The following is a 111,432-nucleotide window of genomic DNA, read 5'->3' as shown; positions in this document are numbered from 1 at the left end:
AACCAGGTGATCACCAGCAGCAGCGGGATCGAGCGAAAGTAGTTGACGTAGGCACCGGCCACGTTGGCCAGCAGCTTGCTCGACGACAGGCGCATGAGGGCGAGGAGGGTGCCCAGGGCGATACCGCCGACCACGCCCATGACCATCAGTTTCAGGGTCATCAGCATGCCGTCCCACAGGGCGGGCAGGGCCGGGATGATTTCGCTGAAGTCCAGTTCCATCATTTACCTCCCACGGAAATCAGGCCAGGCACGGCGACTTTCTTCTCGACCATGCGCATGAGCAGCATCAGGCCCATGTTCAGGGTGAAGTAGATCAGCGTCGCCAGGGTGAAGGCTTCGAACAGGTTGGCGGAGAACTCGGCGGTCTGCTTGGTCTGCGCGAGCAGTTCCATCAGGCCGATCAGCGAGGCTACCGACGAGTTCTTGAAGACGTTGAGGAACTCCGAGGTGAGCGGCGGAATGATGATCCGGTAGGCCTGGGGCAGCAGGACGTTGCGGTAGATCTGCGACAGGCTGAAGCCCATGGCCCGGGCGGCGGCTTCCTGGCCGCGGGGCAGGGCCTGGATGCCGGTGCGCACCTGTTCGCAGACCCGTGCGGCGGTGAACAGGCCGAGGCAGATGACCACGCTGATCAGTGCCGAGGTGGTCGGGTTGAGGTCCTGCTTGAACCACTCCTGCAGGCCTTCGGGCAGCAGGTCGGGGACCAGGAAGTACCAGATGAACAGCTGCACCAGCAGCGGCACGTTGCGGAAGAGTTCCACGTAGCAGGTGGCGATGCCCGATACCAGGCGGTTCGGCACGGTGCGCATCACGCCGAGCACCGAGCCCAGCAGCAAGGCGATGATCCAGGCGGCGATGGCAATGGCGATGGTCCAGCCCAGGCCGGTGATGTACCAGTCCAGATAGGTTTCGTCGCCCACGCCGGTGGACTTGAAGAATACGCCCCAGTCCCAGTTGTAATTCATCGGGGTCTCCCCTCGGATAGGTTGTTTCACGGGCACCTTCCCGCACCGGGGGCGCGCGCGCCCTCGGGGGAAAGGTTAGACACTAGTGAGTGGCCGTGTGGCTGATTCGTGCATTCGGATCAGCCACGTCCGGCATCAGGCGTGGATCAGGACTGCTTTTCGTCCGCAGCCTTGTCGGTCGGATTCTCGATCAGCTTCTTCAGTTCTTCGCTCATCGGGAACTGCAGGTTCAGGCCTTTTGGCGGTACTGGCTGCTGGAACCACTTGTCGTAGATCTTGTTGATCTCGCCGGACTTGTACAGGGCGACGATGGCGTCATCCACGGCTTTCTTGAAGGCCGGGTCGTCCTTGCGCACCATGCAGCCGTAGATCTCGTAGGACTGCGGAGTACCGGTGATGACCCAGTCGGCCGGCTTCTTGGCCTTGGCCATTTCGCCGGCGAGCAGGGCGTCGTCCATCATGAAGGCCACGGCGCGGCCGCTTTCCAGCATGTTGAAGGCTTCGCCGTGGTCCTTGGCGGAGATCACGTTCATCTTCATCTGCTTGTCGGCGTTCATCGCCTTGAGCAGGCGCTCGGAGGTGGTACCGGCGGTGGTCACCACGTTCTTGCCGGCCAGGTCCGGGAAGTCCTTGTAGGTGGGTTGTCCGTCCTTGACCTTGGTCAGCAGGCGGGTACCGACTTCGAAGATGCCGACGGAGAAGGCAACCTGCTGCTGGCGCTCGACGTTGTTGGTGGTGGAGCCGCATTCCAGGTCGACGGTGCCGTTCTGCACCAGCGGGATACGGGTCTGGGAGGTGACCAGGTTGTAGCGGGCCTTGAGGTCCGGAGCGTTCAGCTCTTTCTTCAGGTGTTCGACCACGGCGACCTGGATGTCATGGGAGTAGCCCACGGGCTCCGGCTTGCCGGCCAGGTAGGAAAACGGAATGGAAGAGTCGCGGTGGCCCAGGGTGATGGTGCCCGAGTCCTTGATCTTTTTCAGGGTGCCGGTGAGCTCTTCGGCCATGACAGGGGACGAGATCACGGCGGCCGCGATAGCAGCGCCCAACAGATGACGAACGATACGCATCGAATTTTCCTCGAGGTGTGTTTGTTTTTCTTATGAGGCCGTTGGCCGGCCGTTCGTTCAGCGACCGCTGCGTTTCCACATCGGCGCATTCGGGTTGTGAGTGTAGAGCATGAGTCGTGCCAGGCCGTGATTTCGATCAGCGAAGCCCGTCCTACAGGGGTAGCAGAGGTTTTTGACGGGGGTTTTACAGCGCGGGATATCCGGTAGGCCGAATGGGGCGGGGTATAGCGTTCGGGAAACCGAACGCTGGGTAAACATCTTGTTTCATGTGTTGTTCTTTCGGGCCCTATCGCTGGCAAGCCAGCTCCCACAGGTTCACCACTGTTCTTGAGAACACCGCTGTACCTGTGGGAGCTGGCTTGCCAGCGATAGGGCCCTCAGCAGCACTGAAGAATCAGGCTGCCCGACTCAATTCCCGGCGCTGCAGATAACCAACCAGGTTCTGCTGCTCACCCTCGCTCATGAACAGCCCCAGCTTGCTCCGGCGCCACAGGATGTCCTCGGCCGACACCGCCCACTCTTCTCGGCACAGGTAATCCACTTCCCGGCTGAACAACCCTCCACCGAGGGCCTCACCCAGATCTTCCGGCCCCTTCGCCCCGTCCAGCAACTGCCAGGTGCGGCTGCCGTAGGTCAGCGCCCAGCGCTTGGCCAGCGCCGCCGGCAGCCAGCCGAAACGCGCGAGGATTTCGTCGCACAGGGCCTGTGGCGTGCTCATGCCTTCACCGCCCGGCAGCGGCGCAGTCGCGGTCCAGCTGCCGGTCATCTGGGTGAACCACGGCGCCAGTTCGCCCATGGCCGATTCGGCCAGCTTGCGGTAGGTGGTCAGCTTGCCGCCGAATACCGACAGCAGCGGCGCCTGGCCGTCCTCGGAGGACAGCGCCAGGGTGTAGTCGCGGGTCACCGCCGAAGGGTTGTCCGACTCGTCGTTGCACAGCGGGCGCACGCCGGAATAGGTGTGCAGGATGTCGTCGCGGCTCAGGCGCTGCTTGAAGTGCTGGTTGACCACCTTGAGCAGGTAGCCGGTTTCTTCCTCGGTGATCTGCACCCGGGCCGGGTCGCCGCTGTATTCGCGGTCGGTGGTGCCGATCAGGGTGAAGCGTTCCAGGTAGGGGATGCAGAAGACGATGCGCTGGTCCTCGTTCTGCAGGATGTAGGCGTGCTCGCCCTCGTAGAACTTCGGCACGATCAGGTGGCTGCCCTGGATCAGGCGGATGCCGTAGGGCGCGTCGAGATGCAGGTCATCCTTGATGAACTTCGCCACCCACGGGCCGGCGGCATTCACCAGCGAACGGGCCTGGATGCTTTGCAGGCTGCCGTCGGCGCGCTCGATCTGCACGTTCCACAGCTTGCCGTGGCGGCTGGCGCTGACGCAGCGGGTGCGGGTGAGGATGTGCGCGCCGCGTTCACGGGCGGCCATGGCGTTGAGCACCACCAGGCGGGCGTCGTCCACGGCGCAGTCGGCATATTCGAAACCGCGGGTGATCTCCGCCTTCAGCGGGTTGCCGTCGCCGAAGCGCAGGCTGCGTGAGGCACCGAGTTTCTTGCGCTTGCCGAGATTGTCGTAGAGGAACAGGCCGGCACGGATCATCCAGGCCGGGCGCAGGTGCGGGCGGTGCGGCAGGACGAAACGCATCGGCTTGACGATATGCGGCGCCTTGGCCAGCAGCACCTCGCGTTCGGCCAGGGCCTCGCGCACCAGGCGGAATTCGTAATGTTCGAGATAGCGCAGGCCGCCGTGGATCAGCTTGCTGCTGGCCGAGGAGGTGTGGCTGGCCAGGTCGTCCTTTTCGCAAAGGAACACCGACAGGCCGCGTCCGGCAGCATCGGCGGCAATGCCGACACCATTGATGCCGCCACCAATGACGGCGACGTCATAGATTTCGGCAAGGATGGGAGCGCTGGAATGGGACACGGCACGGCCTCTCGAAAGTCGTTTTGATATCTTTTATGAACATGAATGTTCGTATTCGAAAATGTTAGCCGAACGAAAAGCCGCCGGCCAGTGACTTTTCATAGAAAATACTGATCGGGTTACAAACAAATGAAAAATTTCGAACATTGACGCCGCCACCCGAGCGGTGGCGGCGGGAGGCGGGGTCAGACGACTTCGAGGCGGATCTTGTGCTGGTTGAGCAACTGGGTCAGGGCGCTGACCGGTGCCTGGTCGGTCACCAGGCAGTCGATCAGGCTGATCGAACCCAGGCGCACCATGGCGTTGCGCCCGAACTTGCTGGAGTCGGCGGCCAGGATCACCTGGCGCGCGTTGGCGATGATCGCCTGGGACACCCGCACTTCCTGGTAGTCGAAGTCCAGCAGGCTGCCGTCCTCGTCGATGCCGCTGATGCCGACCAGGGCGAAGTCGACCTTGAACTGGCTGATGAAATCGACGCTGGCCTGGCCCACCACACCGCCGTCGCGGCGCACGGTGCCGCCAGCCAGTTGCACTTCGAAATCGTCCTTGGCACTGAGGATCGACGCCACATGCAGGTTGTTGGTGATGATCTTCAGGTGGTTGTGGTTGAGCAGGGCGCGGGCGATGGATTCGGTGGTGGTGCCGATATTGATGAACAGCGAAGCGTGATCGGGAATCTGCCGGGCCACGGCTTCGGCGATGCGCTGCTTCTCGTCGCGCATCTGGTCGGCGCGCATGGCGTAGGCGGTGTTCTCGATACTGGAGTCGTAGGCCGCGCCACCGTGATAGCGGCGCAGCAGGTTGACCTCCGCCAGCTGGTTGATATCGCGGCGGATGGTTTGCGGGGTGACGACGAACAACTGCGCCATTTCCTCGATACTGACGTAGCCGCGTTCACGGACCAGTTCGAGAATTTGTTGTTGGCGGGGAGGCAGATTCATGGGCGTCCTTCAGGGCGGCCGAAAAATGCTGCAATGATGCCGGAGGAAGGGGCCGGGGACCAGTCTGAACGCGGCCTCGGCATGGCATGCAGCGCAGTCTGTTGCTGATCGAACAGACTGCGCCATGGTGCTGAAACGTTATTCCTCGTGCGGTTCCCAATCGCGGGTGCGATCGACCGCCTTGAGCCAGCCGCTGTACAGCTTCTCCTTCGCCGCCTCGTCCAGTTGCGGGGTGAACTCGCGCTCGATCAGCGCCTTGCCGCGCAGCTCGTCCAGGCCGCTCCAGAAACCGCAGGCCAGGCCCGCCAGGTAGGCAGCGCCGAGGGCCGTGGTTTCGCGCATCTGCGGGCGCTCGACACAGGTGCCGAGGATGTCCGCCTGGAACTGCATGAGGAAGTTGTTGGCTACCGCGCCGCCGTCCACGCGCAGGGCGCTGAGGCGCTGGCCGCAGTCCTGCTGCATGGCGTCGAGGACGTCGCGGGTCTGGTAGGCAATGGACTCCAGGGCGGCGCGGATGATGTGATCGACCTTGACCCCGCGGGTCAGGCCGAACAGGGCACCGCGGGCATATGGGTCCCAATACGGCGCGCCGAGGCCGGTGAAGGCGGGCACCAGGTACACGCCATTGCTGTCCTTGACCTTGCTGGCGAAGTACTCGGTGTCGTGGGCGTCGTTGACGATCTTCAACTCGTCACGCAGCCACTGCACGGTGGAGCCGCCGTTGAACACCGCGCCTTCCAGGGCATAGGCCACTTCGCCGCGGGGGCCGCAGGCGATGGTGGTGAGCAGGCCGTGGGACGACTGCACCGCCTTGTCGCCGGTGTTCATCAGCAGGAAGCAGCCGGTGCCGTAGGTGTTCTTGGCCTGGCCCGGTTCGACGCACATCTGGCCGAACAGCGCGGCCTGCTGGTCGCCGGCGATACCGGCGATGGCGATACCGCTCTTGGTGTGGCCGTAGATCTCGGAGGACGGGCGTACCGGCGGCAGCATCTGCTTCGGGATGCCCAGCACTTCGAGCATCCTTTCATCCCATTGCAGGGTATGAATGTTGAACAGCATGGTCCGCGAGGCGTTGGTGTAGTCGGTGACATGCACCTTGCCACCGGAGAATTTCCAGATCAGCCAGGTATCCACGGTGCCGAACAGCAGTTCGCCGCGTTCGGCGCGCTCGCGCACGCCGTCGACGTTGTCGAGGATCCACTTCAGCTTGGTCCCGGAGAAGTACGGGTCGGTGACCAGGCCGGTGGTTTCGCGAATGTAGTCCTGCAGGCCGTCGCGCTTGAGCTGCTCGCAGATCTCGGTGCTGCGCCGGCACTGCCAGACGATGGCGTTGTACACCGGGCGCCCGGTTTCCTTGTCCCAGACCACGGTGGTTTCGCGCTGGTTGGTGATGCCGATGGCGGCCACCTGGTCATGGCTGATCCCGGCCTGGGCCAGGGCCTCGACCATGGTCGCGCTCTGGGTGGCGAAGATTTCCATCGGATCGTGCTCGACCCAGCCGGCCTGCGGGTAGTGCTGGGCGAACTCGCGCTGGGAGGTGCCGACCACGTTGGCGTCACGGTCGAAGATGATGGCCCGCGAACTGGTCGTGCCCTGGTCGAGGGCGATGATGTAGTTCTTGTTCTGAAGGTCTGTCATGTCGTTGGCCTTGCAGTGAATAGGGGTGGAGTCAGGGTTCGCCGATCGCGGTACGGATCAGGACGCCTGGGTCTTGCCTTGAGCGTTGTCGTCGCTCGGGGTGGTTGCCGCAGCGGCAGTGGGCAGGCTGCGGGCGAACACGCCGCGGTACAGGGCGGCACCGAGACTGGCTCCCATGATCGGCGCGAACACCGGAACGAGGAAGTAGGGAATATCACGACCGCCGGTAAAGGCCACTTCGCCCCAGCCGGCAAGGAAGGTCATCAGCTTGGGCCCGAAATCCCGTGCCGGGTTCATCGCGAAGCCGGTCAGCGGGCCCATGGCGCTGCCGATCACGGCGATCAGCAGGCCGATCAGCAGCGGTGCCAGCGGGCCGCGGGGCAGGCCGTTGTTGTCGTCGGTCAGGGCCATGATCACGGCCATGAGGATCGCGGTGATCACCACTTCGACGAGGAAGGCCTGGCCGGTGGACAGGGCCGGGTGCGGGTAGGTGGAGAACACCGAGGCCAGCTCGAGGCTGGCCTGGCTGCCACGGACCATGGCATGGGTCTGTTCGTAATCGAAGAACAGGTTGCTGTACAGCGCGTATACGAGCGCTGCGCCGCAGAAGGCGCCGACGACCTGGGCGAGGATATAGAAGGGCAGTTTGCCTTTTTCGAAACCGGCGAACAGACACAGGGCGATGCTCACGGCCGGGTTCAGGTGCGCGCCGGAGATCCCGGCGGTCAGGTAGATCGCCATGCTCACGCCGATCCCCCAGATGATGCTGATTTCCCACAGGCCGAAGCTGGCACCCGCGACCTTGAGCGCGGCGACGCACCCGGTGCCGAAGAAGATCAGCAGCGCGGTGCCGAAGAATTCCGCCATGCATTGGCTGGACAACGTCGGTTGTTGTAGAGCAGTCGTCATTCGATACCTCGGTTCTTGTTGTTGTGAGGCGCAGTGAGCGCTCGACGGAAAGCCCGGCGGAAATCCCCATTTCTGGTCAGGCGGGGTGTGCGGGTGCACTTTATAAGGGCACCTATATTCAGAAACGAAAAAATATAGACAAGAAACGCTGATGTCAAAGGTCGAAAGCGAACCGTGATTCATAAACTGACTGGTGGCCCACAAGTCGTCCAGGCCTTGTCCTACAAGCGGATGGTTGTGTGTCGGGATTTGTCCTACAGTAGCCAGCGAATCGAAACCGAACATCGCTGTTGGAGCCCTGCATGACCCCTGCCCTGGATCTGTTGAAGAAGGTTCGCGCCGAACATCGCATTCACAGTTATGAACACGACCCGAAAGCCGCGTCCTACGGCCTTGAGGCGGCCGAGAAGCTGAATCTGAACCCGCAGCAGGTGTTCAAGACGTTGCTGGCGGCGACCGAGAAAGGCGAGTTGCTGGTGGCGGTGGTGCCGGTGGTGGGGACCCTGGACTTGAAGGCTCTGGCACAGGCGGCAGGGGCGAAGAAGTGCGAGATGGCGGATCCGGCGGCGGCGCAGCGTTCAACCGGCTACCTGGTTGGAGGAATCAGCCCACTGGGTCAGAAGAAACGTCTGAGGACGTTTATCGATAAATCTGCGGAGGCATTTCCGACCATCCACGTCAGTGCCGGGCGGCGGGGGCTGGAAGTGGAGTTGGCGGCGGGGGTGCTGGCGGAGCATACCCAGGGCAAGTTTGCGGCGATCGGCAAAGAGTAGAAAAAGTAGCCTTCACACAAACCCCTGTGGGAGCTGGCTTGCCAGCGATGAGGCCGGCCTGAGCAATGATGTTGTCAGATCTGGCCAAATCGCTGGCAAGCCAGCTCCCACAGGGAACGAGTCAACTAGCGGAACTGTAGCGGCGAACGCCGTTCTCGCCGGCAGGCAGCCTGGCCTCGACACTGCCCGATGCCGCAAACAGCACCAGGTGATCCGCCGCCACCGAGATCCCCACATCCTGGCCAATCTGGTAATCCAGATGGCTCGGGAAAATCGCTTCCAGCTGAGTACCCGTGGCCAGTTGCAAGCGATACAGGGTCGAAGCCCCCTGGAAACTTTTGCCGATGACCTGCGCGTTCAGGGCGCTTTGCGGGGCATGCACGATATCGTCAGGCCGCAGCAGCACGTCCACCGCACCACCCACCGGCAGGGTATAGGCACGATTACCACGCAACTCACCCAGTTCGGTCTGCACGGTTTCCGGGCTGAGCAACTGGCCGCGAATGAAGTAACCCTGGCCGATGAAGCTCGCCACGAACGGCGTGGCCGGCTCGTGGTACAGGTTGTATGGCGTATCCCACTGCTCCAGGCGGCCTTCCTTGAACACCCCGACATGGTCGCTGACGGCGAAGGCTTCTTCCTGGTCATGGGTGACCAGGATGGCACTGGTGCCGCGGCTCTTGAGGATGTCGCGGACCTCATGGCTGAGGCGCCGGCGCAGTTCCACGTCGAGGTTGGAGAACGGCTCGTCGAGCAGCAGCAACTGCGGCTCGGGCGCCAGGGCACGGGCCAGGGCCACCCGTTGCTGCTGGCCACCGGACAGTTCATGGGGATAGCGCCCGCCAAGACCGTCGAGCTTGACCAGTTCCAGCATGTCCTTGACCACGTCCTGCTGGCGCGGGTGCTTGCCGATGCCGAAGGCGACGTTCTGCGCCACGGTCAGGTGCGGGAACAGGGCGTAGTCCTGGAACACCATGCCGATCCGGCGCTTTTCCGGAGCCAGGGTGAACCCGGCCCTGGAAATGACTTCGCCTGCGAGGCTGATCTCGCCACCATGCACCGGCTCGAAGCCGGCGATGGCGCGCAGGGTGGTGGTCTTGCCGCAACCCGAGGAGCCCAGCAAACAGCCGATATCGCCGGCGTTCAGGTGCAGGTTGAGGTTCTGGACGATGCGCGCCTCGCCATAGCCGCAGGCGAGGTTGCGCAGGTTGAGCAACAGAGGCTGACTCATGCGTGGTGATAGGCCGGTTCAACAAGGAATTCGAGAAGTGCCTTCTGGGCGTGCAGGCGGTTTTCAGCCTGGTCCCAGGCAACGGCACGCGGGTCGTCAAGTACGTCCATGCTGATTTCCTCGCCACGGTGGGCGGGCAGGCAGTGCATGAACAACACGTCGGCGGCGGCCAGGTCGAGCAGCTCGCGGGTCACCTGATACGGTGCGAAATGCTCCAGGCGGCGGGCGGTTTCGTCTTCCTGGCCCATGGAGGTCCAGACGTCGGTGCTCACCAGGTGGGCGCCGCGCACGGCTTCCTTCGGATCGCGGACGATCTGCACGCGGTCACCGGCCTGGGCGACGAAGCGCGGATCCGGCTCGTAGCCTTCCGGGCAGGCGACACGCAGCTGGAAGTCGAACTGGATCGCCGCTTCTATATAGCTGTTGCACATGTTGTTGCCGTCGCCGATCCAGGCCACGGTCTTGCCCTGGATCGAGCCGCGGTGTTCGAGGAAGGTCTGCATGTCGGCCAGCAACTGGCATGGGTGCAGGTCGTCGGACAGGCCGTTGATCACCGGCACGCGGGAGTTGGCGGCGAATTCGGTCAGGGTGCTGTGGGCAAAGGTGCGGATCATCACTGCATCGAGCATGCGCGACATGACGATGGCGCAGTCGCCGATCGGCTCGCCGCGGCCCAGCTGGGTATCACGCGGGGAGAGGAAGATCGCCTGGCCGCCGAGCTGGATCATGCCGGCTTCGAAGGACAGCCGGGTACGGGTCGAGGATTTCTCGAAGATCATGCCCAGCACGCGGTTTTTCAGGGGTTCGAAGAGTACGCCGCGGTTACGCAGGTCTTTCAGCTCGATCCCTCGGCGGATCACACTGACCAGTTCATCGGCGGTGAAATCCATCAGGGAGAGAAAGTGCCTAGCGCTCATCATTGACTACCTTTTTGCAACAGACCGCAGATCAGCCATTACCGGTTTTTCGGAAACACGGAGGGGACCTGCGGCGTAAGCCGCACGGGGCGACGAAATAGGGGAAGGCGCAATACTATAATTAAATGTCGCGTCTTACCAAGTGGGGGCTGCTTCGACGGTCTTGGTCGAATACAACGCGTGCCGTCTGTCTGCTCCTTTTTCCAGAGCAAGAGAGCTTTTTACACTGCCCCGGAAGGACTTTGCAACGCAGGGACGGGGCTTTGTCGGTCTCCTGGGACCATCGTCCCGGCTGATGGCGGGCAATTCAGCGGGCGAACATCGCTGGCGGCCCTTCGGAGCCGGGGCCATAGTCGGGGACGGCACTCCCCCCGATCCAGAACAAGAGGCGGCCATGACCAAGACCGTGCACCACCGAGCCTGTCACCTGTGCGAGGCCATCTGCGGCCTGACTTTCGAGCTCGACACCGACGACAGCGGCGCGCCGCGCATCGCCTCGATCAAGGGCGACCCCCAGGACAGCTTCAGCCGCGGGCACATCTGCCCCAAGGCGGTGGCCCTGCAGGATATCCAGAACGACCCCAACCGCCTGCGCGGCCCGGTCGTACGGGTGGGCGAACAATGGCTGCCGATCGCCTGGGACGAGGCCTTCGAACTGGCGGCGCGCAAGCTCCACGAGATCCAGCAGCGCCACGGGCAGAACGCGGTGGCGGTGTACCAGGGCAATCCCAGCGTGCACAACTACGGGCTGATGACCCACAGCAACTACTTCCTCGGCCTGCTGAAAACCCGCAACCGTTTTTCCGCCACCTCGGTCGACCAGTTGCCCCATCATCTGACCAGCTACCTGATGTACGGTCACGGCCTGCTGCTGCCGATCCCGGACATCGACCACACCGACTTCATGCTGATCCTCGGCGGCAACCCGCTGGCCTCCAACGGCAGCATCATGACCGTGCCGGATGTGGAGAAACGTCTTAAAGCCTTGCAGGCCCGTGGCGGCAAGCTGGTGGTCGTCGATCCGCGGCGCAGCGAGACGGCGGCCATGGCCGACCAGCATCTGTTCGTCCGTCCGGGCGGCGATGCGGCGCTGCTCTGTGGTCTGCTCAATACCTTGTTCGAGGAGGGCCTGACCCGGGCCAGCCCGCTGCCGGTCAGCGGCCTGGATGAAGTACGGGCGGCCTTGCAGCCGTTCACCCCGGAAGTGATGAGCCTGCTCTGTGGTATCGACGCCGGCCTGATCCGCCAGTTGGCCCGGGACTTCGCCGCTGCCGACAAGGCGGTCTGCTATGGGCGCATGGGCGTGTCGACCCAGGCGTTCGGCACGCTTTGTCACTGGCTGGTGCAACTGATCAACCTGGTCAGCGGCAACCTCGACCGGGTTGGCGGTGCACTGTGCACCGAGCCTGCGGTGGACCTGGTGGCGACCACCAGCGGCGGGCATTTCAATGTCTGGCAGAGCCGGGTTTCCGGGTTGCCGGAGTATGGCGGCGAGCTGCCGGTCTCGGCCCTGGCCGAGGAAATGCTCACCGAAGGGGAGGGCCAGGTGCGGGCCCTGGTCACCGTGGCCGGCAACCCGGTGCTGTCGACGCCCAATGGCCGGCAGCTGGAGCAGGCGCTGGACGGGCTGGAGTTCATGCTCAGCATCGATCTCTACATCAACGAGACCACCCGCTATGCCGACCTGATCCTGCCATCCACCTCGGCGCTGGAGAACGATCACTACGACACCACCTTCAACCTCTTCGCGGTGCGCAATGTCACCCGCTTCAACCGCGCCATCCTGCCCAAGCCGCAAGGGGCGCTGCATGACTGGGAGATCTTCGTCGGCCTGGCCGAGGCCTTTGCGCGGATCGCCGACAAGCCGCTGAAGCCCACGATTCCGCCGGCGAAGATGATCGACCTGGGGCTGCGTGGCGGGCGTTATGGCGAAGGCTCGGCGTTCGACCTGTCACTCAAGACGCTCGATCAGCACCCTCACGGCATTGATCTCGGGCCCTTGCAGCCGAACCTGGCGGCGCGACTCAGGACCGAGGAAAAGGTCATCCAGGCGGCGCCTGCGGCGCTTCTCGCCGACCTCCAGCGCTTTGCCGCGCAGCAGCCACCAAGCGCCGCGCAATTGCTGCTGATCGGCCGCCGCCATGTGCGCAGCAACAATTCCTGGATGCACAACTTTCATCGGCTGGTCAAAGGCAAGCCGCGGCATCAGTTGCTGATGCACCCGCAGGACCTGGCCGGGCGCCAGTTGCAGGACGGGCAGCGGGTGCGGGTGACGTCGCGGGTCGGCACCATCGAGGTGGAAGTGCTGGCCAGTACCGACATGATGCCCGGGGTGGTCAGCCTGCCTCATGGCTTCGGTCATGCCCGTCCCGGCGTGCTGCTGGATATCGCCAGCGCGCAGGGCGGGGCCAGTGCCAATGACCTGACCGACGAGCGTCTGATCGACGCGTTGTCGGGCAATGCGGTGCTCAATGGCGTGCCGGTGGAAGTGGTTGCTGCTTGATTGTCGGCAAGACCGAGCGTGCGTCTCGGCTTTCCGATACAATGCGCCACCGTGCCGACAACCAGGTCGGAAAGTTCAGCCGAGGTGCTTCATGGATATCATCGAAACAATCAAAGAGCAGATCGCCAACAACACCGTTCTGCTGTACATGAAAGGCTCGCCGAATGCCCCGCAGTGCGGCTTCTCGGCAAAAGCGGCGCAGGCCGTGATGGGTTGCGGCGAGAAGTTCGCTTACGTCGACATCCTGCAGAACCCGGAAATCCGCGCCAACCTGCCGAAATACGCCAACTGGCCGACCTTCCCGCAACTGTGGGTCGCCGGTGAGCTGGTCGGCGGTAGCGACATCATGATCGAGATGTTCCAGAACGGCGAGCTGCAGACCCTGATCAAGGACGCAGCCGCCAAGGCCAAGGCTTCCGAAGCCTGATTGCCTGGCAACATCGAAAAGCCCCGCGAATGCGGGGCTTTTTCATTTCTGTGTTGTGCTTCAGGGCCTCATCGCTGGCAAGCCAGCTCCCACAGGGTTCGGCAGCGACGCGAACCCTGTGGGAGCTGGCATGCCAGCGATGAGGTCAGTAGCAACAACACAAAACCTGGGTAAAAAAAAGCAGCGGCCGATGCGCCACTGCTCTTTCTTGCCGCTTGCAGCTTAAAGCTTGCAGCCCCTCACTCACCCATCTGCGATTGCAGATAGTTCTCCAGCCCGACCTTGTCGATCAGCCCCAGCTGGGTTTCCAGCCAGTCGATATGCTCTTCCTCGGACTCGAGAATGTCTTCCAGCATCTCACGGCTACCGAAGTCGCCGACGGTTTCGCAGTGAGCGATCGCGGCTTTCAGGTCGATCAGGCCTTTCTGCTCGATCTTCAGGTCGCATTCCAGCATTTCGCGGGTGTGCTCGCCGATCAGCAGCTTGCCCAGGTCCTGGACGTTGGGGATGCCTTCGAGGAAGAGAATCCGCTTGATCAGCTTGTCAGCGTGCTTCATCTCGTCGATGGATTCTTTGTATTCGTGCTTGCCGAGCTTTTCCAGACCCCAGTCTTCGTACATGCGCGCATGCAGGAAGTATTGGTTGATCGCGACCAGCTCGTTTCCGAGGATCTTGTTGAGATGCTGGATGACGCTTACGTCGCCTTTCATGGTGGGGTCCCGCCCTGTCTATGTGCCAATAAGCGGGAGTTTGAGCCTGGCAACTTTCTCTGTCAAACCTAAGTTATTGAATAATAAGTGAAATTTAATCGGAATAAGAATGTTTTTATTCCTCGTTTTAACGCTAACTGCTTGAATTTCGGGCATAAAAAAACCGGACGCAGGGTCCGGTTCTTTATAAAGAGGGGAAAATTATTTTTCAGGCTGCGGTGAATTCCACCGGGTAGGGCAGGGCGGCTGCCTGGCTGATCTGGATTTCGGCCAGGGTCTCGCGTACCACCTGCTTGGCGACGCACGCACATTTGCCACACTGGCTTGCCACATTGGTGGCGGCGCGCACTTCCTTGTAGCTACAGCATCCTTCATAGATCGCATCGCGGATCTGTCCGTCGGTTACACCAACACAAAGACACACATACATAGAAGAAAACCATTTGGGCGTTAGGCTCGAATGCAGTGAAGCCTAATGGTAATGAGAATGCTTGTCAAAGCTCTTTCTCGAACATGCGAAACAGAGCGACCGCCGGTAGGAAAAAGAGTCGGATCGCCATGACTCGGCGTCCCGCCCGGGGCCGTGTATGATGCTCAACCCGTGTCAGAAGGCTGCGGCCTTCTGCGTAGTCAGTTTCCAAACACCATCAGGAGATATCGAATGAGCGTACTCGTTGGCAAAAAAGCCCCGGACTTCACCGTCGCCGCTGTACTGGGCAATGGCGAAATCGTCGACAGCTTCAACCTGGCCTCCGCTATCAAGGGCAAATACGGCCTGGTGTTCTTCTACCCACTGGACTTCACCTTCGTCTGCCCGTCCGAGCTGATCGCCCTGGACCACCGCATTCCTGAGTTCCAGGCGCGCAACGTCGAAGTCATCGGCGTTTCGATCGACTCGCACTTCACCCACAACGCCTGGCGCAACACCCCGGTCAACAACGGCGGTATCGGCCCGGTCAAGTACACCCTGGCGGCCGACATCTCCCACGAGATCTGCAAGGCCTACGACGTTGAATCCGAAGGCGGCGTCGCCTTCCGTGGCGCGTTCCTGATCGACACCAACGGTGTCGTGCGTTCGCAGATCGTCAACGACCTGCCGCTGGGCCGTAACATGGACGAGCTGCTGCGTCTGGTCGACGCCCTGCAATTCCACGAAGAGCACGGCGAAGTCTGCCCTGCCAACTGGAAAAAAGGCGACAAGGGCATGACCGCTTCGCCAGAAGGCGTAGCTGCCTACCTGAGCGAGAACGCTGGCAAGCTGTAATTTCGCCAAGCACAAAAAAACCGGCCTGATTCAGGCCGGTTTTTTTGCTTCAAGCTTTAAGCTTCAAGCTATAAGAAAAAGCGGGACCGCGTGCGATCTGCCTTTTCTTGTCGCTTGCAGCTTGCAGCTTAGTCGTGGAAATCGTGCCAGCCGCCCATTTCCTTCCAGCGGTTGACGATGCCGCAGAACAGCTCGGCCGTCTTCTCCGTGTCGTAGCGGGCGGAGTGCGCCTCGCGGCCGTCGAAGTCGATGTCGGCGCTCTGGCAGGCCCGCGCCAGCACGGTCTGGCCATAGGCGAGGCCGGCCAGGGTGGCGGTGTCGAAGCTGGAGAACGGGTGGAACGGGTTGCGCTTGAGGTCAGTGCGCGCCACGGCAGCATTCAGGAAGCCGAGGTCGAAGCTGCTGTTGTGCCCGACCAGGATCGCGCGCTTGCAGCCGTTGGCCTTCAGCGCCTTGCGCACGCCACGGAAGATGTCGGTCAGCGCCGCTTCCTCACTCACCGCCATGCGCAGCGGGTGGTCGAGCTTGATCCCGGTGAACTCCAGGGCCGCCTGTTCGATGTTGGCGCCTTCGAACGGCTCGACGCGGAAGAAGTAGGTGTGTTCCGGGAACAGGAAACCCTTTTCGTCCATGCCGATGGTGACCGCGGCGATTTCCAGCAGTGCGTCGGTGGCGCTGTTGAAGCCACCGGTCTCGACATCCACCACGACCGGCAGGTAGCCGCGGAAGCGCTCAGCCATCGGGTGGCGCGAGCCACCGCCGCCGCCGGAACCTTCCAGGTCGTCGTCGAACTGATCATCACTCACTTGCTTTCCTCCAGCAGGCGCCAGCGCAGTGTTTCACCGGCGCGCAGCGGAACCACGGTGTTGTCGCCGAACGGCAGGCTGTCCGGGGCGGTCCAGTCCTCGCGGACCAGGGTGATGCTGTCGGTGTTCGCCGGCAGGCCGTAGAACGCCGGGCCGTGCAGGCTGGCGAAACCTTCCAGCTTGTCCAGGGCGTTGCGCTGTTCGAAAGCCTCTGCGTACAGCTCGATGGCCGCATAGGCGGTGTAGCAACCGGCGCAGCCGCAGGCGGCTTCCTTGGCGTGACGGGCGTGGGGCGCCGAGTCGGTGCCGAGGAAGAACTTTGCATTGCCGCTGGTGGCCGCATCCAGCAGCGCGACCTGGTGGGTATTGCGCTTGAGGATCGGCAGGCAATAGAAGTGCGGGCGAATGCCGCCGACCAGCATATGGTTGCGGTTGTACAGCAGGTGCTGGGCGGTGATGGTCGCGCCGACGTTGGCCGGGGCTTCCTTGACGAACTGCGCGGCCTCGGCGGTGGTGATGTGCTCGAAGACGATCTTCAGGGTCGGCAGGCGTTCCACCAGACGACGCAGATGCTCGTCGATGAACATCTTCTCGCGGTCGAACACGTCGATCTCGCCGCGGGTCACTTCACCGTGGACCAGCAGGAGCATGCCGACTTCGGCCATGGCTTCCAGGGCCGGGAAGATCTTGTCGATGCTGGTGACGCCGGAATCCGAGTTGGTGGTCGCGCCGGCCGGGTACAGCTTGGCCGCGTAGACGAATCCGCTGGCCTTGGCTGCGCGGATGTCTTCCGGCTGGGTGCGGTCGGTGAGGTACAGGACCATCAGCGGCTCGAACGGGCTGCCCGTCGGGCGGGCATCGAGGATGCGCTGGCGATAACCCTCGGCTTCGGCGGCGTTGCGCACCGGCGGGACCAGGTTGGGCATGATGATGGCGCGGGCGAAGGTGCGCGCCACGTCCCGGACGGTATGAGGCAGCACGGCTCCATCACGAAGATGGATGTGCCAGTCGTCGGGACGCAGGAGGGTCAGGCGATCGGACATTGGGGTTTCCAGGCGGTTCGAACTCTGGGCGAATGCTACCGGAAAAGCCTTCCCCGAGCACTCGCTATCAAGTTTTGCCGAAGGCGTCCGATAGCCTGCTGGTAAGTGATGGAATTTAAGTGGAGCCGCCCGTGCGCCAGCGTTATCTAGCCCTGCTCAGTCTGTTTGCCAGCCTTCCGGCCAGCGCCCTGGTGTTCCAGACGCGGGTGGAAAATATCGAATGGAAGGTCGAAGGCGATCAGTTCGAGTGCCGCCTGATCCAGCCCATTGCCGATTTCGGCACGGGCGAGTTCGTGCGCCGTGCGGGCGAGCAGGCGACGTTCCGCCTGCGTTCGAGCAACAACATGCTCGGCAGCGGCTCGGCAACCTTGCTGGCGGCCGCCGCGCCGTGGCAGCCGGGGCGTGGCGATATCAACCTCGGTTCGATCCGCATGGCCCGCAGCGGCGTGCTGTTCAACAGCTCCCAGGGCCAGGCCAGCCGCCTGATCAATGGCCTGATGGACGGACGCAGCACGGTGGTGCGCAACTACGCCGGCGAAGGCGGGCAGACCATGGAAGTGCACCTGCTGCCAGTGCGCTTCAACAAGGCCTACGCCGATTACCAGGCGTGCGCGGCCAAACTGCTGCCGATGAACTTCGACCAGATCCGCCAGGCCCGCATTGGCTTCCCGGGCAACGGCATCGACCTGGACGCCGACGCCCGCGCACGCCTCGACGTAATCCTCGATTTCCTCAAGGCCGACCCGACGGTCAACCATATCGAGCTGGACGGCCACTCCGACAACAGCGGCAACCGCCTGACCAACCGCGACCTGTCGCGCCGTCGCGCCCTGGCCGTGCAGGACTACCTCAAGGCCCACGGTGTACCGGAAGAGAACATTGTCGTGCGCTTCCATGGCGAGCGTTATCCGCTGGCGGCCAACAACTCCGCGGGCAACCGGGCGCGCAACCGCCGAGTGAACATCCAGCTCGACCGGGTCACGCCAGTCGAGAAGCCAGCGGCGGAAAAACCGGCTGATCCAGTGATTCCGGCTGCTCCGGCGCCATCGGCGAACCCGGCTGCACCTGCTGCGCCAGTGACCCCGGCCGCCCAGGCCCAGCCCGCTAAGCCCGTACCGAAGTCCTGAGTGCGACCACCCGTCGCGCTCACGACAGTTCCTGTCGCTTTGTCGTCACAAGCTGTCGCCCCACTGTAAATTCAAGCGCGAGAGCGGTAGAATCCGGGGTTTTCCGTACAACCCCGTGGAGTGATGGCATGGCGGACGTAAAAAAGGTCGTACTGGCGTATTCCGGCGGCCTTGATACTTCGGTGATTCTCAAGTGGCTGCAGGATACCTACAACTGTGAAGTGGTGACGTTCACCGCCGACCTGGGTCAGGGCGAAGAGGTCGAGCCGGCCCGCGCCAAGGCACAGGCCATGGGCGTGAAAGAGATCTACATCGATGACCTGCGCGAAGAATTCGTCCGAGACTTCGTGTTCCCGATGTTCCGCGCCAACACCGTCTACGAAGGCGAGTACCTGCTGGGTACTTCCATCGCCCGTCCGCTGATCGCCAAGCGCCTGATCGAAATCGCCAACGAGACCGGCGCCGACGCCATTTCCCACGGTGCGACCGGCAAGGGCAACGACCAGGTGCGCTTCGAGCTGGGCGCCTACGCGCTGAAGCCGGGCGTCAAGGTCATTGCCCCATGGCGCGAGTGGGACCTGCTGTCCCGCGAGAAGCTGATGGACTACGCCGAGAAGCACGGCATCCCGATCGAGCGCCACGGCAAGAAGAAGTCGCCGTACTCGATGGACGCCAACCTGCTGCACATCTCCTACGAAGGCGGTGTCCTGGAAGATACCTGGACCGAGCACGAGGAAGACATGTGGCGCTGGAGCGTTGCCCCGGAAAACGCTCCGGACCAGGCAACCTACCTCGAGCTGACCTACCGCAATGGTGACATCGTCGCCATCGACGGCGTCGAGATGAGCCCGGCCACCGTCCTCGCAGAACTGAACCGCATCGGCGGCGCCAACGGCATCGGCCGTCTGGACATCGTCGAGAACCGTTACGTCGGCATGAAGTCCCGTGGCTGCTACGAGACCCCTGGCGGCACCATCATGCTCAAGGCTCACCGTGCCATCGAGTCGATCACCCTGGACCGCGAAGTCGCTCACCTGAAGGATGAGCTGATGCCGAAGTACGCCAGCCTGATCTACACCGGCTACTGGTGGAGCCCGGAGCGTCTGATGCTGCAACAGATGATCGACGCTTCGCAGGCCCACGTGAACGGCGTGGTTCGCCTGAAGCTGTACAAGGGCAACGTCATCGTCACCGGCCGCAAGTCCGATGAGTCGCTGTTCGACGCCAACATCGCCACCTTCGAAGAAGACGGCGGTGCGTACAACCAGGCTGACGCAGCCGGCTTCATCAAGCTCAACGCCCTGCGCATGCGCATCGCCGCGGGCAAGGGTCGTTCGCCGCTCTGATTCGGCGCTTCGGCATAAAAAACCCGGCATTCATTGCCGGGTTTTTTTTTGGCCAGCGGCCACGCAATCATCGGGTGGTGCCTCGGTAACGATGCTGACCCGGGTGCCCCGGTCCAGGTTATGCAGGGTCACGCCTCCGGGGATGGATTTGCGCAGGGCATGGCGCGCGACAACTTCCAGCAATGCCTGGGCGCGGGGCCCGGAAATCACCACGGTGGAATGTTCCTGGCTGTGTGAAAAGGCAAATGCAAGTGTCGGAGAAGTTTGAGGGCGGGACGTTTTCTCCGACATATCGGGTGGCAGCGTTTCGTTGTCCGGGAAATGGTTTTCGCTGCTCGACTCTTCGGGAACGTAGAGACTCTTGCTGTTGAAGTTCAGGGTGAGGAAGAACAGCAATGTCAGAAACGGCGGAAAACCGACGAGGAACCAAGTGTAGATACCCTGGCTGCTTTCATCGAGAAACGGCAGCGAGGCCAGCGCCGATGCTTCGATGATCCCGGCGAAGATGGCGATGATGGTCAGGGGGCTCTTCGGTTCTGGGCTGCTCATGGGCCTGCTCTCTGTTTCGCGGTCTTGCGGCGGTGCCTGGGCGGCGGAAAATAAGAAGGGTGCCGGCAGTGTGCAGCGTCATGGACGGGTTTATCAGGGGGCGATGGCTCTGCTTGGAGCAGCATTTCCAAGGGCAGGAAAGCGCTGCCGATGAATGCGGCAGGCGCATTCAGACTTATTTCGGGGGTATTACGGATATTTCCTGCAAATGATTAGCCGATATTCGTAGCGATATTTTCGATGCCTCCGGCTAGCATCCGGAGATGCCTTTTTTAATGCAAACAAGGCGCGAAGTTGTTCTCAAACAAACGGCCTGTAGGAAATATCCGTAGGAGCTTTCCTTTATTCGGGTAGTCCCTTTCCTAGCGTGCATATGCGTGTGGTTATGATCATGCATTGCTTCTACCGACTGGGCTATTGTGCGGGCTTCTAATAAGTCGAATAGTTTAAGAATGGATCTTGCCCATGAATAAAGTGCTGATCGTCGATGACCATCCTGTCATTCGCTTGGCCGTGCGCATGCTGATGGACCGGCATGGTTATGAAGTGATTGGGGAAACGGACAACGGCGTGGATGCGTTGCAGCTGGCCCGGGAGCATTTGCCGGACATCGTCATCCTCGATATCGGGATTCCCAAGCTCGATGGCCTGGAGGTCATCGGGCGGCTGACGGCCAACGGCATCGTGATCAAGGTGCTGGTCCTGACGTCCCAGGCGCCCGGGCATTTTTCCATGCGCTGCATGCAGGCGGGGGCCGCCGGTTATGTCAGCAAGCAACAGGACCTCACCGAGCTGCTCAGCGCCATCAAGGCGGTATTGTCCGGCTACAGCTACTTCCCCAACCAGGCCCTGCACTCGGTGCGCACCAACCTCGGGGGCTCCAGCGAGGCGGATATGGTCGGGCGTCTGTCGGGGCGGGAAATGATGGTTCTGCAACAACTGGCCAAAGGCAAGTCCAACAAGGAAATCGCCGACAGCATGTTTCTCAGCAACAAGACGGTCAGTACCTACAAGACCCGCCTGTTGCTCAAGCTCAATGCCCGCTCTCTCGTCGACCTGATCGAACTGGCGCAGCGCAACGGCCTGGTCTGATCCTGCTGCATAACGCAAAAAGCCTCCGATAAAAAGGAGGCTTTTGTTTTTTCAGTCCGGCAGGCTTCAAAGATCGAAATCGTAGTCCGCCAATTGCCTTTGCAGACGGCGTTCTTCCAGCAGGTTATCGATGGTGCGGCGCTTGCTCAGGTTGGTTTTCGCGGCCTGCGCCGTGTTGTCGCTGACAAACTCTTCGGCCGCGGGGGAGTCATCGTCGATATCCAGGTCTTCTTTATCAGTGCTCATGTGTCACTCCGTTCCAAGAGGGCCATTGGCGCCCCTTATATCGATATTCCAGAGACTGGTAAAAAAGATTTTTTCAATCGGAGCGGCTGGATTTCCCTATTTCTTCAATCGTCGGAGGTCTTGTGCTTGTACTCGCACAAATCCTCGATCCGGCAACTTCCACAACGGGGTTTGCGCGCCTGGCAAACATAGCGCCCGTGCAGGATCAGCCAATGATGGGCATCCAGCAAATAGGCCTTGGGCACGAACTTGAGCAGGGCCTTTTCCACGTCCAGCACATTCTTCCCGGGGGCGATGCCGGTGCGGTTGCTGACGCGGAAAATATGGGTGTCCACCGCCATGGTCAATTGGCGGAAGGCGGTGTTGAGCACCACGTTGGCGGTCTTGCGTCCGACTCCAGGCAGGGCTTCCAGCGCTTCGCGGGTTTCCGGCACCTCGCCGCCATGCTGTTCGACGAGGATGCGGCAGGTCTCGATAACGTTCTTCGCCTTGCTGTTGTACAGGCCGATGGTCTTGATGTATTCCGATAACCCATCCACACCCAGGGCATGAATGGTCGCCGGGGTGTTGGCCACCGGGAAGAGTTTCGCCGTGGCCTTGTTGACCCCGACGTCAGTGGCCTGGGCCGACAGAATCACGGCGATCAACAGTTCGAAGGGCGAGTCGTAGGCCAGTTCGGTCTTGGGTTCGGGATTGTCTTCATGCAGCCGGCGAAAAATCTCCAGGCGTTTGGTGGCATTCATCTTTCAGCGGTTTCCTTCACGGTCGGAGCGGCCTGTTTCGGACAGGCTCGTTTGATCAGGGCCAGCAGCACACCGAGCAGCATCAGTGCTCCCGGTGCCAGGCTAGCGAGGCGCAGGGAGCCGTTGGCGAGCAATTCGCGGCAGGCACCGAGCAGCAGAAACAGGGCGCCGTAGCCGGCGAGGAGCAGCCCCAGGCGACGCCACTGGGTGGGCGCGCCGAGACGTTGCTCGACCAGCAGGCAGGACACGGCGATCAATTCCGGATAGATGCCCAGGGCCTGGCGCAGCTCCAGCGCCCAGGCGTGCAGGGCCAGGGTCTGGCAGGTCACCACCGTGGCGGCGAGCAGTACGCTGGCGATCACCGTGCAGGTGGCATCCAGTTGCCGGCGCAGCGGCAGCATCAGGGCCCGGTGCACGACGATTGCCATGATGCTCAGCGCTGCCATGGTCGTGGCTTGCAATAGCGTCTGGCTGGCGCCCAGCAGTGGCGCCAGGCTGAGGGCGGCCAACGAGGATCTATTCATGGGCCGGGGCCTCCTGCAGCCATTGCGGCGCATGCTGGTCGAAGTAGCGCAAGGCGTCCTGGATCGCGTGGATCACGGCGCGGGAGGTGATGCTCGCGCCGGCCAACTGGTCGAACTGGCCATTATCGCGCTTCAGCGCCCAAGCGCTTTGCGCAGTGTTGCCCTGGCCGTGGCCGTTGAAGCCTTGCAGCCAGGTATTGCCCGGCTCCGCGATGCGTGCGCCCAGACCGGGGGTTTCCTGCTGTTGCAGCACGCGGCTGGCGATCACCCGGCCGTCGCGGTCGATGGCGATCAGCAGGTCGACCGGCCCGGCGTAGCCCGGGAAGCGGCTCAGCAGCAGCACAGCGCTGGGCTGGCCATGCAAGGTAGCAAGGTAGCCGGCCTGGATGCGGCTATGGGGCAGGTCAGGATCCGGCAGGGCGACCGGTCGTTGCAGTGGCTGGTTGTCATAGCTCGCTTCAGGCAACACCGCGAGCCAGGCCCGGGCCTGTTGATCCTGTTCGGCAGCGGCGATCCGCGGCGCGCAGTAGTGCTGCCAGGCGATGCTGGCGCCGCTGCCGATCACCGCCAGCAGGCCCACGACAAGCAGTCCGCGTGCGTTCATGCCGCCTCCGGACGCCTACGTTGTGCCCAGCGATCCAGCGCTGGCACGCAGAGGTTCATCAGCAGCACCGCAAAGGCTGCGCCGTCGGGGTAGTTGCCCCAGGTGCGGATCAGGTAGATCAGTACACCCACCATTGCGCCGAACACCAGCCGGCCCCACGGGGTTTTCGGCCCGCTGACCGGCTCGGTGACGATGAAGAAGGCGCTCAGCAAGGTCGAGCCGGCCAGCAGGTGCAGGAGTGGCGAGCCGTTGGAGTCCGAACCCGAACCGTTCCAGCACAGCAGGCTGATCATGAACAGGCTGCCGAGCATGGCCACCGGAGCCTGCCAACTGATCACCTTGCGTTGCAGGAGAAACAGCCCGCCGACGAGAAACCCCAGGCTGGCCCATTCGCTGCCGCGTCCGGCCAGTTGGCCGAAGCCGGGATGGCTGGCGAACAGCTCGTCGATGGTCAGGCTGCGATTCTGCCGCAGGCCGTCCAGCACCGTGGCCTGGACCCAGGCATCCGGTTGTTCGCCCAGGCCGAACACGGCGTCGAGAGCATGGCCCAGGTCCAGCGCCTGGGGCGCCGGCCAATGGGTCATGTGCAGCGGGAATGACAGCAGGACCACGGCATAGCCGAGCATCGCCGGATTGAACGGGTTGCGCCCGACCCCGCCATACAGCTGCTTGCCCAGGGCGATGGCGCTGCTCGCCGCGATCACCGGTATCCACCAGGGCGCATAGGCGGGCAGGGCGATCGCCAGCAGGGAGGCGCTGACCAGCGCGCTGCCATCGTTCAATGCAGGCAGCACAGGAAGCCCGCGCAGGCGCAGCAATGCCGCTTCGGTCAGCAAGGCGGCGGTTGCGCTGAGCAGAAGAGTGAACAGCACGCCCCAGCCGTACACCCAGAACAGCACCAGCACCCCGGGCAGGCAGGCCAGCAGCACCTGTTGCATGGCATGACGCAGACGCGGGTCGGTGTTCATGAGGCGAACAATCCGTTGCAGCCAAGAAACGCGATGGCCATGATCCCGGCGCCCATCAGTTCGATGGGGAGACCGCGAAAGGCCTGGGGAACATCTTCATGCTGGCTGCGCTGGCGCAGATCGTCGAACAGCGCGAGTACCAGCCAGAAACCCAGGCCGCTGCCGAGGCCGACCATGGCGGCGTGCAGCACGCCTTGATGCTCGTCGCTCAGTTGCAGGCACAGGCCAAGCAGGGCGGCGTTGCCGGTCAAAAGGGGCTGAAGGTTGCTGAATGGCCAGTCTTTCTGCCAGCGTTGCAGGCCAGCGAGAATGGGGGCGGGACTCAGCATGCACAGCGGAAGGAAAACGAACAGACGCAGGTAGTCGAGTTGCAGAGGTTGCAGGGCGTAGCGATAGAGCAACTGGCCAAGCACGCTGACCAGCAGCATCGCCACCAGCGTCGCCAGCCCCAATGCATGCACTCTCAGATGCGACGCGAACCCTGTGGGAGCTGGCTTGTCGGACCGCCGAACCGCAGCGATTGCGATGGTGAGCCCACCATCGTCATCGCTGGCAAGCCAGCTCCCACAGGGTCCGCGGCGCAGCAGGGGATCGATCGCCAGCAGGTGCTGCAAAGCAATGTTATTGACCAGCGCGGCGCCGATCAGGGCGAGGATCAGTTCGGTCATGGCATCCGGCACCGACCATGCAATGAAAACGCCCCGGCGGGTAAGGCCGGGGCGACGGGGTTACTTGATGCGCTGGCCCGGCTTGGCGCCGCTGTCAGGGCTGAGCAGGTAGATCTCTTCACCGCCAGGACCGGCGGCCATGACCATGCCCTCGGATACGCCGAAGCGCATTTTACGTGGCTTCAGGTTGGCGATCATCATGGTCAGGCGACCTTCCAGCCTGGCCGGGTCCGGATACGCCGACTTGATCCCGGAGAACACGTTGCGCTGTTCGTCACCGATATCCAGGGTCAGGCGCAGCAGCTTGTCGGCACCCTCCACGGCTTCGGCCTTGACGATCAGGGCGACCCGCAGGTCCACCGCGGCGAAGGCATCGAATTCGATTTCCGGCGACAGCGGGTCCTTGGCCAGCTCGCCATTGCCGGCCGGGGCCGCAGGTGCGCCCTGGCTGGCGGCCAGGTCTTCCTTGGAGGCTTCGACCATGGCTTCCACCTTGGCCATCTCGATCCGCGTCATCAGCGCCTTGAACGGGTTCAGCTTGTGGTTTTCCAGGCGGGTCTGGTGGTCGTTCCAAGTCAGTGGCGCGACATTGAGGAAGGCTTCGGCCTCCGCCGCCAGCACCGGCAGCACAGGCTTGAGGAAGATCACCAACTGGCGGAACAGGTTGATGCCCTGGGCGCAGATGGCCTGGACTTCGTCCTGCTTGCCTTCCTGCTTGTTCAGCGACCATGGCGCCTTGTCGGCGATCCAGGCGTTGGCGCGGTCGGCCAGGGCCATGATTTCGCGCATGGCGCGGGAGAAGTCGCGGGCCTCGTAGGCGTCGGCGATGCTCGGTGCGGCGGCGCGGAAGGCTTCGGTCAGCTCTGGCGCGGCATCGCCGGCGACCATTACGCCGTCATTGCCTTTATGGATGAACCCGGCGCAGCGGCTGGCGATGTTGACCACCTTGCCGACCAGGTCGGAGTTGACCTTCTGCACGAAGTCCTCGAGGTTCAGGTCGAGGTCGTCGACGCCGCGGCCCAGCTTGGAGGCGTAGTAGTAGCGCAGGTATTCCGGCGGCAGGTGGTCCAGGTAGGTGCGCGCCTTGATGAAGGTGCCGCGGGACTTGGACATCTTCTGGCCGTTGACGGTCAGGTAGCCGTGCACGTTGATCGCGGTCGGCTTGCGGTAGCCGGCGCCCTGGAGCATGGCGGGCCAGAACAGGGCGTGGAAGTTGACGATGTCCTTGCCGATGAAGTGGTACAGCTCGGCCGTGGAGTCCTTGTTCCAGAAGGCGTCGAAGTCCAGTTCCGGGCGGCGTGCGCAGAGGTTCTTGAAGCTGGCCATGTAGCCGATCGGCGCGTCCAGCCAGACGTAGAAGTACTTGCCCGGCGCGTCCGGGATCTCGAAGCCGAAGTACGGCGCATCGCGGGAGATGTCCCACTCCTGCAGGCCGGAGTCCAGCCATTCGGCCAGCTTGTTGGCCACGGCGTCCTGCAGGGTGCCGCTGCGGGTCCATTCCTGGAGCATGGCCTGGAAGTCAGGCAGCTTGAAGAAGAAGTGCTGGGAATCCTTGAGCACCGGGGTGGCGCCGGAGATCGCCGACTTCGGGTTCTTCAGCTCGGTCGGGGCATAGGTGGCGCCGCATTTCTCGCAGTTGTCGCCGTACTGGTCTTCGGCCGCGCATTTCGGGCAGGTGCCCTTGATGAAGCGGTCGGCCAGGAACATTTTCTTGTCCGGGTCGAAGTACTGGGTCACCGAACGGGTGGCGATATGGCCGGCATCGCGCAGCGCCAGGTAGATGCTGCTGGACAGCGCGCGGTTCTCTTCGGCGTGGGTCGAATGGAAATTGTCGAAATCGACGAGGAAGTCGGCGAAATCGCCGGCATGTTCCTTCTGTACGCCGTCGATCAGTTGTTCCGGGGTGATGCCTTCCTTTTCCGCGCGCAGCATGATCGCCGAGCCGTGTGCGTCGTCAGCGCAGACGTAGATGCACTGGTTGCCACGGTGCTTCTGGAAACGCACCCACATGTCGGTCTGGATGTACTCGAGCATGTGGCCAAGGTGGATGGAACCATTGGCATAGGGCAGGGCACTGGTAACGAGGATCTGGCGTGGCTCGGACATGGGGGCTCGGCTACTTAATTCGGCTATTCAGGGGAAAACGATGATCGGCCACTATAAAGCGCCGGGAAATATATTTCACCCCGTGGACGTCCCGTCGCTGACACACGGGTTAGCATAGCGGGCTATCCAGACCAGTCTTTTATCGGGAGTCTCCATGAGCGCCGTCACTCGCGCAGCGGTTGAAGCCGTCCTTCGTCAATACACCGATCCGTACCTGAACCAGGACCCGGTCAGCGCCGGCTGCGTGCGCGCCATCGTCATCGAGGACGACCGGGTTGGCGTGCTGCTGCAACTGGGCTATGCCGCCGGCCTGTTCAAGAACGGCTGGGCCCAGGTGCTGAAAACCGCCATCGAAGGGCTGGACGGCGTCAGCGCGGCGAAGGTGACCATCGACTGCGTGATCGAGCCGCACAAGGCCCAGGCGCAGATTCCCGGCCTGGCCAATGTGAAGAACATCATCGCCGTGGCCTCCGGCAAGGGCGGCGTGGGCAAGTCCACCACCGCCGCCAACCTGGCCCTGGCCCTGGCCCGCGAGGGCGCGCGGGTGGGCATTCTCGACGCGGATATCTATGGCCCGAGCCAGGGCGTGATGTTCGGCATCGCCGAGGGCACCCGGCCGCAGGTCAAGGAGCAGAAGTGGTTCGTGCCGATCAAGGCCCATGGCGTGGAAGTCATGTCCATGGCCTTCCTCACCGATGACAACACGCCGATGGTCTGGCGTGGCCCGATGGTTTCCGGGGCGCTGCTGCAACTGGTGACCCAGACCGCCTGGGACAACCTCGACTACCTGGTGATCGACATGCCGCCAGGCACCGGCGACATCCAGCTGACCCTGGCGCAGAAGGTCCCGGTGGCCGGCTCGGTGATCGTCACCACGCCGCAGGACCTGGCCTTGCTCGACGCGAAGAAGGGCGTGGAGATGTTCCGCAAGGTGAATATCCCGGTGCTGGGCGTGGTCGAGAACATGGCCGTGCATATCTGTTCGAACTGCGGGCATGCCGAGCATCTGTTCGGCGAGGGCGGTGGCGAGAAGCTGGCGTCGCAGTACGGGGTCGAGCTGCTGGCCTCGCTGCCGCTGTCGATGCTGATCCGCGAGCAGGCTGATAACGGCAAGCCGACGGCGATTGCCGAGCCGGAAAGCCAGATCGCCATGGTCTACCAGGAACTGGCGCGGTCGGTGGGGGCGCGGTTGGTGCTGCAGGAAGCTGCGGCGCCGGCGATGCCGAATATCACCATCAGCGACGATTGAGCCTGTACTGGCCTCCCACAGGTTCAGCGGTGCACGCGATCCCTGTGGGAGCTGGCTTGCCAGCGATGGGGCCAGTAGCCACACCACAAAACCCAGGCATAAAAAATGGCCGACGTCAAGTAATTTTCGAGAGTTTTCTGAAGGCCAGAAACTTATATCGGGCGCGGGGTTAGCTGAACTTCGCGCCACTTTTCGGTACTGCGGCGTTGTGAGCTAGGAGCCACACAAGAGCGTCGCGGAGGACAGCTGGGTCGCACTGCATCGAGGACTATTGCCTGCGGATGGCAGCTTGCTTCGGTATCGTAGCCTCTTAGCTTTCGATCCCTGACGCAACGACGTGGCTTGCCCATATCCGACGTTCAATCCGCGAAAGCCGATGTGATTGCCTCCACGACGACACGGACTCTGGCCGTGCGCGCCAAGTCCTGGTGCAACACCAACCACGCTTCGTAGGGCGTGGCCCGACGGCGCTCCGGCCATAGCCGAACCAGTTCAGGATCGCGCCGGGCCAGGTACTCGGGCAACTCGCCTATGGCCAGGCCGGCGCGCACAAAGGTCGCGAGCATAAGGCTTGAATCCAGTTCAGCAACCACGCGACCATGTGTCCTGGATTCACCCGCCAGCGTGTCGTCCTGCCGGCCGGTCACACCCGGCTGGTAAAGCGCAATATCGTGATCCGCAAGGCCTTGTCCGGTCTGTGGTTCGCCATGTTTTGCAAGATAGCCTCGGGTAGCGTACAGGCCGACTTCCCAGCAGCCGAGTTGGCGAACGATCAAATCCGGCTGCTCCGGCCGCAGCGTACGTACAGCAATGTCGGCCTCCCGCCGCGCAAGATCGAGCAGCCGCGTCGTAGTGCTCAGAATCACCCGCACCTCAGGATGGCTGGCGCGCAGTTGTTCAATGGCTGGCACCACGAAGTCCACCGCCAGCGCGTCGGTGGTGGTCACACGCACCTCACCGGCCACGCGCGCATCGGCACCTTCGCCGCGGCGCTCGAAGGAGACGGCCATGCGTTCCATGTCCTCGGCCATGCGCAACACTTCCAGGCCGGTGTCGGTCAGCACCAAGCCGCCTGTGGTGCGCAGGAACAGCCGACTGCCCAGCGCCCGCTCCAATCCGGTCAGACGCCGGCTCACCGTAGTCTGGTCGATGACCAGTTGCTGCGCCGCCCCGCGCAAGGTGCCGGCGCGCTGAATTGCCAGAAATATCCGCACGTCGTCCCAATTCATCACTGCCTCATTGCTCATGCTGCAAATATGCAGCCATGGGTTGCTATTTTGTGCATTTTCACATGGAAGGCATATCCTTAGCATGGGGTTCATCCCTTCTGAACCTTTAACGCGCAGCCCGCACGCCTGGCTGCCGGGAACTGTCATGCCTCGCTTATCGTTCATTCTGACCGTCGCCATGCTGAGTGCCTTCGGCCTGATTGCGTCGGACGTCTATCTGCCCGCCATACCGAACATGGCCACGGAGTTTGGCGTCGCCGACTGGCAGATGCCGCAGACCGTCTCGTTCTACCTGCTGGCACTGGCAATTGCCCAGTTAGCCTACGGGCCACTGTCGGATCGCAATGGCCGCAAGCCCGTACTGCTGGCTGGCATCGCCCTCTACATCGTCGGCTCGGTGGGCTGTGCTATCTCCGCCAGCTACAACGGGTTCCTGGCGTGGCGAATGCTGGAAGCCGTCGGCGCAGCTGCGGGCCTTGTCGTTGGCCGTGCCCTGATTGCCGACACCTGCGACAAGCGCACCTCTGCCAAGGTCTATGCGGTGATCTACCCGCTGGTGTCGCTGTCGCCAGCCTTGGCGCCGGCCATAGGCGGGCATCTGGCTGCGGCTTTCGGCTGGCGGTCTGACTTCCTGTTCGTCGCCGCGTTCGGTGTCGTGGCATTGCTAATGGTGATGATGCTGCTACCGGAAACGCTCCCCATCGCTGCCCGTACTCGGACCTCTCCCTTTGCCGGCTTCAGCCATGTCCTGCGCGACCGAACTTTTCGCCGCTATACACTGGTGGTCTGCGCGATCTATTGCGCTTGGTTCGTCTACTTGACCCAATCGCCGTTTCTTTTTTCGCGCCAAGGTTTGAGTGAGGAGCAAAGCGGCTGGCTGTACCTACCTCTGACGGCCGGCATCATCGCCGCCAACCTGCTGACCAAGCGGCTGCTTGATCGCTGGCACTACGACCGTATCCTCGCTGTCGGCATCATGTGCTTCGTACTTGGCGGGGCGGCATTCCTGGCCGTGGTGGCACTGGGGCTACATGGCGCGGCCGCTGTGGTGCTGCCGATGTGCCTGGTCAGTCTCGCCAATGGTTCGTCGCTGTCGCTGGCGGTATCTGGTGCCATTGCGAGTGAGCACGGGCATGCGGCCACCGCATCAGGACTGGTAGGGTTCTGTCAGATCGGCAGCGCCGCGCTGGTGGCAATGGGGGTCAGCGCGGCCTTCGGCACCGACCTTGGCGTGCTTTGCGGCGCGGTAATGGTGCTCGGCCTGATCGCGCTGTCCACCTGCCTGCCAAGGCCTAGAAACCGGACGAGCGTCGTCTGACTATCCTCAATGACGCTGGAACCCAAGCGCCCGGACCGTGAATGCTTCCAGCATGTGGGATTGGTTTGGTCGCAGTATTCGTTTCGTTATAGGTCTGTCGCAGCCGACTGCCAGCAGCTGAATTGGATTCGCTCGGGCGCAAAGAGGACATCGTGAAAATTTTGGCTATCTCAGGCAGCTCACGTGAAGCGTCAACGAATACGGCGTTGTTGCAAACCATGAAAAACCTAGCTCCATTGGGTGTTGATATCTCAGTTTTTTATCACCTCCATGCATTACCGGTGTTTTCGCCTGATGCCGAAGGGGAGAATACACCCTTGGTAGTTCGTGAATTCCTAGAAATAGTCTCCGCTAACGATGGCATCCTCATCTCAAGCCCCGAATACATCCGTGCAATTCCCGGCGGCCTCAAGAATGCAATCGACTGGATGGTTTCGCGCTTTGAAGTTATTGGAAAGCCCATTGTTTTGGTACATGCATCACACCGAGGTGACGATATGTTGGCTTCGCTAAGAATGGTTCTTTCGACGTTAAGCAATAATTTTCTAGAGCATCTGTTTTTACGCATACCTCTCATTGGAAAATCCCCGGAGGAAGTCGTGAGCTTTTTATGCCTGCCAGATAATGAGTCACAAATCACGTCGTTTCTACTCAAATTTGCTGCAGCAGTTCATCAAAGCAGCGGGGTGAGCCTAGCAGCCACTAATACAATTCGTTAGAAATCCGAATGAAGCATTTATGCTTCACGCGTCTTGGCAAGATGAACTTTTAATATAGAACTTTGGTTGCAGTTGCAGCCCCTCCGACGCCCGACGCCCCCAATTGAAGTGCAGCGGCTTGTGGGAGCGCGGCAAGGTTTCATACCGCAATCAGCCCGCGCCCCAATCGAGCCTCTAATCGCGCGTTACACAGACGATCCATAACGAAAGAACTCTATAAAGGCCCGCAATGCAGGACGCATCAGGCGCCGAGAAGGATAGTAGATATAAAAACCATCGAAGGGCGGACACCATTCTTCCATTACGGAGATCAGCTTGCCTTTCTGTACATCGACCGAAACGGTGTCCTCAAAAAGAAAAGCTAGTCCAACTCCGTCGAGGGCGGCCTGCCTCATCAATTCCTGCTGTGGCAGGATCACATTGCCCTTTACCCCAACGCTGATCGCATGCCCGTCCTGCTCCAATTCCCAGCGGTAGATACGTCCGCTCTGGAACCGCCGACGGATGCAGTTGTGTGCAGCCAGATCGCGGGGGTGCACGGGTTTTGGATATCTGGCGAAGTAATCGGGGGCACCGACAATCATGCCGCGCCGTGGTCCGCCCGCACGTACCGCGATCATGTCGACCTCCAGGCTCTCCCCAAGCCTGATCCCGGCGTCGCACCCGTTCTCGACGATGTTCTCAAACGTATCCGAAACGCGAATATCGAGTTCTATCGCAGGATAGAGCGTGGTGAACGCTGGCAGGCGACGCATGATGACTTCCTGAACGGCGAGGAGCGGCATCGTGATCCGTAATGGGCCGGAGGGGGCAACGGCTCCCTCCGTGACTTCCGTGAACCCCGTTTCGATCTCGGCGAGGGGACCAGCGACTCGCGCCAGAAGGCGTTCGCCTTCCTCCGTCGGGCGTGTTGAACGTGTGGTCCTTGCCAACAACCGCAGCCCCAGGGCGTCCTCCAACGTGGAGACAGCGTGACTGACGGCAGAAGGCGCGATGCCGAGTTGATCGGCCGCCGCGCGAAAGCTGCCTGTCTTGGCGACGGCAACGAAAACGACGAGTTGGGAAAGCTGCGTTCTATCCATTGTTCTAAATTTTAGATCAACACAATCTCTTTCGCACGGATTATCAGTGCTAGTCGCTCGCACTACCATGCTCGTATTCCGGTTAATTTCACTGAGGAACACGTTATGGAACATCGCAAATTAGGGAAAATCGACGTCTCTGCTATCGGCTTGGGCTGCATGGGGCTGAGCCAGGCCTATGGTGTCCAAGATGAAGCTAGTTCGATCCAGACTTTGCATCGCGCAGTCGAACTTGGGGTCAACTTCTTCGATACTGCCGAGGTTTATGGCCCTTATCGCAATGAAATGCTTCTGGGCAAGGCACTGAAGCCCTACCGGGAGCGCGTGGTCATCGCGACAAAATTTGGTTTCGTCTACAACCGGGATCGAAGCGATTTCGGTGAAATCACCGGAACAGATGGCAGCCCTCGAAATGCCCGCGCCGTCGCAGAAGCCTCTCTGAAACGGCTCGATACAGACGTCATCGACCTCTACTATCTGCACCGTGTCGATCCGGCGGTGCCCATCGAAGAGAGTGTCGGCGCAATGGCCGAACTGGTAACCGAGGGCAAGGTGCGCGCGATCGGTCTTTCCGAAGTATCTGCCGATACCCTGCGCCGGGCTCATGCCATCCACCCGATCACCGCCTTACAGAGCGAATATTCTCTGTGGACGCGTGATGTAGAAACCAATGGCGTTCTTGATAGCTGCCGCGAACTGGGCATTTCCTTCGTGCCTTTCAGCCCGCTGGGCCGTGGTTTCCTGACTGGCAAGGCGCCCGCCACCGCTACGTTGGAAGCGGGCGATTTTCGCCACAATCTGCCGCGCTTCCAGCCTGGGCACGTCGAGGCGAACCGCAGATTGGTCACGGTGATCGAAGAAATCGCCGCAGCGAAAGGCGTGAGCGCAGCACAGGTCGCCCTAGCTTGGGTGCTGGCCCAGGGCAGCGACATCATTCCGATCCCCGGTGCGAAACGCCTCGAACATCTAGAGCAGAATGTCGCCGCAGCCAGCCTAAATTTGGCCGAAAAGGAATGCGCACTACTCGAAGCGACGTTCTCACCCGAAAACATCTCGGGCGACCGATACCCTGCAGCGTTCGAGGCGATGGCTCAGAAATAGAGTTACTGCTGTCAACGCAACCGATGAAAGCAGTTGCTGGTCGAAAGACCGGCGGCGCGCGAGGTCAGATGTCTCCGGAGCGTGAGGCTGGTCTCCAGACGGCATGGCCTGATCGCCATCAGTTACGCCTCTTGAATCCTCGATCCCCAGCCATGAACGCCTCGAGCATGTGCGGGATCAGTGTCACTGCATCGACCGCCTCGCCATACGCCTGCGCATGTACTGCGGCGTAGCGGTCGAGGTCGGCTTTCAGGCTGGCCGGGCAGGCAAAGGTCAGCTTCGTGGATTCCGTTTTTGGTAGCGGCCCGAGCCGCAGCTTGCGCGTGGTCATCGTGAAGTCCCTTTGTTGAAGAACAACGGCTGGTAGGGCCGCAGCATCAAGTCACGGTTGGCGATGATGCGAACCGGCAGGCCCGGCCGCTCGGTCAGCGTCGGCTGGATGTTCATGTTGCGCCGGGTCATCTCCTGTCCGACCTGATTGATGCTGTCCTGCGCGCTGTCGCGGCCGGCGATGATGATGCGGTCGGCGTCCTGGCTGTTCTCCGGCGCGGCCAGCTCGGCGCCGACGCCCAACAGCGTGGTCAATGCCGCACCGGCGAAGATGCGGCCCCAGTGGTAGTCCACGTCGTCTTCCAGCCCGGCATAGCCGGCCGGGTCGGCTCCGACCAGGTTGTCGAGCGTGAGCGAAGACGTGTCGGGCAGGATGATCCGGTTCCACACCACCTGCACGCGGCTTTGTCCGTAGCTGACTTGGCTGTTGTAGCGGCCCAGGATGCGCGAACCCTTCGGGATCAGCAGAAAGCGCCCGGTAGCTGTGTCATAGACAGGCTCCGTCACCGTGGCGATCACATCGCCCGGCAAATCCGACTTGATGCCCGTCACCAGCGCCCCGGCGATGACCGTCCCGGCCATCACCTGATACGGCGAGGCCGGCAGAGTCAGATTGCCGGAATTACGGGTCTCTGTACTTCCGGCTTTCTGGAATGCCTCTTTCTGGTCTTGCCGGTTCTGCACCGCCGTCGGGTCGGCAGGCTGGGCCGCCGTGGAGGCCGGCCCTGCAGCCATCGGGTCGAACGCCGCATTGGCGGCGAAGCCCAGTGTGGCGGCGACCTGCGATTGCGCCGCCGGCGCGGCTTTCTGCGTACCTGAGCGGAAGAACACGGACGATGCTGCGGCCGCTTCGGCTTCCTTGCGCAGCGCATCGTTGGGGTCGTGGCCAGGGGCCGTGTAGGTTGCCGTCACGGGCTGCTGCGACTTGACGATGGCGGGGCCAAGATCGCCCGGCAGCGGCGGCCCCAGTTCGGCCACCGTGGGCGGCAAGGCCCGCGGCAGCTTGGAGTAGTCCGCCGGCAGCGCATCCAGTCCTTCGGACTTGGAGACACGATCGACGTTATAAAGCTCGGTCTGCTCGTTGGCCCCCCGCCGCTGCGGTTGCAGCGACCACATCAGCGCACCGAGCACGACGACTGACAGGCCGCCAGCGAGGATGGCCACCGTGCGTCGGTTCAGGCGCGTGACCGGGCGCGGCTGGGCGCGTAGCGCCACCGACTCCGGTGTGATCTTGCCCGCCGCCTGCGGCGCGGCGATGTCGGGAGTGTCGTCCTGGCTCATGGTCAGTTCCTCCGCGCAATGCCATCTGTGCGCTCGATCCGCACCACGTCGCCCTTGTCGCCGCCCAGGCGCAGTTCGGCCGCTCCGAACAGGCGATCCACGATGTAGTACGGCGAGCGGAAACGGTAGTTCACTAGTTGCCCGTCTCCTTGCGCGCCGATCACGAACAACGGCGGCAGTTCGCCTTGCGAGATGCCCGGCGGAAACTGGATATAGACCTTCTCGCCATCATCGAAGGCGCGCAGCGGCTTCCACGGCGGATTGCTGCCTGACACCGCGTATCGGAAGCGGATCTTCTCCAGTGACAGGCCGGAATCGACCGGCGCGGCAGCGCTGGCAGCCTGCGCCTGGCGCTGCAAGGCCAGCATCCGGTCTTTCGGGTAGTCCCAGGACACCGATGCCATCCACGCCTTCTCCGTCGAAGTCAGCTCCAGCAGATAGTTGCGGCGGCTGGTGGTGATGACCAGATTGGTCTTCATCCCGGAACGGATGGGCTTCACCAACACATTGACGCGCAGATCGGCCCCGCTGCCACTGGACGTGTCGCCCACGATCCAGCGCACGGTATCGCCGGCGGCGACCGTCACCAGTTCCTCGCCCGCTTGGAGCGATACCACCGTCACGCGCCCCGGCGAGGCATAGACCTGATAAAGCGCGCCGTCGGTGAAGGGCCACACCTGAATCGCATTGACGTAGCCCTCGCGCGTGGGCGCAATGCGCGCCTCGGCGTTGGCGCGGGAAACGCGCACCTTCTCGTCGGCGGGCTCCGGCGCAGCCGGGGCCGTATCGACCTCCGGCAGCGGCTTCAACTGCGCAGGCAGCGCCAGCGGCTCGGGGACGGCGACGACTTCCACCGGCGCGGGCGGTTCGGGCAACGGCTGCGCCTGCACCGGCTCATCGAGCGAAATGGACGGCGGCGGCTTGCCTTGGGAGGCGCAGCCCGACAGGGCTGCGAGCATCAACACGAAAGCGTAAAAGCGGAAAGGCAGGTTCATGGCTTGGCTCCTTCGGAAGAATCCAGTTCGCGGCTCCAAGACAGGCCGTTGACGTAGATCCCCAGCGGGTTCTTGCGCAGGCGCTGTTCGGTGCGCGGGGTTTGCAAGACGGTGGAAAGCACGGCGTTCCAGCGCTCGGTGCCGGCGGGCGCGCCGTTGACATACCGCTGCTCTGTCCAGCGCACGTTGAACGACGTGTCACTGGCACGGGTCACGCTGGTGATCTGCACCGTCACCGACTCGCGGCCGACACGGGCGAACGGATCGTTCTTGCCGGCGTAATCGTTCAGCACCGCCGCACCCCGGTCGGTGGTGTAGTCGTAGGCATCGAGCCAGTTCTGGCGCACGACGATAGGGTCGATGGACAGCGAGCGCACCAGCGTCACGAAGCGCGCCAAGTGGTGCGCGATCTGCGCGTCAGCCGGCTTGTACGGCGTGGCGGCTTCGCCCACGGTACGCACCTGGCCGGACTGATCCACCTCGATGACATAGGGCGTGACGATGGACTGGGCCGAACGCCACACCAGGCCACCGGCCATCAGCAGTGCGAGCGCCAGGCAGCCGAAGGCCATCAGCCGCCAGTTCTTCGCCTGCACACGGGCGGAGCCGATACGTTCGTCCCACACCTGGGCGGCGGCTTGATAGGGGGTAGCAGGCTGCGGCGTATCGGCGTAGCGCACCTGCGGTCGTTTGAATCGCATGGTTGTTCTCCTTAGAGGTCAGATATCGGAATCGCGCAGGCTCGGGCCTTGCCCGGAGCCGCCGCCGTCGCCACCGCGCAGCGTGTGGGCAGCAGTGGTCGCGGCATGGGTGGCCTGTTGGCGGCGGCGCATCTGCTTGGCCCAGGCGGGCTGCTCTTGCTTCTGCGAGCTGGCGGCAACGTCTGTAGCGGATTGGCCGGTCGTGGCTGTACCGGCGGCAGCGCCACCGGATGCGGCGGCCCCTGCGTTGGAATTGTCCGAAGACCCATTCCAGCCGGCACGGAACGAGCTGGTCATCTTCTGCTCGGCTGCGGAAGCGCCGGACGTGGCGCGGCGGCCTGCTGCCTGTGCGCCGGTCTTGGCGACATTGCCAAGGCCAGCCGCCGCGCCCCTGGCCCCGCCGCCCGCAGCGGCGGAACCAGCCTGGAACGCAGACCGTGCGCTACCCGCCGCCGACGTGGCAGCACGCGCTCCCGCGCCGGCCAGCTTCGCGGCGGCTGGCGCCATGCGTGCGCCTGCCATGACGGCACCGCCCACGCCAGTGGCGGCGGCACCGATGGCAACACCCGTGCCAACAGCGCCGACAGCGGCACCGGCCATCGCGCCTGCGCCAAGCTGAGGCGCACCGGACACTAGGCCGGTGGCGATGCCCGGGCCGAAGATGCCCAGCGCCAGCAGCGCGAGCGAGGCCAGCATCACGACAAGGGCGTGGTCGATGGAAGGCTCATCTGGATGCACCTGGAACTCCGCGAACAGACCCGAGCCGATGCCAACGATGACGGCCAGCACCAAGACCTTGATGCCCGACGACACCACGTTGCCGAGCACCTTTTCGGCGAGAAACGAAGTCTTGTTCCAGAGCGCGAATGGCACCAGCACGAAGCCCGCAAGTGTGGTCAGCTTGAACTCGATCAGCGTGATGAAAAGCTGCACCGCCAGCACGAAGAAACACAGGATCACCACCAGCCAGGCGATGAACATCACCACGATGGGGTCGAGATTCACGAACACCTCGGGGAACCCCGCCATGTCCCCGATCTGCTCCAGAATCGGTGCGCCTGCGTCGATGCCAGTCTTCGCCAGACGGCCTGGTTGAAGAAAGTTCTCCATCGTGATGGCCGAGCCGGTGGCGGTGATACCCAGTCCGGCGAACGAGCGAAACATGATGCTTGCCAGCCAGTTGAAGTTGCCGATGATGTAGGCGAAGGCACCGACGTAGAGCACCTTGCGCAGCAGCTTGGCGATCACGTCCTCGCCCTGGCCGGTGGCGTGGCTCATGGCCCAATACAAGCCGGCGATGGTCATGTCGATGACGATGAGCGTGGCGGTGAGAAACGCCACTTCACCTTGCAGCAACCCGAAACCAGAGTCGATGTAGCGCGAGAACGTATCGAGAAAACGGTCGATGATGGTCACGTCGTTCATGGCGTGTCCTCTCCAATGGGTTCATCGAAGCTCGCCGGAATCGGCGGCAGTTCGGCCAGCGTCTGGTATTCATCCGGCCCGGTCTGGCCGGCGAAGAAGCGCCGCCGGAAGGCTTCGGCAGCGACGCGGCAAGCGTCTGCTCCCACGGCCTGCATGACTTGTTGTGGATGGGCCGCGCATTGCTCGCGCAACGCCTTGAGCCGCACGGGATCGGCGGCCAGGGCGTCGGCCAGGTTCTCGGCCGGCTGCTGGCCGCAAGCGGTCAGCAGCACGGCCAGCAAGATGGGAGCGCATCGCATGGCCGCCTCCCGTCAGTTGTTGTAGAAGTTGACGGACTGCGGCGTGTACGGCGTGCCGGTGCCGAGGAAACGCCGCCGCACTTCGCGGGCGCGCTCGGTGGCCGCCGCCTGCCGCGCCAGTTCCAGCGAAGCGGCCCGGTCTTGCGTGATCTGGAGCTGCTGGGCCTGGATGGACTGCTTGGCCTGGAGCGCGAGAAGCTGGTTGGTCGCCTGCATCGCTTGCAGCGCGCCAGTGGCCGACTGGCTCTGACTCACCAGATCCGACAATGCACTTTCGTCTTGTGTCAGGTTCTGCGACACCTGCGCCTGCATACGCATCGCGGTATGCAGCCCATTCAAGGTGTTCTTCCAACGTTCCTGCGCGTCGCGCAGCATCTGGTCGCCGCTGACGGTAGCGGCGTACTGCTCGGGGTACAGGCGCGAGAACATGGCATCCATGCGCTGCACGTCGTAGGCCAGCCCCTGCGCCTGAGCGATCAGTTGGCGTGTGGTGTCCAGGTTGCTGCGCAGCCGGTTGACCACGTTGAATGGCAGGCTCGCCAGGTTGCGCGCCTGGTTCATCAGCATCTGCGCTTCGTTCTGGAGCTGGTTGATCTGGTTGTTGATCTGCTCCAGCGTGCGCACGGCGGTCAGCGTGTTCTGCACGAAGTTGGACGGGTCAAACACCGTCAGCGCAGACGCCGGCTGCGAAGCCAGCAGCGACACCGACAGTACGGCGGCGAGCGTTGCAGAAAGAGTACGGGTTTTCATGGCAGGTTCTCCTATCGTGGTTGGCAAAGAAAAAATGCCGCCGCAGGTGAGGACGGCAGCAGATCAGCCGCCCAATCCAGGCCGCGATGGCGCAGCCACGCACCGGCAAAGCCCGGCGTGCCTGCGTCCGACTGCACGCGATCCATATCGCGTTGGTCTTGCGGGGTGGATGCACCGGCAAAAGCCAGCGTGGCTGGCCCCAGGTCGAGGTCGAACAGGCGATTGCCAAGACGCGATTGGTAGTAGTAGTCACGCTTGGGCTGCGCGGTCGCCACGATCTCGATCTGGCGGCTGTTGAGGCCGAAGCCTTCGTAGATCGTGCGGATCTGCGGCTCGGAGGCCTGCGGGTTGGGCAGAAAAATCCGACTGGCGCAGCTTTCGATCACCGCCGGGGCAATGCTTGAATCCTTGATGTCGGCCAGCGACTGCGTGGCGAAGATAACGCTGACGTTCTTCTTGCGCAGCGTCTTGAGCCACTGCCGGATGCGGGCGGCGAACACTGGGTCATCAAGGAACAGCCAGGCTTCATCGAGAATCAACAGCGTGGGCGCGCCGTCAAAGCGTTCATCGAAGCGGGCGAACAGGTAGCCCAGCACGGCCAGCACCGCCGCCTTGCTGTGCATCAGTTCTTCCATCTCGAAGCCTTGCACGCTGCCGGAACCCAAGCGGTCGGCATCGGCGTCCAGCAACTTGCCGTGGGCACCGCCCAGCACATACGGCGCAAGCGCCTGGCGCAGTGCGTTCGATTGCAGCAGCACCGACAGGCCCGTCAGCGTGCGCTGCTCCACTGGCGCACCTGCGAGACTGCCGAGTGCCGACCAGATCGCGGCCTTCTCGTCCGGGCCGATGGTTACACCTTCGTGTTCCAGACGGCCTTCCACCCATTCGGCGGCCCAGGTGCGGTAGCCCTCCTGGTCGATGCGTGCCAGTGGCTGGAACGCAATCGCCCCGTCGTTGCCCAGGTCGTAATGCTCGCCGCCCAGCCCGAGGATGGTGGCGCGCATGGAGCGGCCCATATCGAAGGCGAAGATGCGCGAGCCGGGATAGCGGCGAAACTGCATCGCCAACGTGGCGAGCAACACCGACTTGCCCATGCCGGTCGGCCCGGCGACCAGCGTGTGGCCCACGTCGCCGATGTGTGTCACCAGCCGGAACGGCGTCGCGCCATCGGTACGGGTGACGATCAGCGGCGGGCCATCCAGATGCGCGTTCCTCTCCGGGCCGGCCCACACGGCGGACAGCGGCATCATGTGCGCCAGGTTCAGCGTCGAGACGATGGGTTGGCGCACATTCGCATAGGCATTGCCAGGAATGGACGACAGCCAGGCATCCACCGCGTTCAACGTCTCGGGGATAGTCACGAAGCCCCGCCCCTGGATGACTCGCTCCACCATGCGCAGCTTTTCATCGGCTACGGCGGCATCGCCGTCCATGACCGTGACAGTGGCCGTCAGGTAGCCGAAAGACACCTGATCGCTGCCCAGCTCCTGCAAGGCGGCATCGGCATCGGCGGCCTTGTTGTTGGCGTCGGTATCGACCAGCGGGCTTTCCTGCTGGAAGATCGTTTCACGCAACAGCGCGACGACATTCTTGCGCTTGGCGAACCACTGGCGGCGCAGGCGGCCGAGTTCCTTTTCCGCCTCGGCTTTGTCCAGGCACAGAAAGCGCGTGCTCCAGCGGTAGCCAAAGCCAAGGCGGTTGAGGTCGTCCAGAATCCCCGGCCAGGTCGAGGTCGGAAAGCCCCGCACCGACACCACGCGCAGGTGCTGGTCGCCCAGCATGGGGGCAAGGCCACCGACCAGCGAAGCATCGGCCAGCAGTGCGTCGATGTGGAACGGAACGTCGGGCACGCCGACGCGATACCGCCGCGTGGACACCGTGGCGTGCAGGTAGGTCAGCGTTTCAGTGTCATCGAGCCAGGCAATCTCCGGCATCACGCCATCGAGCAGGTCGAATACTCGATCCGTTTCCGCCACGAAGGCTTCCAGCCGACCCTGCCAGTCCACGCCGTCACCCGGCGCGTTCTCATAGAGCAGCTTGGCGGCGCGGGCGCGGGATTCCTCCGACGGCAGATAGGTCAGTGTCAGGTGGTATGCGCTCTCGTAGTGGTGGCCGGACTCCTCGAAGGTGGCGCGCCGTTCTTCATCGACCAGCCAGGACAGCGGTTCGGGGAAATCGGAGTGCGGATAGTCCGCCGCCGGCCTGCGCTCGGCTTCGATGAACAAGGCCCAGCCCGAACCCAGCCGGCGCAGTGCGTTGTTGAGCCGCGCCGACGTGGCGATCAGCTCGCCTTGTGTGGCGCTGTCCAGATCCGGCCCGCGAAAGCGTGCGGTGCGCTGGAACGAACCATCCTTGTTCAGCACCACGCCCGGCGCGATCAGCCCGGCCCAGGGCAGCCAGTCGGCCAGCAGCGCGGGGCGCTGGCGGTATTCGACAAGGTTCAGCATGTCGGCATCCCCCTATACGTCCAGCAGCGGCTTGTGTTTGATGTGCCGGGCGAAGACCTGCATGAACTGCGGATCGACACGCGCACCCCAGACCGCCAGCGAATGGCCGACAAGCCAGAGCACCGCGCCGGGAATCCACAGTTGCAAGCCCAGCCCAACAGCGGCGGCCAGCGTGCCGTTGGCAATCGCCACGGTGCGCGGCGCACCGCCCAGCAGGATCGGCTCGGTCAGCGAGCGATGCAGTGGCACTTCAAAGCCCGGAAGATCGGTGGCCGTGCTCATACGACGGCCCCGCCGGAGAAGCTGAAGAACGACAGGAAGAACGAGGACGCGGCGAACGCGATGGACAGGCCGAACACGATCTGGATCAGCTTGCGGAAGCCGCCGCTGGTATCACCGAACGCCAGCGCAAGCCCCGTCGAGATGATGATGATCACCGCCACGATCCGGGCGACTGGCCCCTGGATGGATTCGAGGATGGAGGTCAGCGGCCCTTCCCACGGCATCGAGGAACCGGCGGCCTGCGCCGTGCCCGCCAGCAACAGCATCAGCGCGGCCAGCAGCAGCCCTTGCCCTGCGGGACGGGTCAGGCGGCGCAGCCGCGCCATGCTGGACAGGCGAGAAATCGGGTTTACGGAAAGACGGAAAGCATCAACGTGCGTCATGGCAGTTCTCCAGGTTGTTCAGGGATCGAGGAAGGCGCAGCGGCAGCGGCTGCAAGAGGAACCGGCGGCAGCTCGGGAAACGGTGTTTCCAGCGCATCCGCCAGGCGATAGCCCGCACCGTCGAAGCCGACGACACGGGAAATGGTTTCAACGTGGCGCTTGCGGCCACGGCCTGCGATGTGGATCACGACATTGACCGCCTCGGCGATCAGGGCGCGGGGCGGATTCACTGCCACTTCGAGGATCAGCTGCTCCAAACGCAGCAGTGCGCCCAAGGCCGAGCCGGCATGGATGGTGGCGATGCCGCCGGGGTGGCCGGTGCCCCAGACCTTCACCAGATCCAGCGCTTCACCGCCGCGCACTTCGCCGACGATCACGCGATCCGGGCGCAGGCGCATCGTGGCGCGCACCAGCTCCTGCATCGACACCACGCCCGCACGGGTGCGCAGCGGTACATGGTCGCGGGCCACGCATTGCAGTTCGATGGTGTCTTCGAGCACCAGCACGCGGTCGCCGGTGGCGGCGATCTCGGCCAGCAAGGCATTGGCCAGCGTGGTCTTGCCGGTGCTGGTGCCGCCAGCAATCAGAATGTTCTGTCGCTCGCGCACGGCATGGCGCAGGAACTCGGCCTGCCCAGCGGTCAGGATGCCGTCGGCCACATAGCGATCCAGACCGATGATGCTCACGGCACGCTTACGCAGCGCAAAGGCCGGGCCGGGCGCGGCCGGCGGCAAGATGCCCTCGAAGCGCTCGCCTGTCTCCGGCAGTTCAGCGGTCAGCAGCGGCTGGCCGCGATGCACCTCCGCGCCAACGTGCGCCGCGACCAGGCGGATGATGCGTTCGCCATCGGCCTCGGAAAGTTCTACGCCCAGTGGTGCACGGCCCGACGACAACCGATCGACCCATAGCGTGCGGTCGGGGTTGAGCATGATTTCCACCACGTCCGGGTCTTCCAGGGCAGCAGCGATCACCGGCCCCATCGCCGTGCGTAGCATCTGGATGCGGCGATCCTGAGATGCCGCAGCGGATGAGCGCGGTTCTGGTGGGATTTGTGGAACGGCGCTCATGAGGCCCGCTCCGCAGCACGTTCATAGGCCTGTGCCTCTACGTCATCCATCCGCATCGGGTCGGGATGCAGATCTTCCACCACGTCGCGCACCAGGCTGCGGCCACGCAGCAGGTGGCGGCTCAACTGTTCGACGAACTGCTCAAAGCGCGCCTTGCCCTGGGCGCGGGCCGCGTCCTGATGGGCCTCCGGCACCGGCGTGCTGACAGTCAGGTAGTAGCGGACGAACAGCGCCAGCGTTTCGATCTGGATGTTCTGGTCACGCTCCAGGCGCTCGGCCTGCCGCGACAGGCGATCCAGCCGCTTGGCAATTGCTGCCTCGCGTTGGTCGCCCGCATCGGGCGACAGCCAAGACGCCAGCGCCGCCGCGACAATGGATGACTTGGATACGCCCTTCTTGGCGGCCAGTTCATCGAGGCGCTTGGCGTGCTCCTGCTGGATGAACAGGTTCAATCGGTATTGGCTCATAAGTCGATTCCGTCGTTAGGGTCGAGGGAGGCCAGCCGTGCCGTGCGCTGCATGGCCGGATCGAGCTGGCCGGGAAGCGGCAGCGGTAAGTCGTCGTCATCAAGCAGCGCCAAGTCGCTGGGCGTGTATTCCGGTTCGGGGTCGTAGGCGACGGTTTCGGACAGCTCGGGCTGACGGCGGGGGCCGCCGTCGTCGGAGCCACCCAAGTCATCGGCGGACGCCGTGGCCTGTGCCGCAGGTACGGCCGGGATCGCCAAACCGCTCCAGTCATCGGGACGTGCAGGCGGCACATCGGCATAGCGGCCTGCCGTTAGCGCAGGCGGCGGCAGCACCCGCTGCTTGAAATTGGCATCGGCGTAGTAGCGCAACTTCTTGGCCCTGATCGGCGCGACGCTGGACACCATCACCACTGATTCGTCTGGCGGAAGCTGCATCACTTCGCCGGGCGTCAGTAGCGGCCGTGCCGTCTCTTGGCGGGACACCATCAGGTGCCCGAGCCACGGGGCCAATCTGTGTCCGGCATAGTTGCGCTGGGCGCGCAGTTCGGTAGCCGTGCCAAGCGTTTCGGAGATCCGTTTCGCCGTGCGTTCGTCATTCGTGGCGAAGGTCACGCGCACATGGCAGTTGTCCAGAATCGAATGGTTCTGCCCATACGCCTTGTCGATCTGGTTGAGCGACTGCGCGATCAGGAAACTGCGGATGCCATAGCCCGCCATGAAGGCAAGCGCCGTCTCGAAGAAGTCCAGCCGCCCCAGCGCCGGGAACTCATCAAGCATCAGCAGCAGCTTGTGGCGGCGCTCGATGCCGTCGGAGCCATCGAGCGATTCGGTGAGCCGTCGCCCGATCTGATTGAGGATCAGCCGAATCAGTGGCTTGGTGCGGCTGATGTCCGAAGGCGGCACTACCAGGTACAGCGACACCGGATACTCAGAAGCGATCAGGTCGGCGATGCGCCAGTCGCAGCGTGACGTGACTGCGGCCACGGTGGGGTCACGGTATAGACCGAGGAACGACATGGCGGTGGACAGCACGCCTGACCGCTCGTTGTCCGACTTGTTGAGCACTTCGCGGGCAGCGGATGCAACGACGGGATGCTGGGCATCGCCCAGGTGCTTGGTCGTCATCATCCGGTGCAAGGTCAGCTCGAACGGGCTGGCCGGATCGGACAGGAAGTTGGCGACGCCGCGCAGCGTCTTGTCTTCGCCTGCATACAACACATGCAGGATCGCGCCGACCAGTAGCGCGTGGCTGGTCTTCTCCCAGTGGTTGCGCTTCTCTAGCGCGCCTTCGGGATCGACCAGGATGTCGGCGATGTTCTGCACGTCGCGCACTTCATGCGCGCCGCGCCGCACTTCCAACAGCGGGTTGTAGGCCGCCGAACTGGCATCGGTCGGGTTGAACAGCAGGCAATTCGAGAAACGCGAGCGCCAGCCGGCTGTGATCTGCCAGTTCTCGCCTTTGATGTCGTGGATGACTGCGGAGGCGGGCCAGGAAAGCAGCGTCGGTACCACCAGGCCCACGCCCTTGCCGGAGCGCGTCGGCGCGAAGGTCAGAACGTGTTCCGGCCCTTCGTGCCGGAGGTAGTGGCCATCATGTTGGCCGAGAAAGACCCCAGCGGGCTGCGTCAGCCCGGCCTTGCGAATGTCGGCGGTATTGGCCCAGCGTGCCGAGCCATAGGTCGTAACCTTGCGCGCCTGGCGCGAGCGCCACACCGACATGGCGATGGCAACCACTACGGCGACCAGGCCACTGCAGCCCGCAATGGCGCCGCCTATGTCGAAGACGTGCGGCGCGTAGGCATCGAAGAAGAACCACCACTCGAACAGCCGCCAAGGGTGATAGACCGGCGTGCCGAAGAAGTCGAACCAAGGCGAGCCAAGGCGTAGTTGGTAGCCCAGGGCAGCGGCTGTCCATTGCGTGGCACCCCACACACCGGCGATCACGATGCCGAAGACGGCGGCGATCTGCCCGAACAACACGCCCTGAGCTTGCATTGACTGGCCTCCGATTTCCTCTGCGCTGATTCCTCGTACACACGCGGCACAAGGACGTGCCGCATGACGCGAGGATCAGTGCCGGATCTGTGCCGGTCAAAGACCGTTATCGGGAGAAAGCTCTAGAAAAAAGAAAGAATTCGCACAGCGTCGAGCCAAAGAAAAACGCCGCAAGCGAAGGCGCATTGCGGCGTGTATGGCGAGAAAACGGAAGATGTTGGCGAATCCGCCCGCGATCAGAACTTGGACGCTTCCTTCGACGGTGTGTATGGGGTCTTGCCATCGCCATAGAACCGCTTGCGCGTGGCCTCAGCGACTCGGTTGCACAACACGTCGCCCAGCCTGGTGCGATCGGTCTTGCACTGCTGGCGCAGCTCCTTCAGCCGTGCCGGGTCGGCGGCCAGTTCTTCCACGGTCGGCACGTCGGCTTGCTTGGGCGTCTTCGATTGACCGCAGGCGGTTAGCGCCGCGACCAGCAGGAAAGGGATGGTCTTCTTCATGGCTCGGGTTCCTCCGATGTGTCGGCATCAAGGCCCGGCGTGGGCCTGCTGCCTTCGGGTGATTCAATGGCCCGCACACGGTCGATGAAGCGAGCGAGCATTTCCGAAGGCTCGCCGTCCGGGCGCAGCAGGTAGGTCGTCAGCAGCGGTGCGCGGCCTGTCAGTGGTCGCGCCACCACGCCAGCCTCTTGGCTGGCCAGGATGTGCGCGCAGCCCGTCAATCCCAATGCGATGCCTGCGGACACGAGCGCCATCATCAGGTCGCAAGACGCCACCCGTTCGGCCACCAGCGGTTCCATGTCCACACGGCGCAGAACGCGATCAACCTGCCGCGCATGCCCTTCGCACGCCTGCGGATCGCAGAGCACCAGCGGATAGCGCAGCAGTTCTTCCAGGGGGATGCGCTTGTGGGCTAGCAGGGGATGCCGTGCCGGCACGGCCACCATCAGCGGATCACTCCATACCGGCTCGGCAATGAGACCATCGCCGACTTCATCGGCGCGGGCAAAGCCCACGTCGTACAGGTCGCCGTGCAGCCCTTTAATCTGCTGCGACAGCGGCACCTCGAAGAAGCGGATTTCGACCTCGGGTTCCTCCTGCCGGCACAGCGCTAGCAAGGCCGGCAGACGCGAGGGCGTGATGCCGTCGGACAGGGCAATGCGCAATTGACTGTGGAAGCCGTTGGCGGCGCCCCTCACGCTGTCGCGCGCTTGCTGCAAGGCAGAGAAGACACGCGGCACATGCTCAAAGAACAGCTTGCCCGCACGGGTCAGCCGAGTGCTGCGTGTGGTGCGCGCGAACAGCACCACGCCCAGTTCTTCTTCCAGTTCCTTGATGGCGCGAGATAGCGGCGATTGCTCAATGTGCAGTTTCTCCGCCGCACGGGCAAAGTGCAGTTCTTCAGCGACGGCCAGGAAACAGCGGAGATGACGCAGTTCCATGCCGCATCCTTATTCCAGCAGCCAGGAAATCGGCTGAAGATTAACGAACTCGCAGCACGCCTGAACATGTGCCACGCCCTCCAGGAAGTGCGGCGTATGTTCGTGCTGGAACAGCGCCTCGGCGTCGGTCCAGCGTTCTAGCAGGAAGAAGTGGTTCGCCGATAGGTGCCCTTGGGCAATCCGGTAGTCCAAGCACCCTGGTTCCTGAAGACTGGCTTCACGCAACGCCTCTAGCGTGTCGCGCAGTTGCTCGCTGCGTCCCTCTGATGCCTGCAGTACAACGATCAAATCGACAGCCGACATGTCACCCTCCTTGATGTGCGGCGTTGAGCGCAGGCCGCGCATTGCGGCGCGCCAGCCACCACAGCGGCACTTGAGCCAGCAGCACCAGCGCCACGCCGGCCCAAGGCGTCAACGCCATCTGTCCTTGCTCAACCAGACCACTGCCCAGCGTCTCGCCCAGGGTGATGCCCAGGTTGAATGCCGAGATGTTCAGCGCCGATGCAAAGTCCACCGCGCGCGGCGTCCAGCGTTGCGCTGTCTCCAGCATGCCGGCCTGGAAGCCCGGCGACATGCCGAAGGCCAGCACACCCCAGACAAACAGGAGCGGCACCATCACCCACTGCCACGGCATCGCCACCGCCAGCGCCGCCAGCACCAACAGCAGGCCAGCTAGCATGCGCCGCAGTGCCGCCTGCCAGCCGAGGTTGGCGGCCCAGCGCCCGCCGGCCAAATTGCCAACCAGGGTCGCCGCGCCGAACACCACCAGCAGCAGACTGGCCGTGTGGGTGGAGAAGCCGGTGATGCCGGTCAAGATCGGCGCAATGAAGGTGAAGGCCGGAAAACTCGCACCGAAGCCGAGCACGGTGATGGCCATCATCGCCAGAATCGGTGGACTGGTCAGCGCCGCCAGTTGCGTGCGCGCCGGGCCGGCCACCTGCGTGGGAAGCGCAGGCACCCAGCGTGCGGTGGCGAGCCAGGCCAATGCGGCCAAGACCGCCACGGCGAAAAACGGCAGCCGCCAGCCCAGAGCATTGCCGATCAGGCTGCCCAGCGGTACGCCGATCACCATCGCCAGAGTCAGCCCGGCGAACATGGCGGCAATCGCCCGGCTGGCCTGGCCTTCGGACGCCAGCCGCGCCGCGACGGTAGCACCGATGGCAAAGAAGCTGCCGTGCGCCACCGCAGTCAAAATGCGCCCGGCCAACAGCAGTTCATAGCTGGTAGACAGCGCCGACACCATGTTGCCGACGAGGAACACCGCCACCAGCGACAGCAGCAGCGGTTTGCGTGGCAGCCGCGCCAGAGCTAGCACGACGACCGGCGTGCCCACCGCCAGCGCCAACGCGTACAGGCCGACCAGTCCGCCGGCGCGCGCCAACGGCACGCCCAAGTCCTCGGCGATGGCCGGCAGCACACCGACCACGATGAACTCGGCCACGCCGATGGCGAACGCCGTCACTGCCAGCGCCCAAACGCCGGGATGGGTGCGATGTATCTGGCTCACGGTTTCCCTCCCGCCGTTGCCGTCGGATAGTCGGTATAACCCGCCGTCGTGCCGCCGAAGTACCGGCTGGCATCGGGCTCATTGAGCGGCAAGTCCTGGCGCAGGCGCTCGGGCAGATCCGGGTTGGCGATGAAAGGCCGGCCGAAGCCGATCAGGTCGGCCCAGCCATTGCGCAACGCGGCTTCGGCGCGCTCCAGACTGTACTTGCCGGCGTAGATCAGCGTGCCGCGATAGATCAGCCGCAGGGCTTCCTTGAACGCCGCCGGCATCTCGGGTGCATCCTCCCAATCAGCCTCGGCGATGTGGATGTAGCCCACGCCGATGTCATCCAGCACCTTGGCGGCGCCCAGGTAGGTGGCCTCGGGCGTGTCATCCACCGCACCCTGCAAAGTGGTCAGTGGCGCCAGGCGCACGCCCAGGCGTTCAGGGCCGGTCACGGCAGCAACCGCTTCGGACACCTCACGCAGAAAACGCAGCCGGTTGACCAGCGCACCGCCGTATTTGTCCGTGCGGGTATTGGCCTTCGAATCGATGAACTGGTTGATCAGGTAGCCGTTGGCCGCATGCAGCTCGACGCCATCGAAGCCGGCCGCCAGCGCGTTGCGCGCAGCCTCCGCATAGTCGCGCACGATGCTGGCGATCTCGTCCACGTTCAGCGCACGGGGCGCCGAGTGCTGCACCTTCTGGCCGGCACCGGATTCCGCCCCCAGCCCTGACGGTGCGATGAACACGGTGACACCTTCGGCCACCAGAGGTGAAGACGACACCGGCGCCGCGCCGCCCGGCTGCAACGAGACGTGCGAGACCCGGCCCACGTGCCAAAGTTGGGCGAAGATGCGCCCGCCGGCGGCATGCACCGCGTCGGTCACGAGGCGCCAGCCGGCGACTTGCTCGGGCGTATGAATTCCCGGCGTCCATGCATAGCCCTGGCCCTGCTGGCTGATCTGCGTGCCTTCACTGACGATCAGCCCGGCCGAGGCGCGCTGGGAGTAATACTCTGCCATCAGGGGCGTGGCGACGTTGCCGGCAGTCGCGCGAGAACGGGTCATCGGTGGCATGACGAGGCGGTTGGGCAGTTCCAGCCTGCCGAGGCGATAGGGGGTGAGCAGCATGGTTCAAGGTTCCTTGGTCGAAGAGATGGTCACGGGCGCGGCGGCCAGCGCTGGTAACAGCGCTGAGAGATCAACGGCCTGCGCCATTGCCCAGTTGCCCGCATCGCCGGGATGCAGCCGGTCGCCGGAATCGAACGCCACGGCTATGCGAGCTGGATGAGCGGGATCGCGCAGCACGGCATCGAAGTCGATCACTGCATCGAACGCGCCGGCGTGGCGTATCCAGTCGTTGACCCTGCGGCGCAGCGCGTCCTTCTCGGGCTGGTAGTAGTCGGCCAGCGGGGTATCGGGCATCGCTCCCTCGAACGGCGCGAGGGTCGCGCCGATGACGCGGATGCCCCGGCTGCGGGCCTGTTCGACCAACTGGCGATAGCCCATCGTCAGCGCTTCCAGCGTGGGCCGCTGCGCGTCGCGTGCGAAGGCCGTGCCCGGCCAGCCGATGTCGTTGATGCCGAGCATCACGATGACGCTTTGCACACCGGGCTGAGCCAGCACGTCGCGCTCCAGTCGCGCGAGTGCATTGACGCCCATGCCGTCAGTCAGCAAGCGCGCGCCTGAGATGCCGGCATTGACCACCGCCACGCCGTGCGGGGCCAGCCGTTCGGCCAGATAGTCCGGCCAGCGACGATCCGTATCCACGCTGGCCATCGCGCCGTCGGTGATGGAATCGCCAACGGCCACGACGGTAGGCGTGCCCGCTGACGCCTCGACCTGGATGCCCGTCAGCAACGGGCGTGCCGTGGTGCTCTGCGCGTCGTGATCGGCGATCCTCAGCGAGGCGGCAGCTGTTTGGTTTCCCGCCACGATCCAGCCGGTCTGGCGGCCATCCCAATGGAAAGTGGTCAGCGGCGTGGCCTGCGCCAGGTAAACGCTAACGGCGACCTGCGCCAGCGCGGGCAGCGGCAGATCCACCGGGTCGCTGAGCAGCGAGGCACCCGGCAGAATGGTGGCGGTCTCCTGCCCGGCGAACGTCACGGTGCGCAAACTATCGCCGTCTACCGCGCCGTCGCCACCCGAAGCGGGACGTGCCAGCGTGGCCCGGCCCACACTGATCGGCTGCTGGCCGTAGGCATTGGACAGCACGATGCGCAGCCGCGGCCCGCCCAGGCTGAGGCGAGCGATCTGGCGCACGGTCTGGTCGCGCAGTTCGGCAGGCACATGGGTAGGGAACAGGAAATCCGCATCCCAGACCGGCTGCGGACTGGCCTGCCAGCTCGCGACCCAGAGGGGAGCTGGCCCATGATCTGCCGCCAGCACCGGCGCCGCCGACAGAGAACTGGCTGTGAGCGCCGATGCCAATATGGCGGCAGTACTGAATGCGGAGCGGGGTTGCATTGGTGTTTTCATATCATTGAATTCAGAAGCTATTGGGGAGCAAATGATGAATTCAAGGAACGAATTAGAGTAGACTGGCTCTAGGAATATCAGTTGTGAACTGAAGTCATTGATGAGGTGAAGATGGCCCGATTGGATGTCAACCGCTCCGGCGAACTGGATGTGTTCGTGCGAGTCATCGAACTGGGCGGTTTCTCCGCCGCCGCACGCGCCTGCGGCATGACGCCGTCGGCCGTCAGCAAACTGGTCGCACGGCTCGAACAGCGCCTGGGCACGCGGCTGGTCAATCGCTCCACCCGGCAGCTCCAGCTCACGCCCGAAGGCTGCGCGTTCTACGAGCGCGGCGTGCGCATCCTGGCCGACCTGGACGAGGCCGAGCGCTGCGCCAGTGCCGAAGCCAGACCGCGCGGCCGGCTTCGGGTCAATGCAAACGTCCCCTTCGGTCATCACTTCCTGTTGCCACTGGTGCCGACGTTCCTGGCCGAATATCCCGAGGTAACGCTGGACATCAGGTTGACCGACGAGGTCATCGACATCCTGGAACAGCGCACCGATGTGGCCGTTCGCGCTGGCCCGCTCAAGGATTCCAGTCTGGTGGCACGCAAGCTCGGCGCCACGCGCATGGTCATCGTCGGCGCGCCGGACTACCTGACACGCTATGGCACGCCGGCCACGCCGGAAGATCTGCATCGGCACAACCTGATCAGCCTGAACTACGTGCGCACGGCGAGCGGTTGGCCTCTGCGCTGGAACGGCGCCGACCAGATCGTGGTACCCGCCGGCAACGCCCAGGCCAGCGATGGCGAAGGCGTGCGCCGTCTGGCCGTGGCCGGTTTGGGGCTGGCGCGACTGGCGGCATTCCAGGCGTGCGAGGATATCGCCGCCGGGCGCCTGGTGCCGGTGCTGGAAGCCTGCAATCCTGGTGACACCGAGGAAGTGCATGCCGTGTTCACGGGCCAGGGTGGCTACCTGCCGCTGCGGGTGCGCGCGTTCCTCGACTTCCTGGTGCAGCACGTGCGCCTCTAGCACAGGCGCCTGCTCGGCCTGCCGAGTCATCCCCGCCCCGCCGCCTTCAGCGCAATATCTTGGTCGGCCTCAACGGTGGCACCGGCCACGCCTACCGCACCGATGACCTTGCCGTGACCATCTTGCAGCGTGATGCCGCCGCCAAAACTGATCAGTCCTCCGTTGGTCGCTTCCAGCGTGTAGATCGCACCGCCAGGCTGTGCGGCCGCGCCGATGTCGATGCTGTCGGAGCGGAACAGTGCCGCCATGCGCGCCTTCTTGAACGATACGTCGATGGCGCCGGGCACCGCTTCGTCCATACGCAGGAAACCGCGCAGCAGCCCGGCGTCGTCCACCACGCTGATGCAGACCGAAAAACCTTGCACGCGAGCGAGCGATTGGGCGCGCTGGATGACCTGCTGAGAAATAGTTTCAAACATGCGAAAACTCCTTGGAGTGATAACGGAGTCTTCGATGATTCCCGCAAGTGACTGGTGCGGGAAGGGGGCTAGGTCGATTGGCGACTAAAGTTTGAGAATGTCGAACATATCGCTCATGGCCGTGGTGGCCATACGTCGCAGCACCGGCTTGCGCAGACGCTGGGATGGGCCAGCGGCACCGAGCGCGGCCACCACGCGACCTTGCCTACGCAGCGGCAGCGCCAGGCAATTGAGGCCGGGTTCGGCTTCCTCCAGGTCCAGCGCGTAGCCTTGCTCGGCAATGGTCTTTAACTCGCTTTCCAATTGGGCGGGGATCAATCCGCCCCGGCGCAGGCTGCGAACCAGCTCCAGATCGTGTGCGAGGAACACCTTGCCGATCGCCGATGTCGTCAGCCCTTCGCGGCGTCCACGCGGGCTGGCCACGCGCAAGCTGCCATGGCCTTCCACGGCGTCGATGTAGAGGTACTCGCGCGTACCGCAGGGCACCGCGAGATAGCAGGTCTCGCCGCTGCGCTCGGCCAATGAGCGTAGCGCCGGTGCGAAGGTCGTGCGCAGGGCTGCGTCGGCATCGGCGAGCGGCTGGGCGATCTCGCGCAGCCGCAGCCCCAGTGCATAGCGGGTGCCATGACGCGAGATATAACCCATCGCAGCCAAGGTATTGAGCAGGCCATGCAGCGTGCTTTTGTGCAGGCCAAGTTGCGCGGCAAGGTCCACCAGCCGTGCTTCTCCACCGGCGTGTGCGATCGCTTCGAGCAAGGCCATCGCCCGTTCGACGGATTGGATGTGTCGTGTTTCGTCGATCATGGGCTGCCTGTTCGCAGACGCTAGGCTTTAATGGAAACTCGATCTCGTTTGGCATGATAGAACATATCTCTCTATTGACGCGACACTCCAACGAAGCTCCGGGGTGCGCTTTATCCTGGTTTCTGAACGTTTCCAGCATTGCTCTTACCCATCTGCCGTAGCATCCACAAGATCCCCAGACCCACGGCCACTGCACCGACCCAAGCTGTGCTTGTCAGCCCCATCGCTTCCAGGCTTGCGCCACCCAGCAGCGAACCCAGCGCAATGCCGCCATTGAAGCCGGCGATGTTCAGGCCGGCGGCCACCGCTGGCGCCTGCGGCGCGTGGATATGCGACAGCCCGATCACCCGCGCCTGCAAGGCGGGCACCGCCGCGCGCTGGTTTTTGTGCTCGGCTGATACGCTTCCAAGGCGTCGCAGCGTAGGCCGGACTCCGAATTCTTGCTGCGCCGGGACTTCAGAACTTCGGTGGCGTTTCCGATGGCGTGTAGGGCGTCTTGCCGTCGCCATAGAACCGCTTGCGCGTGGCCTCTGCCACCCGATTGCACAACACGTCGCCCAGTGTCGCGCGGTCGGTCTTGCATTGCTGGCGCAGTTCCTTCAACCGCGCCGGGTCGGCGGCCAGTTCGTCCACGGTCGGCACATTGGCTGGCTTGGGTGTTTCCGATTGGCCGCAGGCGGTGAGCGCGGCGATCAACAGCAATGGGGCAATGCGTTTCATGGCGGGGTGTCCTCCTGGGAATCAGGTTCAGGTGGCGGCGCGGGCCTCGCGCCTTCGGGCAGGTCGATCGCCTGCACCCGTTAGATGAAGCGGGCGAGCGTTTCCGAAGGGCTCGCCTTCCGGGCGCAGCAGGTAGGTCGTCAGCAGGGGCGAGCGTCCAGCCAGGGGCCGGGCCACCACACCAGATTCCTGGCTTGCCGCGATATGTGGCGCACCGGCCAGGCCCAGGGCGAAGCCGGCTGATACGACCACCATCATCAGCTCGAACGAGGCGACGCGCTCGGCGATCAGGGGTTCCCGGTCGGCATGACGCAACAACCGATCGACCTGGCGCGCATGGCCTTCGCAGGCCATCGGGTCGCACAGCATCAGTGGAAATTGCAGCACTTCATCCAGTGGAATCCGCTTGTGCTTGAGCAAATGATGGCGCGCCGGCACGGCCACCATCAGCGGATCGTTCCAGACCGCTTCGGCGGTGATACCGTCGCCCACTTCGTCCGACTGTGCAAAACCTACGTCGTACAGGTCGTCTTGCAGCCCTTTGATCTGCTGTGCCAGCGGCACTTGGAACAACCGAATATCGACCTCGGGTTCCTCCTGTCGGCAAAGCGCGAGCAAGGCAGGCAAGCGTGACGGCGTGATGCCATCGGACAGTGCAATACGCAACTGTCCGTGGAAACTGTTGGCCGCTGCCTTCACGCTGTCGCGCGCCTGCTGCAAGGCAGAGAACACGCGCGGCACATGCTCTAGAAACAGCTTGCCCACCCGTGTCAGGCGCGTGCTTCGGCTGGAGCGGATGAACAACTGTTCCCCCAGGTCTTCCTCCAGCTCCTTGATTGTGCGAGACAGGGGCGATTGCTCGATGTGCAGCCTTTCCGCTGCACGGGCGAAGTGGAGTTCTTCCGCAACGGCGACGAAGCAACGCAGATGTCGTAATTCCATACACTCCCCTTGAGAATCGCAGCGCATCGTCTGAGCGTGCCCATTGACGCGAGTTCGTTGGATTGCTAACGCATCAGCGGGCCGCCATCGCATCGGAGGACAGGGGTTGCCAGCCGCCTCCGAGCGACCTGAATGCCGCAACAGCGGCACGCGCCGATTCGGTCTGCGCCTGAGCCCTTGCGTCCGATGCCTTCAAAAGAGATTCATCCGCGTGCAGCACATCAATCAGGCTCGCGGCTCCACGCTCGTATGCCGTGAAAGAGGACTGCCGCGCCTGGGAAAGCGATGCCTCGCCTTGTGTCAGCGTCGCGGCCTGTTCCCCTCGGTTGACCAGTGCCGAAAAGGCGTTCTCAACATCCTCGGTCGCGCGTAGAACGGACTGGCGATAGGCGGCCAGTGCCTCAGCATCCCGCCCTTTCGCGAGGCTGATCTGCGCATTGATGCGGCCGAAGTCGAAAAGACGCCACCTCAGCCCGAGCACGCCTGCGGCCTGGCTCGCACCGCTGGTGAACAGATTGCCGCTCGAAATCGCGGTGGCGCTTCCCAGCAAGCCGCTCAACGAGAACTTGGGGTAATACTCGGAGACTGCCTCTCCGATCCTGGCGTTCGTCGCCACCAGCCGGCGTTCGGCCACGATGAGGTCGGGGCGACGCTGGAGCAGGTCGGCCGGAGAACCCATGCTGGCGATCTTCGGCGTCGTGGGAATCGGCGCGGCGGTTTCCAGTTCGCTTCGATGCGTGCCCGGCGGAACGCCCAGCATCACATCCAGCGCGTTCATCGCCGTGTCCAGGCCGGTCGTGAGCACCGGAATGCTCGCCTGCACCTGCGCAAGCGCACCTTCCGTCTGCCGTACTTGGTACGTGGCAGCCAGCCCCTTCGCATGCAGCAGACCGACCTTCGACAGCAGATCCTGCTGGGTCTTGACCTGCCGTTGGGCAATGTCGAGGCGGGCCTGCAAGCCCCGTATGGTGATGTAGATATCCGCCGTCTGTGCCGCCACCGCGAGCTGGGTTGCCACCGCCCCGGCCTGGGATGCCTCGTAGTCGGCCAGCGCGGCCACCCGGCCACGCCGCAACCCGCCGAACACGTCCACCTCCCAGCTCGCACCGAGATCCACTTGGTAGGCGTTGCCCCACCTGTCGTATCCGGGCGCGGCGTTCAGCACCTGTCCCAGCGGGGTCTCGACCGACTGATAGGCGCGTGCAGCCGAGCCGCTGACCACCCCTGACGGAAGCAAGGCCGCGTTGGCGGCGCCGAGTCCGGCGCGAGCCTGGGTGACCCGCGCCGCCGCCTGCGCCAAGTCCAGATTCTGCTCAAGCGCCAACGAGATGAAGCGCGTGAGCAAGGGGTCGTCGAACCCCTGCCACCATGTCGCCAGTTCCGAAGCCGGGGTACCGGCCCCTTGCGCTGCCGTCTGGCCGATGTAATGGCTCGGCAGTGGCGCATCCGGGCGATGGTAGTCCGGGCCTACCGCGCAGCCAGCGGTCACACTGGCGCACAGCAAAAGAAGAACAGAGCGAGTGAGGGGCATGGTGATCCTTGGGCTGAAAGCATGTCGTGACTATAATATGAAACGGTCACTCGTTGTCAATCTTTGATGCCCGAGGTAAGCTGGCGAAATGACGAAAGCACCCACTCCCGTGCCCCAGCTTCGGGGGCCCTCGGATCACGACGTCCGGGATCAGATCGTCGAAGCGGCGACCGAATATTTCGGCCTCTATGGCTATGGAAAAACGACCGTTTCCGATCTGGCGAAGGCCATCGGCTTCTCCAAGGCTTACATCTACAAGTTCTTCGACTCCAAGCAGGCCATTGGCGAAGTCATCTGCTCCAACCGCCTGAGCACCATCATGGCGACGGTCGATGAGGCCGTCGCCGGCGTCCCTGCCGCGCCCGAAAGATTGCGCCGGATGTTCAGGTCGCTCGTGGAGGCTGGCAGCGATCTCTTTTTCAACGAGCGCAAGCTCTACGACATAGCCGCGACCTCGGCCAGCGAGTCCTGGCCGTCGGTTGGGGCATACGAAGACCACCTCAAGGCGCTGGTGTTGCAGATCGTTCGCGATGGCCGCGAGTCGGGGGAGTTCGAGCGCAAGACCCCGCTGGACGAAACGGTCAATGCCATCTATCTGGTCATGCGGCCGTATATCAATCCACTGTTGTTGCAGCACAACTTGGACAATGCCGCCGAGGCTACGACCCAGCTCTCCAACCTGATCTTGCGCAGCCTGGCGCCGTAGCCGGCTTGCTGTGACTATTGACTAATTTAGTCACCGGCATAAAAATGGGAACACTTTTTCGTCGTCAAGAAGGGTTCCCATGCTCCGGCGCAAGCTTGCTTCCTATGTCATCTGCCTGTTGCCGCTTGCCCTCACGGCATGCGGTGACGATCACGCCTCCGATCCACGCACGGAGGCTCCACTGGTTCGGATCGGTGCCGTCCAAGGCGCATCCGCCGCATCGCGATCGTTCACGGGCGTCGTCGCGGCCCGGATTCAAAGCGATCTAGGCTTTCGCGTCACCGGCAAGGTGCTGGAGCGCTTGGTGGATACCGGGCAGACCGTCAAGCGCGGCCAGCCCCTCATGCGCATAGACCCGATCGACCTGGGCTTGCAGGCACGCGCCCAGCAAGAGGTGGTGGCCGCCGCGCAAGCCCGCGCCAAGCAAACGGCCGACGACGAAGCGCGATACCGCGATCTGGTGGCCGAGGGCGCTGTCTCGGCGTCGGCATACGATCAAATCAAGGCTGCGGCCGACTCGGCGCGGGCGCAGCTCAAGGCGGCCGAAGCGCAGGCCGACGTTGCCAGGAATGCGTCGAGCTACGCGCTGCTGCTTGCCGATGCCGATGGCGTCGTGGTCGAGACGCTGGCCGAGCCGGGCCAGGTGGTGAGTGCCGGCCAGCCAGTCGTTCGCCTGGCCCGGGCCGGCCAGCGCGAGGCCATCGTGCATCTGCCCGAGACCCTGCGGCCAGCCGTCGGCTCGGTAGCCAAGGCGACCCTGTACGGCCAGCGGCCGGCCCCCGTGTCGGCCAAGCTGCGCCAGCTCTCCGATGCGGCGGATCGCGTCACGCGCACCTACGAGGCCAGGTATGTGCTCGAAGGAGCGCTTGCGCAGGCCCCGCTGGGCGCGACCGTCACCGTCGAAATCCCGGATGGCACGGCGTCCACACCATCGCTGCAAGTCCCGATCGGCGCACTGTTCGACCCCGGCAAGGGGCCGGGCGTTTGGGTGGTCGAGGGCAAGCCCGCCAAAGTGGTCTGGCGTCCTGTCCAGTTGCTCGGCTTGACGGACGACGTGGCGCAGGTGACGGGCGACCTCAAGATCGGCGAGCAGGTGGTATCGCTGGGCGCGCATCTTCTGCGTGAGGGCGAAGCCGTCAGGCCCGCAGACCAGGGCGAGGCTGCGCCTGCGGGAGATCGTCCATGAGCGAAGGACGCTTCAATCTTTCGGCGCTCGCGGTACGCGAACGCTCCATCACGGTATTCCTGATTTTCCTGATAACCGTCGCAGGCGTGCTCGCGTTCTTCCAGCTCGGACGCGCCGAAGACCCGCCTTTCACGGTCAAGCAGATGACCGTCATCACGGCCTGGCCTGGGGCGACGGCGCAGGAAATGCAGGATCAGGTCGCCGAACCACTGGAAAAGCGCATGCAGGAACTGCGGTGGTACGACCGCACGGAAACCTACACGCGCCCCGGCCTGGCCTTCACGATGGTGTCGCTGCTCGACAGTGCGCCGCCTGCGCAAGTGCAGGAAGAGTTCTACCAGGCCCGCAAGAAGCTCTCGGACGAAGCCAAAAGGCTGCCTGCCGGCGTCATCGGCCCCATGGTCAACGACGAGTATTCGGACGTGACGTTTGCGCTCTTTGCCCTCAAGGCCAAAGGGGAACCGCAACGGCTGCTGGTGCGCGACGCGGAGACGTTGCGTCAGCAACTGCTGCACGTTCCGGGCGTGAAGAAGGTCAACATCATCGGGGAGCAGTCAGAACGCATCTTCGTGTCCTTCTCGCACGACCGTCTGGCCACGTTGGGCGTCTCGCCGCAGGACATTTTCGCAGCACTCAATAGCCAGAACGTCCTCACCCCCGCCGGCTCCATCGAGACGAAGGGGCCGCAGGTATTCGTGCGCGTCGATGGCGCGTTCGACAAGTTGGAGAAGATCCGCAACACGCCCATCAGCGCGCAGGGACGCACGTTGAAGCTGTCCGACGTGGCGACCGTCGAGCGCGGCTATGAAGACCCGTCCACCTTTCTGGTTCGCAGCAACGGAGAGGCGGCGCTGCTGTTGGGCATCGTGATGCGCGACGGCTGGAACGGGCTCGATCTTGGCAAGGCGCTTGATGCGGAAACGACCAAGATCAACGCGGAACTGCCCCTGGGGATGACCTTGAGCAAGGTGACGGATCAGTCCGTCAACATCAGCTCGTCGGTGGACGAGTTCATGGTCAAGTTCTTCGTCGCCCTGATGGTCGTGATGCTCGTCTGCTTCCTGAGCATGGGATGGCGCGTCGGCATCGTGGTCGCGGCGGCAGTGCCGCTGACGCTGGCGGCCGTGTTCGTCATCATGGCCGCCACAGGAAAGAACTTCGACCGCATCACGCTCGGCTCGCTGATTCTGGCGCTGGGCCTGCTGGTGGACGACGCCATCATCGCCATCGAAATGATGGTGGTGAAGATGGAAGAAGGCTACAGCCGCATCAAGGCCTCCGCCTATGCCTGGAGCCACACGGCGGCGCCCATGCTTTCCGGCACGCTGGTGACGGCCATCGGCTTCATGCCCAATGGCTTCGCGCGTTCGACAGCGGGCGAATACACCAGCAATATGTTCTGGATCGTCGGCATCGCGCTGATTGCTTCCTGGGTGGTGGCGGTGGCGTTCACGCCCTACCTCGGGGTGAAGCTGCTGCCGGATCTCAAGAAGGTGGAAGGTGGACATGAGGCCATCTACAACACGCGCAACTACAACCGCTTCCGGCAGGTGCTAGGCCGCGTCATCGCGCGCAAGTGGCTGGTGGCCGGGGCGGTGGTTGGACTGTTCGTGCTCGCTATCCTTGGCATGGGGGTGGTCAAGAAGCAGTTCTTCCCGACCTCCGACCGGCCCGAGGTGCTGGTCGAAGTGCAGATGCCGTATGGCACTTCGATCGAGCAGACCAGCGCGGCGACGGCGAAGGTCGAAGCCTGGTTGGCAAAGCAGGACGAAGCCAAGATCGTGACCGCCTATGTTGGTCAGGGCGCGCCACGGTTCTACCTTGCCATGTCGCCTGAACTGCCCGATCCGTCGTTCGCCAAGATCGTGGTGCTGACGGGCGATCAGGAGGAACGCGAAGCACTCAAGTTCAGACTGCGCGAGGCGATCGCCGGCGGGCTGGCCTCCGAGGCTCGGGTGCGGGTGACGCAGCTCGTGTTCGGACCTTACTCCCCGTTCCCTGTCGCCTATCGCGTCATGGGGCCAAACCCGGACAAGCTGCGCGAGATCGCCGCGCGGGTCGAGACCACGATGCAGGCCAGTCCGATGATGCGCACGGTCAATGTGGATTGGGGGCAGCGTGTACCGACCTTGCATTTCACGCTGGATCAAGACCGGCTCCAGGCCGTCGGGTTGACCTCCAGCTCCGTCGCCTTGCAGTTGCAGTTCCTGCTCAGTGGGGTTCCGCTCACGGACGTGCGCGAAGACATTCGCTCGGTGCAGGTCGTCGGCCGCGCGGCCGGTGATATCCGCCTCGATCCCGCGAAGATCGCCGGATTCACGCTGGTCGGATCGGCAGGGCAACGCATTCCGCTGTCGCAGGTCGGCACCGTCGATGTGCGCATGGAAGATCCCGTCCTGCGCCGCCGCGACCGCACGCCGACCATCACGGTTCGTGGCGACATTGCCGAGGGCCTGCAACCGCCGGACGTTTCCAGCGCCGTTTTGAAGCAGTTGCAGCCCATCGTCGAGACGCTTCCTGCGGGCTATCGCATCGAGGAAGCCGGTTCGATCGAAGAGTCCGCCAAAGCCACCAAGGCCATGGCGCCGCTGTTCCCGATCATGATCGCGCTCACGCTGCTCATCATCATTCTTCAGGTGCGCTCGATCGCGGCCATGGTGATGGTGTTTGCCACGAGTCCGCTGGGCTTGATCGGCGTGGTGCCGACCTTGCTGATATTCCAGCAGCCGTTCGGCATCAACGCACTGGTCGGCCTGATCGCGCTGTCGGGCATCCTGATGCGCAACACGCTGATCCTGATCGGGCAGATCCACCACAACGAGCAAGAGGGTCTCGACCCATTCCATGCGGTCGTCGAGGCCACTGTGCAGCGCGCCCGCCCGGTGATCCTGACGGCGCTGGCCGCGATCCTGGCCTTCATCCCGCTGACCCATTCGGTGTTTTGGGGAACGCTGGCCTACACGCTGATCGGCGGCACGCTCGCAGGGACGATTCTGACCCTGGTGTTCCTGCCGGCGATGTATTCCATCTGGTTCAAGATCAGGCCGGTTCCTTCGCGAAGCTGATCGCCTCTCTCCAACTCATCACACGAAAAGGAACTGCCATGTCCAAATCCAAAGTCGTTCTCATCACAGGCGTGTCATCGGGCATCGGACGCGCCACCGCCATCAAGTTCGCAACGCAGGGGTGCCGCGTGTTCGGCACCGTGCGTAACCCGGAAAAGGCCCAGGCCATCCCCGGCGTGACGCTCGTCGAAATGGATATCCGCGATGAAGCATCGGTGCAGCGTGGCATCGACTCCATCATTGGGCAGGCCGCGCGGATCGACGTGCTGGTCAACAGCGCGGGCGTGACCCTGCTCGGCGCCATGGAAGAAACGTCGGTTGCCGAAGCTCAGACATTGTTCGACACCAACCTCTTCGGCCTCCTGCGCACGATTCAGGCGGTGCTGCCGCACATGCGCGCGCAACGCACCGGCCGCATCGTCAATGTGAGTTCCGTGCTGGGCTTTCTGCCTGCGCCGTACATGGCGCTCTACTCGGCATCCAAGCACGCCGTGGAAGGGCTCTCGGAAACCCTGGATCACGAGGTGCGCCAGTTTGGGGTTCGCGTCGCGCTGGTCGAACCCTCGTTCACCAAGACGAACCTGGATCTCAACGCACCGCAGACCGTGCGCAAGATCCCGGATTACGGCCAACAGTTCGGCGTGGTCGCCCAGGCCATCCATAAGAACGTCCAGCAGGCGCCCGACCCCGAAGGCGTGGCCAGCACGATCGTCGATGCGGCGCTGGGAGCCTGGAAGATGCGGCGCACGCCCAAAGGGGAGGCATCGCTGCTGTCCAAGCTGCGCCGCTTCATGCCTGCCGGCCCCGTCGAGAAGGGCCTGAGAAAGACGTTCGGGCTGGCCTGAGCCAATCCGTGCCATCCCATAGCGGCGGTCACTCGATGGGCTTGGCGCCGGGGATCAATCGCATTCAACGAACGGAATAGTTTCATGACCCACCCGGACAGCAACACCACCAGCGCCTTGTCGGCCCCCAGCGAACCGGCCAAGCCGCCCGGCGCTGCCTCGCCCTGGCCGGTTTTCTGGGTGGTAAGCGTCGCAGTGTTTCTCGTGTCCATGGATGGCACCATGCTGTTCGCGGCATTCAGCGCCTTGCGGGCGGGGTTTCCGCAAGCCACGCCGGCAGACCTGTCCTGGGTACTCAATGCGTACACCGTGGTCTATGCGGCGATGCTGATTCCGGCCGGCGGATTGGCGGACAGGCACGGGCGCAAGAGAGTGTTCCTCGGAGGTGTCGCATTGTTCGTGGCGGCCTCCGTTGCCTGCGGCCTGTCGGGCAGCGTGGAATGGCTGGTGGCGGCAAGAGTGCTGCAAGCCGTCGGGGCTGCCTTGCTCACGCCCGCATCGCTCTCGCTTGTGCTGGCCGCATTCCCGACCACCAAGCGCGCGGTGGCCGTGAGCCTGTGGGGTGCGGTCGGCGGTCTCGCTGCGGCTGTCGGCCCCAGCCTGGGCTCGTTCGTGATCGCATCGCTCGGTTGGCAGTGGGCGTTCTACCTGAACGTGCCCGTGGGCATTCTGGCGGTCTGGCGCGGAGCAAGACTGCTGACGGAGACGAAGCAACAGACCCAGGGGCGCCCACTGGATCTGGTGGGCATGTGTTTGCTGATCGCCGGCATCGGCGCCCTGGCATTGTCGATCGTGCAGTCCGAGTCCCCGGCCTGGTCACGCCATGAGTTGCTGGGCGCGGCGGGCATCGGGGTAGTTTGCATCATCGGATTCGTGGCTTGGGCGCGGACAACCTCTGCCCCGCTGGTGGATTTGCGCTTGTTCCGCAACCCTACGTACCGCTACGTCAATCTCGCAACGTTGAGCTTCGGCATCGCGTTCTCGATGATGTTCTTCGCGTTCTTCTTCTACATGAGCGCGATCTGGAAGTACCCGCTGCCACTGGCCGGTCTGGCCATGATGCCCGGGCCGCTGATGGTGGTGCCGGTTGCCGCGTTGTCGGGTCGCGTGGCGAGCAGGCACGGGCACCGTCCGCTGCTGCTGGTCGGGTGCCTCATCTATGCGATCAGCGCCTTGTGGTTCCTGTTCGTGCCGGGCGTTGAGCCGGCCTACCTCACGCAGTGGCTGCCCGGCATGTTGCTCAGTGGGGTCGGCATCGGCATGGTGATGCCATCGCTGTCGGGCGCGGCCGTCAGTCGCCTGCCGGCAGACCACTACGCCGTGGGCGGTGCCGTCAACCAGGCCATACGACAGATCGGATCGGTCATGGGCGTTGCGCTGACCGTCCTGTTCCTCGGCAGTCCCAGCTTGCAGCGCGCCGACTTCGATGCCGTCTATCTGTGCCATATCGGCTTGGCACTGCTCACCGCAGCCTTGTGTCTGCCAGTGAACACGTCGCCTGCCGCCATCGCTAAATCCCATGCCTTGGATGCGAATCCAGACAGCGCATAGGAATGGATCGTTCGTAAACCGTATAGGAGACAGTCATGGGAACCGATCAGGCATCACCTCTTTGGGAGCGCCAACAGGCAGACGCCATGCAGCGTATGCGCGATGGCGGTGGAATGCCCGGCCTCGCTCGAATGGAGCAGCTCGCCGGCAAAAGCGGGCGCGAGATTCTTGAGGCCATGATGGCCGGCGAACTGCCGTACCCGCCCATGAATGAAACCATGAACATGACGCTGCTGGAGGTTGGCGAGAGGTACGCGGTGTTTCAGGGCATCCCGCTGCTACAGCATTACAACCCGCTGGGAAGCGTGCATGGCGGATGGTTTGCCGCGCTGCTGGACTCCGCGCTTGGCTGCGCGGTGCAGACCACGCTGCCTGCCGGACGCTCCTACACGACGGCTGGACTCAACATCAACATCGTGCGGCCAGCTTCACACAAGACCGGCCCGTTGCGAGCGACGGGCCGGTTGATCCACGGAGGTGGGCGTGTCGCTACGGCCGAAGCTCGCATCGAAGATGAGCAAGGCAAGCTGTACGCCCACGCAACGACAACCTGCTTTCTTTTCGACGTGTCAGCCGCTGGTTGAAGGCAGGCCGGAGCCACGGCAGCTACTCGGATAGCAAGTTGGACAGTTACCCACAGCAGTGCTCGTCGTGAGGCGTCGCACAGATGAAATGAGCGGTGATGCGATGAGCATTCAATATTCAAATCGAATCGTGGTGACAGGGATGGGCACCGTTGGGCCGCTGGGACGCGGCACCGAGACCACATGGACTCGCCTGTTGGCTGGGCAATCCGGCATTCGGGTGTTGCCTGTTGATCTTGCCGATGGCACCGGCACCGCCATTGGTGGGCAGGTGCCGAGCGTGATGGAAGATCCTCAGTCCGGCTACGACCCGGAGCAATTCATTGCGGCCAAAGAGCGCAAGAAGATGGATCGCTTCATCGAGTTCGCGCTGGTCGCTGCGCAGGAAGCTCTTGCGCAAGCGGGCTGGCACCCGACCGAAGAAAAGCAGAAGCAACGAACAGCGACCATCATTGCATCAGGTATCGGTGGATTTGGCGCCATCGCCGATGCCGTGCGCACGACCGACGCCCGGGGGCCGCGCCGGCTCTCGCCCTTCACCGCCCCGTCCTTTCTCGCCAACATGGCGGCCGGGCATGTGTCGATCCAGCATGGATTCAAGGGGCCGCTGGGAGCCCCGGTGACGGCCTGCGCCGCCGGAGTGCAAGCCATCGGGGATGCGGCGCGGATGATTCGCAGTGGCGAAGTCGATATCGCGGTGTGCGGTGGAACCGAAGCGGCAATCCACCGCGTCAGCCTGGGCAGTTTCGCGGCGGCACGCGCGTTGTCCACGGGCTTCAACGACCGTCCCCATGAAGCATCGCGCCCATTCGATCGCGACCGCGACGGCTTCGTCATGGCCGAAGGAGCCGGCCTGTTGGTGATCGAATCACTGGAGCATGCCCTGGAGCGCGGCGCCAGTCCCTTGGCGGAACTGGTCGGCTACGGCACCAGCGCCGACGCCTACCACCTTACGGCTGGGCCGGAAGACGGCAGCGGCGCTCAACGCTCAATGCAGCAGGCATTGCAGCAGGCGGGCATTTCGCCTGCCGATGTGCAGCATATCAATGCCCATGCGACCTCCACACAGGTAGGCGACAAGAGCGAGCTGGCGGCGATTCGGTCTGTCTTCGGAACCAACTCGGGCGTTGCCATCACTTCCACCAAGTCCAGCACAGGCCATTTGCTTGGGGCGGCGGGAGGGATCGAAGCTATTTTCACTGTGCTGGCCCTTCGGGATCAGATTGTTCCGCCCACGCTGAATCTCATCAATCCCGACGAGGTTGCTGACGGCCTCGATTTGGTTGGACTGGCCGCGCGAAAAATGGAGATACACCACGCGCTCTCGAACGGCTTCGGATTCGGCGGCGTCAATGCCAGTGTCCTATTCCGTCGGTGGGATCAATGACTGCGCCGGGCACGACGTTGAAAGCCACGAAATGCCATGCTTCTGACCAAAGATATCCAATCGGAAGTCTCTATTCGGAGACTGCGCAATTGCCATCTTTTTGACGGCATGGACGATCAGAGACTCGGCGAGGTGGCGAGTCTCTGCACCTGGCAACACTTGGAGCCTGGACAGACCGCCGCCGGTGGATCGCAGGAAACATTCTTCATTGTTTGCCAGGGCCAGATGCGCATTTCAGCGCTATCGCCAAATGGACGTGAGCTACTCATATCGGACTTTTCACAGGGCGGCCATTTCGGATTTGTCGGCGTGCTCGGCGCCAGTGCTGCCTCCCTGCAAGCTCAGGCGCTAGCGCCATCGGTGCTTGCGTGCTTGACGCGTTCCAACTTCGTGAAGCTGGTCAAGGAGGACACCGTATTAGGAGGGTTTCTGCTTGAGGCGCAACAGGCAACAACCGAACGGTTGATTAGCCGCGTGGTCGAGCTTGGCACATTCAGAATATCCGGGCGGCTGTATAGCTACTTGCTGGAATTGGCTGGGCAGGCCGGAATCGAGGATAACCGCTCGGTTCTTTCTCCTGCGCCGCGCCATCTTCAATTGGCGGCACGGATCGCAGCCTCAAGGGAAGAGGTCAGCCGGGAAATGGCACGCCTGCGAAAGCAAGGTCTCATCACCTCCACACGTCGCGCGTTGGTGCTCCATGATGTTGCCGCATTGGAGCAGCGGCTGCATGCGCTTTAGATTACGCGCATCGCGCTTACTGACGAAGGCGGCTCAATTGAGGCCAAACGCCTTGCTGCGGGCTGCGTCGAGCCCGCGTAAGAAGGTGCTTACCGTGATCCTGCGCTGTTGGCGCGGCGCTTAGCGAGGCTGCCGGTCGTGTACTGACTCGGAATTTCGCTGTTCACGAACGCACCGCGACCCAGGTTTCGCGTGGGGTTGTGCGCGGCGGCGACGGCCTCCGCATGCACTGATGCGCGGTCACGGCCGTTTTCCAGAGCCGCCATCGGGATGGCGGCGGCCGGTATGTTCTGGTTGGGGGCATGCGCCGCTCTCACGGCCTGCTCGTGCACTTCGGCGCGGCTAAGGGCCGAGACGGGAGCTTGCACGCCATGGTATTCCTCGGCCTGAACGCCAGTCACGGCGAGCAGAGAAAGGGCAGCGGCAGCGGCAGCGGCACAGTTAGAGGTCTTCATCTTCATACTCCTTCAAGAAACGTTGGGCTCATGCACAGACGCGGCGACATGCCGTTACCAGACTCGTGCAACATGCACTTCCCCGCGCAAGAAAATTCTCTTTCTTGAAGTCGAATGGTTCAGTGTGATTCCTCACCGGAGAACACGTTTAGGCATTCGCTGACATGCCTCTCACCACGGCGCGCTAAGGAAAGCCGACAGGCAGACGGATCACGCGAGTGGGGGCGAAAGCGGGAGTGCTGGACACGCAGCCCACCACGATTTCGTGGTGGGCTGCGTGCGGCAGTTGCAGGCCCAAGACCTGGATATGTCTGCGTTATTTGACCTTTTGCCGCAGACAGTTGGCAGGTTTGAATAGCCCCGTGATCACTTGTCCCCGACTTTTGACCTCAAGTTTTCGACGGCCGCTTGATACTCAGGCCCGTTGCGCAAGCGACGATACTCTCTGAGGCTGTTCTGATACTCGCTGGTTTGTGTGATCTCGGGATAGCCGTGTGCGCTGGGGTATTTGTTCAGACCAGCACTGTTCCACATTTCCAGATCCGCCAGAACTTCCGCGCGAGTGATCGCGCGTCCTTCATCCTTCGCGGATGGCGGATAGGCTTCTCCCGCCATTGCCGTACCTGTGAAAGCTCCCACAGCACAGCAGATTGTGAGTATGGTTCTACGCATATAAGACTCCTTCCATTCATGCAACATGCGCTTTCCGCGCCAAGAAATTCTCATTCTTGGGCGTGAACTCGTCAGTGTGATTTCTCACCGGCGAACACGTTTCGGAATTAGCTGACATGCCCTCACAGCGTTGCCATCGGGAAAGGCAGGCAGACGCCTCAAGGCGCGTGAGAAGGACTAAAGCAGGAGGCAGTATGCGCAGCAGGCCACCACAATCTGCATGATGTTGCTCTTACCGGCAGGTAGCGTGGGAGGGTGAGGCATGCGGCCAAATCCGGTTCGATCAGCCGATTGACATTCCTCGTTGCCTCCCGATCTCCCACGACACGCCGCCGCCTCGCACCGTGGCGGCGATCTGCTGTCCTAGTCGCGGCTCGATCACCGGCCGCCACGGCACCAGGCTGAATCCCTTGCCGTCATCGAGCATCGCATAGCGCCCGCTCGCCAGCATGACGGAGCGCCGGTAGATGCCGGCCACGCGCTGCCCATCCGCCGTTGGGCGGTGCTCCAGGCCAGTCTCGGCGGCAATGTCCTTCGCTGCCTGCGTCAGCTCCCGATTGCGCAGCGTTTCCAGCAGATTCCGGCCAAGAATCACCCGCTGCCCGCGCCGCTGGGCCAGCCCCTCTTCTTCGAGGAAGTCGGCTCGCTGCTGCAAGGCTTGCTTGGCATCGCCACCAAAGCCCAGGTCGCCCAATCCCCGGCCGCCGCCGATCAGTTGCTGGTCGAGCCAGGTGGCGCCGATCACGCGGGCCTGCCGCTCGATCGGCAGGTGCGATTTCAATTCCACGGTCACGCCGCCCAGCCGCTGCGCATCGTACTGGCGCCCACGCTCGGCCAGGTCGTCCGGCACTTTCCATAGCCCTTCCACCACGCGCTCCACGATGCCGGTCCGGCGCAGGACTTCCAGCCGTCGGACGTGGGCCGCGACGACTTCCTGCGGGTCGCGGCCGGGCTTGGCTCGGCCTTGCTCGATCGCCAGGTGATGGTCGGTGCGGTACAGGCCATCGCTCGCCAACGCGGCAATGTTCTTGTCGGCCGCCCGCACGTCGGCGGCACCGCGTACTTCCACCACGGCACCGGTGGGATAGTTCGCCAGCTCGTCGCGGGTGTTCAACGCGACGTAGTGGACCTTGCCATCCACGCCGTCGATGACCAGATAGCCGCGGTCGTGCAACTCGTCGGCCAGCCCCCTGGCGGCCACGCGGCCGACGATGGTACGGCCGTCGTCGCCCGGCTCGAACACAGCCAGTTCGCGCGGCTGCCCGCTCATGGCGCGCTGCATCGCTCGGATGATGTCGCCACGCTCGCCCAGGGCACGCAAGGTCTTCTCCGCGTCCGCATGGACGGCCCAGGTGCCGGGCTGCACCTCGTCGGCCAGGCCCAGGCGCTGCAAGTGTTGCAGGCGGCCGATCAGCAGCAGGCGCTGGCGCTGTAGCGCCGGTTCGTTGAAGCGTTCGATCTGCACCCCGCCATCGTCGCCGGCCTCGCGTTGCAACGTGCGGTCGAGGCTCGTCCACCGCTCTTGCTCCACCTCGCGGCCCAAGGTCTGCTGGATCTCCAGTTCGGTGCGCGGCCCCAGCCATTCCGTCGCCAGCTCGGCGGCCCGGTGGCGGAAGCCGTGGGCGATGTAGTCGCCGGCGATGATGAGGTCTTTGCCGGTGTCGTCGCGCCCGCGCACGATCAGGTGGGTGTGCGGGTTGTCGGTGCTCCAGTGATCGACCGCCACCCAATCGAGCCGCGTGCCCAGGTCGGCTTCCATGCGGTTCACGAGATGCCGGGTGTAAGTGCGCAGGTCGTCTAGCTCCGCGCCGTCTTCGGGCGAGACGATGAAGCGGAAATGGTGCCGATCGTCGGCGCAGCGTTCCTTGAAAGCGTCCAGGTCGGCTTCATCCGTCTGCGCACCATAGGCGCGGCCCGGTTCGCCATCGCGGCCCGCGCCGTCGCGTTCGATGTAGCGCAGGTGCTTGGCGAGCGATTGCGGGCTGGCCCGTTGGTGATTGACCAGCAGCGTCTTGATGGTCACGCGCCGCGACATGGGCGTTAGCTTCGCCCCGGCGAAGCGCGCCGCCGTGTGGCCGCGTCCCAGGCGCGAGCCGGGCCGCTGGCCGGTGCCAGCCGCCCCAGGACGGCGCACCGCCGACTTGCCGCTGCTGGCCTTGCCGGCCTGCTTGAGCACCTTGGAAACGAAGCTCTGCCCCTGACCCTTGCCCCGGTTCTTCGGGGCGCTGGGGCGCACGCGGAAGTCGTCGTCGCGGCGGTCGGTCATGGCCTCTCCCCCTGCAAGCTCTGGCGTGTCCTGGCGTGCGAAGCACGCGGACATGCCTGCATTGGCGCGACCCTCGCGCCGAACGCGGCACGGCGGCGAAGCCGCACCGTGCCGCGCCACCCCCATGTGCAGACAGGCTTTCGACGCGGCCAGGTGCCGCGTCCTTTTGTCTTGCCTTCCGCCTTTGCCCTTCGCTCCCGCTCTGGGCGTCGGCGGCCCAGCGGCGCTGCGCTGCCCACAGCCAGCCCGCCGGCGAACGAGTCCACGGCCACAGGCCGGGAGCGTTCGAGGCAAGACGCCTGCACGTGGGAACGCCGTGCTGGATGTAGTGCGAAGTGCTGCGCAAATGCGCACGCACTGCACGCGCGACGACACCGTGATGGCCCGCGGAACGACATACCCGATGGCACGATGAGATGCACGCGAACGTGCAGCGAATCGGCGGCCATCATGGACGTGTCTCCAGCCAGACCGGATGCGCAACACCGATCACGGTGGATGTAGCAATCGGTCCGAAGTAGCGGCTGTCGAACGACGCCGGATTGGTAACGCTCAACAGAAACAGTTCGCCAGATGCAAGACGGCGGCACTGCTGCCAGGATGGCAGCGGGCGACCCAGCCTGTCGGTCGGCAGCGCGACAGCCGCAGGCACGCCGTCGATGCGTACCTGCCCGGCGACGATGCAAACGTGTTGCGGCGCGACCGCGCCCACACGTTTAAGCAGCGGCACGAGCGTCGGCAGGTAGCCGCGCTGCGCAGCCAGCTTGGCGGCCCTGTCGGGCAGCGGCACCAGCACGATGCTGTCCACGGACAACGGACGTGGCAGCGAGGCGGTGCGCGGGTCGAACGGTTCGATGCGATACCAGCCGACCGCCACGCTGTCGGACGGGTTGTAGGTCAGACGCGGCAGCGGCGACACGAAAGCCGCCCAGGCCAGCGCAGCGAGACCGACGGCGGCGAAGCCCGCCAGCGCGATGCGAACGCGCAGGCGCGAGCGAGGATGCGGCGCGGCTTCGTGCGTGCGCGCGATGGTGGATTGGGTCGTCATGGCAGCGCCCTTCCAGCCAGCCAGGCGGCGTGCCGATCAGCGGTGTATTGGGGCAGCGCAAGGCGAGCCGCCAGACGGTTGCCCAGCGTGCGCCAGTACGCGGGCGACACGTCGATGGCGGCGATGCCCAGCGCTTCGATGGCGTCGATGCGTTCCAGCACGGCTCGCACGTTGGCATCGCCTTCTGCGTGCAGCAGCAGGCGCGCGCCTGGGTGCACGCCGGGGATGCGCTGCACAGCATCGAGCGGCGTGGCGGTTTGCATCACCATGAGCTGCCATCGGATCGTGCCGTAATCGTTGGCCTGCCAGCGGATGCGGCATAGCATCGCGCCCGGCAGGAACACTGCGCAGCGCCGCCAGCGGTCGAGCTGGAGTGAACGCGCCGGTTCTCCGAAGCGCAGGTAGAGCTTGAAACGGGCCTCGATGTAGGCCAGCGAAACGCGCGTCAGCGGCACGTTGCCGGCCTGTCCGGCGAGTGCCGAAAGCGCAGGCAACGGCGTAGCCGGTGCCGCGTTCGCGGCAGGCAAAGTGGATGCGGTCATGGTGTGTTCTCCGGGGGAAACTCCCGCTCCAGCAGGGCGCGCAGCAGGACAGCCACGGTCACGCCTTGCGTGAAGGCCGACACCTTGATGCGCGCCCGCATGGCGGGCGTGATGTCCAGGGTCAGGCGCGCGTTGTAGAGGTCGCCTTTGCCCAGCGCATCGGCATCGCCCTGGCGAATCCACGCTTCTGCGTGCGGATTCGCGGGCGGACGTGCGCCGATGCCGACGCGCTTGCCGCGTGGTGGTTGCTTGGCTGTCATGCTGGCCACCGCAGCAGTTCGTCCACCAGCGCGGTGATTTCGCGCGCGGCGGCGCTGTCCGGCGCCGTCTCGCGTGCAAGCCGGCCAGCGGCCACGCTGTCGGCGAAGACGATGCGCTGGTGGATCTCCGAGCGCAGCGCGGGCAGCGGCTGTTCGGCCAGCGATTGCCGCGCTTCGCGCCCGATCACCGTGGTGCTGACGCGCCGATTGATAACGAAGGCCGCGCGCAGCGCAGGCCGAAAGACTTGCGCCTCGCGGATCAGCGCCACCATCTCGGCGCTGGCCCACACGTCGTAGGGACTGGGCTGTACGGGAATCAGCACGCGCTCGGCCGCCAGCAGCGCGGAGCGCGCCAGTGCCGCGATGCGTGGCGGGCCGTCGATGATGACGTGATCGGCCCGCCTGGCAAGTTCTGGCGCTTCCTGGTGCAGCGTTTCGCGGGCAAGGCCCACGGCGCTGAACAGCCGTGGCGAGCCTTGCTGGCTTCTGCGCTGCGTCCAGTCCAGCGATGACCCCTGCGGGTCGGCATCGAGCAGGACGACATGCTGGCCGCGCATCGCCAACTCGCCGGCGATGTGCGTAGCGAGCGTGGTCTTGCCGACGCCGCCTTTCTGGTTGAGCAAGGCGACGATCATGGCGCGGCCCTCCCTGCTGGAGAACCGGGCTTTGCCTGCTCTGCAAAACGGGGGTCGCCGTGCCGTTTGGCGGTTGTCCACCGAAACGGCGCGCTTCTACTAAAAGTTATGTATTTACTGTTAGGGAAGTTAAGGGGCGCGAAAACCCAGTAATGGCGCGGGTTTGCAGCCGATTTTGTTGCCTGATAGCACGAGGATTTGTTGCCTGATAGCACGAGTCCACTGTTGCCTGATAGCACGAGTGAATTCACAGGTTTTCCCGCAGTTATCCCCGTGCCGTATGCAGCACGGGCCGGAAAGTCAGAAGCTCGGTTTTCTCGCCAGGCATCCGCTCGATGCCCAGGACGTAGCCGGGCAACGATTGCCGCGCCACCAGCGCGCGCAGGTCGGCGGCGAAGTCGTAGAAACGCGCCACGCTGCCCGACTTGAGGTACAGGTGTTGGAAATCGAATTGCCAGCCGTGCTCCTGCCGGCCGCCATGCTTGCGCACGAGGCGGTACAGCCACCGCTCGATGCCGCCGGTCAGCCGGAAATAGATCGGGTCGATGGTCAGCACCAGGGCCGCGTCCACCACGCCTGCATAGAACCAGTCCGGCAGGATCAGCTCGATGCCCAGCGGTGTGCCGCTGGCATCGGCCAGCTCCTTCCACTCGTTGATCCACGAGAAGCGATGTAATCGCCTTCCCGTAGTTTCGCGGATGGACGTGGCCACCGTGGTCGATTGCAGCCGGTCGAGCGCGGCCTTGAGGCGCTGGTAGTCGCGCAGCGACGTGCCGCGCCCGATGAAGCGCAGGATCTCGTAGGGGCGCACCTGCATCAGCCGCGAGGTCGGGATGCCCGCATCGCGGGCTTCCACGATCTGGCTGGCGGCCCAGATCAGGATGTCGGCATCCCAAATTGTGGCGATGCCGTGTTCCTGCGTGCCTTCCACGCTGATGGTGATGTTGCCGCTGCGGAAGTCGATCGGCGCTGTGCGTCGCGACTTCGCCAGCGAGAAGAACGGAAAGGCCATCAAGTCCTGGCTGTCGCGCGGCGCCATATCGCCCGGCAGCGCGCGGAACAGGTCGAGCTGTTCGCGTTGCTGCGCTGGTCGCTGCCGCAGGGGCAGCGATGGGCTGGACATGGCGATGGCCACCGGCGAGCCAGAGATCAGCGGCCGTCACGGTAGTCGCCCGCATGCCGCTCGGCATATTCCGGGTCGGAAGTGGCCGCGTAGCTGCGCGCATCGGCCCAGTCGTCGAGGTCGCTCACGGCATACATGACGCGGCGGCCGAACTTGCGGAACTTCGGCCCGCCACCGATCACGCGCTGTTTCTCCAGCGTGCGCGGCGACAGGCGTAGGTAGTCGGCGGCTTCGTCGTTGGTCAGGTAGCGTTGGGGCTGCGCGGGCGCAGCGACAGCAGCGGCGGCTGGCCGCAAGGGAGCAGGTCGCATGGGAAGTACCTCCATCAAGCCCGGCCACACCACGCGGCTGGATAGAGGCACTTTCAGGAAAGACGGGCTTCTTGCTAAGGGACGAATTGCAAGGAGCGCAAAACGTCCCCCCCTAATGCGGTGCAACTGGCGGAAGCTGCGCCAGATTGCGATAGTTCCCTCGCATCAACGCCTCGCCACGCTGCACCAGCCGCCGCACGCGGGCACGCAAGGCGCTGTCCTTGTGCCAGTCGGCCTCGACGGCATCGGCGCCGAACAGCCCTTCGGCCACCTCGCGCAAGGACGCACCCGCCAGGGTCGCGTCGAGCGCCTGGAGCGTATGCAGTTCCAGCAGCGCGGCGGGCGTGGGCCGCGCGCGGGTCGCCGCCGCAGGCGCGGCCCCGGCTGCGGCGGACAGTGCATCCAACCTAGCCGCGAGTGCGCGATAGCGTGCGCAGGGCGTGGCGCAGGCTCGGATCGCATAGAGGTAGGCCATGCCGTCGGCCAGGCCCGGCGTCAGCGCGAGCTGCACGCAGCAGCCAGGCCATTGCGCAGTCAGAACCAGGCGCTTGCCATCGTGGATCAGGTGCTTGCGTCCTGGGACGTTCCAGAACTCGAAAGCATTGGCATCCGGCGGCGAATCGGCGTCCGGGTAGAGCTGGATCACGCCATCGTGGTCGGGGAACCACGCTGGATGCGCGTCGCGCGCATCCAGGGCGGGATCTTCCAGCAGGCGCAGGCCCCAGGCGTGCGCCGTATCCGGTCGGCGGCGCCGGCGCAGCCAGTCGCGCCGGTATTCGGGATTTCGGCGCAGGTATTCCCAGGCCAGCGCGGGGCCGTCCAGGTGCAGGACGTAGAGATAGGCCGCTGTCGGATACCAGTGTTCGGCGCTGCGATCAGTCATGGCGAGACCTCCCTGTGCTTGGGGTGCGTCGCCACGGATTCCGCCGCGCGGGAGCTATCGAAACGCCATCAGGTCGTCATCAAAAAAGGTTAGGCTGTAACTGTCGGTGTCAAGACCGTTTGGCTCCGGCGTGTTGCGGAAATCGTCTGAATGCGACGGCTGCGCAACTCGGAAATGGTGCGCGGCATCGGATACCGTGCCGCAGGCCGCGCCAAAGATCATGACTGTTTGCATCAGGCTGGAACTGCTTCGGTGCATCAATGCCGATTGAGACCGTACAGGTCTTGGGTAAGACCGAAATAGTCACAATGCGCCCCGGCTAGCCGGGCTGCGCGGGCCTTTATCAGTCCGTGATCGCGCCGTTCTCCTGCGCCAGCCGGACGTACTCCGACAGCGGGCGCAGCGCCTGGAAATACCGATCCCGCTGCACCGGCAGCTTGCGCGGGCCGACGATGCCGGCCAGGTCGGAGAGCTTGACCGTGCCCAGCGAGGGCACCCGAAACCGAGGTCGATTAGCCCGCAGGCCGTGTCGTCATCCGCAGGGTCGAGCGACACCAGCAGCCAGGTCACATGCGCGTCGGGGGTGAACAGCCGCACCACGGGCAGCGGGTCGAGGTGCTGGCCAGCGGCGAGCGCCGCTCCATGGGCGAGCAGCCGGGCGCGTTCGTCAGCGGTAACAAGTTGCAAGGTCATGGCCGGAACCTCCACGAAACCGAGGATGCGCGGATGCGCTTGTGCGTCGAAGCACGGAACCGCCAAACCGTCTCCGTGCTTTCGTGCGCAAGCACGGATGCGCAAGCCATCGCATCCTTGGAAGAACGCAAGCGCAGAAGCGGAATTATAGGAAGCCGGAAAGACACGGATGCGATTCCCCGGTTCTGTTGGAATCCGTAGATACGGATTTCCGTAAAAGCACGGAACAGCGTTTTTTCGCAAATGAGTTAAAGATAACGTGGTTTTAATTGTCCTTCGATTCGACGCTTCTGTCTATGCAGAAGCGATCCGTTCAGCCAGGCCGACCGGCCGGCGTTACCACCTTCGATGCCGACCTAGCGCAAGCCTTCGGCGCGGCGGTGCGCGCGCTACGGGTGGAGCGAGGGATTGCGCAAGAATCGCTGGCACACCTGGCCGGCATCGAGCGTTCGCACATGGGTAAGGTCGAGCGTGGCGAACACATGCCCACGCTGGCGGTCATCTTCAAAATCGCCCGCGCACTCGATTGCAGTACGGCGGTGCTGATGGCCGAGACGGAAAGCCAGATCGCGGCGTCCGAGACATAGCCGCAAGCGGAGCGCGCAGTGCCTCTAGCGCCGACACGCCATCTTGCGCCTGTTGCCACGGGCTTCGAGCCATTCGACCATCACCGATGCGATGCCGGCCCTGAACATGCGGCGCAGGAGACAACCGCCGAAACCATGTGCGTGCGGCGCTGCGATCAGCAGCACCGCGCCCCGCCGCAAGGGGCGGGGCGCGATGGGCGGCCGTCAGACCGCCTTGGGCTTGCTGCGCGACCAGATCAGGTCGTGCGTGCCGTCCTCGCTCTCGATCAGGCGGGCATAGACCGTCGCAGGGAACGAAGGGTCGTCGAGGCTCACTGACAGGTAATCCCGCCCGGCCTCGCTGGTCTTCTTCCACGCCGCGCCGATGTCGTGGCCTGCTGCCTGGAGGCGGAAGTCCGGGGCGCTCTCGGCGTCGCCCCGGTCGTTGGGAACCAGCTTGATCTTGACGTTGAGGGTCAGGGTGCGGAGCTGACCGGTGAAGCCGTCTTTGTCTGCGGTGAAGGTGCCGATGTTGGCCATGATGATTTCTCCTTTCGGGTTGAACAAGGTCGCGCCAGTGCGTCCTTGTTGTGATCCGGCCGGCGGGGGATGGGCTGGCCGCACCGCTTGCGGTCGAAGCGCAGCGGAGAACCTGGAAGCGAAAAGAATTTGCCGCGCGAGGAAGCCGCGTAGCGGCGGGGAAATTGTTTTCGCTGGAAGGTTGCGGCCATGAAGCCCAAGGCACAGCCGTTCCCTCGCCAGGATTCACAACGAGACAAGGACGCACGGGCCGCCCGCCCCCGAATGGAGACATGGCCGACTCGGCATCTCCGCGTGACGGCTGCACCGGCTTGCGCCCTGACGCGGGCCAGGTCAAAGCCTCGACTACAAGGCCAGAGCGCCCCTGCCGCAACTCGCGGCCACAGGCTTGAGGCGTGGTGTGGAAGCTCCATAGGGGTGGCCGGGTGGCGTGTCGGTGAACTGCCCTTCGTGACGTACAGGCGCGAACCGCCAGCGTCGGGGGCGGCACGCTTTCTCACAACCTGCCGCAGCAAGCTTTGGCGTAGCCGCCCATGATCCCTTCATTGCAACGGGCACCACGATACTGGGCGCGACAGATCGAAGTTGAAGACCATGACGGCGCGACAAGCTCCGTCATGCCCGAATGAATTCCACCAATGCTCGCAGCGCCGTAGGCAGGTGCCGCCGTCCGGAGTAGTAGAGAAAGAACCGCCCCGGCGGCGAGGCGTAGGCCTCCAGCATCGCCACCAACCGGCCTGCGGCCAAGTCCTCGCGCACCATCGCCTCATAGATGTAGGCCATACCTGCGCCATCGCGCGCGGCCTGGATCATCGGCACGTCGTCGTCGAACACCAGCGGGCCGTTGACTTCGATGGACAGCGCCTCGCCATCAGCTTGGAACTCCCAGGCGTAGCGGTGACCACTTGGGAAACGGCGGCCAATGCAGGCGTGACTTGGTAAGTCGCGCGGTGTTTGCGGCACGCCGCCCACGGCCAGGAAGGACGGCGCAGCCACACATACAAAACGCTGCGGCGGCCCGACCGGCATCGCCACCATGTCTCCTGCCAAGCTCTCGCCGAAGCGGATACCGGCATCGAAGCCATCCTCCACGATGTCAGTCAGACCATCGTCGGTCACGACTTCCACTTGCACACGTGGGTACTTCGCCACAAACCCCGCCAGTATCGGCGACAGCACCAACCGTGCCGCCGGGCGCGGCACGTTCAGGCGCAGCGTGCCGGTCGGCTCGGTCTGTAAGGCGGTCACGTCCCTCAGCGCGTCGGCTACTTCTCGCAAGGCCGGGTCGAGGCGAGCCAGCAAATGCTGGCCCGCCTCAGTCGGCGTCACGCTGCGCGTGGTGCGGTGCAGCAGGCGCACGCCCAGCCGCTCTTCCAGACCGCGCAGGGCATGGCTCAGGGCCGAGGCGGACACACCGCGTTCAGCGGCGGCCTTGCGGAAGCTGCGATGCCTCGCAACCGCCGCAAAGGCATCCAGCTCATGTAAGTCAGGCGTCATATTCATGAATGTGGCTCAGTAGTTCGTCAAACATACCACGCCTTATCACTTTCTATCTACCGCGCGACACTGACGCTTTCTCATTGATTGAAAGGTTTGACCATGCAACAGCAACCACTCGGCAGCGCCGACTTCACGATTTCCCCAGTCGGCCTGGGTACATGGGCCATCGCTGGATCGGGCTGGGAATTTGGCTGGGGCGCGCAGGACGACGCCGAAAGCCTAGCCGCGCTGGAATACGCGGTGGAACGCGGTGTGAACTGGATCGACACCGCAGCCGTCTACGGCTTGGGCCACGCCGAGGAAATCGTCGGCCAGCTTCTGAACCGGGTGCCGGCCTCACGCCGTCCGCTGGTGTTCACTAAAGGCAGCCTGGTCTGGGATCGCGCGACCGGGCAGATTTCGCACTCGTTGACCCCGGATTCGCTCACGCGAGAGATTGAGGACAGCCTGCGCCGCCTGCAGGTCGAGACCATCGACCTGTACCAAATTCATTGGCCCGCCTTCCCCCCGAGCGGCCCGGATGATGGAATCGAGGTCGCGTTGGGAGTGCTAGCCAAGGCTCGCCAGCAAGGCAAGATCCGCGCCATTGGCGTGTCAAATTTCGACGTGGCCCAGCTTAAGCGTGCGCAAGCGGTGACGCAGATCGCTTCGCTCCAGCCGCCGTACTCGGCGCTGATGCGCGAGGTCGAGGCCGATATTCTGCCGTTCTGCAGACAGGCCGGTATTGGCGTCATCGCCTATTCCACGCTGCAATCGGGCCTGCTTACCGGAGCGATGACGCGCGAGCGCATCTCCGGCCTGCCTGACGACGATTGGCGCAAGACCCGCAGTCCAGATTTCCAGGAACCGCGCCTGACCCAAAACCTGGCACTGGTCGAAAGTTTCCGCCGCATAGGCGAGCGTCACGGGCTGACGGCTGCGGCGGTCGCAATTGCTTGGGTGCTGCGGCAACCGGCAGTAACCGGCGCCATCGTCGGCGCACGCCGGCCGGCACAAGTCGATGGACTGCTCGGCGCGGCGGACTTCCAGTTGAGCTCAGGGGAACTGGCCGAGATCGCGCCGTTGCTGCCCGAGGGTATGGGCACTAATGTCCCCGAGACGGCGTCTTCCTGAGCGGCGATCTCCGCGCCGAGCGCAGGAGGACCGCGAGGCATCCCCGTCGCCGCCTGACTGAAGGCGCCTGGGGGGGGGCTTTGGGTCTTGGAACCGGGCGCGGCCACTGCCGCGCCCGGATTTTTGACCACCGGCCCCAAGACGGAACGGCCTGGGCGCGGTGCTGATCGCGGTTATTCCTTCGTCTCAATGAGCCACCACACGGCACGCGGCAAGGCGCGGCCCGTGATGGGATGAATGTCGGTGAGGTCGGCGCAGGCCGTCCAGCCCGAGGACGGGCGGTAGCCACGCACGTCGCCATCGCCGTGCCAGCGGCGGGCGCGTACCGTGCCGGCGGGGTAGATCGCCGCCATGCGCGGGCTGCTGGTAGTGGTGCGGGTCTTGGGGCTCCTCCTTGCAGCGAAGCGCCCCGGTCGAGGCCGGGGCGCTTGCCTTCGGCGCGGGTCAAGCGGCCAGCGCCTCGGCAGGTTCATCCTCCATTGCCTCGGCATCCTCTGGCGCGTCCTGCTCCGGGCTTACCTCCTGTGCGCTTTCCTTCACTGCCTGCTGCGGGCCTTCGGCCTTGAAGATGGCGGGCATCCAGCCCGTGCCATCGGCCAGCCGCTCGGCCTCGCTGGCAATGTCGGCCTTCTTGAGCTTCGCCAATCGGGTGACGGATTCCGGTGCAAACGCGCCCACGGCATCCAGAATCACGGCCTTGGAAACGTGCTTGAAGTAGCCTTCTGCGGTCGGCTTCCACCATGCGGTCATGTCGAGGCCCACGGCTTGCGCCAGTTCTGCGCCGGGCTGGCGCGGCGTGGCGCGAGGCGTCACCACGTCCACCGTGGAAGCCACGCACACGGCCAGCAGCTTGACCAGTTCGTCTTGCGGCTTCGCCAGCAGCGCGGCGAACAGTTCGACGCTGTCCTTCGGCAAGGCTTCGCCCGCCACCTGTTGCAGTTCGCGCAGCGCCACGGCGGCGGGCAATTCCGGCCAGTCTAGGGCCATGCCTTCCAGCCGGTCTTGCAGTTTCAGGCTCACGCCCAGCGGCAGAGAATCACGGTTGAGACCGTAGCGGCTTTCCTGCAAGACGGTCTGCACCATGCCATGCACCACGGCAGCCAGCGCAGCTTGCGGATGCCGGGCGACTTCGATTTGCAGCACGGCGGTGCGGTGCGCGCTCAGGCGCTGCGCCAGCCGGTCGGACATGGCGGCGGGCTTGGGGGCGTCTTCGGCTTCCTCGCCTGTGTCGTCGTTCCCGGCTTCGCCCTCGCTGCCGAAACCTTGCCCCAAGCGTTCAAGCGTGCGCAGTGCCTTGGCCTCGGCTTCGCGCAGTAGGCCACGATGAATCACGGCCTCGCCGTTGCGGTCGATGGTGACGATGGCACCGGCGGCAGCCTTGACGGCTTCCCCGTAGTCCTGCAAGCCATCTTCCAGCGCCTGCAACTGTTCACCCAGGTGTTCGCCTTCCTCTTGTAAGGCGTCGGCCTTTTCTTCGTCGTCGGCGTCCAGCGCAGCATCCACGGCCTCGGCCAATACCTGCATCTTGGTTTGCAGCTTCTCGATGCGTTGGGCTTCGCGTTTGTTAGGGTTACGGCGCTGCCTCGGGGCGCGCTGGAAGGCTTGCAAGTCGGCATAGGTCGTGCCGGGGGTGGCATCCACCCATGCCCAGCCTTCGGCCTTCACCTCGGCGGCAAGGCTGGCCAGCTTGTCCTGCGCCAGTCGTTCCAGCAGCGTGGTATCGGTCAGATACACGCCGCTATCGGCTTCCGCGAACAGATCGCGGCGGGTGCCACCGCCTGCGGCCTCGTATGTGTCCAGCCCAACGAAGCGCACCAGCGGATGCCGGTGGGCATCAATCTCGCGCTCGGTCAGGCGGTCGCGCAGGTTATGCGGGCTGCGCTGCCATGTCGGCGCATCGTAGAACGCGGCTTCCTGCGCGGTGTGGTCGTCGGTGATGGCAAGGGCCATCAACTGGTCAAGGCTCACGGCCTCGGCTCGGTAGTCGGCCAGCAGGCGCGGCGAGACGTTGGCGAGTTTCAAGCGGCGCTGCACCACCAGCGGCGTGACGGAAAAATCCGCTGCAATATCCTCGATGCTACGGCCTTCGGCCACCAGCGCGGCAAATGCCTCGAACTGGTCGGCGGGGTGCATGGCTTCGCGCTGCACGTTCTCGGTCAGGCTGGCCGTGCGTGCGGTGCCATCGGCCACCAGCAGGCAAGGCACCTCGCATTCCTTGCTGATGCGGTGCTTCTTCGCCAGCAGCTTGAGGGCGGCAAGGCGACGGCCTCCGGCCACGACTTCGTAACGCTCGCCGCCAGCGGTCGCGGTGACGATCAGGTTTTGCAGTAGGCCGACACGCTGGATGCTGGCGGCGAGTTCGGGAATCGACATGCGCGGGGTCTTGCGCACGTTGCGGCCCGTGGGGCGCGACACCAGCCGCGACAGCGGCACCAGAATCAGGTTTTTGCTCGGGTCGGCGGCTTCCAGCAGCACGGCAGGCACAGCGCTGGCCGTGGCGTGGATGGCTTGGGCTTCGGTGTGGTTGATGGCGTTCATGGTGAAAAATCCTTGCGATGATGGAATGCAGCAGCGAATGACGCGGCAAGGGTTGCTGCCTGCCCCTGCCGCGCAGGGGAATCAGGCTTTCAATTGGCGCAGGCCGTCGGCCAGCATCCAGAGGGCGCGATTGAGGCGCACATCGGAATCAATACCCTGCACGGGGCGGGTCTGCTGGCGGCGTCCGTTGGCGCTGCGCCCATGCAAACCGCCTTTGGTCAGGTTCTCTTGGGTGCGGTTGAATACGCTCCACAAGTCCGGGCGGCGGTCGTCGAAGCGGCGCGGCATCAGGATTTGCGATTCGGTGATGGGCGCGGGTTTGTTGTCGGTGAGGTCGTACTTGAGGGCCAGCGCGGAACGGGCGAACACTTCGGCTTCGCCTTCGTCCAGCGTGATCGCGCGCATGGCATCGCGGGAATCCTTCACCCGGTCGAAGCCGCGCAAGACTTCGTAAGCGCCTTCGATGACATGCCCGGAAACGTCGCCTTTGTGGGGCACGCGTACATCTGCCACGGTATCGCCGCACACCAGCCCATTGCTGCACACGAAACGGAACATTCCGGCCAGCATCTGGTAGCTGCTGGTGCCATCGTGCGAGTTCAACAGGATGATTTCGTTGGCTTCGCCTCGGGCGTTGATCTGGCTGGCGTGGCGCAGGCGCAGCATGTGTTTGGTGTGCTCGCGCTTGCCTTCGTCGCGCACGCGGGTCTGCGTCACCATGAAGGGCTGGAATCCTTCTTTGCGCAGTTCGGCCAGCACGGCGGCGGTGGGGATATAGGCGTACCGCTGCGAACGGCTCTCATGCGGCGCGCCCGCGAAGATGGACGGCGCTACGCGGTGAATCTGGTCATCGGACAGCGGGTAATCGCTGCGCAGCGAGGGGGAGCGGGAAGCGAAACGGGATGCGAGTTGCATGGTCTTTCTCCTGACGAAAAGGGTTTGCTGTTCAAACCGCACACCGGATTCCTAGATTCGGAGCCCAGCCTTTCGGCTGTTCGGTGCGGTTGGCACGAGGAACCCGGTTGGCCCTGTTGCCACCGTCTTTCCTGAGTTCATCGCCCGCGGCCAAAGGAGCGCGAGGACGAGGGCTGTCAAGGAAACAAGCGCGGGGTTGGTGCGGCCCGCAGGCGCAGCCGAGGACACGGCCCTGCGCGCCTTGACGGCACACGGGAGCGCGCTACGGTCGCGGACAAGGTGATGAAGTCAGGGGAGACGGCTGGACATGGCAACGGCCGTCCCTGTGTGCCGTACCGCACGCAAGCGAAGCGCGCAGGCCCGGAGCTGGAAGCCGGGCCGTAGGCGTCAGCCGAGCGGAGCGAGGGAACGATGGAAGCCCTCCAGGGGCGAGACTCGCGCAGCGAGACTCGATGCGAAGCACGATAGCGCGACCGGCCATGTTTCTTGGCCGGGGACACCCATGCAGTTGCGAAGATGCAGCGTGGATCTTCGATGGTGGACATGCGGCCTTTGCGGCTTCGGTATTGCCGCGCCGGCGCAGCTGGGGCGGCGGACTTTGCGGGGGCGCCAAGCGCAGCGCGGCGGGGATAGCCCGTAGGGCTTTCCCCTGGAGTGCAGGCGGCAGCGCGCAGGCGCACAGGGCCGTAGGCGTCAGGGATCAAAGCCGGATGGCCGCGACGCGGCACGTGGCGCGGGGCGTAGCCCGCGAGCCCAACGGCGGCACGCCGGGACGCCCAACCTCTCTTGTCAATATGTAAATGACATTGAGGCGCAAATGAGGCACAATGTAGCTACAAAATGCTTGAGGCAGTTATGGCAACCAGTGACGTTGTTCGCGCCCGGATTGACGGGCATATCAAAGAGGAAGCCACAAACGTGCTGGCCGGGATGGGCTTGTCCGTGTCGGATGCCATCCGGATACTGCTGACGCGAATTGCGGCTGATAAGGCGCTCCCTTTTGATGTGAACCGGGGGCAGCAGCAGACGAATACCAAGAAGCAATGAGGCATCGCCTGAAAATAATTAAAAACACTAAATCACGGGCTTGAACCCATGGATCGCTTACAGCAGCTTAATTACGAAAAGGATTTCCGCATCGCCTTCTTGGAATCCAAAGGGGACGGTTTTCAACGTCTGTTCGAGAAGCTGATGTCTAAAGCCCATCCCAATGATTTCATGGCATGCCGCCCGTGGGGCAATGTTGGCGATCGGAAGAATGATGGGTATCTGCCCTCGGCGCGCATCCTCTACCAGAGTTACGCTCCCAATGAATTGACCGCCGTCGAAGCGATCAAGAAGATCAACGAGGATTTCGACGGCGCCAAAGAGCACTGGGAGAAATATTTCGATGAGTGGACCTTTGTCCACAATGCGCAGGATGGCCGTTTGGGCCCTCACATCATCGAAGCGCTGGCGAAACTTGGGCAGGACAACCCAAAGATCAAAATCGGCCACTGCGGCTATGAGGAGATGCTGGCTAAGTTTCGCCAGTTGAGCTTGCAGGATCTCGAATCCTGGTTCGGCCCATCGCTGACGATGGAAGCGAATGTCAATTTGGGGTTTGGCGACTTGGTGGCCGTCCTCACCCACATCAGCATCACTCCCGTGCCCACGGCCAGCGAAGTGAAAGATGTATCGCGCGGCAAGATCGAGGCAAACCTGCTGTCTCAGGCCGTCGCCGACTTTTTGAAGATCGGTATGCAGAAGTCAACGCTCGTGGCGCAGTTCTTCAATAACTGGAAGAACCCGACCTACGGCGAGCAGATCGCGCAGGCGTTCAAAAGTGAATACGTGACGCTGCGAGACCAAGTTCCAGCACTGCACCCCGATGAGATATTCGGCCGGCTCGAAACGTGGGCTGGGGGCACTGCTAACACCACGCCGACACATAAGGCGGCAGTGCTGGCTGTCATGGCATATCTGTTCGACAAATGCGAGATTTTTGAAGACGCTCAAGCGGTGGGGGCTGCATGATTCTGCCCTCCAAGCATCTGCAACAGGATCGAGCACTGTTGACCGTCGGCGCCCATGTTTTGACCTACCTTGTGCGACCAAAGACCGTCTCTGCGTTGTGGGAGGAACTGAACAAGCATGAAGCAGGCGTAGCCACAATGCCCCGGAAAATTACCTATGACTGGTTCTTGCTCGCGCTCGACCTTCTGTACGCCATGGGGACAATTGAACTCGAAAGCGGCCTCGTGGCACGGAGGGCGCCTTGATTCATCACCTTTTCAGCACGCTACCCAGCTTCAAGAGCCTTGAAGACCTGAAACCAGGTCTGAATGTCTTGCTTGCTCAGAAAACCGAGGGTGCAAGCAGCAAGCAGACACGCAATCGTGCGGGAAAAACCAGCTTCGTAGAGCTTGTGCATTTCCTGCTCGGCGCCGACGCTGGTCCTGAATCAATCTTCCGAACCCAGGAACTGGTTGAACACTCCTTCGGCATGGACTTCGATCTGAAGTCGGAGCGCACCGTTGTTGAGCGGAGCGGTGGCACCAAAGCAAAAATCTTTGTGACTGCCCCGCCTGCGGCGAAGGTCAAGTTTTCGGCTACCGAGTGGTGCGCATTCCTCGGCGAGCAGATGTTTGGTTTGAGCAGCCTGGAAGCTGCCGGCAGCAAGCCGCCGTCGTTCCGTTCGCTGTTCGCCTACTTCGCACGCCGGCAAGCGAGTGGCGCCTTCATGACGCCGGAAAAGCAGGCCACGATGCAGGGCACCGGCGACATGCAAATGGCGCTCATGTTCCTGCTCGGATTGGACTGGCAGATTGCGCGCGATTGGCAGGCTGTTCGCGATCGGGAGAAGACGCTGGAAGAGCTGAAGAAGGCGGCGGGGAATGGTGCGTTCGGCTCGATCATCGGCAAGGCAGCCGACTTGCGCACTGAGCTGACGCTGCGAGAGGCACGTCTTAAGAAGCTGCATGCAGAAGTCGAGACGTTTCATGTCCTGCCTGAATACCGTGAGTTGGAAGTCGAAAGCGCCGCACTGACCCGCCAGCTCAATGAGTTGGCCAACGCCAACACCATCGACTTTTCAGCGATCCGGGATCTGGAAAGCGCGCTAGCGTCCGAGGTTCCTCCTGATCTTGAAGACTTGCAGGCCGTCTATGAAGAAGCGGGCGTTGTGCTTCCCGGCCTGGTGAAGCGTCGCTATGAAGACGTGAAGAGTTTTCACGAGTCGGTTGTCCGCAATCGCAAGGACTACCTTTCCAGTGAACTCGAAGCTGCAAAGCTGCGTATTGAACTGCGCGATGTCAAAAAGGCGCAGTTCGACCAACGGCGTGGCGAAGTGCTGGGCATCCTGAAGAGCCACGGTGCGCTGGAACAGTTCCTCAAACTGCAAGGAGAACTAGGCCGCCTGGAGTCCGAAGTGGAATCGCTTCGGCAACGCTTTGAAGCGGCCGAACAGCTTGAAGGCACGAAGAACGAATTGGAGATCGAGCGCAATCGCCTCACCATCCGCTTGCGGCGTGACTTCGCAGAGCAGAAGGATCGACTAGCAGAAGCCATCGTCGCCTTTGAGGAGACTTCGCAGCGTTTGTACGAATCGGCCGGCAGTATGACGGTGGACGAAACATCCAACGGGCCGATGTTCAAGTTTCCGATGCAGGGGCAACGTAGCAAGGGCATCAAGAATATGCAGATCTTCTGCTTCGACATGATGCTCATGCGCCTGTGCGCCAAGCGTCAAATGGGGCCTGGATTCCTGATTCATGACAGCCATCTGTTTGACGGTGTCGATGGACGCCAGGTCATCAGCGCGTTGCGTCTTGGCTCGGAGATTGCGCAGGAGCTTGGCTTCCAGTACATCGTGACGATGAATGAAGACGATGCCTTCAAGGAGACCATTGAAGGCTTCGACCTTAACGATTACGTGCTGCCTAAGCGCCTGACCGACGCTACTGAAGACGGGGGGCTGTTCGGAATTCGATTTGGATGACTTAGAAATACAAGGTCAACTAGATTTGGAGGCCATCGGCACTCCGCTAGCAGCAAGATTTTTTCTTACAGGAGGGATAAATGGACAAGAAGACCAAGGGATCATGGTTGATTCATCACACCAATAAACTCCAGGGAATAACGAATCAGGCCGGTTACGATAAGACCTTTCTCGCGGGTAAGGCTGGCATTTTGCTTTCTGCAATCTCGTCAAACAACCACGCAACCCTCAATAACGATCGCTTGAACGTTCTGGCGCAAGCGGCGAACATCAATACGACTTTCGAGCTTCCAAAACTCATCGAAGTTCTGAAACAGCAGCAACTGGTCGACACCGCGAACGGTGGCGTTGCTGTTCTTGGCGTTACCACAGCGAAAACCCTTCAACACACGTCAGATATATTCGATGCCCTCGCGCCTGGCGCATCCGAGGTCGCTTCGATTGCGCTTGCGGAGAAGGCTTCCGTCGAGCCCGTGCTGTCCGACCATGTCTCCACAGAATTGGCCGACTTTTATAAGCTGGCAAAGCCCGATATTCAGCGCCTGATGTCTGATGCTGAACAAATTGGATTCGTGGATGCTGAAGACCTCGGCGCCGGGCAAAGATTGTTATTTAACGGAAATCTCTTCCGTCGTGAAACGACCCGAAAAATAAAAGCGGTCCTCGATTCGCTTTCATCCGCAGAGCAGACAAAACTCAATGAGTTAACTGATACGCTGAAGAAACGTGCCTGCGTCAGCACGGACTACGCGACACAACTTCTCGGCGAGCCACTTTTCAAAAAGGTGGCGGCCATTGGGTTGTTTGATATCAGTGTTGTCAGCAACTCGACCGAGGATGCTGGGTTCCTGACGCTGCCATCCGCATTCTCGAAGTACAGCAACTCAATGGTCGATGACGCATTTGATCTGGCTAAGGCATTTGTCAGTTCCGTGACCTATGGGATGACGAAGAGCAGCTATGCCAGGGGGCAGATTCAGATGGTTGATGCGCTACTGAGCGCACTGGTTCGAGGTGAAAGCGTGGGACCGGTAAATGCCATTGCGCAAGACTACAAAGTTCTGGAATTAAAGGGTGTCGTCGAAGTCAAGCATGGCACAAAAAAGGGCCGCAGCGGCCCGATGCTGAAGTTGCTGAAAACGGAAGTTGGTGAACTTGCACTGCAGGCCATCAGGCAAGGCGATGTCAGCGAACATTCTCTCAATTCACTGCCGACGGCGGCAGTCACCATATTCAACGGCCCTGAACACAATCGTGAGAAAGTTCGGCGAGCACAAATCAAGGCAAGCCCGAAGGCCACCAATGACATGCTTTCTATCCTTCGCACAGGAGGAGGCATATGACCAAGGGACAGCAAGTTTTGCTTAAAGGCCCCCGGATGGAGGAGTTGCTGCGAAGCTATTTCCTCAAAGCCGGCTACTACGTGGTGCGAGGAGTTCCGTTTATCTATGAGGGCTTTGACATCACCGATATTGATCTGTGGCTCTACAGTCGTACGTCATCCGTGTCACGTGAAATAACCCTGGTGGATGCCAAAAACAAAAAGACGCCACAAGCTATAGAGCGGATATTCTGGGTGCAAGGGCTTCGCATTGCGACCAAAGCCACCAACGCGGTGGTCGCGACCACGGAGAAGCGTCAGGAAGTAAAAGATTTTGGTCGAGATTTGGGAATCCTTGTTCTCGATGGCACCTTTCTGAGCAAGCTAGATAAGGCAGATGACCCCAATGCGTTGAGGTTTTCCGACGAAGAATTCTTCTCAAAAATTGATGAATATTCTCTAAGCAAGTTGGATGGTGACTGGCGTGGTCGCATAGTTAATTCCAAAAGCTTGCTGGCGAAATCACTTTCGTTTGACAGTTGCAATGAATGGCTTATGCAGGGCAAGTTCTTTGCGGAGCAAGCGATAACGAAAAACAATCAGCGCGAGGTTGCTTTGCGCTGCCTGTATATGGTTTGTTCGTTCATTGCGGTCGCAGTTGACTTTTGCATGAAGGAGATTTCGTTCCATGAGCAATCGGAACGCGGTGTGCTCATCAAGGACGGATTCACCTATGGCTCGAAAGGTAGTGCAGGTCTCAAAAAGATATTGAATGTCTCTATGGGACTGATCGAGCAGCACGCCAGCGATGGTGCGGCGACAGCCAGGCAAGTCCGATCCAGCATTGAGCGCCAATTGGCCGATCTCAACACGGCCGTCCTCGGCGAGTTTTTTGCAAAGCATGATGTCGCCAGAACGCTCTTCGTTGTAGCGAAAGAGTTCGAACAATTAGCGATGAGCCGGGACTTTTCTTCCGACGCGACGGCTACGCCTGAGCTCCGTAGCATGCTCTATTGCCTCCTTGACTACTGGGAGGTCGATCGAGTTATGTTTTCAAGCGTTTAAAGGATAGTTAGGACAGACCCGATGACGGTTGGTCGCCAACTGCTAGGGAGAAAAAGCACTTAAAAATTAGTATGGACTTCAGAGTCGGCAAGGGAGGCTTGATGTATTTGGGCGGTATAAAAATTTCGCGATTTCGGTCTTGCGACAATGTGACTGTCAGCCTCCGGCCTGATCTGACGGTCTTGGTCGGTGAGAACAATGGTGGAAAATCAAACGTCGTAGATGCGATTCGGTTGCTCACCTTGCCGTTGAGCGGACGCCGGGAGCGGTATCCGGAGGATGAAGATGTACGACGCCACGCGACAGTCCCGAACTTTCAGATCGAGGGTGTTTTCCGAGACCTCAGCGACACACTGAAAGGACTGCTGATCTCGGCGGTCCCTGATCCCACCAAGAACGAAGCCGTCTTCGGCTATCGGTATGAGGCACGGTCCGAGCGCGCGCCGCGTGGCAAGACCACTGTTTGGGCCGGGCGCTTCGACGCCAACGAACCTGAGGCTGGCTCCTCTGAACTGATCCGGCATGTCTATCTGCCTCCTTTACGCGATGCGCATCAAGCGCTTGGCACAGGTAGCGGTACACGGGTCATGGCGCTACTGCGCAACTTCCTGCCAAAGGATCAAGAACAAGATTTTCTCGCTGGCGTCAGGCGCGCGGATGATCGGCCTGAGATCTTGACAACGATGAACACGGAGATTGGTACCGCCCTAGGTTTGCTGACCAATGGGGTCCGTCCGCAAACAGCAGCTCTGGACTTTGGTGCCGAATCCCTACTTGATGTCGCCCGCGATTTGAGGTTTCGTCTGGCCGATTCCGGTCTAGTGCCCGAAGACATCCGGGCGTCTGGTCTGGGCTACTCCAATCTGCTCTACATGGCAACGGTGGTCGTCGAATTGGCCAAAGCCAAGGAAGCCGACCTCACGATTTTTCTCGTTGAAGAACCCGAAGCACATCTGCACCCGCAGTTGCAGGTGCTGGTGCTCGAATTCCTGTTGGATCAAGCACGCCAATCGGCTAGTCGCGCCATCGAGCCTGGCAAGCCGGAAGGCCGCATCCAGATCGTTGTGACTACCCATTCGCCGAACCTAACAGCATGGGTTTCTCCGATGCATCTAGTGGTCATGCGTTCGCGTCGTCGCGACCAAAACGGGGTGGCGGTATCAGAATCGGTCAGTGTGCCCATTGCTGATATCGGGCTCAAGCCAAAGACTCTGGATAAGATCAGCCGCTATCTGGATGTGACGCGCTCCGCGCTGCTGTTCGGCAACAGGGCAATCCTAGTGGAAGGAATCGCGGAAGCACTACTGTTGCCCGTGTTGGCGCAAAAGCTTGTTCTCGTCGGTGATGCCGATGGATGGCTCCGGTTCAAGGGCACGGTTATCGTGCCGATCGAAGGCGTAGACTTCCGCCCCTACGTAGAGGTGCTGCTACGGCCGCATGGCGATGCACGCATTGCCGATCGGCTGATTGTGATAACCGACGCGGACCCAACGGTGTTGGGTAATCGGAGGGTTGATCTGGAAAACCTCGCTGCAACGCATGGTGCACCCCAGGCACTGACTGTACTAACCAATCGACACACGTTGGAGCACGAGGTTTTCAGCGCTGGAAACGAAGCCTTTCTAAAGGGCGTGTTTCTTCGTCTGCATCGCAACTCACGGCGTGACTGGGAAGATCGGATCGAGAGAATCCCAGTGCAAGACCGCCCCGATGCGTTTCTTAGACTGATAGAGACGAAGAAAACCCGCAAGGGCGATTTGGCCCAGGCCATGGCTTCACGCATTGCGGCGGGCGAGCCGTTTGTTGTCCCGCCCTATCTCGCAGATGCGATTCGTGGCGCTGCACAAGCATGATTGGCGTTCAGGGTCTAACTGAAGAGCAGGAAGCATTCGCCGCACACGTTGGCGGTGCCTTCGTTCATGCTTGCCCAGGCGCCGGAAAGACCCGCACGATCATTGCTCGTCTAGCAAGGATCGCCGCTACGTTGCCACCACGCCGTGGTGTGGCTGTGCTCTCGTTCACAAACACTGCTGTCGATGAGTTTCGCGAACGCTGCCAGGAGGCAGGGCTAGACCCTCTCTTGAAGCATCCTAGTTTCATGGGAACGCTTGATGCTTTCGTCAGGCGTTTCGTGGTGCTGCCAAGTTGCACTGCAACATGCACGACGCGACCAATCATCATCGATAGTTGGGACACTCTTGGCATCGAGATCCGCTTATCTGGACAGTTCGCCTTTCGTGGTGATCCGGTAAGCCTGGATCTCTTCGACCCGGAAACCAATGTCATTGATCCAGCAAAGATCGGGCACGCTGGATTGCAAAATCATGTACGCCAGCATCAAGCTCGATATCAGCAAGCTGCGGCACTCCGCCGACGTGGCTTGCTACAGGCAGGCTATTTGAGTGCCGGCGATGCCCGCGTTCAAACACTGCGGTTGATTCGTGACCCAGTGCATGGCGGAGCGCTAGTCCGCGCACTGGCGGCACGTTTCCACGAAGTTATGGTAGACGAAGGCCAGGATTGCAATCCGCTTGATCTGCAGATTCTTTCGTGGCTCAGAGCACATGGCGTGCATGTCACATTTGTGTGTGACCCTGACCAGGCGATCTACGAATTCCGCAACGGCAATCCTGCAGGTATTCAGGGGTTTAAGGAAACGTTCCCCGTTGAATCGCATCGTAGGTTAACGGGCAATTTTCGTAGCAGCCCTGCGATCTGTCAGTTGGCGGCCACGCTTAGGAACGCTGGCCAGGTGGACCAGGCTCTCGGCGAAACAGCGAATATTGAACACCCAATTTTGCTTCTGACATATGGTGGTCGAGGCCCAACAGCGACGATCGGTCAGGCTTTCCTTGATCGGGTTGCTGAACTTGGCTTGGATTCAACGGACGCGATTATCTTGGCGCATTCGGGCAAGGTCGCGCGACGGGCTGCTGGCACGGCTCCTCACGATTCGAACGGGACCTCACGGATCGAGTCGCTTGCTCGCAAAGTCGCGGAGTTCTGGTCACCAGCCGCGACGGCGAGATCAAGAGAGGCTGTGATTCAAGTCGTGGAGACGGTTCTACTGGATCTCATGGGGCTACGGCAACCAAACGAGCATTTGTTGAGAACCACCGAACGCCTCGGCATAGATCGTCGAGCACATCGAAGATGTGTGCTGAGTTTCCTAATTAGCCTTCCCAAAGAGTGCGGAAATACTGACGCCGATCGGCTCGCCTGGATAGCCAGTGTGCATGCGGAGACAGAACGACTGAACCTTCCGCTGCCGGCTGGTGTTACTGTGCGCAATTTTTTTCGTCGACCAACCAGCGCGCAATGGTCGAACCATCTTCAAGTGCCAATCGCTCTTGGCCTTGCATGTGCCAAGATCCACGAGGCTAAAGGCCGTGAATACGGTGCAGTGTGTGTCGTGATTCCACCCAACCGCGCTCCTGAAAACCGGAGTGAAGCACTGTTCGAGTCGTGGGAAGCACGCGCCGACGCAGAGGCCAAACGCGTGCTATACGTGGGGTTGACGCGTGCTCAGCATCTCGGAGCACTTGCAGTGCCAGTCGCCTTCGCCAATCGTTGCGTTGCGGTACTGACCGCAGGTCAAGTACCACACACAAGAAGAGACTTATAAAGCTCGGCAGAGTGCCATATCGATCATGATAGGGGGAATTCCTGCACCGATCAGCGCGAGTGTTTCATACATATTGAGCCTGATCGACTTGCGATCTAAATCATCTCTTAGCTATGTCGTCACGCTTTTCAATTTGCAGTCGGGCACGTGCGGTTGCTTGCTGTAGCCGCTCTGACAGCATTTCGCGTGGAGGCAAGCTCGTCAGGTATTCGGCAACGTGGATACCTGACTTATCCAGTTCCAGTAGCTCGATCTGTTCGCGCTTTTTACCAGTGCACAGGATGATCCCCAACGGCGAGGCTTCTTCCGCCTCGCGTTCGTGCTTGTCCAGCCAGCGAAGGTAAAGCTCCATCTGCCCTTTATAGGCCGCTTTGAAGTCACCGACCTTCAACTCCACCGCCACTAACCGCCGCAGCTTGCGGTTGTAGAACAGCAGATCAAGGTGGAAATCGTCATCGTCAATCGGGATTCGCTTCTGTCGGGCCACGAAGCTGAACCCCGCTCCCAACTCCAGTAAGAAGGCTTCCATTTCACGGATGATCGCCGCCTCCAAGTCGCCTTCCTGCCAAGTGTCCCGCAGCCCCAGGAAGTCGAGAATGTACGGATCGCGCATGACGAGTGCGGGCGACATACGTTGTGCATCGCGCATCGTCGCCAGTTCCTGCGCGATCGTCTCGCCCGGCTTCTTGGACAGCGCTGTACGCTCGTACAGCATCGAGTCGATGCGCTCGCGCAGTGTCCGCACGCTCCAGCGTTCGGCGCTGGCCATCTGCGCGTAGTAGTCCCGCTGGAGCGGGTCTTTTAGCGGAATCAAGGCGATGAAATGAGTCCAGCTCAATTGTCGTTTCAGTGATACGACAATCTGTTCGTCGGGGAACGTGGCGGCGAATTGCACCATTCGGCGCAGGTTTTTCATCGAAAAACTGCTGCCGTACTCCTTCACCAACTGCGTCGCCAAGGTCAGCACGACCTCCTCGCCGTAGTCGGCCCGCCGGCCCTCCAAAACCTGTGTGTGGATGCGCTGACCGATGCGCCAGTAGAGCATCGTCAGTTCGCTATTCACTGCCGATGCGGCGCGCTGCCGCGCCGCATCGATCAGCACGCGAATGTCGCCCAACAGCAACACCGGGGCTGCGGGCGAAGGTGCGGATACCTTGCGGCTGGTCATGCTGTTGCCTCCACTGGTGGTTGCTTGGCACGGGTGATCGTCTTGCGCCGTTTCGCCACCAGTTCGGCAGCCTCGCGCACCGGATCGTCCTCGGTATGGACATAGCGCATGAACATCACGACAGTCTTGTGCGCCGTCAGCGCCATACCGACCTTGACCGGGATACCTGAATTGGCAATGTCGGTCGCAGAGCGATGGCGAATGCCATGCGTCCCTACGTGCGTCGCCCCCGCTGCCTTGAGAGCGCGGCACCAGCCACCGTAATACTCGCCCGTGGTTAGGTGCTGCCCCGGATGGCCTGGCGACGGCAGCACATAGGGATTGCCTTCCTGCCTCGGTGTCGTTGAAAGCAGCCGATAGGCTTCCTCGCTCATGGGCTTGGACATGCCACCGGTCTTGCTGTCTGGCCAGACGACGCGCCGATGCTCCAGATCGACCCATTCCCATTCAAGCGTGACGATTTCGGAGCGGCGGGCGGCGAACTCGAATTGCAGGCGAATCGCCAGCGGGATGACGTAGTTTTCAAGCCCTTCGGCTTCGATCATGTCGAGCCGCCGGAACAACTTGCCCATGTCCTCGTCGCTGATGAGGTGGGTGGACTTGCCGGCAGGGAACATCGGGACGTGGCGGCAAGGATTGGTGCCGTCTGGCCGATAGCCCCACACCTCCGCCATGTTGAACATCTTACGCAGGATGCTGAACGCCTTGTTTGCCTCGGTCTGCTTGTATGAAAGCTTCTCCATCAGCCCGGCAACGTCCGGACGCTTCACGTCGTGAACTTTCTTGCGGCCCAGCAGCGGGATGATGCAGCGGTCGATGACCCCTTGATAGCCGACTCGGGTGCTGGGTTTGTTGCGCTTTTTTGAGTAGTCCTCCATGAACTTCTTGCACAACTCCTCAACGCTGGGCGCCTGGCGTGCCTCGGCCTTGTCCGCTGCCGGATCGCCGCCTCGGCGAACCTGGGCCAGCCATTCCTGCGCCAGCGAGCGGGCCTGTTCGACGGTCAGCTCGCCGAACAGGCCCAAGGCCGGCTTGCGGCGCTCGCCGGCGTTCGTTCGGTACTGGAGCATGAACACCTTGCGACCTGCCGGCGTAATCTTGCAGAGGAAGCCGGGAACGAGGGTGTCGCGCAGCTCGATGGCTTGCGCTTGGGGTTGTGCCGCATCGACTGCGGACTTGGTGATCTTGGTCTTAGCCATGATGACTCCTCGGAAAGACCCGATTCCCAGGAGCCTCGTAGGAGTCAGCAGAAGGGAAGCCGGGTCAAGTTTCAGAAAGCACCGGCATATGTTGAACTCGCCTAAGTCCTTGATAAACCTGCTGTAGCGGGTTGCGGCGTAGTCCAGCGAAATGCGGTGCTGGAGTCATCCTGAAATAAAAAAACCCGCCGTGAGGCGGGTTTTTTTGAACGCTATGTAAGCGAATCAGCAGAAGTTAGATAACTTCGACTTCTTCAGCTTGCATGCCTTTCTGACCGCGGGTAGCGATGAAAGAAACCTGTTGGCCTTCTTTCAGGCTCTTGAAGCCGTCAGCCTTGATGGCTTTGAAGTGTACGAACAGGTCGTCACCGGATTGTGGGGTGATGAAGCCGAAGCCTTTCTCATCGTTGAACCACTTAACGGTACCGGTTTGGCGATTGGACATGGTCTGTCTCCTTGGACAAAGTAGTTAACGGCTCAGGAAACGCCCTGGCCGGGACTGAGTGCAAAAAGACAGAAAATTCATGGATGGGCGATCGAAATCTTGCATCAAGTAGAGATTCTCAGTGACAACGTGCAGCACAGTGGCGGCACCTTAACCCTTTTTCCCCAACGTGCCAATGGTCTCGTGGGGCTTTTGCACAAATCATGACTGACGGCGCCGTTCGTGGCCTGCAGGGCTCCGTCCGGCAAATGGATGCAGGCTAAATCTTTGAAGCGGGCGCTCGTCCCGGTAAGATGCGCGTCACCTTTTTCACCCCGCTATTTCAGGAACCCCCGCCATGAGCATCAAATCGGACAAGTGGATTCGCCGCATGGCGCAGGAACACGGCATGATCGAACCGTTCGTCGAGCGCCAGGTGCGCAACGACGGCAATGACAAGCTGATCTCCTTCGGTGTCTCCAGCTATGGCTACGACGTGCGCTGCGCCGACGAATTCAAGGTGTTCACCAACATCAATTCGGCCACCGTCGATCCCAAGAACTTCGATGCCGGCAGCTTCGTCGACGTCAAGAGCGACGTGTGCATCATCCCGCCGAACTCCTTCGCCCTGGCCCGTACCGTCGAGTACTTCCGCATTCCGCGCAACGTCCTGACCATCTGCCTGGGCAAGAGCACCTACGCGCGTTGCGGCATCATCGTCAACGTCACCCCGCTGGAACCGGAGTGGGAAGGTCACGTGACCCTGGAATTCTCCAACACCACCACGCTGCCGGCGAAGATCTACGCCAATGAAGGCGTGGCACAGATGCTCTTCCTCGAATCCGATGAAGAATGCGAAGTGTCCTACAAGGATCGTGGCGGCAAGTACCAGGGCCAGCGCGGCGTCACCCTGCCGCGCACCTGATCCGACGAGCTGGGGGAATTCCCCCGGCGTTTGGCACTCCAAGAGATTGAAACCTCTCGTCAGGAGCAGCCGATGAAACTGGACCCCACCATCAGCGCCAAGCTTGCCATCCTGCAGCCCAACCAGATCGGGCTGCTGGCGTGGTCGTTGCTGGCCCATCCTCCGCTGCATGCCGGTGGTGTACCCGGGCAGCCGGATCCGGACACTCCGCAACCGCCTCAGCCGGGTGAAAACCCGCCGATGGAGCCCGGTGAACCCACCCTTCCCGATGAACCACCACCTGCTCCGGTAGCCTGAGTTCAGGGCGCCAGCGGCCAGACCTGGCCGTCGCCCGCCAAGTACAGGCGCGCTGGCGCATCAGGCTTCACCTCCCAGCCCCCGGTAAACTCGCCGAAGGCCGGCAGCAGGCTGACCTGCTCGTCGATCACGAAGCACGGCAGGCGTAGCCGTTGCCGCGCCCGACCGCGCAGCACGCAGACCGGGTGTACATGCCCGGCCAGCACCGGCCGTGACGGATGCACCTGGGGCTCGTGCTGCAGGGCGAAGGGGTCCATGACCCAGGGCTCGTCGAGCACCTCGATACCCAGTTGCGCCGGAGGATCACCCGCATGGCGGTCGTGATTGCCGCGAATCAGGCGGACATGCACCCCCGCATGACGTTCGCGCCAGGCCGTGAGCAAGGCCAGGGTCGCCGGTGCGCGCCCTGAACGGGCGTGAATGAAATCTCCCAGGACCATCATCTGTTCGCACGGATAAGCCCCCAGCAGGCTGTCCAGCCGCTCCAGGGTCGCTGCCGTGGTGCCGCGCGGCACTGGCTGGTGGAGCGCGCGATAGCTGGCCGCCTTGCCGATATGCACGTCCGCCACCAGCAACGCCTTGCGCGCGGGCCAGTACAGGGCGCGGTCCGCCAGCAGCCACAGGCGTTCCCCGCAGAGTTCGATCTCAACGTGAGCGGGCACGGCGCGGCCTCCCGTCGGCAACCTGTTCCAGATCGGCGACCATCCGCGCGATGCGGTCCGCCAGCTTTTCCGTGCTCAGGGTCTCGCGCATGCCCTCGACCACCAGGGCGAACGCCAGCGGGCCCGGGCGGCGCAGGTCGTGCAGGTCGAGGCGCAGCGCATTCATCTTCAGCAACTGGCGCTGCAGGCGCTCGATCTCCAGTTCCTCGCGCAGCACCTCGTCCCGGGCCTGGCCCAGCAGCAGATTGTCCGCGTCATGGCGACGGAATACCTCGAAGAACAATCCGCTGGAGGCCTGGATCTGTCGGGTACTTTTTTGTGCCGCCGGATAGCCGCCAAACACCAGCCCGGAAATCTGTGCGATCTCGCGAAAGCGCCGTTGGGCCATTTCCCCGGCGTTGAGGCTGGCGAGCACGTCCTCCAGAAGGTTGTCCGGGCTCAGCGCTTCCGGCAGCAGGGCAGCCCAGTCCACCGCCGTGGGTGTCAGCAATTCGAAACCGTAGTCGTTGACCGCAATGGATGCGCTCAGCGGCCGCACCCGGCTGGCCCGCCAGGCGATCAGGCTGGCCAGGCCGAGGTTGGCCATGCGCCCGGCGAACGGATAGAGAAACAGATGCCAGCCCTGGCGCGAATGCCAGGTCTCGGCCAGCAGGCTGGCTTGGGTGGGCAACGCCGACCACTCGGCCTGCACGTCCAGCAGTGGCCGCACCGCGCGCATTTCCGGGCCGTCGAAGCGCCCGTGGGCCGCGGCATCCAGTTGCGCCACCAGGGCGTCCGCCAGCTCGCTGGAAAGCGGCATGCGCCCGCCATTCCAGCGCGCCAGCGCGGCTTTGCGCGAGGTGCTGCGGCGCACATAGGCGGTCATGTTCTCCACCCGCACCAGTTCCAGCACCCGGCCGGCGAAAACGAAAGCATCGTCCGGACGCAGCCGGGCGATAAAGGCCTCCTCGACGCTGCCCAGGTTGGCGCCACCACCGCCCTTGCTCCAGAACTTCAACTGGATGCTGGCATCGCTGACGATGGTGCCGATGCCCATGCGGTGGCGGCGGGCCAGACGTTCGCTGACCACCCGCCAGACGCCATCCTCGCCCGGCTCGACCCGCTGGTAATCGGGGTAGGCGGTCAGCGAGCTGCCACCATGCCGGACGAAATCCAGCGTCCATTGCCACTGGCTGTCGCGCAGATCGCGGAACGCCCAGGTGCTGCGGACTTCCGCCAGCAGTTCTTCGGGTCGAAAGCCCGCCCCCAACGCCATGCTGACCAGATGCTGGACCAGCACATCCAGGCACAGCCGGGGCGACTGCCTTGCCTCGATCTGCCCGGCTGCCAGGGCCTGACGCGCTGCCGCCGCTTCCACCAGCTCCAGGCTATGGGTCGGCACCAGGGTGATCCGCGAGGCCCGCCCTGGCGCGTGTCCGGAGCGTCCGGCCCGCTGCATCAGGCGCGCCACGCCCTTGGCCGAGCCGATCTGCAGCACCCGCTCCACCGGCAGGAAATCCACCCCGAGATCGAGGCTGGACGTACAGACCACGGCCTTCAGCCCGCCGTCCTTGAGACTGCGCTCGACCCAGTCCCGGGTACTGCGGGCCAGCGAAGCATGGTGCAGGGCGATCAACCCGGCCCACTCCGGGCGTATTTCCAGCAAACCCTGGTACCAGCGCTCGGCCTGGGCCCGGGTATTGGTGAAGACCAGGCAGCTGTGACAGGCATCGATCTCGCCGGCGACCTGCTCCAGTTGGCTCAGGCCCATGTGCCCGGCCCAGGGGAAGCGCTCGATGGCCCTGGGCAGCAGGCAATCCACCAGCAGCTTCTTGTCCTGTTTGCCTTCGATCAGCCGGCCGCCCTCGGGCAGCAGCACCTCCAGGGCATGAGGGAGATTGCCCAGGGTCGCCGACAGCCCCCAGACCACCAGCCCGGGATTCCACCGGCGCAAGCGCGCCAGGGCCAATTGCAACTGCACGCCGCGTTTGTTGCCGAGCAACTCGTGCCATTCGTCGACCACCACCATGCGCAGGCTGGCGAAGTCGTTGTGCGCCGAAGCGCGGGTCAGCAGCAGGGTCAGGCTTTCCGGAGTGGTGATCAGGGTCGAGGGCAGGCGCCGGGCCTGGCGGGCGCGTTCGGCGCTGCTGGTGTCGCCGCTGCGCACGCCGACGGTCCAGGGCAGTTGCAGGTCGTCCACCGGCGCTTGCAAGGCTCTCGCCGTATCGGCAGCGAGGGCACGCATGGGCGTGATCCACAGCACCTGCAAGGGCGCAGGCTGCGCCCCCTGGCTGGCGAAGGCGCGCAGGGCGGCGAGCCACACCGCATAGGTCTTGCCTGCGCCGGTACTGGCGTGGAGCAGGCCGGATTCGCCACGCCCCACCGCCGCCCAGACCTGACGCTGGAAGGCGAACGGCGTCCAGCCACGGGGGGCGAACCAGGCATCGGCGAGGTTGGGAGAGGCGGGCATGGGCGGCTCGGCAAGGGCTGTGTCTCTACAGACCGCCGGCCGCCCGGGTTGGTTTTATTTCAGATTGCCGCGCAGGAATTGTTGCAGGCGTTCGCTTTTCGGCTGGCCGAGCACGTCCGCCGGCGTACCTTGCTCCTCCACCAGCCCCTGGTGCAGGAACATCACCTGGCTCGACACCTGGCGGGCAAAGGCCATTTCGTGGGTGACCATGATCATGGTCCGGCCTTCCTCGGCCAGGCCCTGGATCACCTTCAGCACTTCGCCCACCAGTTCCGGGTCGAGGGCCGAGGTCGGTTCGTCGAACAGCAGCACTTCCGGCTCCATCGCCAGGGCCCGGGCGATGGCCACCCGCTGTTGCTGGCCGCCGGAGAGGAAGGCCGGATACTGCTCGGCCACCCGTGGCGCCAGGCCGACCTTGTCCAGGTAGCGCCGCGCCCGTTCCTCGGCTTCCTGCTTGCTGATCCCCAGCACCCGGCGCGGGGCCATGCAGATGTTTTCCAGCACGCTGAGGTGGCTCCACAGGTTGAAATGCTGGAACACCATGGCCAGCCGGGTGCGCAGGCGTTGCAGCTCGTCGGCGTCGGCCACGTGCATGCCGTGGCGGTCGTGGACCATGCGGATGTCCTTGCCATCCAGGGTCATGCGCCCGTCGTCGGGCTGTTCGAGGAAGTTGATGCAGCGCAGGAAGGTGCTCTTGCCCGAGCCGCTGGCGCCGATCAGGCTGATCACGTCGCCGGTCTTCGCCTTCAGGGACACGCCCTTGAGCACCTTGTGCTCGCCGTAACTCTTGTGCAGGTCTTCGATGGTCAGTTTGTACACACGCAATTCCTCAAGGCGACAGCAGGTAGCCGCTACGGTAGGCCTCGCGGCCGGCGACATGGGCGATGACCATCCCGGCGGTTGCCATGCGCCGCAGTGAGCGGGCATAGAGCAAACCGGCCTGGACATTGCGCACCGGGGTGACCCGGTCGTTGAGCGGGTCGATCACCTCGGCCACCAGTTGCCCGGCTTCCAGGTACTGGCCTGGAGTGACATGGAACACCAGCAGGCCGCCCATCGGCGTGGCGACCGGCTCCACGGCGGCCAGTGGCGTGGCCGGGTAGAGCAGCGGAGGCAGCGGCGCCGGCTCGCCTTCGATGGCGCCGAAGCGGGTCAGGTACTGGATGATCGCCTCGCAGTCGGCCTCGGCCAGCGGGTGGCTGACATCGCCCTGGCCGCGCAATTCGACGGTCACCGAGAAGCTGCCCATGGGGATCGGGAACTGCTTGCCGAAGCGCTGTTGCAACTGCCACCAGACCAGGGTGAAGCACTCGTCGAACGACTGCCCGCCGGAGTCGGTGGCCAGCAGGCTGGCCTGCACCCCGAGGTAGCGTGACAGCGGTTCGACCTGGGCCCAGGCTTCCGGCGTGGTGTAGAGGTGCTCGACCGCCTCGAAGTCGCAATGCAGGTCGAGGACCATGTCGGCGTCGCAGGCCAGGCGTTGCAGGGTCAGGCGCTGGGATTGCAGCGGGGTATTGGCCGGGTGGGCGTCGAGGCCACGGCGCAGGTACTCGCGGATCAGCGCCAGGTTGTGCTGCGGGTCCTGGCGCAGGTGGCCTTCGATCTGGTCACCGATCTGGTCGCTGAGGTCGACGAAGCGGCGGTTGAAGTTCTCGCCGCTCTGCAGCTCGTAGCGGCCCAGGGGCACGTCCATCAGCACCTGCTCCAGGCCCACCGGATTGGCCACCGGCACCAGGACGATCTCCTTGCGCAGCAGGCCGCGGGTTTCGAGGTCGGCCAGGCGCTGTTTCAGGTGCCAGGCCACCAGCATGCCGGGCAGTTCGTCGGCATGCAGCGAGGCCTGGATATAGATCTTGCCGCCGGCCCGCGGGCCGAAGTGGAAGCTGTGGATCTGCCGGGCGATACCGGGCACCGGGGCCAGCAGGTCATGGGTCTTGTGGTGCATTGCAAGTCAGTCCTAGTGAGCGGGGCCGAGGAACGCCAGCCAGCGCCGTTCGGCGAGGCGGAACAGGCCGACCAGGGTAAAGGTGATGCACAGGTAGATCAGCGCCGCGATGCCGAACGACTGGAAGGTCATGAAGGTCGCCGAGTTGGCGTCCCGGGCGACCTTGAGGATATCCGGCACCGTGGCGGTAAAGGCCACCGTGGTCGAGTGCAGCATCAGGATCACCTCGTTGCTGTAGAACGGCAGCGAGCGGCGCAGCGCCGACGGCATGATGATGTAAGCATAGAGTTTCCAGCCGTGCAGGCCATAGGCGCGGGCCGCCTCGATTTCACCGTGGTGCATGCTGCGGATCGCCCCGGCGAAGATCTCCGTGGTGTAGGCGCAGGTGTTCAGGGCGAAGGCGAGGATGGTGCAGTTCATCGCATCGCGGAAGAACGCATCCAGCAGCGGTTGCTCGCGCACTGCGGCGATGCTGTAGATCCCGGTGTAGCAGATCAGCAACTGGATATACAGCGGCGTGCCGCGGAACAGGTAGGTGTAGAACTGCACCGGCCAGCGCACCCAGAGCTTGCGCGAGACCCGGGCGATGGACAGCGGGATGGAAACGAGGAAGCCGATCAGCAGCGAGGCGCTAAGCAGCCACATCGTCATCGCCAGCCCGGTGATATGCGTGCCGTCGGTGTAGAGGAAGGCCCGCCAGTATTCCTGGAGCAGTTCGATCATCGCAGCGCCTCCCGGGTGCCGACGTTATAGCGCCGTTCCAGCCAGCGCAGGACCAGGTTCGAGGTGCTGGTGATGGCCAGGCAGATCAGCGCCGCGACCACCAGGAAGAAGAACAGTTGGTAGCTGCTCTTGCCAGCGTCCTGGGCGGCCTTGACCAGGTCGGCAAGGCCGATGATCGAGACCAGAGCGGTGGCCTTGAGCATGACCATCCAGTTGTTCCCGATGCCCGGCAGGGCGAAGCGCATCATCTGCGGGAAGACCACGAAGCGAAAGCGCTGCATGCGCTTGAGGCCATAGGCCGTGGCGGCTTCCACCTGGCCCCGGGGGACGGCAAGGATGGCGCCGCGGAAGGTCTCGGTGAAATAGGCGCCGTAGATGAAACCGAGGGTGATGACCCCGGCGGCGAACGGGTCGATCTCGATGTATTCCCATTCCATGTAGTCGGTGAGGCTGGTGAGCCAGGTTTGCAGGCTGTAGAAGATCAGCAGCATCAGCACCAGGTCCGGCACGCCGCGGATCAGCGTGGTGTAGAGCTGGGCCGGCAGGCGCAGCATGCGGATCGGCGAGAGCTTGGCGCTGGCGCCGACCAGGCCGATGGCGACCGCCACCAGCAGGGACATGAACGCCAGTTGCACGGTCATCAGGGTGCCTTGCCAGAGCAGCGGGCCGAAGCCCCGCAGGCTGAAAGCGGAAAGCCCGAGCAGGGCGAGGAATTGGTCGAGCATGGAGGCGAACCCCGAGGCAGAAATAAAAATGCCCGCCCTTGTGAGGCGGGCACTGTTTCAACGGTTATTTACCGCTGTAGAGGTTCAGCTCACCGAAGTGTTTCTTCTGGATTTCGGCGTAGGTGCCGTCGTCGTGTAACGCTTTGATACCTTTGTTCAGGAGTTCCTTCAGCTCGGTGTTACCTTTGCGGATGCCGATGGCGGTCTTGGACGGCAGCAGTTCGCTGTCGACCGGCTGGCTCACCTCATAGCCGGCGCCTTTTTCGGACTTGAGGAAGCCCAGTTCGGCTTGCAGCATGTCCTGGATCGAGGCATCGAGGCGGCCGGACAGCAGGTCGGCGTAGACCTGGTCCTGGTTCTGGTAGGCCACGGTCTTGACCCCGGCCTTGTCCAGCACGGCCTTGGCGTAGGCCTCCTGGATGGTGCCTTGCTCGTAGCCGACGCTCTTGCCCTTGAGCGAGGCAGGGTCGGCGCTCAGGCCGGAACCTTTCTTGTAGACCAGCGAGGTTGGGCCGCTGAACAGCTCTTCGGAGAAGTCGATGGCCTTCTGCCGGGCCGGAGTGACGGTCATTGACGAGATCACACCGTCGAACTTGTTGGCCTTCAGGCCCGGGATCATGCCGTCGAAATCGCTCTCGACCCATTTGCAGGTGACCTTGAGTTCCTTGCAGATCGCGTTGCCCAGGTCGATATCGAAGCCCACCAGGCTACCATCGGCGGCCTTGGACTCGAAGGGTGCATAGGAAGGATCGACGCCGAAGCGCAGCTCTTTGTATTCCTTGGCGAAGGTACTGCCGGCAGCCAGACACAGAGCAACAGCGGAAAGCGTCAGCCATGCTTTTTTCATCGTGGAGTCCTTGTGAAGCGGCGGATATGAGGTATGGCCGTGCACCGTTACCGGTCGCGGCCCGACATCACAGTGATAGCAATTTCCGCACCATCGTTCCAAAAGTGCTGTGTGGGTGGGGGGTGGGGGATTCGGGGGATGAAGGGTGGTGCCCTGTTTTGGCGCTGGGGGTGGGGCGGGGGGCTGTTTGTCGGTGCAGGGGGGCTGAGTGCTATGGTGCTGCTGATGGCCTCATCGCTGGCAAGCCAGCTCCCACAAGGTCTGCGGTGCACGCGATCCCTGTGGGAGCTGGCTTGCCAGCGATGAGGCCCTTGAGAGCACTACATCAAGGACAGGACCCCCGCCAATGAGGCCCACCCCCGACTTCATGCACTGGTGGCTCGAAGCCAATGCCCGCTTCGACGACTGCCACACCCCGGACGAACTGTTCGAGGACACCTCGCGCCTGACCCGTGCCCTGGGTTTCCAGCGCTTTGCCTGGGGCCGGCGCCGCGCCGTGCCGTTCAGCCAGGCCCGCGCGCAGTTCACCGGCACTTATCCCGCCGCCTGGCTGGCCGACCAGGACCAGTTTCCGCCCCCCGGCCTGCTGCTCTGGGACGACAAGGCCGACGCCCCCGGCAGCCTGCGCGACATCGGCTTCGCCAGCGGTGCCACCTTCACCCAGCGCTGCCGCGACAGCGGCTGGCAGATGCTCTGCGTCGCCCGGCAAAAAGGCCCGCTCAAGTCCGCCGAACTGCTCCCCCTGAAGCTGCACCTGCGCAGCCTGCTGGAGCTGCTAGACGAGCACCTCGAACGGGTCGAAGGCCGCGCCGCTGCCATCCCGCTCAGCGACCGGGAAACCGAGATCCTGCGCTGGATCGCCGACGGCAAATGCTCCAAGGGCATCGCCGCCATCCTCGACCTCTCCGAGCACACGGTGAACTTCCATATCAAGAGCATCCTGCGCAAGTTCGACTCGCCGAACCGGGTCCAGGCGGCAGCGCAGGCGGCCGCATTGGGGCTGATCTGAGGTCGCCATTGGTCGTCCGGCAACCGCTCATGCAGACGCTTGTTTAAAACGAGCGCGCCTGTGCAAAACGCCTGTTCGACGCGATGAAAAAGTGAGCTGTCTCCCGTCGGGACGCCATCGGGCGGGACGTTTCCTACACGAATTTACCTGCCTGTTCCGGTAGTTGTCCCTGTGCAGCCGTCCCCCTACTGTCGTCACCGTGCTGTCGAGCGGTGGAATAACGCGAAAGGACAATCCCACCCTTTGTCCGCGTTGTTCTCCCTGGACATTCGGACGGGTTCGAGACAAGCCGGCAGCTTGTCTCCTGGCGCTGCACTCCTACAGCGCCAGCCGTCCTGTTTTTTCGGTTTCGCAATCGCGGGAGACAACCATGATCCACGACGTCATCGTGGTCGGCAGCGGTGCTGTCGGCGCGTCCATCGCATTCGAGCTGGCCAGCCGCGGACTCAGCGTCTGCCGGGTCGGAGAAACCGCCCGCCGCAATGCCGCCTCCCGCGCCGCCGGGGCGATGAACGGCTGTTTCGGCGAAGTCACCCGCGGCCTCCTGGCCAGTGAATACGGGCGCCTGAAACTGGCCATGGACATCCAGGCCAAGGGGCTCTGGGCCCACTGGAACGAACGCCTGGCCCGGGCCAGTGGCAACGCCGCAGGCTTGCTCAGCGCCTGCGGCACCCATGTAATCCTCAACTCCGCCGGCATGGCCGAGATCGACAGCGTCAACTACGCCGCGATCGAACAGGCGCTGCGCGACTACCAGACCTTCTACACCCCGGTGGCCCCCGGCGAGCTGGAGTGGATCAAGGCCAACGACCTGGTGCGGCCGATGCAGGCCCTGCTGATCCCCGACGAAAACGCCATCGATGCGCCGTTGCTCCTGGAAAAGCTCGACGCGGCGCTGCTCGGTTGTGGCGGCGAGATCATCGATTGCAATGCCCGTGCAGTCCTCAGCGAAGGCTGGAGCGCCACCGGCGTGGCCCTGCAGGACGGTCGCCATCTGCCCGCCCGGCACGTGGTGGTGGCCGCAGGCGTGCACTCGCTGGACCTGTTCGACGGTCTGGAGGAAATCCGCCGGCATATCCCGCCGCTGTTCGCCGGCTACGGGGTATCGATCCTCCTGCGCCTGCGCCCGGGACAGTTGCCACCACAAACGGTGATCCGCACGCCCAATCGCGCCTTCGCCTGCGGCCTGCACTGCGTGCCCCGGGGCGACGACCTGCTGTACATCGGCGCGACCAATATCCTCGCCGAACAGCCGCGCAGCCATGCCCAGGTCTCCGATGTGCAGTTCCTCCTCGACTGCGCCGTCGACCAGCTCAACCTCGACCTGCATGACGCCTCGATCATCGATATCCAGGTCGGCAACCGCCCGGTCACGGCCGACGGTTTCCCACTGATCGGCGCCTGTGACTACGACGGCCTGTGGCTGGTCACCGGCACCTACCGCGACGGCCTGCACCAGTCGCCGCTGCTGGCGACCTGGATCGCCGACCGCATCGAGGGCCTCGACAACAGCCTCGACCTGTCCTGCTTCACCCCGATCCGCGAGCCCCTGGCCGGGCTGCCCCGGGACGAGACGGTGGCGGAAACCGTGCGGCAGATGTTCGCCACCGGCTACGAATACCGCTGGAACATCAAGCCCTACTGGATGCCCCTGCTGGACCAGGGCATGAGCGAAAACTACACGCGCCTGATCACCTCGCTGCACCCGCGTTTCACGCCGCCGCCGGAACTGGTGGCCTTCTCCTGGCTGTATCGCTCGATGTACGAGCGCCTGGCGGCCTACTACGAGGCCTGGTCATGATTCTTTGCGCTTTCGAGCACCATCAGGCCCTGGCCCTGCGCGAGTTGAGCGAGGCCGGGCTGTGGGACCCGCAAGGCGATCTGCGGGCCATCACCGACAAACACTTCAATCCCGACCGGGCCCTCGATGCCCGGCGCCTGGATGCCTTTCGCGACGATATCGCCGAACGCTGCGCACGGATTCCCCTGGGCCATATCCTCGGCTACGCCGATTTCGGCGGACAGCGCCTGCTGGTCGGCAGCGGCACCTTCGTGCCACGCCGGCAGAGCCTGGCCATGGTCCGCTGGATCGAGCGCAACCTGGCCCTGACCGGCGACTCCACGGTCTACGACCTGTGCGCCGGTGTCGGTGCCATCGGCCTGGCGATCTGGGCCGCGACCGGCGCGCGGACCGTCTGCGTCGACAGCGACAGCACCGCCCGGGCCTACCAGCAGCGCAATATCCGCCGCCTCGATGCCCAGCGTGAAGTCAGCGTGCTGGCGGCCGACATCACCCGCCCCGAGACCCTCGCGGCCGCCCGTGGCGGGGTCGATGTGGTGGTCAGTAATCCGCCTTATGTGCCACCGGGCACCGAGCTGCTGCCGGAGTGGGGCGATCACCATCCACCGGGGGCCATCTATGCCCGCAAGCAGGGGGCCGAACTGGTCGTCGCCAGCACCGTCTGCGCCGCCGGCATGCTGCGCCCGGGCGGGGCGCTGCTGATCGAGCACGGCGAGGGCCTGTCGGAAAAGGTCGCCGCCACCCTTGAGCGGCACGGCTTCGAATCGATCCACCTGTGTCAGGACGACGATTTCAGCGACGCAACGGGACCTTCCGTTTTCACCGTAGGGAGAGCGCCATGAACGACCATGCACGGATGCCCGCAGGCACCGACGACAACTGGATGAACATCCGCCGCCAGCGCACCAGCGATGCCCTCGATGGCGCGACGGCAGAAGGCCTGACTGGCTTCGAGGTGGTCGCCCGCAACGGCAAGCAACTGACCCTGGTGGATGGCAGCGTCTGCACCGAGTTCGTTTCCTGTTCCTATCTCGGCCTGGAGAATCATCCGGCCCTGGTGCTGGCAGCCCAGGTGGCCCTGGAGCGATTCGGCGTGCACCTGTCCGCCAGCCGTGCGGCCATGAGCCCGCTGTACCTGCGCCAGCTAGAGCAACTGCTCGGCGATATCTACGGGGGATGCAGCGTTACCGTGTTCAGCTCCACCAGCAACGCCCACCTGGGCGTGCTGCCGTTGCTCGGCAGTGGCGGCATGGACGGCTACCCGACCCGCGAGCGCGGGGTGATGTGGTTGGTGGACCGTACCGCCCACGCCTCGATGCAGGTCTTGCGCGGGGTGCTTGCCCAATTCGGTCCGGTACGCCGGGTCGACAGCGCCGACAGCGACGGCCTCGAGGAAGCGCTGGTGCACTGCGAGCGCGAGCGCCTGACCCCGGTGATGCTGATCGACGGGGTCGGCTCGATGTCCGGCCTGCTGCCGGTGGCCGACCTGAGCGAACGCCTGCAGCGCTACAACGGCTACCTGTACGTCGACGATGCCCACGGTATCTCCATCAGCGGCTGCTACGGCGCCGGTTACGCCTTCGAAAACCTCGGCCATCACCTGCCGGCCAACACCCTGATCGCCGGCTCGCTGAGCAAGGCTTTTGGCGGTGCCGGCGGTTTTATCGTGCTCAAGCCCGGGGCCAATGCCGGGCAATTGCGCGCCCTGGCCAATCCGCTGGTGTTCGGCCACAGCATCCCGCTGCCGTTGCAGGCGGCCAATGTCGCGGCCGCGCAGATTCACCTGTCCTCGGACATCCTGACCTTGCAGAAAGCGCTGTGGAGCAACGTGCGGCGCCTCGACGGGCGGGTCGAGCAAACCCTGCTCAATGCCGGCTTGCGAGCGCCGATCCGGGGCGCGCTGTTCGACAACGAACGCCAGGGCACCCTGGCCGCCAGCGCCCTGCGCGCCTCGGGCCTGGTGGTGTTCCCGGTGTTCTACCCGATCGTTGAAAGCGGCCACGCGCTGCTGCGTTGCGCGGTATCGGCGGCGCACAGCGCGGAGCAGATCGATTGCCTGGCGCGCAAGCTCAACCTGCAGATCAGCCGGGCCCCCGGCCTGCGCTGAACGAGGGAGGACACGCCATGCCCGTGAACGCCGAGTTGCAGCCGTACCGCGAACAACTGGACCAGATCAACGAACTGCTGGTCGACCTGCTCGCCGAACGCATGGCGATCTGCCGGGTCATCGCCAAGGTCAAGTCGGCCCGAGGCATCCCGATGATGCAGCCGTCGCGGGTGACCTCGACCCTCGACCAGGTCCGCGCCCTGTCCGGTTCGCGGCAGTTGCGCCCGGAGTACCTGGACGGCCTGTTCCAACTGATCATCGAGGAAACCTGCGACGAGGAACTGCGGGTCATGGCCCTGCTCGCCGGGTCGGCGGAGGAGGGCTGAGGCATGCGCGCGCTGATCGTCGACAACTTCGACTCCTTCACCAACAACATTGCCCAGTACCTCTACGAGGTATGCGGCGAGCAACCGGTGGTGCTGCCCAATACCCGCAGCTTCGAGCAGCTCGACCTGGGGCGTTTCGACGCCGTGGTACTGTCGCCGGGGCCGGGGCATCCGACCCGCGCGGCGGATTTCGGGGTCTGTCGCGAGGTGCTGGAAAAGGCGCGGATTCCCTTGCTCGGGGTGTGCCTCGGGCACCAGGGCATCAACTGCTTTTTCGGCGGCAAGGTCGAGCACGCGCCCCAGCCGGTGCATGGCTACCGCACGCGCATCCGCCACGGCGGACAGGACCTGTTCGCCGGGATCGCACAGGATTTCGAGGTGGTGCGCTACCACTCGCTGGTGTGCACCGAGGTGCCGGACTGCCTGGAAGTCACTGCCCGTTCCGACTGCGGCCTGGTCATGGGCCTGGCGCACCGCGAGCGGCCGATCTGGGGCGTGCAGTTCCATCCCGAGTCCATCGACTCCGAGCATGGCCGCCAGCTCCTGCGCAACTTCGTGCGCCTGGTCGGCGAGGGCCGCGCGCACCGCCGCGAGGCCGATATCGCCCGGGCCTTGCGCGAAGCCGGAGGCCCGCCGCGCCTGGATTTCGATTTTCAGCCGCTGGCCCGGGTGCCCGAGCCGCTGGACGCCTTCGACAGCCATTTCGCCGGGCAGGGCGCGGCCTTCTGGCTCGACAGCGAGCTGGCCGACCGCGGGCAGGCGCGTTATTCGCTGATGGGGGCGTGCGATCCGGCGTCGGCGCTGGTGTTCGGCTATGACGTGGAAAACCGCTGCCTGAGCATTCACGGCCCGGAGGGACAGAGCCAGCTCAACGGCGATTTCTTCGAGCTGATGGGGCTGGTCATGGCACAACTGCGCCAACCGCAGCGACCACAGGCGCCGTTTCCCTTTACCGGCGGCCTGGTAGGCTACCTGGGCTATGAGCTCAAGGCCCTGACCGGTACCGACAATGTCCATGTCTCGGAATTTCCCGACGCGCTGTTCTACCTGCCGCAGAACCTGTTGGTGTTCGACCACCTGCGCAACAAGGCCTGGCTTTGCCACCTGTGGGGCGAACGCCTGACCTTGCAGCCGCCGTGCAAGGCCAGCCGGGCGCGGATCCCGCAGTTCTTCCCCGGTCCGGTGTGCGAGTCGGCCCTGGGCCTGTCCGACAGCGCCGCGACCTACCGGGAAAAGGTCGATCGCTGCCTGCGCGAGATCGTCGATGGCGAGTCCTATGAAATCTGCCTGACCAACCGTGCGCGCATGGCCTGTGCCGACGAGCCGCTCAAGGTCTATCAGCGCATGCGGGCGATCAGCCCGGTGCCCTATGGCGCGTTCATCGATACGGGCAACTTTGCCATTCTCAGCGCCTCGCCCGAGACCTTCCTGCGCATCGACTGCGGCGGGCGGATTCTCTCCCGGCCGATCAAGGGCACCCGGCCGCGGGGCTGCAACACCGAGGTCGATCAGTCGCTGCGCCAGGAGCTGGCGGATTCGGCCAAGGACCGGGCGGAAAACCTGATGATCGTCGACCTGGTCCGGCATGACCTCAACGGCATCTGCGTGCCCGGCTCGGTGGCGGTGCCACGGGCCTTCGCCATCGAGAGCTACAGCTCGGTGCACCAACT

At 63.3% G+C, this 111,432-nt stretch carries 111 protein-coding genes and 2 pseudogenes (2 of these 113 only partly in view); 38 read left to right on the top strand and 75 right to left on the bottom strand.

What is annotated here, in order from left to right; genetic code table 11:
- From AC2CQI_RS14495 to AC2CQI_RS14465, 7 genes are all read right to left on the bottom strand, one after another.
- Positions 1-221, bottom strand: the 5' end (the start) of a protein-coding gene (locus tag AC2CQI_RS14495; RefSeq protein WP_484580559.1) for an ABC transporter permease subunit. 451 nt of this gene lie to the left of the window's left edge; 221 of the gene's 672 nt are visible here — the first part of the coding sequence; it begins with the start codon at positions 219-221; its stop codon lies beyond the left edge, outside the window.
- Positions 221-967, bottom strand: a complete 747-nt coding sequence (locus AC2CQI_RS14490; protein ID WP_075801328.1) for an amino acid ABC transporter permease — start codon at positions 965-967, stop codon at positions 221-223. Before AC2CQI_RS14490 ends, AC2CQI_RS14495 begins: the two co-directional genes overlap by 1 nt.
- A 146-nt stretch (positions 968-1,113) precedes the next feature.
- The gene (locus AC2CQI_RS14485; protein ID WP_075801327.1) at positions 1,114-2,034 is read right to left on the bottom strand and encodes a glutamate/aspartate ABC transporter substrate-binding protein; all 921 of its coding nucleotides are present in this window, start codon (positions 2,032-2,034) and stop codon (positions 1,114-1,116) included.
- Between the two features lie 394 nt (positions 2,035-2,428).
- Entirely contained in the window at positions 2,429-3,949 is a 1,521-nt protein-coding gene (gene glpD, locus AC2CQI_RS14480) for a glycerol-3-phosphate dehydrogenase (RefSeq protein ID WP_484580558.1), read from the bottom strand.
- 185 nt (positions 3,950-4,134) lie between these two features.
- Positions 4,135-4,890 carry a DeoR/GlpR family transcriptional regulator gene (locus AC2CQI_RS14475; RefSeq protein ID WP_075801325.1) on the bottom strand — a complete coding sequence of 252 codons (756 nt, stop codon included), beginning with the start codon at positions 4,888-4,890 and terminating at the stop codon, positions 4,135-4,137.
- A 138-nt stretch (positions 4,891-5,028) separates the two neighbouring features.
- Positions 5,029-6,528, bottom strand: coding sequence for a glycerol kinase GlpK (glpK, locus tag AC2CQI_RS14470; protein ID WP_484580557.1), 1,500 nt, complete (start codon positions 6,526-6,528; stop codon positions 5,029-5,031).
- A 57-nt stretch (positions 6,529-6,585) separates the two neighbouring features.
- Positions 6,586-7,437 carry an MIP/aquaporin family protein gene (locus tag AC2CQI_RS14465; RefSeq protein ID WP_484580556.1) on the bottom strand — a complete coding sequence of 284 codons (852 nt, stop codon included), beginning with the start codon at positions 7,435-7,437 and terminating at the stop codon, positions 6,586-6,588.
- A 302-nt stretch (positions 7,438-7,739) separates the two neighbouring features.
- Here AC2CQI_RS14465 and ybaK point away from each other — a divergent pair, with 302 nt between their 5' ends.
- The gene (gene ybaK / locus AC2CQI_RS14460) at positions 7,740-8,210 is read left to right on the top strand and encodes a Cys-tRNA(Pro) deacylase (protein ID WP_484580555.1); all 471 of its coding nucleotides are present in this window, start codon (positions 7,740-7,742) and stop codon (positions 8,208-8,210) included.
- 121 nt (positions 8,211-8,331) lie between these two features.
- On the opposite strand, the gene AC2CQI_RS14455 is transcribed toward ybaK, so the two are convergent.
- Together AC2CQI_RS14455 and argF are read right to left on the bottom strand one after the other, a co-directional pair.
- Positions 8,332-9,441, bottom strand: a complete 1,110-nt coding sequence (locus AC2CQI_RS14455) for an ABC transporter ATP-binding protein (RefSeq protein WP_484580554.1) — start codon at positions 9,439-9,441, stop codon at positions 8,332-8,334.
- A complete protein-coding gene (argF, locus tag AC2CQI_RS14450; protein WP_484580553.1) occupies positions 9,438-10,358 on the bottom strand; it encodes an ornithine carbamoyltransferase in 921 nt (306 codons plus the stop codon). The genes AC2CQI_RS14455 and argF overlap by 4 nt, the downstream gene beginning before the upstream one ends.
- A 394-nt stretch (positions 10,359-10,752) precedes the next feature.
- Between argF and AC2CQI_RS14445 the strand changes: the two genes are divergently transcribed.
- Together AC2CQI_RS14445 and grxD are read left to right on the top strand one after the other, a co-directional pair.
- Positions 10,753-12,861, top strand: coding sequence for a molybdopterin oxidoreductase family protein (locus AC2CQI_RS14445; protein WP_484580552.1), 2,109 nt, complete (start codon positions 10,753-10,755; stop codon positions 12,859-12,861).
- A 91-nt stretch (positions 12,862-12,952) separates the two neighbouring features.
- Entirely contained in the window at positions 12,953-13,288 is a 336-nt protein-coding gene (gene grxD / locus AC2CQI_RS14440; protein WP_075801318.1) for a Grx4 family monothiol glutaredoxin, read from the top strand.
- A 239-nt stretch (positions 13,289-13,527) separates the two neighbouring features.
- Here grxD and bfr read toward each other — a convergent pair whose 3' ends face one another.
- Together bfr and AC2CQI_RS14430 are read right to left on the bottom strand one after the other, a co-directional pair.
- Positions 13,528-13,998, bottom strand: a complete 471-nt coding sequence (gene bfr, locus AC2CQI_RS14435) for a bacterioferritin (RefSeq protein ID WP_075801317.1) — start codon at positions 13,996-13,998, stop codon at positions 13,528-13,530.
- A 208-nt stretch (positions 13,999-14,206) separates the two neighbouring features.
- Positions 14,207-14,428, bottom strand: coding sequence for a bacterioferritin-associated ferredoxin (locus AC2CQI_RS14430; protein WP_042122752.1), 222 nt, complete (start codon positions 14,426-14,428; stop codon positions 14,207-14,209).
- Positions 14,429-14,659: 231 nt separating this feature from the next.
- On the opposite strand from AC2CQI_RS14430, the gene AC2CQI_RS14425 reads away from it, so the two are divergent.
- Complete coding sequence (locus AC2CQI_RS14425) at positions 14,660-15,262, top strand: peroxiredoxin (protein WP_009399747.1); 603 nt, start codon at positions 14,660-14,662, stop codon at positions 15,260-15,262.
- Between the two features lie 128 nt (positions 15,263-15,390).
- Here the strand turns inward: AC2CQI_RS14425 and rnt are convergent, their stop codons facing one another.
- Together rnt and pyrC are read right to left on the bottom strand one after the other, a co-directional pair.
- Positions 15,391-16,068, bottom strand: a complete 678-nt coding sequence (gene rnt, locus AC2CQI_RS14420; RefSeq protein ID WP_075801316.1) for a ribonuclease T — start codon at positions 16,066-16,068, stop codon at positions 15,391-15,393.
- Entirely contained in the window at positions 16,065-17,111 is a 1,047-nt protein-coding gene (gene pyrC / locus AC2CQI_RS14415; protein WP_484580551.1) for a dihydroorotase, read from the bottom strand. The genes rnt and pyrC overlap by 4 nt, the downstream gene beginning before the upstream one ends.
- A 131-nt stretch (positions 17,112-17,242) precedes the next feature.
- Between pyrC and AC2CQI_RS14410 the strand changes: the two genes are divergently transcribed.
- Both AC2CQI_RS14410 and AC2CQI_RS14405 read left to right on the top strand, forming a co-directional pair.
- Positions 17,243-18,238 (top strand): flagellar protein MotY, encoded by a 996-nt coding sequence (locus tag AC2CQI_RS14410; protein ID WP_075801441.1) that lies wholly within the window; start codon positions 17,243-17,245, stop codon positions 18,236-18,238.
- A 128-nt stretch (positions 18,239-18,366) separates the two neighbouring features.
- Entirely contained in the window at positions 18,367-19,584 is a 1,218-nt protein-coding gene (locus tag AC2CQI_RS14405; protein ID WP_484580550.1) for an argininosuccinate synthase, read from the top strand.
- 30 nt (positions 19,585-19,614) lie between these two features.
- Here the strand turns inward: AC2CQI_RS14405 and AC2CQI_RS14400 are convergent, their stop codons facing one another.
- Positions 19,615-20,133 (bottom strand): hypothetical protein, encoded by a 519-nt coding sequence (locus AC2CQI_RS14400; protein ID WP_484580549.1) that lies wholly within the window; start codon positions 20,131-20,133, stop codon positions 19,615-19,617.
- 465 nt (positions 20,134-20,598) lie between these two features.
- Here AC2CQI_RS14400 and AC2CQI_RS14395 point away from each other — a divergent pair, with 465 nt between their 5' ends.
- Positions 20,599-21,225 (top strand): response regulator transcription factor, encoded by a 627-nt coding sequence (locus AC2CQI_RS14395; protein WP_075801312.1) that lies wholly within the window; start codon positions 20,599-20,601, stop codon positions 21,223-21,225.
- Positions 21,226-21,291: 66 nt separating this feature from the next.
- Here AC2CQI_RS14395 and AC2CQI_RS14390 read toward each other — a convergent pair whose 3' ends face one another.
- The 7 genes from AC2CQI_RS14390 to metG form a co-directional block, all read right to left on the bottom strand.
- Positions 21,292-21,471, bottom strand: coding sequence for a PA3496 family putative envelope integrity protein (locus AC2CQI_RS14390; RefSeq protein WP_484580548.1), 180 nt, complete (start codon positions 21,469-21,471; stop codon positions 21,292-21,294).
- 104 nt (positions 21,472-21,575) lie between these two features.
- On the bottom strand, positions 21,576-22,214 hold the full coding sequence (nth, locus tag AC2CQI_RS14385; RefSeq protein ID WP_484580547.1) for an endonuclease III: 639 nt from the start codon (positions 22,212-22,214) through the stop codon (positions 21,576-21,578).
- Complete coding sequence (locus AC2CQI_RS14380; RefSeq protein ID WP_075801309.1) at positions 22,211-22,738, bottom strand: Rnf-Nqr domain containing protein; 528 nt, start codon at positions 22,736-22,738, stop codon at positions 22,211-22,213. The genes nth and AC2CQI_RS14380 overlap by 4 nt, the downstream gene beginning before the upstream one ends.
- Positions 22,731-23,342, bottom strand: a complete 612-nt coding sequence (locus tag AC2CQI_RS14375) for an RnfABCDGE type electron transport complex subunit G (protein WP_484580546.1) — start codon at positions 23,340-23,342, stop codon at positions 22,731-22,733. Before AC2CQI_RS14375 ends, AC2CQI_RS14380 begins: the two co-directional genes overlap by 8 nt.
- Positions 23,339-24,310 (bottom strand): RnfABCDGE type electron transport complex subunit D, encoded by a 972-nt coding sequence (locus AC2CQI_RS14370; protein WP_484580545.1) that lies wholly within the window; start codon positions 24,308-24,310, stop codon positions 23,339-23,341. The genes AC2CQI_RS14375 and AC2CQI_RS14370 overlap by 4 nt, the downstream gene beginning before the upstream one ends.
- Positions 24,307-24,978, bottom strand: coding sequence for an Rnf-Nqr domain containing protein (locus AC2CQI_RS14365; RefSeq protein ID WP_484580544.1), 672 nt, complete (start codon positions 24,976-24,978; stop codon positions 24,307-24,309). Before AC2CQI_RS14365 ends, AC2CQI_RS14370 begins: the two co-directional genes overlap by 4 nt.
- Positions 24,979-25,038: 60 nt before the next feature.
- Positions 25,039-27,084: a methionine--tRNA ligase gene (gene metG / locus AC2CQI_RS14360; protein ID WP_484580543.1), complete on the bottom strand. Its 2,046-nt coding sequence runs from the start codon at positions 27,082-27,084 to the stop codon at positions 25,039-25,041.
- 154 nt (positions 27,085-27,238) lie between these two features.
- On the opposite strand from metG, the gene apbC reads away from it, so the two are divergent.
- A complete protein-coding gene (gene apbC / locus AC2CQI_RS14355) occupies positions 27,239-28,333 on the top strand; it encodes an iron-sulfur cluster carrier protein ApbC (protein ID WP_075801304.1) in 1,095 nt (364 codons plus the stop codon).
- 359 nt (positions 28,334-28,692) lie between these two features.
- Here apbC and AC2CQI_RS14350 read toward each other — a convergent pair whose 3' ends face one another.
- Positions 28,693-29,562 carry a LysR family transcriptional regulator gene (locus AC2CQI_RS14350; RefSeq protein WP_484580542.1) on the bottom strand — a complete coding sequence of 290 codons (870 nt, stop codon included), beginning with the start codon at positions 29,560-29,562 and terminating at the stop codon, positions 28,693-28,695.
- Positions 29,563-29,707: 145 nt separating this feature from the next.
- Here AC2CQI_RS14350 and AC2CQI_RS14345 point away from each other — a divergent pair, with 145 nt between their 5' ends.
- A complete protein-coding gene (locus AC2CQI_RS14345) occupies positions 29,708-30,880 on the top strand; it encodes a multidrug effflux MFS transporter (protein ID WP_484580541.1) in 1,173 nt (390 codons plus the stop codon).
- Positions 30,881-31,032: 152 nt separating this feature from the next.
- On the top strand, positions 31,033-31,599 hold the full coding sequence (locus AC2CQI_RS14340; RefSeq protein WP_484580540.1) for an NADPH-dependent FMN reductase: 567 nt from the start codon (positions 31,033-31,035) through the stop codon (positions 31,597-31,599).
- A gap of 185 nt (positions 31,600-31,784) precedes the next feature.
- Here AC2CQI_RS14340 and AC2CQI_RS14335 read toward each other — a convergent pair whose 3' ends face one another.
- Positions 31,785-32,681, bottom strand: a complete 897-nt coding sequence (locus tag AC2CQI_RS14335) for a LysR family transcriptional regulator (protein ID WP_484580539.1) — start codon at positions 32,679-32,681, stop codon at positions 31,785-31,787.
- A 105-nt stretch (positions 32,682-32,786) separates the two neighbouring features.
- On the opposite strand from AC2CQI_RS14335, the gene AC2CQI_RS14330 reads away from it, so the two are divergent.
- Complete coding sequence (locus AC2CQI_RS14330; protein WP_484580538.1) at positions 32,787-33,782, top strand: aldo/keto reductase; 996 nt, start codon at positions 32,787-32,789, stop codon at positions 33,780-33,782.
- A gap of 118 nt (positions 33,783-33,900) precedes the next feature.
- Here the strand turns inward: AC2CQI_RS14330 and AC2CQI_RS14325 are convergent, their stop codons facing one another.
- The 19 genes from AC2CQI_RS14325 to AC2CQI_RS14235 form a co-directional block, all read right to left on the bottom strand.
- On the bottom strand, positions 33,901-34,113 hold the full coding sequence (locus AC2CQI_RS14325) for a DUF2274 domain-containing protein (protein WP_484580537.1): 213 nt from the start codon (positions 34,111-34,113) through the stop codon (positions 33,901-33,903).
- The gene (locus AC2CQI_RS14320; protein WP_484580536.1) at positions 34,110-35,393 is read right to left on the bottom strand and encodes a TraB/TrbI/VirB10 family type IV secretion system protein; all 1,284 of its coding nucleotides are present in this window, start codon (positions 35,391-35,393) and stop codon (positions 34,110-34,112) included. Before AC2CQI_RS14320 ends, AC2CQI_RS14325 begins: the two co-directional genes overlap by 4 nt.
- 2 nt (positions 35,394-35,395) lie before the next feature.
- Positions 35,396-36,388, bottom strand: coding sequence for a P-type conjugative transfer protein TrbG (gene trbG, locus AC2CQI_RS14315; protein ID WP_484580535.1), 993 nt, complete (start codon positions 36,386-36,388; stop codon positions 35,396-35,398).
- Positions 36,385-37,089 (bottom strand): conjugal transfer protein TrbF, encoded by a 705-nt coding sequence (gene trbF, locus AC2CQI_RS14310; protein ID WP_484580534.1) that lies wholly within the window; start codon positions 37,087-37,089, stop codon positions 36,385-36,387. The genes trbG and trbF overlap by 4 nt, the downstream gene beginning before the upstream one ends.
- An 18-nt stretch (positions 37,090-37,107) precedes the next feature.
- Complete coding sequence (gene trbL / locus AC2CQI_RS14305; protein WP_484580533.1) at positions 37,108-38,514, bottom strand: P-type conjugative transfer protein TrbL; 1,407 nt, start codon at positions 38,512-38,514, stop codon at positions 37,108-37,110.
- On the bottom strand, positions 38,511-38,813 hold the full coding sequence (locus tag AC2CQI_RS14300; RefSeq protein ID WP_484580532.1) for a hypothetical protein: 303 nt from the start codon (positions 38,811-38,813) through the stop codon (positions 38,511-38,513). The genes trbL and AC2CQI_RS14300 overlap by 4 nt, the downstream gene beginning before the upstream one ends.
- Positions 38,814-38,825: 12 nt before the next feature.
- Entirely contained in the window at positions 38,826-39,563 is a 738-nt protein-coding gene (gene trbJ / locus AC2CQI_RS14295; RefSeq protein WP_484580531.1) for a P-type conjugative transfer protein TrbJ, read from the bottom strand.
- 11 nt (positions 39,564-39,574) lie between these two features.
- Positions 39,575-42,010: a conjugal transfer protein TrbE gene (gene trbE, locus AC2CQI_RS14290; protein ID WP_484580530.1), complete on the bottom strand. Its 2,436-nt coding sequence runs from the start codon at positions 42,008-42,010 to the stop codon at positions 39,575-39,577.
- A 12-nt stretch (positions 42,011-42,022) separates the two neighbouring features.
- Positions 42,023-42,292: a VirB3 family type IV secretion system protein gene (locus AC2CQI_RS14285; RefSeq protein ID WP_484580529.1), complete on the bottom strand. Its 270-nt coding sequence runs from the start codon at positions 42,290-42,292 to the stop codon at positions 42,023-42,025.
- Entirely contained in the window at positions 42,289-42,675 is a 387-nt protein-coding gene (locus AC2CQI_RS14280) for a TrbC/VirB2 family type IV secretion system protein (RefSeq protein ID WP_484580528.1), read from the bottom strand. The genes AC2CQI_RS14285 and AC2CQI_RS14280 overlap by 4 nt, the downstream gene beginning before the upstream one ends.
- Positions 42,672-43,742, bottom strand: a complete 1,071-nt coding sequence (gene trbB / locus AC2CQI_RS14275) for a P-type conjugative transfer ATPase TrbB (RefSeq protein WP_484580527.1) — start codon at positions 43,740-43,742, stop codon at positions 42,672-42,674. Before trbB ends, AC2CQI_RS14280 begins: the two co-directional genes overlap by 4 nt.
- On the bottom strand, positions 43,739-44,209 hold the full coding sequence (locus AC2CQI_RS14270) for a CopG family transcriptional regulator (protein WP_484580526.1): 471 nt from the start codon (positions 44,207-44,209) through the stop codon (positions 43,739-43,741). Before AC2CQI_RS14270 ends, trbB begins: the two co-directional genes overlap by 4 nt.
- Entirely contained in the window at positions 44,206-46,203 is a 1,998-nt protein-coding gene (locus AC2CQI_RS14265) for a conjugal transfer protein TraG (RefSeq protein WP_484580525.1), read from the bottom strand. The genes AC2CQI_RS14270 and AC2CQI_RS14265 overlap by 4 nt, the downstream gene beginning before the upstream one ends.
- A 236-nt stretch (positions 46,204-46,439) precedes the next feature.
- Positions 46,440-46,703 carry an EexN family lipoprotein gene (locus AC2CQI_RS14260; RefSeq protein ID WP_484580524.1) on the bottom strand — a complete coding sequence of 88 codons (264 nt, stop codon included), beginning with the start codon at positions 46,701-46,703 and terminating at the stop codon, positions 46,440-46,442.
- Positions 46,700-47,644, bottom strand: coding sequence for a LysR family transcriptional regulator (locus AC2CQI_RS14255; RefSeq protein ID WP_484580523.1), 945 nt, complete (start codon positions 47,642-47,644; stop codon positions 46,700-46,702). Before AC2CQI_RS14255 ends, AC2CQI_RS14260 begins: the two co-directional genes overlap by 4 nt.
- Positions 47,645-47,653: 9 nt before the next feature.
- The gene (locus AC2CQI_RS14250) at positions 47,654-47,947 is read right to left on the bottom strand and encodes a putative quinol monooxygenase (RefSeq protein WP_484580522.1); all 294 of its coding nucleotides are present in this window, start codon (positions 47,945-47,947) and stop codon (positions 47,654-47,656) included.
- A gap of 1 nt (position 47,948) precedes the next feature.
- Positions 47,949-49,151 (bottom strand): MFS transporter, encoded by a 1,203-nt coding sequence (locus tag AC2CQI_RS14245; RefSeq protein WP_484580521.1) that lies wholly within the window; start codon positions 49,149-49,151, stop codon positions 47,949-47,951.
- Positions 49,148-50,263: an alkene reductase gene (locus AC2CQI_RS14240; RefSeq protein WP_484580520.1), complete on the bottom strand. Its 1,116-nt coding sequence runs from the start codon at positions 50,261-50,263 to the stop codon at positions 49,148-49,150. The genes AC2CQI_RS14245 and AC2CQI_RS14240 overlap by 4 nt, the downstream gene beginning before the upstream one ends.
- A 3-nt stretch (positions 50,264-50,266) precedes the next feature.
- Positions 50,267-51,610, bottom strand: coding sequence for an SGNH/GDSL hydrolase family protein (locus AC2CQI_RS14235; protein ID WP_484580519.1), 1,344 nt, complete (start codon positions 51,608-51,610; stop codon positions 50,267-50,269).
- A gap of 111 nt (positions 51,611-51,721) precedes the next feature.
- Here AC2CQI_RS14235 and AC2CQI_RS14230 point away from each other — a divergent pair, with 111 nt between their 5' ends.
- The gene (locus tag AC2CQI_RS14230) at positions 51,722-52,624 is read left to right on the top strand and encodes a LysR family transcriptional regulator (protein ID WP_484580518.1); all 903 of its coding nucleotides are present in this window, start codon (positions 51,722-51,724) and stop codon (positions 52,622-52,624) included.
- Between the two features lie 26 nt (positions 52,625-52,650).
- On the opposite strand, the gene AC2CQI_RS14225 is transcribed toward AC2CQI_RS14230, so the two are convergent.
- The 6 genes and pseudogenes from AC2CQI_RS14225 to AC2CQI_RS14200 form a co-directional block, all read right to left on the bottom strand.
- On the bottom strand, positions 52,651-53,043 hold the full coding sequence (locus AC2CQI_RS14225; RefSeq protein ID WP_484580517.1) for a GlcG/HbpS family heme-binding protein: 393 nt from the start codon (positions 53,041-53,043) through the stop codon (positions 52,651-52,653).
- 84 nt (positions 53,044-53,127) lie between these two features.
- On the bottom strand, positions 53,128-53,847 hold the full coding sequence (locus AC2CQI_RS14220) for an IclR family transcriptional regulator (protein WP_484580516.1): 720 nt from the start codon (positions 53,845-53,847) through the stop codon (positions 53,128-53,130).
- A gap of 110 nt (positions 53,848-53,957) precedes the next feature.
- Positions 53,958-54,215 carry a hypothetical protein gene (locus AC2CQI_RS14215; RefSeq protein WP_484580515.1) on the bottom strand — a complete coding sequence of 86 codons (258 nt, stop codon included), beginning with the start codon at positions 54,213-54,215 and terminating at the stop codon, positions 53,958-53,960.
- Between the two features lie 88 nt (positions 54,216-54,303).
- Entirely contained in the window at positions 54,304-54,567 is a 264-nt protein-coding gene (locus tag AC2CQI_RS14210; RefSeq protein WP_066131610.1) for an EexN family lipoprotein, read from the bottom strand.
- Positions 54,564-55,509, bottom strand: a pseudogene (locus tag AC2CQI_RS14205) (LysR family transcriptional regulator). Before AC2CQI_RS14205 ends, AC2CQI_RS14210 begins: the two are co-directional and overlap by 4 nt.
- Positions 55,510-55,582: 73 nt before the next feature.
- A complete protein-coding gene (locus AC2CQI_RS14200; RefSeq protein WP_484580514.1) occupies positions 55,583-57,040 on the bottom strand; it encodes an efflux transporter outer membrane subunit in 1,458 nt (485 codons plus the stop codon).
- An 88-nt stretch (positions 57,041-57,128) separates the two neighbouring features.
- On the opposite strand from AC2CQI_RS14200, the gene AC2CQI_RS14195 reads away from it, so the two are divergent.
- The 8 genes from AC2CQI_RS14195 (at position 57,129) to AC2CQI_RS14160 (ending at position 67,105) form a co-directional block, all read left to right on the top strand.
- Positions 57,129-57,746, top strand: a complete 618-nt coding sequence (locus AC2CQI_RS14195; RefSeq protein WP_484580513.1) for a TetR/AcrR family transcriptional regulator — start codon at positions 57,129-57,131, stop codon at positions 57,744-57,746.
- Between the two features lie 79 nt (positions 57,747-57,825).
- Positions 57,826-58,932 carry an efflux RND transporter periplasmic adaptor subunit gene (locus AC2CQI_RS14190; RefSeq protein ID WP_484580512.1) on the top strand — a complete coding sequence of 369 codons (1,107 nt, stop codon included), beginning with the start codon at positions 57,826-57,828 and terminating at the stop codon, positions 58,930-58,932.
- Positions 58,929-61,997, top strand: a complete 3,069-nt coding sequence (locus AC2CQI_RS14185; protein ID WP_484580511.1) for an efflux RND transporter permease subunit — start codon at positions 58,929-58,931, stop codon at positions 61,995-61,997. Before AC2CQI_RS14190 ends, AC2CQI_RS14185 begins: the two co-directional genes overlap by 4 nt.
- A 38-nt stretch (positions 61,998-62,035) precedes the next feature.
- Positions 62,036-62,842 (top strand): oxidoreductase, encoded by an 807-nt coding sequence (locus tag AC2CQI_RS14180; RefSeq protein WP_484580510.1) that lies wholly within the window; start codon positions 62,036-62,038, stop codon positions 62,840-62,842.
- An 84-nt stretch (positions 62,843-62,926) separates the two neighbouring features.
- Positions 62,927-64,393: a DHA2 family efflux MFS transporter permease subunit gene (locus tag AC2CQI_RS14175; protein WP_484580509.1), complete on the top strand. Its 1,467-nt coding sequence runs from the start codon at positions 62,927-62,929 to the stop codon at positions 64,391-64,393.
- Positions 64,394-64,428: 35 nt separating this feature from the next.
- Positions 64,429-64,977 (top strand): PaaI family thioesterase, encoded by a 549-nt coding sequence (locus AC2CQI_RS14170; RefSeq protein ID WP_484580508.1) that lies wholly within the window; start codon positions 64,429-64,431, stop codon positions 64,975-64,977.
- A 103-nt stretch (positions 64,978-65,080) separates the two neighbouring features.
- Entirely contained in the window at positions 65,081-66,364 is a 1,284-nt protein-coding gene (gene fabF, locus AC2CQI_RS14165) for a beta-ketoacyl-ACP synthase II (RefSeq protein WP_484580507.1), read from the top strand.
- A 36-nt stretch (positions 66,365-66,400) separates the two neighbouring features.
- On the top strand, positions 66,401-67,105 hold the full coding sequence (locus AC2CQI_RS14160) for a Crp/Fnr family transcriptional regulator (RefSeq protein WP_484580506.1): 705 nt from the start codon (positions 66,401-66,403) through the stop codon (positions 67,103-67,105).
- 89 nt (positions 67,106-67,194) lie between these two features.
- Here AC2CQI_RS14160 and AC2CQI_RS14155 read toward each other — a convergent pair whose 3' ends face one another.
- The 12 genes and pseudogenes from AC2CQI_RS14155 to AC2CQI_RS14100 form a co-directional block, all read right to left on the bottom strand.
- A complete protein-coding gene (locus AC2CQI_RS14155) occupies positions 67,195-67,560 on the bottom strand; it encodes a hypothetical protein (protein ID WP_484580505.1) in 366 nt (121 codons plus the stop codon).
- A gap of 366 nt (positions 67,561-67,926) precedes the next feature.
- Positions 67,927-68,232: a DUF4148 domain-containing protein gene (locus tag AC2CQI_RS14150; protein ID WP_484580504.1), complete on the bottom strand. Its 306-nt coding sequence runs from the start codon at positions 68,230-68,232 to the stop codon at positions 67,927-67,929.
- Between the two features lie 283 nt (positions 68,233-68,515).
- Positions 68,516-70,498: a relaxase/mobilization nuclease domain-containing protein gene (locus AC2CQI_RS14145; protein ID WP_484580503.1), complete on the bottom strand. Its 1,983-nt coding sequence runs from the start codon at positions 70,496-70,498 to the stop codon at positions 68,516-68,518.
- Between the two features lie 448 nt (positions 70,499-70,946).
- Entirely contained in the window at positions 70,947-71,546 is a 600-nt protein-coding gene (locus tag AC2CQI_RS14140; RefSeq protein WP_484580502.1) for a S26 family signal peptidase, read from the bottom strand.
- Complete coding sequence (locus tag AC2CQI_RS14135; protein ID WP_484580501.1) at positions 71,543-72,088, bottom strand: DUF2840 domain-containing protein; 546 nt, start codon at positions 72,086-72,088, stop codon at positions 71,543-71,545. The genes AC2CQI_RS14140 and AC2CQI_RS14135 overlap by 4 nt, the downstream gene beginning before the upstream one ends.
- Positions 72,085-72,348: a chromosome partitioning protein ParB gene (locus tag AC2CQI_RS14130; protein WP_484580500.1), complete on the bottom strand. Its 264-nt coding sequence runs from the start codon at positions 72,346-72,348 to the stop codon at positions 72,085-72,087. The genes AC2CQI_RS14135 and AC2CQI_RS14130 overlap by 4 nt, the downstream gene beginning before the upstream one ends.
- On the bottom strand, positions 72,345-72,983 hold the full coding sequence (gene parA / locus AC2CQI_RS14125; RefSeq protein ID WP_484580499.1) for a ParA family partition ATPase: 639 nt from the start codon (positions 72,981-72,983) through the stop codon (positions 72,345-72,347). The genes AC2CQI_RS14130 and parA overlap by 4 nt, the downstream gene beginning before the upstream one ends.
- A 265-nt stretch (positions 72,984-73,248) precedes the next feature.
- Positions 73,249-74,106 carry a replication initiator protein A gene (locus AC2CQI_RS14120; protein ID WP_484580498.1) on the bottom strand — a complete coding sequence of 286 codons (858 nt, stop codon included), beginning with the start codon at positions 74,104-74,106 and terminating at the stop codon, positions 73,249-73,251.
- 26 nt (positions 74,107-74,132) lie between these two features.
- Complete coding sequence (locus AC2CQI_RS14115) at positions 74,133-74,402, bottom strand: helix-turn-helix transcriptional regulator (RefSeq protein ID WP_484580619.1); 270 nt, start codon at positions 74,400-74,402, stop codon at positions 74,133-74,135.
- Between the two features lie 127 nt (positions 74,403-74,529).
- Positions 74,530-75,300 (bottom strand): DUF2285 domain-containing protein, encoded by a 771-nt coding sequence (locus AC2CQI_RS14110; protein ID WP_484580497.1) that lies wholly within the window; start codon positions 75,298-75,300, stop codon positions 74,530-74,532.
- 54 nt (positions 75,301-75,354) lie between these two features.
- Positions 75,355-75,534 (bottom strand): hypothetical protein, encoded by a 180-nt coding sequence (locus tag AC2CQI_RS14105; protein WP_156513480.1) that lies wholly within the window; start codon positions 75,532-75,534, stop codon positions 75,355-75,357.
- A 109-nt stretch (positions 75,535-75,643) separates the two neighbouring features.
- Positions 75,644-75,993 (bottom strand): annotated as a pseudogene (locus tag AC2CQI_RS14100) (DUF2958 domain-containing protein).
- Between the two features lie 296 nt (positions 75,994-76,289).
- On the opposite strand from AC2CQI_RS14100, the gene AC2CQI_RS14095 reads away from it, so the two are divergent.
- Positions 76,290-76,580 carry a helix-turn-helix domain-containing protein gene (locus AC2CQI_RS14095; protein ID WP_241044431.1) on the top strand — a complete coding sequence of 97 codons (291 nt, stop codon included), beginning with the start codon at positions 76,290-76,292 and terminating at the stop codon, positions 76,578-76,580.
- Between the two features lie 204 nt (positions 76,581-76,784).
- Here AC2CQI_RS14095 and AC2CQI_RS14090 read toward each other — a convergent pair whose 3' ends face one another.
- Together AC2CQI_RS14090 and AC2CQI_RS14085 are read right to left on the bottom strand one after the other, a co-directional pair.
- Positions 76,785-77,099, bottom strand: coding sequence for a DUF736 domain-containing protein (locus AC2CQI_RS14090; RefSeq protein WP_484580496.1), 315 nt, complete (start codon positions 77,097-77,099; stop codon positions 76,785-76,787).
- Between the two features lie 615 nt (positions 77,100-77,714).
- On the bottom strand, positions 77,715-78,602 hold the full coding sequence (locus AC2CQI_RS14085; RefSeq protein WP_484580495.1) for a LysR family transcriptional regulator: 888 nt from the start codon (positions 78,600-78,602) through the stop codon (positions 77,715-77,717).
- 96 nt (positions 78,603-78,698) lie between these two features.
- On the opposite strand from AC2CQI_RS14085, the gene AC2CQI_RS14080 reads away from it, so the two are divergent.
- Positions 78,699-79,712, top strand: coding sequence for an aldo/keto reductase (locus AC2CQI_RS14080; protein ID WP_484580494.1), 1,014 nt, complete (start codon positions 78,699-78,701; stop codon positions 79,710-79,712).
- Between the two features lie 173 nt (positions 79,713-79,885).
- Here AC2CQI_RS14080 and AC2CQI_RS14075 read toward each other — a convergent pair whose 3' ends face one another.
- From AC2CQI_RS14075 to AC2CQI_RS14065, 3 genes are all read right to left on the bottom strand, one after another.
- Positions 79,886-80,065, bottom strand: coding sequence for a hypothetical protein (locus tag AC2CQI_RS14075; protein WP_484580493.1), 180 nt, complete (start codon positions 80,063-80,065; stop codon positions 79,886-79,888).
- Between the two features lie 91 nt (positions 80,066-80,156).
- Entirely contained in the window at positions 80,157-82,250 is a 2,094-nt protein-coding gene (locus tag AC2CQI_RS14070; protein ID WP_484580492.1) for a ParB/RepB/Spo0J family partition protein, read from the bottom strand.
- 81 nt (positions 82,251-82,331) lie between these two features.
- Positions 82,332-83,165: a DUF932 domain-containing protein gene (locus AC2CQI_RS14065; protein WP_484580491.1), complete on the bottom strand. Its 834-nt coding sequence runs from the start codon at positions 83,163-83,165 to the stop codon at positions 82,332-82,334.
- An 855-nt stretch (positions 83,166-84,020) separates the two neighbouring features.
- Between AC2CQI_RS14065 and AC2CQI_RS14060 the strand changes: the two genes are divergently transcribed.
- From AC2CQI_RS14060 to AC2CQI_RS14025, 8 genes are all read left to right on the top strand, one after another.
- Positions 84,021-84,212, top strand: a complete 192-nt coding sequence (locus AC2CQI_RS14060; protein WP_484580490.1) for a type II toxin-antitoxin system RelB/DinJ family antitoxin — start codon at positions 84,021-84,023, stop codon at positions 84,210-84,212.
- Between the two features lie 48 nt (positions 84,213-84,260).
- Positions 84,261-85,181: an ABC-three component system protein gene (locus AC2CQI_RS14055; protein ID WP_484580489.1), complete on the top strand. Its 921-nt coding sequence runs from the start codon at positions 84,261-84,263 to the stop codon at positions 85,179-85,181.
- Positions 85,178-85,426, top strand: a complete 249-nt coding sequence (locus AC2CQI_RS14050) for an ABC-three component system middle component 6 (protein ID WP_028622341.1) — start codon at positions 85,178-85,180, stop codon at positions 85,424-85,426. The genes AC2CQI_RS14055 and AC2CQI_RS14050 overlap by 4 nt, the downstream gene beginning before the upstream one ends.
- Entirely contained in the window at positions 85,423-87,144 is a 1,722-nt protein-coding gene (locus tag AC2CQI_RS14045; protein ID WP_484580488.1) for an ABC-three component system protein, read from the top strand. The genes AC2CQI_RS14050 and AC2CQI_RS14045 overlap by 4 nt, the downstream gene beginning before the upstream one ends.
- Before the next feature lie 80 nt (positions 87,145-87,224).
- Positions 87,225-88,487 (top strand): hypothetical protein, encoded by a 1,263-nt coding sequence (locus AC2CQI_RS14040; protein WP_484580487.1) that lies wholly within the window; start codon positions 87,225-87,227, stop codon positions 88,485-88,487.
- A complete protein-coding gene (locus tag AC2CQI_RS14035) occupies positions 88,484-89,530 on the top strand; it encodes a hypothetical protein (RefSeq protein WP_484580486.1) in 1,047 nt (348 codons plus the stop codon). The genes AC2CQI_RS14040 and AC2CQI_RS14035 overlap by 4 nt, the downstream gene beginning before the upstream one ends.
- Positions 89,531-89,601: 71 nt before the next feature.
- Positions 89,602-91,383: an ATP-dependent nuclease gene (locus tag AC2CQI_RS14030; RefSeq protein WP_484580485.1), complete on the top strand. Its 1,782-nt coding sequence runs from the start codon at positions 89,602-89,604 to the stop codon at positions 91,381-91,383.
- Positions 91,380-93,155, top strand: coding sequence for a UvrD-helicase domain-containing protein (locus tag AC2CQI_RS14025; RefSeq protein ID WP_484580484.1), 1,776 nt, complete (start codon positions 91,380-91,382; stop codon positions 93,153-93,155). Before AC2CQI_RS14030 ends, AC2CQI_RS14025 begins: the two co-directional genes overlap by 4 nt.
- A 100-nt stretch (positions 93,156-93,255) precedes the next feature.
- Here AC2CQI_RS14025 and AC2CQI_RS14020 read toward each other — a convergent pair whose 3' ends face one another.
- From AC2CQI_RS14020 to AC2CQI_RS14010, 3 genes are all read right to left on the bottom strand, one after another.
- Complete coding sequence (locus tag AC2CQI_RS14020) at positions 93,256-94,323, bottom strand: PDDEXK nuclease domain-containing protein (RefSeq protein WP_484580483.1); 1,068 nt, start codon at positions 94,321-94,323, stop codon at positions 93,256-93,258.
- Positions 94,320-95,522 (bottom strand): tyrosine-type recombinase/integrase, encoded by a 1,203-nt coding sequence (locus AC2CQI_RS14015; protein WP_484580482.1) that lies wholly within the window; start codon positions 95,520-95,522, stop codon positions 94,320-94,322. The genes AC2CQI_RS14020 and AC2CQI_RS14015 overlap by 4 nt, the downstream gene beginning before the upstream one ends.
- A 235-nt stretch (positions 95,523-95,757) precedes the next feature.
- Positions 95,758-95,967: a cold-shock protein gene (locus AC2CQI_RS14010; protein ID WP_028943495.1), complete on the bottom strand. Its 210-nt coding sequence runs from the start codon at positions 95,965-95,967 to the stop codon at positions 95,758-95,760.
- Positions 95,968-96,304: 337 nt separating this feature from the next.
- Between AC2CQI_RS14010 and dcd the strand changes: the two genes are divergently transcribed.
- Together dcd and AC2CQI_RS14000 are read left to right on the top strand one after the other, a co-directional pair.
- A complete protein-coding gene (gene dcd, locus AC2CQI_RS14005; protein ID WP_042122772.1) occupies positions 96,305-96,871 on the top strand; it encodes a dCTP deaminase in 567 nt (188 codons plus the stop codon).
- A 72-nt stretch (positions 96,872-96,943) separates the two neighbouring features.
- Positions 96,944-97,168: a hypothetical protein gene (locus AC2CQI_RS14000; RefSeq protein WP_075801303.1), complete on the top strand. Its 225-nt coding sequence runs from the start codon at positions 96,944-96,946 to the stop codon at positions 97,166-97,168.
- Positions 97,169-97,170: 2 nt separating this feature from the next.
- Here AC2CQI_RS14000 and pdeM read toward each other — a convergent pair whose 3' ends face one another.
- The 7 genes from pdeM to AC2CQI_RS13965 form a co-directional block, all read right to left on the bottom strand.
- A complete protein-coding gene (gene pdeM / locus AC2CQI_RS13995; protein ID WP_484580481.1) occupies positions 97,171-97,830 on the bottom strand; it encodes a ligase-associated DNA damage response endonuclease PdeM in 660 nt (219 codons plus the stop codon).
- Positions 97,814-100,279, bottom strand: coding sequence for a ligase-associated DNA damage response DEXH box helicase (locus AC2CQI_RS13990; RefSeq protein WP_484580480.1), 2,466 nt, complete (start codon positions 100,277-100,279; stop codon positions 97,814-97,816). Before AC2CQI_RS13990 ends, pdeM begins: the two co-directional genes overlap by 17 nt.
- Before the next feature lie 54 nt (positions 100,280-100,333).
- Entirely contained in the window at positions 100,334-101,098 is a 765-nt protein-coding gene (locus AC2CQI_RS13985; protein WP_075801300.1) for an ABC transporter ATP-binding protein, read from the bottom strand.
- A 10-nt stretch (positions 101,099-101,108) separates the two neighbouring features.
- Positions 101,109-102,224, bottom strand: a complete 1,116-nt coding sequence (locus tag AC2CQI_RS13980; protein ID WP_075801299.1) for a succinylglutamate desuccinylase/aspartoacylase family protein — start codon at positions 102,222-102,224, stop codon at positions 101,109-101,111.
- 12 nt (positions 102,225-102,236) lie between these two features.
- Positions 102,237-102,947 carry an ABC transporter permease gene (locus AC2CQI_RS13975; protein ID WP_075801298.1) on the bottom strand — a complete coding sequence of 237 codons (711 nt, stop codon included), beginning with the start codon at positions 102,945-102,947 and terminating at the stop codon, positions 102,237-102,239.
- On the bottom strand, positions 102,944-103,672 hold the full coding sequence (locus AC2CQI_RS13970; protein WP_484580479.1) for an ABC transporter permease: 729 nt from the start codon (positions 103,670-103,672) through the stop codon (positions 102,944-102,946). The genes AC2CQI_RS13975 and AC2CQI_RS13970 overlap by 4 nt, the downstream gene beginning before the upstream one ends.
- Positions 103,673-103,736: 64 nt before the next feature.
- Positions 103,737-104,519 carry a transporter substrate-binding domain-containing protein gene (locus AC2CQI_RS13965; RefSeq protein WP_484580478.1) on the bottom strand — a complete coding sequence of 261 codons (783 nt, stop codon included), beginning with the start codon at positions 104,517-104,519 and terminating at the stop codon, positions 103,737-103,739.
- Between the two features lie 346 nt (positions 104,520-104,865).
- Between AC2CQI_RS13965 and AC2CQI_RS13960 the strand changes: the two genes are divergently transcribed.
- The 6 genes from AC2CQI_RS13960 to pabB form a co-directional block, all read left to right on the top strand.
- Positions 104,866-105,528 (top strand): LuxR C-terminal-related transcriptional regulator, encoded by a 663-nt coding sequence (locus AC2CQI_RS13960; protein ID WP_484580477.1) that lies wholly within the window; start codon positions 104,866-104,868, stop codon positions 105,526-105,528.
- Between the two features lie 370 nt (positions 105,529-105,898).
- The gene (locus AC2CQI_RS13955) at positions 105,899-107,329 is read left to right on the top strand and encodes an NAD(P)/FAD-dependent oxidoreductase (RefSeq protein ID WP_484580476.1); all 1,431 of its coding nucleotides are present in this window, start codon (positions 105,899-105,901) and stop codon (positions 107,327-107,329) included.
- A complete protein-coding gene (locus AC2CQI_RS13950) occupies positions 107,326-108,171 on the top strand; it encodes a N5-glutamine methyltransferase family protein (RefSeq protein ID WP_484580475.1) in 846 nt (281 codons plus the stop codon). The genes AC2CQI_RS13955 and AC2CQI_RS13950 overlap by 4 nt, the downstream gene beginning before the upstream one ends.
- Positions 108,168-109,436 (top strand): aminotransferase class I/II-fold pyridoxal phosphate-dependent enzyme, encoded by a 1,269-nt coding sequence (locus AC2CQI_RS13945; RefSeq protein WP_484580474.1) that lies wholly within the window; start codon positions 108,168-108,170, stop codon positions 109,434-109,436. The genes AC2CQI_RS13950 and AC2CQI_RS13945 overlap by 4 nt, the downstream gene beginning before the upstream one ends.
- 17 nt (positions 109,437-109,453) lie before the next feature.
- Positions 109,454-109,762: a chorismate mutase gene (locus AC2CQI_RS13940; RefSeq protein WP_075804525.1), complete on the top strand. Its 309-nt coding sequence runs from the start codon at positions 109,454-109,456 to the stop codon at positions 109,760-109,762.
- Positions 109,763-109,765: 3 nt separating this feature from the next.
- Positions 109,766-111,432, top strand: partial view of an aminodeoxychorismate synthase component I gene (gene pabB, locus AC2CQI_RS13935; protein WP_484580473.1) — the 5' portion only. 343 nt of this gene lie beyond the right edge of the window; 1,667 of the gene's 2,010 nt are visible here — the first part of the coding sequence; it begins with the start codon at positions 109,766-109,768; its stop codon lies off the right edge, out of view.

Source organism: Pseudomonas sp. P2S-1 (genome assembly GCF_057197725.1).
The sequence above is the reverse complement of the archived record's forward strand: the minus strand, read 5'-3'. Positions and strand labels throughout refer to the sequence as shown.

Bases quoted from the DNA above. Each gene is read 5' to 3' on its own strand.
- AC2CQI_RS14180 (WP_484580510.1), top strand. From the start codon at position 62,036: ATGTCCAAATCCAAAGTCGTTCTCATCACAGGCGTGTCATCGGGCATC.
- AC2CQI_RS14405 (WP_484580550.1), top strand. From the start codon at position 18,367: ATGGCGGACGTAAAAAAGGTCGTACTGGCGTATTCCGGCGGCCTTGAT.
- AC2CQI_RS14425 (WP_009399747.1), top strand. From the start codon at position 14,660: ATGAGCGTACTCGTTGGCAAAAAAGCCCCGGACTTCACCGTCGCCGCT.
- AC2CQI_RS14465 (WP_484580556.1), bottom strand. From the start codon at position 7,437: ATGACGACTGCTCTACAACAACCGACGTTGTCCAGCCAATGCATGGCG.
- AC2CQI_RS14110 (WP_484580497.1), bottom strand. From the start codon at position 75,300: ATGACTGATCGCAGCGCCGAACACTGGTATCCGACAGCGGCCTATCTC.
- AC2CQI_RS14170 (WP_484580508.1), top strand. From the start codon at position 64,429: ATGGGAACCGATCAGGCATCACCTCTTTGGGAGCGCCAACAGGCAGAC.
- AC2CQI_RS14050 (WP_028622341.1), top strand. From the start codon at position 85,178: ATGATTCTGCCCTCCAAGCATCTGCAACAGGATCGAGCACTGTTGACC.
- AC2CQI_RS13940 (WP_075804525.1), top strand. From the start codon at position 109,454: ATGCCCGTGAACGCCGAGTTGCAGCCGTACCGCGAACAACTGGACCAG.
- AC2CQI_RS14150 (WP_484580504.1), bottom strand. From the start codon at position 68,232: ATGCGTAGAACCATACTCACAATCTGCTGTGCTGTGGGAGCTTTCACA.
- AC2CQI_RS14160 (WP_484580506.1), top strand. From the start codon at position 66,401: ATGCTTCTGACCAAAGATATCCAATCGGAAGTCTCTATTCGGAGACTG.
- AC2CQI_RS14085 (WP_484580495.1), bottom strand. From the start codon at position 78,602: ATGAATATGACGCCTGACTTACATGAGCTGGATGCCTTTGCGGCGGTT.
- fabF (WP_484580507.1), top strand. From the start codon at position 65,081: ATGAGCATTCAATATTCAAATCGAATCGTGGTGACAGGGATGGGCACC.
- AC2CQI_RS14025 (WP_484580484.1), top strand. From the start codon at position 91,380: ATGATTGGCGTTCAGGGTCTAACTGAAGAGCAGGAAGCATTCGCCGCA.
- AC2CQI_RS14130 (WP_484580500.1), bottom strand. From the start codon at position 72,348: ATGACAGCCAAGCAACCACCACGCGGCAAGCGCGTCGGCATCGGCGCA.
- AC2CQI_RS14035 (WP_484580486.1), top strand. From the start codon at position 88,484: ATGACCAAGGGACAGCAAGTTTTGCTTAAAGGCCCCCGGATGGAGGAG.
- AC2CQI_RS14400 (WP_484580549.1), bottom strand. From the start codon at position 20,133: ATGAGCAGCCCAGAACCGAAGAGCCCCCTGACCATCATCGCCATCTTC.
- AC2CQI_RS14195 (WP_484580513.1), top strand. From the start codon at position 57,129: ATGACGAAAGCACCCACTCCCGTGCCCCAGCTTCGGGGGCCCTCGGAT.
- AC2CQI_RS14225 (WP_484580517.1), bottom strand. From the start codon at position 53,043: ATGTTTGAAACTATTTCTCAGCAGGTCATCCAGCGCGCCCAATCGCTC.
- AC2CQI_RS13945 (WP_484580474.1), top strand. From the start codon at position 108,168: ATGAACGACCATGCACGGATGCCCGCAGGCACCGACGACAACTGGATG.
- AC2CQI_RS14055 (WP_484580489.1), top strand. From the start codon at position 84,261: ATGGATCGCTTACAGCAGCTTAATTACGAAAAGGATTTCCGCATCGCC.
- AC2CQI_RS14285 (WP_484580529.1), bottom strand. From the start codon at position 42,292: ATGAGCACGGCCACCGATCTTCCGGGCTTTGAAGTGCCACTGCATCGC.
- AC2CQI_RS14300 (WP_484580532.1), bottom strand. From the start codon at position 38,813: ATGCGATGCGCTCCCATCTTGCTGGCCGTGCTGCTGACCGCTTGCGGC.
- AC2CQI_RS13990 (WP_484580480.1), bottom strand. From the start codon at position 100,279: ATGCCCGCCTCTCCCAACCTCGCCGATGCCTGGTTCGCCCCCCGTGGC.
- AC2CQI_RS14020 (WP_484580483.1), bottom strand. From the start codon at position 94,323: ATGACCAGCCGCAAGGTATCCGCACCTTCGCCCGCAGCCCCGGTGTTG.
- AC2CQI_RS14485 (WP_075801327.1), bottom strand. From the start codon at position 2,034: ATGCGTATCGTTCGTCATCTGTTGGGCGCTGCTATCGCGGCCGCCGTG.
- AC2CQI_RS14190 (WP_484580512.1), top strand. From the start codon at position 57,826: ATGCTCCGGCGCAAGCTTGCTTCCTATGTCATCTGCCTGTTGCCGCTT.
- trbJ (WP_484580531.1), bottom strand. From the start codon at position 39,563: ATGAAAACCCGTACTCTTTCTGCAACGCTCGCCGCCGTACTGTCGGTG.
- AC2CQI_RS14365 (WP_484580544.1), bottom strand. From the start codon at position 24,978: ATGACCGAACTGATCCTCGCCCTGATCGGCGCCGCGCTGGTCAATAAC.
- AC2CQI_RS14270 (WP_484580526.1), bottom strand. From the start codon at position 44,209: ATGAGCCAATACCGATTGAACCTGTTCATCCAGCAGGAGCACGCCAAG.
- AC2CQI_RS14325 (WP_484580537.1), bottom strand. From the start codon at position 34,113: ATGACCACGCGCAAGCTGCGGCTCGGGCCGCTACCAAAAACGGAATCC.
- AC2CQI_RS14145 (WP_484580503.1), bottom strand. From the start codon at position 70,498: ATGACCGACCGCCGCGACGACGACTTCCGCGTGCGCCCCAGCGCCCCG.
- AC2CQI_RS14335 (WP_484580539.1), bottom strand. From the start codon at position 32,681: ATGGATAGAACGCAGCTTTCCCAACTCGTCGTTTTCGTTGCCGTCGCC.
- AC2CQI_RS14090 (WP_484580496.1), bottom strand. From the start codon at position 77,099: ATGGCCAACATCGGCACCTTCACCGCAGACAAAGACGGCTTCACCGGT.
- AC2CQI_RS14395 (WP_075801312.1), top strand. From the start codon at position 20,599: ATGAATAAAGTGCTGATCGTCGATGACCATCCTGTCATTCGCTTGGCC.
- pyrC (WP_484580551.1), bottom strand. From the start codon at position 17,111: ATGTCCGATCGCCTGACCCTCCTGCGTCCCGACGACTGGCACATCCAT.
- apbC (WP_075801304.1), top strand. From the start codon at position 27,239: ATGAGCGCCGTCACTCGCGCAGCGGTTGAAGCCGTCCTTCGTCAATAC.
- AC2CQI_RS13950 (WP_484580475.1), top strand. From the start codon at position 107,326: ATGATTCTTTGCGCTTTCGAGCACCATCAGGCCCTGGCCCTGCGCGAG.
- AC2CQI_RS13980 (WP_075801299.1), bottom strand. From the start codon at position 102,224: ATGCACCACAAGACCCATGACCTGCTGGCCCCGGTGCCCGGTATCGCC.
- AC2CQI_RS14455 (WP_484580554.1), bottom strand. From the start codon at position 9,441: ATGAGTCAGCCTCTGTTGCTCAACCTGCGCAACCTCGCCTGCGGCTAT.
- AC2CQI_RS14370 (WP_484580545.1), bottom strand. From the start codon at position 24,310: ATGAACACCGACCCGCGTCTGCGTCATGCCATGCAACAGGTGCTGCTG.
- AC2CQI_RS14230 (WP_484580518.1), top strand. From the start codon at position 51,722: ATGGCCCGATTGGATGTCAACCGCTCCGGCGAACTGGATGTGTTCGTG.
- AC2CQI_RS14210 (WP_066131610.1), bottom strand. From the start codon at position 54,567: ATGAAACGCATTGCCCCATTGCTGTTGATCGCCGCGCTCACCGCCTGC.
- AC2CQI_RS14040 (WP_484580487.1), top strand. From the start codon at position 87,225: ATGGACAAGAAGACCAAGGGATCATGGTTGATTCATCACACCAATAAA.
- AC2CQI_RS14260 (WP_484580524.1), bottom strand. From the start codon at position 46,703: ATGAAGAAGACCATCCCTTTCCTGCTGGTCGCGGCGCTAACCGCCTGC.
- ybaK (WP_484580555.1), top strand. From the start codon at position 7,740: ATGACCCCTGCCCTGGATCTGTTGAAGAAGGTTCGCGCCGAACATCGC.
- AC2CQI_RS14030 (WP_484580485.1), top strand. From the start codon at position 89,602: ATGGACTTCAGAGTCGGCAAGGGAGGCTTGATGTATTTGGGCGGTATA.
- AC2CQI_RS14280 (WP_484580528.1), bottom strand. From the start codon at position 42,675: ATGACGCACGTTGATGCTTTCCGTCTTTCCGTAAACCCGATTTCTCGC.
- AC2CQI_RS14255 (WP_484580523.1), bottom strand. From the start codon at position 47,644: ATGGAACTGCGTCATCTCCGCTGTTTCCTGGCCGTCGCTGAAGAACTG.
- AC2CQI_RS13970 (WP_484580479.1), bottom strand. From the start codon at position 103,672: ATGCTCGACCAATTCCTCGCCCTGCTCGGGCTTTCCGCTTTCAGCCTG.
- AC2CQI_RS14200 (WP_484580514.1), bottom strand. From the start codon at position 57,040: ATGCCCCTCACTCGCTCTGTTCTTCTTTTGCTGTGCGCCAGTGTGACC.
- grxD (WP_075801318.1), top strand. From the start codon at position 12,953: ATGGATATCATCGAAACAATCAAAGAGCAGATCGCCAACAACACCGTT.
- AC2CQI_RS14135 (WP_484580501.1), bottom strand. From the start codon at position 72,088: ATGACCGCATCCACTTTGCCTGCCGCGAACGCGGCACCGGCTACGCCG.
- AC2CQI_RS14095 (WP_241044431.1), top strand. From the start codon at position 76,290: ATGCAGAAGCGATCCGTTCAGCCAGGCCGACCGGCCGGCGTTACCACC.
- AC2CQI_RS14010 (WP_028943495.1), bottom strand. From the start codon at position 95,967: ATGTCCAATCGCCAAACCGGTACCGTTAAGTGGTTCAACGATGAGAAA.
- trbF (WP_484580534.1), bottom strand. From the start codon at position 37,089: ATGCGATTCAAACGACCGCAGGTGCGCTACGCCGATACGCCGCAGCCT.
- AC2CQI_RS14235 (WP_484580519.1), bottom strand. From the start codon at position 51,610: ATGAAAACACCAATGCAACCCCGCTCCGCATTCAGTACTGCCGCCATA.
- AC2CQI_RS14175 (WP_484580509.1), top strand. From the start codon at position 62,927: ATGACCCACCCGGACAGCAACACCACCAGCGCCTTGTCGGCCCCCAGC.
- AC2CQI_RS13965 (WP_484580478.1), bottom strand. From the start codon at position 104,519: ATGAAAAAAGCATGGCTGACGCTTTCCGCTGTTGCTCTGTGTCTGGCT.
- AC2CQI_RS14375 (WP_484580546.1), bottom strand. From the start codon at position 23,342: ATGAACGCACGCGGACTGCTTGTCGTGGGCCTGCTGGCGGTGATCGGC.
- AC2CQI_RS14490 (WP_075801328.1), bottom strand. From the start codon at position 967: ATGAATTACAACTGGGACTGGGGCGTATTCTTCAAGTCCACCGGCGTG.
- AC2CQI_RS14060 (WP_484580490.1), top strand. From the start codon at position 84,021: ATGGCAACCAGTGACGTTGTTCGCGCCCGGATTGACGGGCATATCAAA.
- AC2CQI_RS14350 (WP_484580542.1), bottom strand. From the start codon at position 29,562: ATGAATTGGGACGACGTGCGGATATTTCTGGCAATTCAGCGCGCCGGC.
- AC2CQI_RS14070 (WP_484580492.1), bottom strand. From the start codon at position 82,250: ATGAACGCCATCAACCACACCGAAGCCCAAGCCATCCACGCCACGGCC.
- AC2CQI_RS14390 (WP_484580548.1), bottom strand. From the start codon at position 21,471: ATGAGCACTGATAAAGAAGACCTGGATATCGACGATGACTCCCCCGCG.
- AC2CQI_RS14265 (WP_484580525.1), bottom strand. From the start codon at position 46,203: ATGCAAGCTCAGGGCGTGTTGTTCGGGCAGATCGCCGCCGTCTTCGGC.
- AC2CQI_RS14330 (WP_484580538.1), top strand. From the start codon at position 32,787: ATGGAACATCGCAAATTAGGGAAAATCGACGTCTCTGCTATCGGCTTG.
- AC2CQI_RS14015 (WP_484580482.1), bottom strand. From the start codon at position 95,522: ATGGCTAAGACCAAGATCACCAAGTCCGCAGTCGATGCGGCACAACCC.
- AC2CQI_RS14155 (WP_484580505.1), bottom strand. From the start codon at position 67,560: ATGAAGACCTCTAACTGTGCCGCTGCCGCTGCCGCTGCCCTTTCTCTG.
- AC2CQI_RS14075 (WP_484580493.1), bottom strand. From the start codon at position 80,065: ATGGCGGCGATCTACCCCGCCGGCACGGTACGCGCCCGCCGCTGGCAC.
- AC2CQI_RS14475 (WP_075801325.1), bottom strand. From the start codon at position 4,890: ATGAATCTGCCTCCCCGCCAACAACAAATTCTCGAACTGGTCCGTGAA.
- bfr (WP_075801317.1), bottom strand. From the start codon at position 13,998: ATGAAAGGCGACGTAAGCGTCATCCAGCATCTCAACAAGATCCTCGGA.
- AC2CQI_RS14140 (WP_484580502.1), bottom strand. From the start codon at position 71,546: ATGACGACCCAATCCACCATCGCGCGCACGCACGAAGCCGCGCCGCAT.
- AC2CQI_RS14445 (WP_484580552.1), top strand. From the start codon at position 10,753: ATGACCAAGACCGTGCACCACCGAGCCTGTCACCTGTGCGAGGCCATC.
- dcd (WP_042122772.1), top strand. From the start codon at position 96,305: ATGAGCATCAAATCGGACAAGTGGATTCGCCGCATGGCGCAGGAACAC.
- AC2CQI_RS13955 (WP_484580476.1), top strand. From the start codon at position 105,899: ATGATCCACGACGTCATCGTGGTCGGCAGCGGTGCTGTCGGCGCGTCC.
- parA (WP_484580499.1), bottom strand. From the start codon at position 72,983: ATGATCGTCGCCTTGCTCAACCAGAAAGGCGGCGTCGGCAAGACCACG.
- AC2CQI_RS14250 (WP_484580522.1), bottom strand. From the start codon at position 47,947: ATGTCGGCTGTCGATTTGATCGTTGTACTGCAGGCATCAGAGGGACGC.
- AC2CQI_RS13975 (WP_075801298.1), bottom strand. From the start codon at position 102,947: ATGATCGAACTGCTCCAGGAATACTGGCGGGCCTTCCTCTACACCGAC.
- metG (WP_484580543.1), bottom strand. From the start codon at position 27,084: ATGTCCGAGCCACGCCAGATCCTCGTTACCAGTGCCCTGCCCTATGCC.
- AC2CQI_RS14240 (WP_484580520.1), bottom strand. From the start codon at position 50,263: ATGCTGCTCACCCCCTATCGCCTCGGCAGGCTGGAACTGCCCAACCGC.
- nth (WP_484580547.1), bottom strand. From the start codon at position 22,214: ATGAATGCCACCAAACGCCTGGAGATTTTTCGCCGGCTGCATGAAGAC.
- AC2CQI_RS14080 (WP_484580494.1), top strand. From the start codon at position 78,699: ATGCAACAGCAACCACTCGGCAGCGCCGACTTCACGATTTCCCCAGTC.
- trbL (WP_484580533.1), bottom strand. From the start codon at position 38,514: ATGAACGACGTGACCATCATCGACCGTTTTCTCGATACGTTCTCGCGC.
- glpK (WP_484580557.1), bottom strand. From the start codon at position 6,528: ATGACAGACCTTCAGAACAAGAACTACATCATCGCCCTCGACCAGGGC.
- AC2CQI_RS14220 (WP_484580516.1), bottom strand. From the start codon at position 53,847: ATGATCGACGAAACACGACACATCCAATCCGTCGAACGGGCGATGGCC.
- AC2CQI_RS14105 (WP_156513480.1), bottom strand. From the start codon at position 75,534: ATGCAAACAGTCATGATCTTTGGCGCGGCCTGCGGCACGGTATCCGAT.
- argF (WP_484580553.1), bottom strand. From the start codon at position 10,358: ATGAGCGCTAGGCACTTTCTCTCCCTGATGGATTTCACCGCCGATGAA.
- AC2CQI_RS14065 (WP_484580491.1), bottom strand. From the start codon at position 83,165: ATGCAACTCGCATCCCGTTTCGCTTCCCGCTCCCCCTCGCTGCGCAGC.
- AC2CQI_RS14120 (WP_484580498.1), bottom strand. From the start codon at position 74,106: ATGTCCAGCCCATCGCTGCCCCTGCGGCAGCGACCAGCGCAGCAACGC.
- trbE (WP_484580530.1), bottom strand. From the start codon at position 42,010: ATGCTGAACCTTGTCGAATACCGCCAGCGCCCCGCGCTGCTGGCCGAC.
- AC2CQI_RS14380 (WP_075801309.1), bottom strand. From the start codon at position 22,738: ATGAATAGATCCTCGTTGGCCGCCCTCAGCCTGGCGCCACTGCTGGGC.
- AC2CQI_RS14345 (WP_484580541.1), top strand. From the start codon at position 29,708: ATGCCTCGCTTATCGTTCATTCTGACCGTCGCCATGCTGAGTGCCTTC.
- trbB (WP_484580527.1), bottom strand. From the start codon at position 43,742: ATGAGCGCCGTTCCACAAATCCCACCAGAACCGCGCTCATCCGCTGCG.
- AC2CQI_RS13960 (WP_484580477.1), top strand. From the start codon at position 104,866: ATGAGGCCCACCCCCGACTTCATGCACTGGTGGCTCGAAGCCAATGCC.
- AC2CQI_RS14185 (WP_484580511.1), top strand. From the start codon at position 58,929: ATGAGCGAAGGACGCTTCAATCTTTCGGCGCTCGCGGTACGCGAACGC.
- trbG (WP_484580535.1), bottom strand. From the start codon at position 36,388: ATGAACCTGCCTTTCCGCTTTTACGCTTTCGTGTTGATGCTCGCAGCC.
- AC2CQI_RS14430 (WP_042122752.1), bottom strand. From the start codon at position 14,428: ATGTATGTGTGTCTTTGTGTTGGTGTAACCGACGGACAGATCCGCGAT.
- AC2CQI_RS14320 (WP_484580536.1), bottom strand. From the start codon at position 35,393: ATGAGCCAGGACGACACTCCCGACATCGCCGCGCCGCAGGCGGCGGGC.
- AC2CQI_RS14000 (WP_075801303.1), top strand. From the start codon at position 96,944: ATGAAACTGGACCCCACCATCAGCGCCAAGCTTGCCATCCTGCAGCCC.